Raw genomic sequence first — 115,343 nt, 5'->3', positions numbered from 1 at the left:
GCATCTTGGTTAAAGATTTCTTTTTTGTGGTAAGTCATCTGTTTGCCATTTTCGACGCAAACAAAGCTTTCACCTTGGTCTTTGACTTGGGTTCCGTTGAGGAAACCACCGATGCAGAGGAAGCGGGATTGTTTGGGCATTTTCACATCATCACTTAAATCACTAATATTTTACCGAAATCTACACCCAGTAGTAAATTCTTGATTGAAACTAGTATGAGCTAAATCATCTAGATTTTTAAATAAATTTTCACCCTATCGCTTCTAAAAAAATTTAAAGTCAAATATCACAATCATGGGTTTTTTTACATACTTTATCCCAGTATTCATAATCTTTTGAATTATTTAGTTTTTTATAATAAAGTCTTAAGTTATAAATAGCATCTGGATGGCCATCTATTGCTAATGGCTTTATTATATTAATAGCAGTATTAATATTAGCTTCCACACCATATCCTTTAAAATATAATGTTGCTAATTGAATTTTCGCTAGATAATAATTTTGATTTGCTGACAAAGTATACCATTTGAAAGCCTCCTTAAAATCCTCATTACCGCCATTTCCTTTAAAATAAATTTGGCCAATATTAAACTGCGCATCTGGATTACCTAGCAAAGCAGCCTTCTTATAATATTTCAGCGCATTTTCCAAATCTACATCATAATTATAGCCATAATTATACATCACACCTATTAAATTAAGAGCTGGTGCGAAATTATCATTTTCAATCGTCTTAAAAATTGATGCTGCTTCTGCATAATATCCTTGTTCTAATCGAACTCTTCCTACATTATAAATAGCTGGAATATAATTTTTATTACCAGCTTCAACGTAATATTTTAATGCTAATTCTAAATTTTTATCGACATAAATTCCATTCTCATAAAAATTGCCAATCTCATTTTTAGCATAGCTACTGATATTATTTACATTTTCTAAAATTAATAATTTTTTATATGCTTCTTCATACTTTTTCTTTTCCAGCATATCTTTATATTCATTCAAAGTATTTTTCTCTTGCTGTTCGGATAAAATTAATGGTTCAGATGAGCTTGAGGTACAAGAGTTTAAAAAAATTATAATAACTAAAGGTAAAAAATACATTCTAAAGTTCATAACTAATCCGTGAATTTAATATCATTTATTTCTTAATATTTTCTAAAAGTAATTTAAACCTAGTGACAGAAGTCAACCTACAATATTCTAATTAACTAAATTTAAACACGTATAAAGTTCGGAATATACTTTTAATAATAAAATAAGGGCTGATTAATCAGCCCTTATTTTTAACTCAATTAAAATTATTTTTCAATAACTTAGCTTAATTGAGCAGCAGCAATTTTCTTAGTATCAACATCTTTAGAAGCGTCAGTATAGTCGCTCATTTTGTCGAAGCTTAAGTATTGGTAGATGTCTGCAGACATGCTATCAATTTGAGCTGCGTATTCTTGGTACTCAGCTGGAGTTGGTAATTTACCAAGTACAGCAGCAACAGAAGCAAGCTCAGCAGAAGCTAAGTAAACGTTCGCACCTTGACCTAGACGGTTCGGGAAGTTACGAGTAGAAGTCGATACACAAGTAGTGTTCGGAGCTACACGTGCTTGGTTACCCATACATAATGAACAACCTGGCATTTCTGTACGAGCGCCAGCTTTACCATAGATGTTATAGAAACCTTCTTCCATCAATTGACGTTCGTCCATACGAGTTGGAGGAGCCAACCATAGACGAGTAGATAAAGAACCACCAGGAACTTTGTCTAGAAGTTTACCAGCCGCACGGAAGTGACCAATGTTAGTCATACATGAACCAACGAATACTTCGTCAATTTTTGTACCAGCAACGTCAGAAAGCAATTTAGCGTCATCTGGGTCGTTCGGGCAGCAAAGAACTGGTTCAGTAATTGTAGAAAGGTCAATTTCATACACTTTAGTGTATTCAGCATCTGGATCTGCTTTGATTAGGCTTGGGTTCGCTAACCATTTCTCCATGTTTTCTACACGGCGCGCCATAGTACGAGCATCGCCATAACCTTCAGAAATCATCCATTTCAACATTGTAATGTTTGATTTAAGGTATTCAGCAACTTTCTCTTCAGAAAGTGTGATAGAACAACCAGCAGCTGAACGTTCAGCAGAAGCATCAGAAAGTTCGAATGCTTGCTCAACAGTTAAGTCAGTTTCCATTTCTGTAAGGTCGATCTCAAGGATACGACCAGAGAAGATGTTCTTCTTACCTTTTTTCTCTACAGTTAAGTCGCCTTCTTGGATCGCAACGTAAGGAATCGCATGTACTAGGTCACGTAGAGTGATACCAGGTTGCATTTTACCTTTGAACTTAACAAGAACAGACTCAGGCATGTCTAGTGGCATAACGCCAGTTGCAGCAGCAAACGCTACAAGACCAGAACCCGCTGGGAATGAAATACCGATTGGGAAACGAGTATGCGAGTCACCACCAGTACCAACTGTATCTGGAAGAAGCATACGGTTTAACCAAGAGTGGATAATACCATCACCTGGACGTAGAGAAACACCACCACGGTTCATGATGAAATCAGGAAGCGTGTGCTGCATTTGAACGTCAACTGGTTTTGGATACGCAGCTGTATGACAGAAAGATTGCATAACTAGGTCAGCAGAGAAGCCTAGGCAAGCAAGATCTTTAAGTTCGTCACGAGTCATTGGACCTGTTGTATCTTGAGAACCAACAGTAGTCATCTTAGGTTCACAGTAAGTACCTGGAAGTACACCTTGACCTTCAGGAAGACCACAAGCGCGACCAACCATTTTTTGAGCTTGAGTGAAGCCTTTACCAGTAGCTGCAGGTTGAACTGGAGTACGGAATAAAGTTGAAGGTGCAAGACCAAGAGCTTCACGAGCTTTAGTTGTTAAACCACGACCAACGATAAGGTTGATACGGCCACCAGCACGTACTTCATCTAAAAGAACTGGAGTTTTAAGTTCAGATTCAGCGATTTGAACGCCGTCTTTGAACGCAGTTACTTTAGCAGCAGCGTGGTCGATTTTAAGCGTGATTTCGTCGCCCATGTTCATGTTTTGAACATCGATTTCTACTGGCAATGCACCAGCATCTTCCATTGTGTTGAAGAAAATCGGAGCGATTTTAGAACCTAAGCAATAACCACCGTCTTTTTTGTTCGGAATGTGAGCAATTTCGTCACCAAAGAACCACAGTACAGAGTTAGTTGCTGACTTACGAGAAGAACCAGTACCAACAACGTCACCTACGTAAGCAACTTGGTTGCCTTTCGCGATAAGCTCTTTGATTTGGCTAAGTGGACCAACTTCGCCAGGAACTTCTGGATTGATACCGTCACGTACGTTTTTAAGCATTGCGTTAGCATGTAACGGAATGTCTGGACGGCTCCACGCGTCTTGTGCAGGTGACAAGTCGTCTGTGTTCGTTTCGCCAGTTACTTTGAAAACTGTAAGTTTGATTTCTTCAGGAACGTCTTTACGGCTAGTGAACCATTCAGCATCTGCCCAAGATTGCATAACTGCTTGTGCATTCGCATTGCCCGCTTTTGCTTTATCAGCAACGTCGTGGAAGGCATCAAATACAAGAAGAGTTTTCTTAAGTGCGTCAGCAGCTAATTCACCAAGCTCTGCATCATCAAGAAGTGCAACTAAAGGAGCAACGTTATAACCACCAAGCATAGTACCTAGTAGGTAAACCGCACGTTCTTTAGTTACTAGTGGAGAAGTCGCTTCACCTTTTGCCAAAGCAGCTAAGAAAGCAGCTTTAACGTATGCAGCTTGGTCAACACCCGCTGGAACACGGTTTTCTAGTAAATCAACTAAAAATGCTTCTTCGCCAGCTGGTGGGTTTTTTAATAATTCAACTAATGCAGCTGTTTGAGCATCGTCAAGTGGCTTCGGTGGGACTCCGAGTGCGGCACGTTCTTCAACGTGTTGGCGGTAAGCTTCTAGCACGGTGTTATTCCTCTTTTTTAAAAAATTATTTACGCATTCCTGCTTTAAATAAAGCTACGCAAATAATATGGACTGCTAAATTTTACTAAAATTCCAGTTAAAAGTTAATGCACTACAAGTGTTTCTTCGTGATGCCCGTTATTTTATAAATAAATGATCCTCATATCGTTTATACATTAAGCAAAATCAATACTTAGAACACGCTTTTCTTGCGCATATTAACTTTTGACTAAAATTAACCATCAAAAAAAGGCAACTAAATGTTGCCTGTTTTTATCAGTATTGGATATTCCACCTTAGTGTACAGTGGTTGCAGTGATATATTGCTGAAGTTCTGCTCGATCGCCTGTAAATCTGAGGCACCATTCGTCCTGACATGTGGTTTGATGTTGATTACTTGCAAAGCTGATATCGACCAAATAGCGTTGAGAAAATTCATCTACTTTTTGGCGTAATGTGACTTTATCTCCAATGCTGAGCACGTAGTTCCCACCACCGATAATTGCTACGCCTTGTTCATCTTCTAGGAGTAGATCTGAGTGATGCATATAACCTATAACGTCCATATTCTGCTCCTCTACTGTTTTTTATTCTCCATTTCATTGTTCATTAAAAAGATTTGCTTTTCTATATTTATGATTTAGCAAGTTGTCACAATTTGTATTCCACTCTGCTTAGGCTATTTTAAAATCTTTAAGCATCTCATATTCAAAGTAACCCGAAGATAAATATGCATTCGCAAAATAAGCATGAACTCCATCATATGGCTAAACAACGGATAGTTGCCCCGTTGTAACTACTCACTGCTGAATAGAGCCTTTAGGTTTTGCTTTACGCGCTTTCTCGCATAAAAAACCGTTCCTTAGAACGGTTTATAATCTGGCATTTCGGTATGCGGTGTTGCGATACATTTTTCAGTAAACTCAGCACGAATTTTTTCACGTGCTTTTTCAACATCAGTATTAATCTCAGCTTGCGGCAAGGCATAAACTTCATCAATGATGTTCAGGATAAATCCTTTGGTGGTTTCATCCTCAATTTTGTTGGCATGCTCAACTGCTTTGTCTTTTTCAATTGCATTTTGACGATCTAACATAATCGTACGTGCAGCATTACCTACACTGCGGCAGTAACCCTGCCACTGCTCTTCAGGGGTTAATGGTTTTTTTTCAGCACAGCCGACCAAAGCCACCATAACGGATAAAGCAAATAACTTTTTCATGAACTTCTCCTTACGAGGGGCAATATAAAAGATCGTAATGGATTTGTCATTTAAATTAGTCGTAGCCGAACAAACAAAAAAAGCCCTTTCGGGCCTTTTTTATGCGTTTGAATTAACCACAAGTTGCTTGAATAATCCTTTTATTGATTGGATTTACAGTGACGGTGACGCGCTCTACACGATAATCCATTGTTACTGGCTGCCCAGGTTTTACTAAACGGACAATTTGAGCTTGGCTAATCGCCTTGATCTGATCTTCAGTCAATTTTGCTTGACCAATCAGCGTCTTAGCCTTATCAGCTACACATTCAGTTTGGCTACTACGGAATAATGCCCACTCTTCAACCACTTGTCCGTTTGGCAGATGGCAATACCCGACCTGAGCATTTGCTTCATCACGAATTTCAAGTTTACCTTTTTGTTCTACACAATACTGGCTGGCTGGATTTGCCATACCAATTTTTTCTGATGTAGTTTCAGTTTGCTGTGTTGTGCTACAACCCGCCATAAATGCTGTCAGTGCAGCTAAAATCCATATATTTTTCATCAAGTCTATTTCTGAATATAAAAATTTAACTTACCAAGTTTGTGCCAAATAAACGAGTTGTTTATTGAAATTTTTAGTTGTCATTCCACTTTCTGTAATTAGGCAGCAATGTGCCCTATGTTCAAAATACAGAACGTCATTTTCTTTGAACTGATGATGATTTTTGCAATATTTAAAACGACTAAACTTGTCGCAGCTTTGATTTTAAAGGTTTTATAAATTTGAAAAATGACCTGCTCAACGCGTATGCTAAAAAAAGTACTTTTCTTCAAACACGCCACGTTGCGTAGGAGCAAAATATGTCAAAAAAACTGCCGATTTATTTTTCGGACGAAGCTTGGTCGTCTTTGCAACAGCTCATGGGCGCAGATGGCAAACCCAGTCCCACCATCAATGCCCTGCTTGAAAGGCAATCTCAAGAACTATCTATGGATCCATTTTTGGATTCTTCGCTCAATGTTCAGCCTGTTCAGAAAAATACCCGTATTGAACTTCCCGTTGCCTTGGAACGTATTCCTGCTGGCCCAGCTTTCGCCAATAAAGATGTTTTTGAAAAAGCCTTAGACCTAAATGATTATTTGGTAATTAACCCGCTCGCTACATTTATTGCGCATGTCGATAGCGAGTCTTTACTTAACGCCGGCTTTGAAATTAATGATACTTTTTTAGTCGATCGTAGCTTAGAAGCCAAACATGGCGATATCGTGGTTGCACTGATTGATAATCGTGAAATCACCTTAAAGCGATTGATGATCACCGCAAAAATGTCAAAAGAAGAAATTGCCGACATTTTTGGTGACCCCAATAAAGTCTTACCCAAAATTTGGCTAAAAGCAGAAAATCCAGCCTATGCGCATATTATCCCTTCAGATAGCGAATCTATCGTTGTTCAGGGTGTTGTGACCTTTAATTTAAAGCAATTTTATAAGCGCTCATCACACACCTAAACACAAGAATTCACCATGAAAGCTGCAAATAAAATATTTGCGTTAGTTGACCTTAACAACTGCTACGTCAGTTGTGAGCGTGTCTTTAACCCAAAGCTCAATAATGTCCCTGTCGTCGTGCTGTCCAATAACGATGGCTGTGTTGTATCTCGAAGTCAAGAAGCCAAAGACCTCGGGATTAAAATGGCTGTGCCGGTCTATCAAATTCAGGATTTAATCCAACAGCATCATGTTCAGGTGTTGTCGAGTAACTATGCTCTCTACACCGAAATGTCTAATCGATTTATGAATATTTTAGGCCTGTATGTCGGCCCCGAAGACCGTGAAGTTTACTCGATCGATGAGTGTTTTTTAGATTTCACTGCCTATCAAGAACTGTTTGATTTGAGCCTATATGCCAAAGAAATACGAGATACGATCCTAAAATGGCTAGGTTTAACCTGCTGTGTCGGGATTGGTCGCTCTAAAACGGAAGCCAAAATGGCCAACCATTTTGCCAAAAAAAATGCTTATTTGAACGGTGTGTGCAATTTAGTTGAAATGGACCCTTGTTCCTCAGAACAACTCCTTGCGCAGACACCAGTCAATGAAGTTTGGGGCGTCGGTCGCAATCATACAAAAGCCCTGAATCAGCTTGGCATTCATTATGTTTTAGATCTGATCAATGCACAGCCTAAAGATATTCGAAAAAAATTTAGTGTGGTGATGGAAAAAACCGTCTTGGAACTGCAAGGTCTATCTTGTCTGTCTATTGAAGAAGAAGCACCGAGCAAACAGCAAATTATCAGTAGTCGTTCCTATGGTCAGCCAGTCTACGAACTGGAAGATATTAAAGCCTCTATTCGTGTATATATCGCGCGAGCCGTCACACGTTTAAGAGCAGATCATTCTCTATGTCGTATGGTGGGAGTTTTTATTCAAACGAGTCGCTTTAATTCTGCTGAAAAATACGCACCTTATCTGGCCATTACACTGAATGAGCATACCGATGACTTAATTAGTATCACCCAAGCAGCAACGCGTGCCGCCGAAAAAATCTTTAGAGCGGGATTTAAATATAAAAAAGCCGGTGTAGTGTTATTAGAAATCATTCCAAAACAAAATTTTACCCCAGATTTGTTTTGCGATATGGCGTTAAGACAAAGCCGTTTGAAACTGTCCGACACCATCGACGATATTCAAAAAAAATTTGGGCATCATTTTGTCTCGATCGGCTTAGCGCAGGACGATGCTGCAACATGGCGGATGAAGAAAAATCTGTGTTCCCCCGCTTATCTGAGTAATTGGAACGAACTGCTCCGTGTGAAATAAAACGTTTGATTGAAACGCTACGCTGTAGTGGCGCTGTTAATGTCTGCTGTGTTAACCGAAATGATCATTTGCAATTGCTGAATATTTATTTAGTATTTAAATGAATATTCATTTGTATATTCTCCTATTTTAAATTATGTCTGATGTTCAATTAACGCTGAGCGAATACCTATCTGCGGTCAAAGAAGTCATTCAATTGGCTTTTGATGATGCCGTGTGGGTCAAAGCCGAGATTCGAAATTTAAACATCAAAGGTGGACATTACTATCTAGAATTAGCTGAAAAAGAACAAGAAAGTGATAGAGTCATTGCCAGTTGTAAGGCCACAATTTGGAAATTTACTGCAAATAAAGTTGTCGGAAAATTTGAACGTGAAAGCGGCATTGAGCTCAGTCGTGACTTAAATGTCTTGGTTAAAGTGCGTGCCAAATTTGACCCGCAGTACGGCTTTTCAGTCAATATCGAAGAAATTGATTCGAGTTTTACTTTGGGTGATCTGGCTCGACGCTATCAACAAATTTTAGAAAAACTCACCAGCGAAGGTCTGATTCATAAAAATCGAAACTTGCCTGCGCCATTTGATATTCAGCATGTCTTGGTTATTGCGCCTGAAAATGCGGCTGGCTTAGGTGACTTTAAAAAAGATGCAGATGCGCTACAACATGCTGGCGTGTGTGAATTTGTCTATCATGCTGCAACCTTTCAAGGAAATACCGCAGCACAAAGTATCCGAGATGCTTTAGCACTGGGTTTAAGACAATGGGCCAATGACTTTCAAACTGCGCCAGATTTGATCGTGATTATTCGTGGTGGTGGTGCCGTTAACGATCTTGCTTATCTGAATGATTATGATTTGGCTGCACTTCTATCTAAGCGTAGCGTGCCAATTTGGGTCGGTATCGGCCATGAAAAAGACCGTACGATCTTAGATGAAATTGCACATCGTTCTTTCGACACCCCGAGTAAAGTGATTGGGGGTATTCGTAATCATATTGTTGAGCGAACTCAGGAAGTTTTAGAGGCATTACAAAGCATTCAACTGCGCTCTCAACATCAAATTGCCCTGTATCAAAGTCAAAATGATCAGTTACTACAGGTCATAAAGACCTTGTCTCAAAGTCAAATCAATGACTCAACTCGGCTCTTACAGCAATACCAAGATAACACTGCTTATTTTGCTCAGTTACAACTTAAAACAGCTGCACAGAATATTGAAATACTCATGCGTGAGACTTTACTGCAAAACCCTGCTCATGTGCTTTCCAAAGGTTATGCCATCGTCCGGCAGCAAGGTCACGCCATTCGCGCAACGAAAAATCTTCAGCCTTCAACGCATTCACCGATTGAAATTGAAATGCAAGACGGCATCATCACGGCTGACATTCAACATATACAGGTAAAAAATCATGACGACTGATACTCTAAGTTTTAAAGAAGGCTATGAAGTTTTAAAACGTAATGCTGAATTACTCGAATCTCAGCAAGAACCCGATATTGATAATCTTATGAAAATCGTTGAAGAGTCGATGCAAGCCTATAAAGCCTGCAAGACTCGTGTTGAAGCAGTACAACAGGCACTGAATGATACGTTTAAAGATTGATTTCTCAATTCATTATTTGCATAAAAAAACGCAGCCTAAGCTGCATTTTTTTATATTCAAATTTTGACTTCTCTTAGAAGCGCCAGTTATAGAATAAGTCAATTGCACGCTCTAAAGACTGACTCGCTTCCAAGTACAAACGTTGATTCATTTGATAACGCAAGGTCAGTTTATTCACTGGTGTAAATACCCCGACACCATAACGAATGAATAAGTCAGGTGTGATATAACCCGTCACAGAAACCTGAGTATCATCTCCTGTTCCTTGAGCATCTAATGCCAAACCACTCAGACCAAATGTACGACCAATTTGGTTGGTCAATGCACGTGTGCCACCCAAGCCCATACTAATACCGGCTGCAGCAATCGTGTTGTTCACATCAGAACGGAAACCTTCCGCCTGACTTAAACCTGAACTTCCTTCATTGATACGACCTGTAATTAAGGCATTTAAGGCTTCTTGTTCAGATAGACCTGCATCGTTATACACCTGAATTGCAGGGCTTGATGCTGTACCTGTCACACGAACACCAACAGTACTGCCTTGCACGGCTTTATTGGCATCAATATCTAAAGTAGGGTTCGCCAATGGTCCATTAAAACGGGCAATCGCACGATTCAAGTCCAGACTTTGACCATAAGCTTCAATTTTCACACGCTGAGAAACACCGATTGCACCATTGGCACGCATTGCTGTTTCTAATCCACGTTGTGTCAAATTCAAACGACCAATCAAAGGAATTCGGCTATCAAAACCTTGAAAAATCACTTGATTACCAATATTCACCTGTACGTCAGCGCGAATATCCCAAGGACGTGCCGATTTTAAGATTTCAAGTTGATTATCACCTTCATGTACCACACGTACATCTGAAGATACCCCAACCACTGTTGCAGACGATTCTGGCATCGAAATCAATGCACGCGGCACATCAATTTTACCTTTTAAGGTTAATTTCTTACTGAAAGGCAGCACATCTAAAGATAAATCAGGCGTTACAACAGCGGTGATCAATGGCGCTTGACGGACCAACATTTCATTACCCGTTAAATTCAACTGGATACGTGGATCATTTTTCCAGTCAATATTTCCGGTTAATTTGCCTACACCACGCCCACTGTTAAATGCACCATCAATAGTCGCGTAGTTTTGACGCACAGCAGAATACAACTGAATATTGGTCAAGTTTACAGGCAATGAAATCATGCTAATCGAGCCATTTTTCACTCGAATCTCACCATCCATTAAAGGCTGAGACAATGTTCCGCTAATTTTTGCCGCATAAGACAACGTACCGCCCATTGAACGGACATCTTGTATAAATGGTTTTAAGATTTTCAATTGAACTTGGTTAAAGGCCACTTCACCACGGATCGGTTTATTGGCTTTATACGGATCAATAATAATATTGGCATAACCTGTACCAATATCAGGAGCTTTGGTATCGAGTCGAATTTGTAGCCCTTCAGCGACACTTTTCGCAATCAAACCTACTTCATCATATTTTAAAGTGGATGCTAAATACTGTGGGTCTTCCGCTGCTAAACCGAGTAAACCGTCACGAGTCACTAATCGTGCATCAATTTTAGGTTTTGCACCTTTCGCCCAAGACGCTTTCGCATAACCATTCACTTTACCCGTAATCGCCAGGCCTTCAGGCATAAATGCTGCAAAGTCGTTTAAGTCTAGATTCTTTGTCACAAAAGATACATTGCCGCGGTTTTTATTCACACGGATCGGCTGATCAAAACATAATTCGCTTTGCTGACTCATCCAACAATGCGCACCGACAAATAAGTCAGACTGTGCAGTGTTGTAAATAATCGACGCATTTTGACGCTGCACAAGACGTGTACGCAAGGAGTCAAAATCGCCTTTTTGAATCTGACCAAGCCAATTATTTTGTGCATTAAAACCACCAGCTAACTGCACATAAAATTTTGATAATTTATTTTCAGCACTGACTTTTAATAAATGCGCATTACGTGTACCGGCCAGTGAAATTTGACCTTTTACAATCTCACGGTTGTTACTGCGTAAATTATCCATCGTTGCCGTTAATAAACTTGGTGAAGTCGCAGAAGTTGGCAACTCGCCTTGCACCCGTATTTTTTTCACACTGAATAAATTATTAAAAGCAAAATCATCTATTGCGATATTGGCAGATGCTTGCAGTCGTGGCTGTGCTTGAACATTTAAGTAGCCATAAGCACGTCCACGTAGGCCTGCATAAATTTCATATAACGCTGGTGCATTAATTTTCAATTGTAAATTTTGTGCATTACCAGTGGCTTGAATTTGGTTATTGGCATAAGCCAACAGTAAATTATTCGCTTCAAACTGTTTTGGCATAAAGCCAGATTGATTTGAATTAATCACCATCGCCAAGTTACCTTGACCACGGACAGGTTTGTTATTGATCATACCTGCCAAATTCAGACGTTCAATTTGAATACGTTTTAGCGCATCTGACCACACACCACTGGTTTTTAAATTTCCAGATAATTCACCCCGTACATTTGAGGCAAAATAATGCGGCTTAAAATGCACCAGTGATGCATTGATATCCCAACCAATGGCTTTTTGCAGTAAAACCTGTCCATTGGCTGAAATCTTACCTGCCACGCCATCATGACGCAGTTCGGCTATTTTAATTAATTCAGGTGTGCCAGATACTTTGAAAATCAAACTTCCTTTACTTGCGGCAACTTGGCTTGCATTGAGGCCACCATCATAATTCACAGCAAAAGCTTTAAAGCCTCCACCTTGTTTCTCATCATGGAAAGTCAGCGCAGCAGTAGATTTACCTGTTAAATGAACCGTTTCATTTTGCTGTGCTAGTCGGCCTAATAAATCAATATTATTCAGCTGAATAATCTGTTGATTTGGTTTTGCATAACCATTGGCTTTTAATGACCCTGTAATTTGGTCGACAGGCGCAGCAGCCACGATGGTTTGCGGATTGAACTGCTGTGCTTGTACATTGGCTTGCCATTTCAGCATGCGTTTTTCATCAGGCAATTCTACAACTGCGTTACCTTTGAGCTGACCTTTGTCGGCCACATAACTAAAGGCAGGGACATTGAGATTGTTATTTTTCAGATTGAGTTTGGCTTGATATTGTCCAGCAGGCAGAGCACCTTTTTCATGTCGTGACACTGTGGTCGCCACATTAATATTCTGCTGACCTTCTGTAAGCGCCAATTGCACATTGCCCGAATCACTACTCAACCATCCAACATATGGCACTGCACGGTCTATATTTTTCCAAGACACATCCATCAGCATCGGCTGAGCTTTATTATTTTTAGCAGGCGCTTGATCGAGTTTTAAATTCCAAGTTTCATATTGATCAAAATCCACCAACGCCGTCAGGTGCATGCCTTTTTCAAAGGTGCCTTTAGACGCAATCTTACTGTTTAAATTTACAGGTAGAAAATCTTGAACCACCTGCGGAATTAACTTATGTTTTGGATTAATTTTATCTAAACGACCGCTTACATCCCAAGTAACCTGATCTTTCCAACTCACCACGCCGCCCAAATTGACAGCGCCGCCCATCACTTGACCATTTAGGTTAGTAATATCAAGTTGGTTGACCAAGTCCGTACTCATGAGCGCAGTATATTTACCCTCAGGAATATTGGCCCCGCTCAGGTCCGTGTCTAAATCTAAATTAAGACGCTGAATATCCCCTTTGAATTTTGCCAGACCATTTTTAGCAAAAAGCTTTTGCTCAGTCAGTAAAGGTAAATGATAGTTTTTAAATTTGAGTGCACCAAACATTGGAACATGTGGACGCATTGGATGAACCACAGCCCAACCAGTTAAAAGATCTGGGGTATGAGTTGCCACACCAGCTTGAATCGTATCAAGAGATCCTTTAGCCACCACTTGAATATCATGAATGTTCAAGCTTTCACGTAGTGAAGGTAAATTGACAATACCCACAGCATTTAGCGGATACTTGCCTTCAAATTTCATATTCCCAGACGCTTGGCGCACAGATAAATAGCCCATATCCATACGGGTATCTTCAAATTTTAATTCCGTCCCTGACCAAAGCGCTTCATTCAATTCAATGTCATAAAAATCCACACCTGAACTATGGGTTTTAATCAGCATATGATCTAGATCTGCATGATCGACACGAAGTACGAACGGCAGACGGATTTCACTAAATGCAAAAGGTTTATCGCTAGGTGGGGTCTTGGTAATAATTTGCAGATTTTTAACATCTGCTTTATTTAAATGAATTTCTTTATTAATAATGGCGCGCCAACCGAGTGTAATATCGGCACGGTCAATTTTTACATCGACAGGTTTTAGCGTAACGAGGACATTTCGTAAAATAATGCCCCGCCACAGGTTACCACCTTCATATTCATAGTGAATGATTTGCTGACGTTCCAGAACACGGTCAAGTAAAAACTTACTGCCTTTGTCTGTAGAGAACATAACTGCTAATGCAGCCACCAAAAAGATAAGCACGAACACGAAGGTCAAAATGACACTTCGAAGAATACGACGCTTCTTCGGCAGTTGCTCTACCGGCGTTTCGTTTTCTGGTTCTTGCTGTTCTTGTTCAGTCATAAAAAACACATCACCTAAAAATTATAATTGTGAACCAATAAAGAAATGTAAACGAATTGGTTTGCTGTCGTCAGAAAGTCCAGTAGCAACATCTAAACGAATTGGGCCAATTGGAGAAGCCCAGCGTATCCCCACACCTGCGCTATATGCAGTCGGTGTATTAAAGTCTTTATCGTAAGCATTACCAAAGTCACTAAAGACCGCAGCACGCCAGCCTTCTTTAAATTGGTAGTTATATTCTAATGAACCCGTTGCCAAGACTTGACCACCAATTTTATAGCCATTTTCTTCGGCAGCTAAACTCTTATAGTCAAAGCCGCGAATGGTTTGGTCACCACCGGTAAAGTAGCGTAAGTTATAAGGAACTTTATCAAAGTTCTCTGTCAGAATATAACCTAAATCACTGCGCCCCACGAACTGGTGATTATCATTTTCACCCAATGAATAAATAAAGCGCCAGCCCGCATTCAAGATCGCCATGTCAGCATCTGAAAGTAAGCTTTCACTTCCGACTTCAACTTTATAGGTTTGCTTAATCCCTTTACTCGGATTCACACGTTTATCAGAGTCGGTTCGAGAAATTTCATAGCCAAACATCAAAGACTGCTGTTCATTGTTGGTATTTACCAAGAACGCATCTGGAATGTCATCACTAGGACTTAGGCCGTCATCGGTAATACGGTCCAAACGGTAACGTAAACCAAAGGTATGCTGCCAACTACCACGTGGGTTTTTAATAATCCGGTCAACCCCAGCTACAGCAGATTCAATCGAAAGATTGACGCCTTGACCGACATCGTCACGTTCTTCACGCTCATAACCACCGACCAAGCTGACATAGTCATTTAATGGATGGTTATATGGAATGTTATAGCGACCATCAATCGATTGACGGATTTTGGATACTTCCATGTTGGCGTCAAAAGAATGACCACGTTTGTTTACAATGGCACGGCGATACTGCCCACGAACACGTGTACCGGTGTCGGTACCAAAACCAGCACCAATTTCTGCACTATTCAACTTATCTGCATTTAGTGTCACGATCACAGGGACTTTTTTATCTTCACGTGCTTGCGCTTTTAAACGTTCTTGTTCTGCTTGTTTGGCATCTTGCGTATCTTGCAAACTGCGTAATTTAGATGATTGCTCTGCATCATTCACCCCCGCAAATTGGTCTTCATCAACCACTTTTTGCGTGACTTCCTTATTCGACATCACTTCCGTTTTGTCTTTCACTACTTGTGAACTTTCAGACAACTGATTTTGATCGACCAAGGTCTGAATATCTGGTGGCAGTTCAAGCGGCTTTTCAATTGGGTCTGGACGAATCGCATCAACTAAGGTGTAGTTAAAATAGCGAGAGTTGGTCAGATTATTGGCTAAACCATTTACACGCCAGAAAGTATAATCAGCACCGTCTTTCCACGTCACCAAACTTTCTAAAATATCTCGATCCAATGGAAACTCTGCATTAGGATCACTCATTCGAAATTCGACTTCGCCAAGCTTATAACGCTCACCCGTTTCAAATCGCAAATTGATATCGGCTGTATTTTGTGGTTGAGCCACTCTTACATCGTGCAAACGCCAGTACGAGTCGAAATAACCGTTATTGGTCGCTGCATCATTAATTCGGCCTTTCGTCGTTTCGTATTCACCATGATTAAGAATGTCACCTTCTTCCTGATCTGGTAAAACACCAATCACCTGAAACTGAGCTTGATTTGCTCCAGCCCCTGAAAATTCAATATTTTGCTTTTGAATTTGCACAGGCGTATTTGGTGTAACCAATACACGAACTTTACTATCAGACACTTTTTCAAATTTGAATTCTGACTGATAAAAGCCTACAGCTTGTGCAGCTTGATTGGACAAGCTGCGTAATTGAGGCAAAGCCGATGGAAAATCGCTAAAAGACTCTTGAGTAAAACTTGAAAGCTTGCCTTTAATATTGGCTTTGAGATCTTCCAGCGCCGCACCGTAAGCCTTACTCGAAGTCTGACTGGTATTATGTGCTGAGGTAATTTCAACATCCGCACTAATTCGTGGCACTTTTGCCGTATTCATCTGACGTGGCGGACGCACTTTATATAATAAGCGCTTAAAAATACCTGGCTCTGCATCATCTTCCACAGTTGGATTATTCAGCTCTTGCAGCGTACTGGCATTTTCATTTTGTGTTGCAGTAATTTCATTATCAGAGCGAATTTCACCCATGAGCTGATCAATATTGACTGGCGCTTGGTTAATTTCCGTTAACTCTTTTTGGGTAATGTCCGCAACAGCAACTTCTGTTTGTTGTGTCGCACGGTACTCCTGCGCCTGACGTTTGGCCTCTTCAGCAACTTGGAAGATTTCATTCGCCATGTTTTGATCAACAGGTGTCACGGGTAAGTTTTCTAAATCTTCGAACTCAATGGGTTTAAATTCTTGTAGTTGTGTTCCTGCTTGCTGCTGTTCTTGCAGCATTTTCATACTATCAACAGATTCTTTCGGCTCATTTATATTTTCAATTTTTTCAATTGCTTCAGGCGTCGACAGCCCTTGCTTTACAGCCTCATCCTTGATTTCAGCAACAATCTCTGCTTTTGTATCTGCAGAGGTTGGAACAGTTTCCGCGGGAGTTTGGGCGAAACTATGCTGAGCACACAAGGTCAAAAAGATGCTCATATATAGACTTTTATTGCTATGATGCTGTCGTATGCAGTGAGCCATACTGTGATGAAGCATTGTTTTTTTAAACTTGATTTTTGCAGGCATAGCAAACTCTAACAAATTTCATTATGTAATGGACTTAGTCAATCAGATGTAGAGCTAAAGATCTTATATCTATTGGTTTTTCGCCATCCCCAAACTCAAAAACATATTACATGATTTTTTTAGAGATTTTACCAATCACTCACATTTCTTAATAAAACTTAATGTAGCAAGACGCTTATGAATAACAACGAACATCTGCTAGGTACACGCCGTTTCCTGCCTATGTTTTTGACCCAATTTTTTGGGGCGCTCAATGACAATGTCTATAAACAGGCTTTATTGTTGGTCATCACCTATGGATTAATCCAACAACAGGCATTACCCATCAGCACGCTAAACAATCTAGCTGCATTATTGTTTATTTTACCCTACTTTATTTTTTCAGCGACAGCGGGACAGATCGCAGATAAGTTTGAACGTTCACAACTTGTCCGTGGTATCAAAATTTTAGAAATTATCATCATGGTCATCGGCAGCATTGGCTTTCTGACCGGTCATTTATGGTTGTTATTGTTGGCTCTATTTTTGATGGGAACCCATTCGACATTTTTTGGTCCAATCAAATATGCGATTTTGCCTGAAATTTTAAAACCCAATGAGCTAATGTCAGGCAATGCGCTGTTCCAATCTGCAACATCCATGGCGATTTTATTCGGGATGATTTTGGGTGGTGCTGTGATTGCTTCATCACAAGGCAATTTATTGTGGATCAGCCTGACCGTAATGACCATCGCCATTTTAGGTTATATCACCAGTCGTTTTATTCTTAAGCAAAATGTCACTACACCAGATTTAAAAATCGATTGGAATTTTTTCCGAACTAGTTACCAAACGATGAAATATGCCAAAAGTTTGCCGCTGATTTTTACTATTTTATTGGGGAACTCGTGGTATTGGTTTTATGGTGCAACCTACCTCACCCAAATTCCACAAATGACTCAGCAAAATCTACATGCCTCTGAAAATGTCGTTAGCTTGCTATTGACCTTTTTCTCTGTCGGTGTGGGCGTAGGTTCATTGCTTTGTCGTAAATTGGGCGGCACTCAAGTCAATATTAAGATGGTTCCCATCGGCGCTGTCGGTTTAACGGTATTTGCACTGTATTTAGCATTTAGTTTAACCCTCGTCCCGACTCAAACTGGCCCACTTATTACCTTATCGGAAGTATTTCATCAAGGGTGGAGCTATTACCATGTAATGATCGCAGTGACTTTATTGGGGATTAGCGGTGGTTTTTACATTGTTCCACTATATGCCATGATGCAAGCCTATTCGCCTCGCTCACATCGTGCCCGTGTAGTTGCAGCAAACAACATTTTAAATGCCGTTTTCATGGTATCTTCTGCTATATTTTCAATTATCATTCTGAGTGTTTTAAAGATTGATATTAAAATACTTTTTTGTATAACTGCAGTGCTCAGTGCAATCTTTTGTATTTGGCTGCTATTACGCATCAAACCTTTGCTTCAAACTACGCAAGTCTCTCTGGAGGATTAATCCATGCGTCAATTTACAGGTGTCGACAAACTTATTCACTCATTTGATCAAGCCTTACGTAGTTTAGTACCTGGGGCGACTGCCGCACATCGAGAAAACCCTGCTAACATTGAAGAAACACAATTAGCAGTGAGTGAAGCGCGTCATGTTGCAGGTTTAATGCGGGTCAATCATAGTGGTGAAGTATGTGCACAAGCGCTCTATCATGGGCAAGCACTGACAGCAAAACTACCGAATGTACGCCGTGAAATGGAACAAGCAGCGATTGAAGAACAAGACCATTTAGCATGGTGTGAAGATCGCTTAAAAGAATTAGACAGCCATACCAGTCTGCTCAACCCTGTTTGGTACGGCCTTTCTTTTGGGATGGGTGCATTGGCAGGTATTGCCGGTGATAAATACAGCTTAGGTTTTGTCGCTGAAACTGAGCGTCAGGTGAGTCTGCATTTAGAAGACCACATCCGCCAACTTCCTGAACAAGACGAACGTTCACGTAAAATCTTAGTGCAAATGAATGAAGATGAGCTTCATCACCGTGATACAGCACTCAATGCAGGTGGTGTAGACCTTCCTGTTCCAGTTCGTATTGCCATGACTGGTATTTCAAAGCTGATGACCAAAACCAGTTATTACATTTAATGATTTTCTAATGATTGTCGCTAAGTTTTATAAATAGTGAACAAAAAGCCTGCAATGATGCAGGCTTTTTCATAAGTAATGTTTTGACTCTAATACAATAATTCCTTCGCCATCAAAACAGTTTATAGGCTGCCATCGACTTGGTGTAAACCAATCAAAATTCAAACTATAAAGTTGCTCAGTGGACGGATAACCTGATCCACCTAATTCAAGCAGCCATCCTGCCGGACAAATTTCCTTTTGGTTATTAATCACAACAGTATGATCATGTGCCAATTCCAGCAATAAATGACGATCCAGCTCAAATGCAATAACATCAAATCCAGCTATTTGAATAAGCTCTGGAAAACGAGCCGAAGTCAGACCTTGACGAATATCAGTCATCTGTTCAAGAGAATAGTTGGTTTCAAATGATCGGTTGATCCATGTCCCCTGAGGCAATATCACCTCACCATAAACTAAAGGTTGTTTAAGCTGAATAATAATTTGTGCCATATACTCTTGATAAGCACGATCTGATTGATGATTTGAAAAAGCAATCTCTGCATAACTCAGGAGAACAAAAATTGGAAAAATGAGTAAAGTCGATAGCCCCCATTTTACAGTTTTATCTAGTTTAGGATGATACTTGCTTAATTTTTGTTGTTTTTTCTGCCATGCATTCCAATACAACCAAGCAGGAATCACGAATATGACCAGCAACACCGAAAAACACATAATGATAAAGGCAATCGCACCCGCACCATAACCTAAACCCATATTGCTCTCACTGAATATCCTTTTAAATCTTTTGATTATGTTTTGACGATTTTATCAGATCAGCCACGTTCACTTTATCAATGTTGATGATGCTTACGCCACCACTTCAACACCGTATAGAGCACACGTAAAAATACGATACATAATACAACGGCAATAACGATGTAAATATCTTGATGATAAGGCAGCATTTTCGCCCAAAACAGATGTAAATAATGACTCATTTGGAAGCCAATCGTTGCGACCAACATCGCCCAAATAAAACAGGAGACCAGATTAATCAGCACATATTTCCAAACAGGATAAGCACGCACACCTACAACAATAGGTAAAATGGTTCTAAAGCCCCAAGCAAAGCGCATAAATAAAATGGTCAAAATAGGATAACGTTCAATAAACTGGCTCGCACGATCGAATTTTTGTGCAAATTCTGCATTCGACTGGATAAGTTTTTGCCCATAGCGAGCGCCCATTTGATAATAAAACTGATCGCCAATAAAACTGCCTAACATCGCCACTGCAATCAACATTGGAAAATGAAGTATGTGTTGATGGACAGCATAGGCGCCAATCATCAGCACTGTTTCTCCTTCAAACAATGTGCCAATAAAAATCGCAATATAGCCATAGTACTAAATCAGATCAGTCCAGTTCATATCATTATTTTGAAGCTAAAAAGATAATGTAATCCTGGACAGCCTATACGCTAGCTCATACCATGACAGGATTTGAATATTTTTGTTATTATTTATCTAGCGTATTTAAGGTCAGTTTGAAATATCACTCATGTGTATTGAAAACATTTCGTTTCATTCGCTCAACCCACTAAAACTTTTTGGCAACTCACCATAGGAAATTGATGTGCTGGATGTTCAAACATTTCATTTTTCCAAATGTCGAACATTGGTATTTTAACATCGAGTGCTAAAGGCAGTTTTTTCGGATTAAATTGCATGTGCGCTAAGCTTTCGCCCCACGCGATCAGATCCAGATCCAAAGCGATATTATGAGACGGACGAACACGACCTGAGTCTGCTTCCATTTTTTTCAGTAAGGTGCTGATTTCATCTACAGATAAACTGCTTTTCACCAAACAAGCTGCATTCCAATAATCCGCCCCAATGCCATCACGACAAGGAATCACATAAATTTTGGAAAATTCAACATGACCCAAAGCCTGAATTTGACGTAAAGCCTGTTGAAAATGCGGTTTGGGATTGAAATTACTCGCCAGAGCTAGGGCGAAAATCGTTTCGGTGGCGTTCAAGACGAATTCCTACAGAATTGGCTTGCGCGATAATGGCAGGCTTCCGGATGCTAATCATAATAGATTCAATGCTGTCATAGGTAGCAAAAAGTGCATCAATCACCAGTTTTGCTGCATGTTCGATCAATTTAGGTTGAGCAGTTTGAATGACTTTGGCTGATATTTCGCAAATTTCAGCATAATTCAAGGTATCTTCAAGCTCATCTGACTGAGCCGCCTGCGCTAAACTGGTTTGAATATTGAGGTCGAGCATCAAAGGCTGAATAATCTGACGCTCCCAATTGAAACAGCCGACTACAGTTTCAACTTTCAAACCTTCAATGATAATTGCGTCCATTCTTACACTCAAAATAAAATCTTAAACATCGATAAAATCCTCCTGTTTAAGCAAGAGGATTTTATTTATATCTTGCGGCTAAATTATTGCTTCAACAATAAATTAGGGTCCATAGTCTGCACCATTTGAATACGCTGGTCTGCATAAATATCGGTATATGGCGCAAGGATGCGCATAAAGCGATCGAAGTACAACATTTGTTTGAATAATAAAGCGAAGTCACGTGGGAAGCGAATACCATGACGCTCTCCGACTTGTACCATATCCATCATAATGTCATTCAAATCGGCAGGATTTGAAGTTAATAATTCCTGTGGATCAGCCAAAAGCACACCGCTAAATAAGCGCTCTAAATCAGCAGCTAAAACTTGTGTATCAATTTTGACAGCCGTCATGCCCATTTTCAGCATGTTTTCAGCCATCAAGTTGTAGTCAGTTTTTTGTAGGGCATCCATAAACGCAATACATGCTGTCCACACTTCAGGTTTCAACTGGCCCACGATACCAAAATCGATGAAGCCAACTCGACCATCTTCTAGCAGCATCAGGTTGCCTGCATGTAAGTCTGCATGGAAACTATTACATAACATCAAGCTGCCAAACCATGTATTCATCGCTGTTACCAAAACTTGCGATGGATCTTTAGCGACTTTCTTGACCACATCAAAATCAGTCAATGGTACGCCGTATAAACGTTCCATCGTTAAGATTCGACGCGTTGAATATTGGTGATAAACTTTTGGTGCTGTTGCGGCTTTGTTTTGAGTCACATTCAGATAATTCACAAAGTCGTCAAGATTTTGAGCTTCTTCAATAAAGTCCACCTCACGTACCATGCGAACTTTAATTTCTTCAACGATATCTGCAAGTGAAGCAAATTTGACTTTAGGTACAGCTTTTTCAACCAGTTTGGTTGCCCAATGTAAAACGTTTAAATCTGTATAGAGAATCGTCTCGACACCCGGCTTTTGCACCTTGATAACAACATTTTCACCACTGACCAATTTAGCAGCGTGTACCTGTGCTATCGATGCAGAAGCTAAAGGCTTTTCATCAATTGAAGCAAATATTTCATCTAAATTACGACCAGCAAATTCTGAAGCCAATACCTGCTGCACATAACTAAACGGCAATGAAGGTGTCTGATCTAAACAGCCTTGGAACTCTTCGACATATTCACGTGGAAATAAAGAAGGTGTACTTGCAATAAATTGACCTAATTTAATATAGGTTGAACCCAGTGATTCAAAAGTTTCACGCATGAGTTTTGCGTTACTTGGTTTTTCTGTCGCGTATTTAAAACCGGCTTTAGCCGCGACCACTGCGGTCTCACCCATTCGGGCAACCGAGCGAATTCCATCTAACCAGATATTGTTTTTCATAATGTCTTAGAAAAAAATAATTAACATGAGTGTAGCAAAAAAATAAGGGCTTGCTGCTTTATCTTGCCTGACAGATTGGACAATCTGGATCTTTTTCAAAAGCGAGAATTTTTTGTTTCATTGACAGACCATCCCACAACAAAAGTTTTTGTTTCAATACTGTCTTTCCTAAACCCAAATAAAGTAAAGCATGATGAGCTTGCAAACTTGCCATAACATTTGGTGTGGTTGCAAGCACACCCGAGTCTGCACAGCGCAAACTTTCATTGGCTTGTTGTTCTTTTGGAAATAGACATTCATAACATGCCGCGTTTCCTTCGACCATAAACAGTTGCCCTTGGAAACCAATCGCTGAAGCACTAATCAGCGCCACATTATTTTCTACGCAGCTCACATTGACCAAATAACGCGTGCTGAAATTATCACAACCGTCGAGAACCAAATCTTGCTGTGAAATCAATGCCCTTGCGTTGCTTTCATCTAATTTTGTGGTATAGCTTTGCACTCGGATATGCGGATTAATCGCTTGTAAGCGTTTAGCCAAAATTTCCGATTTATAAAAACCTACGTCATTTTTGGTATACGCAATTTGTCGTTGCAAATTACTGATTTCAATGCGATCTGCATCGATCAAAGTGATTTGGCCAACGCCTGCACGTGCCAATAATTCGGCTGTAGTACAACCAATTCCACCACACCCCACGATGAGTACATTGGCAAGTTTTAGCTTCTCTTGCGCATCGATGTCCCAACCATCAAGCAATATTTGACGGCTGTATAGATGCATTTCATCATCACTTAATTCAAATTCAGATGTTGATTCATTCGATTTAAACGTAGACAAAGTATTTCCTTATTAAAATTCGTCAAGCATGAAAAATGGGCGAGTTTATATCGCACGCAAAAGATTAAAACACCGATATCCATCAAATGTTGTTCGAGTACAAACCCGAAACAGTGTAAAAACACCCTGCTATTTGAGCAAGACAATATACAGCTTAAAGTTAAAATAAATGCTCTGTAGACATGGTATTTTTCTTAGTTAGCGTATCTTCAATTACACTATTTAAAATACAGTATCTCAGACACCTTAGTATGTAGAAACATCATAGAGGTATAGCGTATACATGTTTTAAAAATAATAAATAAAAAATATAGTTATATTTTTAAACATATTTAGTTGCACTAGAGCTGCTTACATTAGCTTCATTTTAATGATTCTTTTCTACCTTAGCCTCAAAAAATAAAACTTAATTCAAGACATTTTAAGCGTTTATGTATGCGAAGAGATTTAATCCGTAGGTATATGTATGAATTCAGTGAGAATTAAATTGCTGACACAATATGTTAGATAAACTTATGAGCTAACACACATTATTCAAATACTTTGTGCTCAGTCATATTTACCCCTTTACCCCCAAGTGATTACTTAAAAGTGGAGAATAAAAATGTCACAAGAATACGTTGAACAAGATCAGCGACAAAAATTATGGAAACTCATTAAAGACGTGCGTTTCACCATGATTAGCCATGTCACTGACAAGCAAGAAATTCATTCTCAACCTATGACTATGCTTAATTCTGATAAGATGAATGAGCATGAAAATATCTATTTTCTTATGAAAGAAAACAATGACCTTGTAGAGGCAGTCAATGCAGGTCGTAATCATCTTGGATTAGCATTCGCTAAACCTTCAGACGATATTTATGTATCAATTAGTGCTCATGGAGAAATCAGTACAGATGCGGCCCTAATCGATAAATTATGGAATCCTTGGGCTGAAAACTGGTTCGATGGCAAGACTGATCCTACTGTTCGCGTTTTGATAGCTAATGCTATTAGTGCAGAATTCTGGAATGTCAAAGACAATAAAGTCACCCATTTATTCAAAGTTTTGAAGGGCAATTTAACGGGTAAAACTCAAGAACTTGATACTGAACATAATACCCTGAACTTAAAATAAATGATTTTATTGATTCGAATTAATGCTTTAATTTTAGGTTAATTTGGATTGTCCCATAGTTAGTCAAATATATATATGATCTCGAATGAATGGTTTCACCAGCTCAAATATCAATTTCAAAAAGGCTGCATCAAGCAGCCTTTTTTGCGTATATAAATTGACTCAACTGACCTTTTGAATTAATTGCGCTTTGGCCACTTCTTGTTGCTTCAACAAATTACGTTGGATTTTTCCACTCGATGTTTTAGGCAACCCATCCACAAATTCAATTTCTTTTGGATAAGCATGCTTGGATAAACGAGATCGTACATAGGCTTGTAGTTTATCCATGAGTTCAGAACTTGCTTGATATTGTGGTTTCAATACCACAAAAGCTTTGACCAATTCAGTCCGCTCAGGATCAGGCTTACCAACAACTGCCGACTCTAAAACCTCTTCACATTCTAATAATGTGCTTTCCACATCGAAAGGCCCAACACGATAGCCTGACGTTGTAATGACATCGTCTGCACGACCTACAAAATCAATGCCGCCTTCTTCGTTTAAACGAACGGTATCACCGGTTAAATAGTAGTTCCCGACAAAGGCTTTACGGTTATTGCCACCATAGCCTGTGAACCACATGAGTGGAGATTGCGACCAGTCTAATGCTAATGTTCCAATTCCACCACGTTCAATTTCTTGGTGGTCTTTATTGAGCACCGCGAAACGATGACCCGGTATAGCAAAACCGGCTGAACCCACTTTTTTGTAGTGTTCTAAAGCGTGATGATTTGCAATCACCATACCGAGTTCTGTTTGCCCATATTGGTCATAAATATTGACGTTTAAATCGTGATTAAACCATTGAATCACTTCGGGCGTTAGTGGCTCTCCTGCACTACTCACAACCCGTAAATGTGATTTTAGGGATTCATCAAATTTTTCTTTAAAACCAAAGAACATACGAAATGCCGTTGGTGAACCGGTCAAATTACTGACTTTATATTTTTTGATGACTTGAAGTGCATGATCAACACTAAAAGCACGTTCATCCATAATAATGCTATGTCCTAAACTTAATGGCCCTGCAATTCCATAGTACAAACCATAAGCCCAACCCGGATCTGCCAAATTCCAAAATGAATCTTCATCACGCAAATCAACCGCATGTGTCATATACCCTTTAAATGCCAATAACGCTTTGTGTGGCACAGGTACAGACTTGGCCAAACCGGTCGTTCCCGATGTAAACATCATTAAAAATTCATCGTCAAATGAACGTGGTACTGAGTTATATGTGGTGTCATGAAGTTGCAGCTCTGACCAAAAGTCAGGATCTGTCTGAATTGCTTGATCAGCATGCACGGTTAAAATATTTGGTAAATCAATATGATTGACTTTTGATCGTTGCTCAGTGTTGGTTACAATCAGCTTTGTTCCCGCAGTTTGCACCCGATGCTCAATCGCTTTGGACTCAAATGCCGTAAACAAAGGCTGATAAATTGCCCCTATACGCCATGTTGCCAATACGGTGATCAATAACTCTGCAGTACGGGGTAATAGACCTGCAATGCAATCACCTGCTTTTAGCCCAATGCGCTGATAATAATTTGCCAATTGTGCAGAAGCTAAATCTAATTGCTCAAAAGTCCATTGTTCAGATTCACCATTTTTACCTTCCCAGATCAGTGCAGTTCGATTTTGCCCAACATAGCGCCCACAACATTCATCATAAGCATTGATTGAACTTGGCGTACCGACCAATTGTTCTGCAACCATTTTTTCAAAATTAAAATCACGATATGCTTGTTCTAGTGTCTTCATGACGACAATTCCTATCCTGTTCTCTATGATTCAAAGTGCAAGACTTTGAGGTTTATTGATCTTGTTGTTGTACCGCTGCGTACTAGTGACGATTCCTTTGCCACATCCGCTTTTACTGCTTTTCTATACACCGATTGCAATGTCGGTTTTTTAGTTTTGAAACTTATACTCTTCGACAATCTATTCGTAAATTACCTATTCTTAGACTGTCTATACCTAGATAACCATGTTTGGATGTGCCCTGCAATTTCCATAACCATCAATACCATTGCAGGGTTTGAACATCGACAAAAGTCTATTTTTTAATCAATCATCCTTTGGTGACTGCACGTGCAATCACCAGACGTTGAATGTCCGATGCACCTTCATAGATTTGGCTGACACGTACATCACGATAAATGCGTTCAACTGGGAAATCAGATACATAACCGTAGCCTCCATGGATTTGAATGGCATCTGAACACACCCGTTCAGCCATCGTCGATGCAAAAAGTTTCGCCATCGAGGCTTCTTTTAAACATGGAAAACCTGCATCTTTTAACGTCGCTGCATGGAAAATCAATTGGCGAGCCGCCTCAATTTGGGTAGCCATATCCGCGAGGCGAAATGCCACGGCCTGATGCTGAACAATCTCTACGCCGAATGCCTTGCGTTCATTGGCATATTCAACGGCTGCATCTAATGCCGCACGGGCCATACCCACAGACTGCGCTGCAATACCAATTCGACCTGACTCTAAGTTCGATAAGGCAATTTTATAGCCTTCACCCTCTTGGCCTAAAAGACTATCCGCAGGAATACGACAGTCATCTAAAACAATAGTTGCTGTATCGGAACAATGCTGACCCATTTTGTCTTCTAAACGCGTTACGATATAACCCGGCGCATCCGTTGGTACTAAAAAGCACGAAATCCCTTTTTTACCTGCAGACTTATCCGTTACCGCAAAAACCAAGGCTACTTGGGCATGTTTTCCTGTGGTAATAAATTGCTTGGTGCCATTTAACACCCACTCGTCACCATCACGCTCCGCTTTACATTCCAACGCACTCGCATCTGAACCCACTTGTGGTTCTGTTAAGCAAAAACATCCCAACCATTCGCCTGTGGCTAATTTTTTTAAGTATTTTTCTTTTTGTGCTTCTGTACCATAACGCTGCGTGATGCCACATGGCAGTGAGTTTTGTACGCTGACAATCGTCGAAATCGCACCATCGCCAGCAGCAATTTCTTCTAAGGCAACAACCAAAGACACATAGTCTAAACCTGCACCACCCCATTCATCCGAAACCGTTATGCCTAAAGCACCTAGCTCACCAAGTTCCTTTAGCTCTTGTGCAGGAAATGCTGCCGTTTTGTCACGCTCTGCTGCCGTTGGTTTCAGTTTTTCTTGCGAATAGCTTCGCATCATGTCCTGAACCATTTTTTGTTCATCATTTAAAATCATGAGACTTCCTTTTCTAAATCTTTTATAGCGCGTATAGCTTTAAATTTTGGATAACTGCGGAATTAAAAATACTTTGGCTGTATAAAGCAAAGTTGGATACACGACGACGTCATTTGCAACTGTCTGAGGCAAGACGCCATTAATCTCTAATGTTTCTACGACCTATAAATCAATACATGCTTGATGACGAGTTTTGCAAATGACAATGGTTTTGGTTACTTTTGCCGAAACAAAAGTAACGGGATGAGCTACTGTCAACAAAGTTATTCTCGATCAGACTCCGTCGTAGAAGCCTGAATAAGCAGTTTTAATAAATAACTATTTAGGCTGCATACGAATCGCGCCATCAAGACGAATCACTTCGCCATTGAGATAAGCATTTTCAAAAATATGCGTCACTAATTTTGCAAACTCTTGTGGTTTTGCTAAACGTGGAGGGAATGGCACCATTTGCCCCAAAGCATCTTGTACATTTTGTGCTAAGCCTTTGAGCATCGGCGTTTCCATAATGCCCGGAGCAATGGTCATCACACGGATTGATTCACGTGCAAGCTCACGTGCAAGAGGTAATGTCATTGCAACCACTGCCCCTTTTGATGCTGCATAAGCCGACTGACCAATTTGACCATCAAAAGCCGCAACCGATGCCGTATTCACAATCACGCCACGCTCTTCTTCACCTGCTTTTAATTCATATTTAGCAATCAGTTGTGCCGCATAGCGCAGCATGTTGAATGTGCCTGAAACATTAATATTTAATACTTTTTGGAACATCGCCAAATCATGTAATCCGTCACGACCTAAAACTTTTGCAGAGGGTGCGATACCTGCACAGTTCACTAATCCATTGAGTTGACCAAATTCCGCTTCAACTTGTGTAAAGAAAGAGCCGACCGCTTGTTCATCGGTAACATCCAATTGAACAAATTTCGCATGATCACCCAGTTGACGTTGCATTGCTTCGCCATGCTCATGATTCATATCCACAATAATCACTTTGGCACCCAAGCCAATCAGATGTGTTGCTGTCGCAGCGCCTAAACCCGATGCACCACCGGTCACGACGAAAACTTTTCCTTTAATGTCCATAGCATTTCCCTATTTACGATATCTTGTTTTAAATTCGACTTAAGATGCAGAGTAAACAGAGAATTTATTCAGTACAATTTCCAAATGTTGCATCTTTTCTGATGTATTTGGACAATTCTGAACAAGGACCTATCCGCACATATGCCGAAGCATGGACTCGAATACAGTAAAGGGACGATTTCTATCGACTTGGTGCATGAAGCATTACACGATGCGCAAAAAAAGCGCTTTGATATTTCTGCTATTTTACAAAAGGCGGGTATTCCCTCAGAGTTACTGCTATCGCGTAAAACCAGAGTTTCTGTTTCTCAATATGCGGCTTTATGGACTCATCTTGCAGATGTGATGGATGATGAATTTTTTGGCATGGATCGGCATGCCATGCGACGTGGCAGTTTTAAGCTACTGTCGAAAATGGTCATGCACAACAGTACCTTGGGGGATGCACTTAAGCAAATCTTACAATTTTTAAATCTGGTTTTAGATGACTTGCATAGTGATTTAACCATTGAAGATCACTTTGCTTATATCGTGATCTATGACCAACAAACGCCTAAACGCATGTTCAGCTATGCCACATATTTAATGCTCATCCATACGCTACTGTGCTGGTTGAGTGGTCAACGGATTTTATTAAACCAAATCCAATTAAAATGTGATGCACCGCTTGATGATCATGACTATAAAGTTCGCTTCTGTGAAAATATTCATTACCAAGCCAGTCAAAACTACATACAGCTCGATGCCAGTTATTTAAGTCTACCAATCAAGCAAGACACACGTTCGTGGTATCAATTCTTACAACAAACACCTGAAAACCTTTTGGTACGCTTTAAAAACCCGTATGCGCTCAGCAGCCAAATTCGTAAACAACTGTTAGACGTTCCTCCTGCCGAATGGTTAGAGTTTTATGAGTTGGCGGTCAAAATGAATATGTCGGAAGCCACGATGCATCGCCGTCTTAAAAGTGAAGGTGTGAGTTATCAACAACTCAAAAATGATATCCGACGTGATACTGCCATCGATTTTTTAACCCATACCGATAAAAGCTTGCAAGATATCAGTGAAGAACTGAATTTTCATGATCCGAGTGCTTTCCATCGGGCTTTTAAAAAATGGACAGGCGTCAGTCCCGGTGCGTATCGACAAAATAATGCGCCTGAATTCAAGGCCTAAAATTTGATATTCGCTATTTATAAATTGAATATTCATCTAATTAATAGAAAATCAATAACTTAAAAATATTCAATAAATAGACTGACCATTCATCATTGAGCGATTGCTACTTTAGTCTAATTAGGTTATTTTTCACTCAATTTAAAGCACTTTGCTTTTTTATATTCCAATTCTCCTGCATCTCCTTGAAAGGCTTTCCTATGCTTAAGATGATTGATGTTCTTGAACAACAACTTGTTCAAAACTTTTCAGATTCTCTTTTCACTCAGATTGACGCAATTGATGACCTGTTTCATGAACAGCTTAAAACTGTTGCAGATATCGATTTGCAAAATTTAATCTCACAATTTTTTAGCACTGAAAATGCAGTTGAAGTTGCTCATGCACTGGATATCCAAGCAGATGACATTGAAGCAATTCAAGCAGGTGCAAATCCAAAAGATGAAAATTTAGTGAATGCAACTGCAAAAATTATTGCTTACTGTCTTGCAGTAGAAACATCAGCTTTAGAACAAGTTGAAGTTTTCGATAGCTTACAAGACTACCCAATGTAAGTATTGATCACATATAAAAAGCAGCGAAAGCTGCTTTTTTATTGGAAAAGTTATTTTAAGTCTGTAATTCACTATAATTTTTGAATATTCTTTACACTAAAATATCTAAGCATTTTTCATACAAGTTTACACATTAATTTATATAACGAAATTTCATCACAATTAAATCCAATAAAGTATTTTAAATCAAATACCTATATTTGATTTATACGCTTATCTCGATTTCTATTATTCTTAGCATTTATTCTGTTTTGTTTCTGAAATATTTCCGTCGTATCTATGTGCTCATAATTCAACACTTGATTGTGAACGATATGACTTCCCTATTTAAAAGCTCAAAACTAATTTTTTCTACGCTGACATTCAGCCTATTCAGTAGCTCTATCTTTGCTGCTATTCCTTCGACACTTAAACTGGATTATGCCTACTATGCACCGACCAGTTTAGTGGTGAAGGAACAAAAACTCTTAGAAAAAGCATTACCCAAAACACAAATTAAATGGGTCTTTAGCCAAGGTAGTAATCGCTCACTCGAATATCTCAATAGTGGCAGTGTGGATTTTGCCTCAACAGCAGGACTTGCAGCCGTTTTGAGTCGTGCCAATGGCAGTCCGATTAAAACCGTATATATACAGTCACAGCCTGAATGGACGGCATTGCTTGTGGCAAAAAACTCTCCGATTAAAAGCCTGAAAGAGCTTAAAGGCAAAAAAATTGCGGCGACCAAAGGAACCGATCCATTCATGTTTACTTTGCAGTCTTTGGAAACAGTCGGCCTCAATAAACGTGATGTGCAATTGGTACATTTACAACATCCTGATGGAAAAACAGCTTTAGAACGTGGTCAAGTCGATGCATGGGCGGGATTAGATCCACTCATGGCATCTGCACAAGTACAATCAGGCGCACGTTTGCTGTATAGAAATGTGGGTTTTAACAGCTATAGTGTTTTAAGTACCAAACAACAATTTAGCCAGCAAAGTCCTGAAGCCGTTGAAGCTGTGATTAAAGCCTATGAACAAGCACGACAATGGGCCAAAGCCAATCCAGATAAATTAGCCGAATTATTAGCACGTGAGTCCAAGCTTCCATTGGCTGTTGCCAAGCTGCAGTTAAGTCGTACCAACTTTGATCAAAATATCCCAACAGCTAAACACATTGCGGCCTTAAAGAAATCTGGCACGATTTTGACTGAAGAAGATTTAGTTCGTAAAGGAACCAATGTCAATCAAGTCATTGATCAACTTTTTGAAGCACGTTATGCGAAAAAGGTTGTGAAATAACATGTCATCATCACTGACTCAACCCAAAATCGATACAGCGGTTTCGACCGCTTCCGATTCATCAAACCATATAAAACCCAAGTTGATCTTGATTTTAAAAGGTCTTGCTCTACCTGTAGTTTTATTGCTGCTATGTGAAATCTTGGTCAAAAATGGTGTTATCGAACCCTATCTACTCCCCGCTCCGAGTAGTCTTTGGCAGTCATTTATAGAGTTATCTGAAGGTGAACTTTGGCAGCATATCTGGACCAGTACTTGGCGGGTATTTTTAGGCTTTTTTATTGGTAGCGGACTTGCTCTGATTTTTGCACTCTTAGTCGGTTTGAACAAACAAGCCGAAGCATTTTTGGAACCTACATTTTCAGCAATTAAATCTATCCCCAGTTTGGCGTGGATTCCCTTACTGCTCTTATGGTTAGGTATTGATGAATCTTCAAAAATCACCCTCATTGCCATAGGTGCTTTTTTCCCGACCTATACCAATACCGTTGCAGCGATTCAAGGTGTAGACCGAAAACTCATTGAAGTTGCACAAGTTTATCGTTTGAAATATTTCAGGCAGATTCGTGAGATTATTTTACCTGCTGCATCGCCGGGTATACTTACAGGCTTACGCAATAGTTTAAGTTTGGCGTGGATGTTTATGATTGCTGCCGAACTGATTGCAGCCACGCAAGGTATTGGCTATTTGCTCAGTGATGGTCGTGAAACCTCACGTCCAGATATCGTGATTATCGCCATTATTCTATTGGCACTCTTAGGGAAAATCACCGATAGCCTGATGAAATATCTAGAACAATATCTATTGCGTTGGCGAGATGTGGTGAAGTAAACCTATTTTCTACACTTGCAAATGCACACATACAAACGCTCACATGTGAATTGAAAAACAAAAAAATAAAGCGCATTCGATGCGCTTTATTTTTGACTATTTCTCTAATACCAAATCAATGTTGCCACTGACCTAAGCTGACACGGTCATTGCCACCATAATCTTTTACAGTCCGAACATTTCGATAACCAGCTTGTAAGAACAAATGTCTGACTGCTTCCCCTTGGTCATAACCATGTTCGAGCACCACCCAACCATTCACGGTTAAATGTTTTTTGGCTTGAAGAATGATTTGTTCAAGATCTGCAAGCCCATGATTATCTGCAACCAAAGCACGTTCAGGCTCTGTTGCCAAATCCTTCATGTGTACATCATCAGCATCGATATACGGCGGATTTGACACAATTACATCAAAGAAAGCACGACCAAAGGGTTTCAACCAAGAACCTAAGACAAACTGCACATGTTCAAGATCATGCTTTTTGGCATTAAACTCAGCGACTTCCAATGTAGGTTCGTAAATATCTGAAGCCACAATTGACCAATCTGGACGTTCACTGGCTAATGATAACGCTACAGCACCAGTTCCTGTTCCTAAATCGACCACACGAGCATCTTCAGGAAGTTCTAAACGCAGTACAGTTTCAACAAGTACTTCCGTATCAGGACGTGGCACCAAAGTATCTTTAGTCACTTTTAAGTCTAGCGTCCAAAATGGCTGAGAACCTGTGACATAAGCCAAAGGCTCACCCGCAGCAATACGAGTAAGACTGTCGACATACAGTTGTTCTTGTTCTGCCGTCAATTCTTGATCCTTTTTCATGATTAAATCAAAAGAATCAATCTTGGTGATATGCTCTAACAACCACGCATTTTCCTGACGTTCATAACTCTCAGGTTCACCACGATAGGCCAAAGCCTGTGCAATATTCATTAGCCACCATTCTGCTGTGCTAATAACGCCAACTGATCGGCTTGATATTCACGATGCAAACTATCTAGCAATTCAGTCAAATCACCTTCCATCACTGCATCCAACTTATACAGTGTTAGGTTAATACGATGATCAGTCATACGACCTTGTGGATAGTTATAGGTACGAATACGCTCAGAACGGTCACCAGAACCCACCAAGTCACGACGCATTTCAGACGTCGCGGCATCTGCCGCTGCGCGTTTGGCATTTTCTAAACGAGAAACCAACAGCGCCATCGCTTTGGCTTTGTTTTTATGCTGTGAACGTTCGTCCTGACATTCTACAACTGTACCCGTTGGAATATGGGTAATACGTACAGCAGAGTCAGTTTTGTTAATGTGCTGACCACCCGCACCAGAGGCACGATAGGTATCAATACGTAATTCTGAAGGATTAATTTCAACACTAGTGTCTACATCAACTTCCGGCAAAATCGCAACAGTACATGCCGAAGTATGAACACGACCTTGTGACTCAGTTGCAGGCACACGCTGTACACGATGCGCGCCACTTTCAAATTTTAAGCGACCATATACGCCTTCACCATTGATGAGGCAAATCACTTCTTTATAACCGCCGTGTTCGCCGTCATTTTCAGACAACACTTCAATACGCCAACCTTGTGATTCAGCATATTTACTGTACATGCGATACAAGTCACCCGAGAAAATTGCAGCTTCGTCACCACCTGTTCCGGCACGGATTTCTAAATAAGCAGAGTTCGCATCATTCGGATCTTTTGGAATCATCAGAATGTTTAAGTCTGCTTCAAGCTGGCCAATCAAAGCTTTATTTTCTTTGATTTCCTCAACGGCCATCTCTTTAAAATCTGGATCCGTCATCATCACTTCAGCAGTCTCAATATCTTCTTCAGCTTGACGGTATTTTTTCCAAACTTCAGTGATTTCAGATAAATCACTATGCTCACGTGACAACTGACGGAAACGTTTGTTGTCTGAAATGACTTCTACATCTGCGAGTAATGCATTTAATTCTTCGTGACGGTCAGAGAGCTGATCTAATCGTAAACGTAACGATTCTTTCATTTTTCAAAAAATCTCAATACACAGGCTCTACCGCTAAACTTTCACGGATATGCCAAAATTCAAAATAATGGGGCTAGTGTACCGATAATGGGTCTGAAATGACATATATATTGTTTTTTGGCCTATCAATGACCCGAAATAAGAAAGTGTGAAATTCATCACTCCTACCTTTCTCCACAAAGTCGTACAGATTTTCTGCATTCGACCATTTTTTTCACAATATTAATAAAACTTATACAAACTAGACACTCAAATCACCAAATAAAGAGAAAGCTCTCCATATTTATAGCGAATAGTTTTGTTACATTTACTGCCATCGAAATGATTATGAAAAAGTCCTCGCGTTTATGAAGGACATGGAGTGAACTATGAAACTGAATACTCTTTTAATGACAGCCACTCTAGCAACTGCTTCTATGTTCACTGTGTCTGCAAATGCAGATAGTACAACACGCGTTGCTGCAGCTAGTGCATTAGGTAGTGTTGCAGGTACTGCAATTGGTAAAAACATGGGCGGTAATACCGGCGCTACAATTGGTGCCGCTCTTGGTGGTGCTGGTGGTGCTGCGGTAGCAAGTAATAAACGCAACCGTACAGAATCTGCTATCGGCGGTGCTTTAGGTGGTGGTACAGGTTATACTGTTGGTAAAAGCATGGGCGGTACAAACGGTGGTTACATCGGCTCTGCACTAGGTGCTGCTGGCGGTGCTGCTCTAGGTAATAAAATCTCTAAAGATAAAGCTTACGACAAACACCAAGAACGTAAATACAAAAAACGTTACCGTCGTCGTCACTAATTCAAAAATTAGTGAGTCCTTATTGAATAGTGAAAATAGCACCTTCGGGTGCTTTTTTATGTATCGCCTTTTTTCAAATGATAAATACAACTTTATTTATTGCTCCTGATAAATATTTAGATTTGCCTTCCCTCCAACCAAGTCATCAATCATGTAGAAATAAAGTGCAAAATTTACATTGCAGCAACGGAACACATATTTTATTTCACATCAAGCTCCAAATATTCGCTATGTATTTTCATATATTGATATCAACAGATAAACATCATGCTTCGTAAGGAGTTTAAAAATGAAAATTAATAAAATTCTATTCAGTGCAGCAATTGCCGCTTCAGCACTTACTATGACTGCAACACATGCAGGTAATAGCACCAATACTGCATTAACATCTGCTTTAGGTGGTGTTGTTGGTGCAGCAATCGGTAACCAAGTTGGCGGCCAAACTGGCGCAATGATTGGTTCAGCAATTGGTGGCGGTGCAGGTGCTGCAGCATCGGCGAACAAACGTGACCGTAATGGTGCCATCATTGGTGGTGCACTTGGTGGCGCAGGTGGTTATACCGTAGGTAAAAACATGGGCGGCACAAACGGTGGTTATATCGGTGCTGCACTTGGTTCAGCCGGTGGTTCTGCACTAGGTAAAAAAGTGTCTGAAGACCGTCGCTATGATGACCGTTATAATGGTCGTTATGATGATCGCTATGACCGTCGTTATAACAACCGTGGCTATCGTACCAATAATTACAGCTACAACGACCGAGGCTACCGTGGAGACAATGGTCGTCACTTAGGTTGGTACAAAAACGGTAAACGTTAATCGATATATTTCAATGGAAAAAAATCAGCACCTTCGGGTGCTTTTTTTGTATATAAAAAAGTTTAGATATATCTAAAGTTGTCTTTTTACACCGCCCCACACCATATCGAATTTATTCGATATACATTCAGCTTTTTATATCGTATTATTTCGATATAAAGATCTCTGAGAGAAAACATGCGTACTCTAGCCGATACAAAATTTTCAATACTTGAACTCGCACCTGTTCGAGATGATAAAACCATCGAATTTTCACTCAAACATGCACTCCAGTTAGCACAGAAAGCAGAACAACTTGGCTATGAGCGTCTATGGTTAGCCGAACACCACAATATGGATGGCATCGCAAGTTCTGCAACTGCGGTTTTACTCGGTTATCTCTTAGCAAATACACAATCCATCAAGCTCGGTTCAGGCGGGATTATGTTGCCCAACCATGCACCTTTGGTTGTCGCTGAACAATTTGGCACGCTTGAAACGCTATATCCCGGCCGTATTGAACTCGGCTTAGGTCGCGCACCAGGTACTGACCAAACCACCATGCGCGCTTTACGCCGTGGCCGTCAGGAAACCGAAGATCAATTTCCACAAGATGTTCTTGAGATTTTACAATACTTCAAAGCACCTGAACCTCACCAGCGCATCATTGCCACACCGGGACAAAATACACATGTTCCCGTATGGCTGCTAGGTTCAAGTTTATTCAGTGCACAACTCGCTGCACGTTTAGGTCTACCCTATTCATTTGCTTCACATTTCGCACCACGCATGCTTGGACAAGCAATTCAGCTCTATCGTGAAAATTTCCAAGCATCCGAATATTTAGATCAACCTTATGTGTCTATGGGCGTACCAACGGTTGTTGCTGAAACAGATGAAGAAGCAGAATATCTAGCAACGAGTGCTTACCAACGGGTTTTAGGTTTAATGCGTGGTCAAAGTTTAAAACTCAAAGCTCCGGTCGACAGTATGCAAGGCTTATGGTCTGCTGCAGAAAAGCTGTCTGTTGATAATTTCTACGCTATGGGACAAGTCGGTTCAAATGCAACCGTTCGAGCAGGTTTAGAAAACCTACTCACTAAATATGACGTTGATGAATTTATTTTCACCTGCGACATTTACGATACCGATAAGCGCATTGAAAATTTCGAACGTTTAATGCAAATCAAAAATGATCTAGCTTAAGACCCTAAGCTTGATGATTTAATCCAAGCGTTTGATCCGTCTAAAGCCAGAATTGCGATTACGTCTTTTGTGGCTCTTTTAGACGGATACAACCGAGAACAATGCTTTGGCTAACATTTACTAAAGCTACACTTAAAAACCATCATTGCCTCAACGAAATAATTGCTTTACTCATTTTTATTACTGTATAAATATTAAACATAAGCAAAACAAAGAGAAAAATAAGCAGATGAGCCAATATATTAATAAACCCACACCCGCATTTACCGCAGCAAGTTGGTGTGCACTGATCTTAGGCGCTGTGGTGTTTTGCATAGGTTTATTCAATGCAAATATGATGTTGAATGAAAAAGGCTTTTATCTCATTTTATTGCTCTATGGATTATTTTCATCGGTTTCACTACAAAAAATCATTCGTGACCGTTTAGAAGGAATGCATGTCACTGCAATCTACTTCGGACTTTGCTGGGCATCCGTCATTATTTGCCTTGTACTTCTTGCCATTGGCCTTTGGAATGCTGAACTGGCATTAAGTGAAAAAGGTTTTTACATGATGGCTTTCCTAATGAGTTTGTTTGGTGCAGTTGCTGTTCAAAAAAATATTCGTGATATGGACTATTTACGTACACACACCGACCAACCCGAACTTAAACATTCAACCACGAGTCAGCTTGACTATAACTCACCAGATGATGAACCACTTTAAAACTCACAAAATTTATAGATCTCAAAAGCTGTTCATGCAGGTCGCTCATTGTTTTATCGATCTGCTTGAGCGGTTAATGAACTACAACGCATAAAAAAATCAGTTCACTCCTAGAAATGTATAAATGACAAGGGCCAAGCAAATCAATTCTAGACAAATTGCATGACTCATCAGACTGAAAAAACGCTTTACCCCAACTGGCCCATCACAGAATATATTCCTATCTAAGACTCAACTAAAAAAAGAAAAGACAAGGAATAAATATGGCCAACAAGCAGGATGCAACCCACCATATTTTTAATAATCATCTAGAGGATTTTGAACACTTTCGTGGAACGATCATCCGTTCAGAACAGATCAAAGATTATGACTTTAAGAAGCAAAAAATCGCAATTATTGGGATAGATCAGCATGTGGTCTCTGAATTGCACCATCTATGTCAGGTTGCAGATAACATCATGGTCTATCAAATCAAACCGCAATTTGTCTTACCACGCACCGAACGTCTACTGAATAAATTAATCCAACATCCACTGATTGCAAAAAATCGACGTTTATTTAGCAATCGTATTAAGAGTATTTTGGCGATTCGCTTTTTAGAAGATCAAGTGCCGAATCATTGGTTAAGACATTTACTCAGTCCAAATACCGCAATTCAAAATAAAACTTTTCTAAAATCTGATCATTATTATGCTGCATTACAGCAGCCCAACTGCATCTTAAACACTTGGCCAATTGCGAAAATTCAGAGTAATTCAATCACGGCTTTAGATGAACATACGTTTGAGTGTGATGTCATTGTGCGCAGCGAATCTAACCAGCCTAAAGAAAAGTAATTACAATGAAATGATATTCACATAACATTTAATAAAATTTATCCGACTAATCAAAACTCACAACACCAAAAGCCATCTTTGGTGGCTTTTGGTAGATCCCCTACTTTATTGAAGACTTTCATTCGATAAGGCTAAGGATTCTTAAAAATCTATAAATGAAAATAGCTTTAATCGTGCTACATGCTTTTTAAGCGCTCAGACTTAAATCATGCATCCGACCTGCACCAGCAGCTACAGCGAGTTTATAGAGGTGCGATTTTTGAATAGTTATGATCAATTCTTCATGAAAACTTTATTTCAAACCAATAATTTTTCAGTCACTTAATTTTGTCTTACACAACTCTTTTAATCCCTAACTATAAGTTGGAAAATTTATACCGATGCTCATGTTCAGCCAACATTTACTTATGTTCTAATCTATATTCAATAGGAAAATAACAGCTAAAAATCCAATTTTAATATTACTTCATATCAGCTTTTAAAGCCTGAATGTTATCAATTTGAATATTTTTCACTCACATCAATTAAATAAATGGTGCCATTTCTTTATATTTAGCACCCAAAAGCAACTGTTTGATTATTTTTTATTCTATTTTCTGCCTATTTTTTTAGCATTTAAATCAGTATTTTTGAAAAATTGATTAAATATTAAACCATATCAGCTAAATCTTGTATTTACACAACTCATATCAAGTGGATTATTCAGGCTTAATTCATAGATAAAAATACAGCAAAACACGGATTTTTATAAAAGATTTGTGCTGTCAATTTGGCCATATTTTATAAATTTTCAGGCAAAGAAATTTATCGAATTGGTACACAAATGAATGCAAAAATTGCTTAAAATTTAAGTCTAAATATTGAGGAAAATTTTCATCAATATCTTAAATATTTATCATTCATTAAAAGTATGACAAACCAGAAATTAATACTATTTTTATATAATTTATACAGTAATTTATTATCATCAGAAGAGCCACCAAAGTGGCTCAATTTACATTTAACCAATGCGACGCTTCAGTCCGGTCATTTGTAAAACACGTGTAGAAATTTCTTCAATCGACATTTCAGACACGTTTAAGTATTTTATTCCCTCAGAAATATAAATACCTTCAATCGCACGTAGTTCCATTTGGCACTGACTAAAACTTGCATAACGACTATTGGCCTTACGCTCTGAACGAATTGCTACAAGGCGCTCTGCATCAATCATCAAGCCAAACAACTTATGTTTGTGCTCACGTAAAACTGCAGGTAAACGGTTGTCATCCAAATCTTCTTCTGTCAAAGGATAATTAGCTACACGAATACCAAATTGCAAAGAGAGATAGATTGAAGTTGGTGTTTTACCCGAACGTGATACTCCAATTAAAATCAAATCTGCTTTATCATAATGACGAGTACGTGCCCCATCATCGTTATCTAAAGCAAAATGCACCGCATCAATACGTGCTTTATAAGACTCAGAATCTGTAACTGCATGGGTTTGACCGACTAAAGTCGTAGGAGCTGTACCCAACTCGTCCGACAATTTACTAATAAGCCCTTCAAAAACATCAAGATTTATCGCATTTGCAGTATTAATAATGTCACGTACATACGGGTCTACAAGGGTATCAAACACCAAAGGCTTTTGACCGTCTTGCTGCGCTCTAAGATTGATCTCTGCAACCACATTTGTAGCTGCTTCTTCAGAGGTAATATATGGAATAATATGAATGTCAAAATCTACATGAGGGAACTGGGCTAACAGTGAGTGTCCAAGTGTTTCTGCGGTAATCGCGGTACCATCCGAAACAAAGAAAACACTACGCTGAATCTGTTTACCTTCTGACATTAAAATTCTCCTCCAAAATTTGTCTTAGTGCTATATAATCTTTATAGTAAACCATCTTACATGACTGTCACTTAGTAAATTTAGAATGCTAAGTAATTTGTTATAATTTCATGCCAAGATAGTGATTAATACTGCAAAAGTGGAGTAACAACTTTGGAAGCGCGCGTAATTGGTCTAGAAAAATTAGGGAAACACGACGTAGAACTCGTGGGTGGTAAAAACTCATCATTAGGTGAAATGATCAGCCATCTAGCAAATGCTGGTGTATCTGTTCCTGGTGGTTTTGCTACTACAGCTCAAGCATATCGTGAATTCCTCGAGCAAAGTGGCCTAAACGCTAAAATTAACGCTGAACTTGCTGCACTCAATGTTGACGATGTAAATGCACTTGCTGAAACTGGTGCAAAAATCCGTCAATGGATTGTAGACACTCCGCTTACAGCTGAACTTGAAACAGAAATTCGTGAGGCTTTCACAGCTCTTTCAAACGGCAACCCTGATATCGCGGTTGCCGTTCGCTCATCTGCAACAGCAGAAGACTTACCAGATGCTTCATTTGCTGGCCAACAAGAAACTTTCTTGAACATCCGTGGTATCGACAACGTCCTTATTGCGATTAAAGAAGTATTTGCTTCACTTTATAACGACCGCGCAATTTCTTACCGTGTACACCAAAACTTCGCACATGACGTTGTTGCGTTATCTGCTGGTGTTCAACGTATGGTTCGCTCTGAAACAGGTGCTGCTGGTGTAATGTTTACACTAGATACAGAATCTGGTTTCCGCGACGCAGTTTTCATCACAGCTTCTTATGGCTTGGGTGAAATGGTTGTACAAGGTGCTGTAAACCCTGACGAATTCTATGTATCTAAACCACTTTTAAATGCAGGAAAACACGCTGTATTACGCCGTAACCTTGGCTCTAAACACCAAAAAATGATTTATGGTGAGGAAGGTGCTGCAGGTAAGTCAGTAGTTGTTGTAGACGTTGAAAAAGCAGATCGTCAACAATTCGCTTTAAATGACCACGAACTTCAAGAACTTGCTAAACAAGCATTGATCATTGAAAACCATTACGGTTCAGCAATGGACATCGAATGGGCGAAAGATGGCGATGATGGCCAAATCTATATCGTTCAAGCACGTCCTGAAACTGTGAAGAGCCGCCAAAACGTAGGCACAATGGAGCGTTACCTGCTTAAGCAAAAAGGTAATGTGATTTGTGAAGGCCGTTCAATCGGTCAACGCATTGGTTCTGGTCGCGTTCGTATTGTGACTTCAATCAAAGAAATGGACAAAGTTCAAGACGGCGACGTACTTGTATCTGACATGACTGACCCAGATTGGGAACCAGTAATGAAACGTGCAGCTGCGATTGTCACTAACCGTGGTGGCCGTACTTGTCACGCTGCGATTATTGCACGTGAGCTTGGTGTTCCTGCAATCGTAGGTTGTGGTAATGCGACTGAAGTATTGACTGACGGTCAAGAAGTGACTGTTTCTTGTGCTGAAGGTGACACAGGCTTTATTTACGAAGGTGCTTTGGACTTTGAAATCCAACGTAATTCTATCGAATCTATGCCTAAACTTCCGTTCAAAATTATGATGAACGTAGGTAACCCTGACCGCGCATTTGACTTTGCTCAAATTCCTAACGAAGGTGTTGGTCTTGCTCGTCTTGAGTTCATCATCAACCGTATGATCGGCGTACATCCTAAAGCATTGCTTAATATTGACAGCCTACCACGTGAAACTCGTGCTGCTGTAATGTCACGTACTGCGGGTTATGCATCTCCTATCGAATTCTATGTTGAAAAACTAGTTGAAGGTATTTCTACACTTGCTGCAGCGTTTGCTGACAAACCAGTGATTGTTCGTATGTCTGACTTTAAGTCAAACGAATATGCAAACTTAATCGGTGGTAAGTTATACGAACCTGAAGAAGAAAACCCAATGCTTGGCTTCCGTGGTGCAAGCCGTTATGTGTCTGACAATTTCCGTGACTGCTTCGAACTTGAATGCCGCGCACTGAAAAAAGCACGTGACGAAATGGGCTTAACGAACATTCAAATCATGATTCCTTTCGTACGTACTGTTGCTGAAGCGAAACGTGTTATTGAATTGTTAGCACTTAACGGCCTCAAACGTGGTGAAAACGGTCTTAAAGTGATCATGATGTGTGAACTTCCAACTAACGCATTATTGGCTGAACAGTTCCTTGAACACTTCGACGGTTTCTCTATCGGTTCTAACGACTTGACTCAGTTAACACTGGGTCTAGACCGTGACTCTGGTATCGTTTCTCACCTATTTGATGAACGTGATCCAGCCGTTAAAGCACTTCTTTCTATGGCAATCCATGCTTGTCGTAAAGCTGGCAAATACGTAGGTATTTGTGGTCAAGGCCCTTCAGATCACCCTGACCTAGCTAAATGGTTAATGGAACAAGGCATTGAGTCTGTTTCGCTTAACCCAGACTCAGTATTAGACACTTGGTTCTTCCTTTCTGAAGAAAAAGCTCAACAAGCTTAATAAACTGTGTTAAAAAAAGACCCACATGTGGGTCTTTTTTTTTATTTATACTTTTACAGACGTTTTTTGAGATTTTAGTTTTATGCAGATTTACTTGGCACGAAATAACCAACAAGCTGGTCCCTACACCTTAGAACAACTTAATCAAATGCTCGCGAGCCAACAAGTGTTACTCACGGACTTGGTTTGGCACCAAGGTATGACCGAATGGAAAGCTTTGGGTGAACTCACTCAAGGTCAGTTGGTTTATATGCCTGCAGGTTATATAGCACCGACAGCATTCGAATCAAATCAAACTGCAACTACGCCATCAAACACCTACGCACAGCCTCAAGCGGTACAATTGCAAACTAGCCTAGCCAGTATTCCTAAACGTGTTTTGGCTAAGATCGTTGATTTACTGCTTTGGATACCTGCTACTTTTATCTTAACGGCATTTTTTAATCCGAGTGAAAAGACACAATTTGCCAATCTAAATGAACAGTTTATGCAAGCTGTGATGACCCCAAATGCTGATCCGAATGTTTTACAAACATTACAAACACAAATGATTGAAATGTTTCCCAACCAAGCTTGGATTGCAATGTTTGCTTACCTCTTCATTATGCTTTTCATTCAAGCGTATTTGATTGCTAAATCTGGTCAAAGTATTGGTAAAAAAATCACCAAAATTAAAATCGTAGATGCCGAAACCAGCCAACCTGTAAACCTCATGCGTGGCTTCACTTTACGTAGTGTTTTATTTATTTTTCTGAACTTTTTATCGATGCCTTTAAGCGCAATCATTGATTCCGTTTTTATTTTCGGCAAAAAGCGTCAAACTTTGCATGACAAGTTAGCAAAAACCAAGGTAATAAACCAATAACTTTCACTTTTATTGAGGGATGAATTTCTCATCCCTTTTTTGTGCATTACATTGAAATTAAAATAAAATTCAGATAAAAAAAACACAATCCCGACCAACAAAATAGGGTTTTAATACAGTCATTTAAAGCATCTTTATGTATAGCTTAGTTTGCCGATATCAGGCATAATGCCCTACAACGTAGCGGTGTCACATCATTGTGAACTTTTTTCATATCTGAAAAATCACAATCATGCGACACTTTATTCGCTATCCCAATTTTAAAAATTAGGGAATGGGACTCTTCACCGAGGTTGTAAAATGAGACAAACAATTTTAGCTGTATTGTCTTTATCTGCGATCGCTGCACTCTTAACTGGGTGTGGTGGTGATATGGTACTTCTAAACTCAAAAGGTCCAGTTGCTGAAGGTCAGTCAAACCTCATGCTTACTGCGATCTACCTAATGTTGTTGGTAGTTATTCCATCAGCACTTATGGCTCTTTGGTTTGGTTGGAAATATCGCGCGTCAAATAAAGATGCAGACTATGCACCTACTTGGGCACACTCGACTGCAATTGAAGTTGTAGTTTGGGGTATTCCCGTAATTATTATCGCTATTTTAGCTTGGTTAACTTGGTGGGGTTCCCACAAGTATGACCCTTACCGTCCACTCGAGTCAGATAAAGCTCCTTTAACTGTTCAAGTTATTGCTGAACAATTTAAATGGATCTTCATCTACCCTGAACAAGGCATCGCGACTGTAAACGAGATCCGCTTCCCTGAGAAAACTCCTGTAAGCCTTCGTTTAACATCTAACTTCACAATGAACTCATTTTTCATTCCGGCGTTAGGTGGTCAGATTTATGCTATGGCAGGTATGCAAACTCACTTGAACTTATTAGCTGATGAAACTAGTCCTGCTGAAGGCTTCCGTGGTTTCTCTTCTAACTATTCAGGTTATGGCTTCTCACAAATGCGCTTCCGTGCACATGCTGTGACTGATGCTCAGTTTGCTGAATGGGTTTCTGCTGTTAAAGCTGGTAATGGTTCTTCAGTTAATCCTGAAGCGGTTCAAAAAACTGTTTTAGACCAAGCTGAATTTGCAACCTTACGTGACGGCAACCGTTCTAAACACCAGATCGAAGTTTTAGTTGCCAAAGCAACTACTCCTGAAGAGAAGGCTCTAGCTGAAGCAATGAAGCCTTACCCTACTAAGCCACACCCAGTGACTTACTATTCTTCAGTTGAACCTAAATTGTTCGAATCAGTGATTAACAAATACATGAGCAACTACCACGGTGCTGATCATACAGCTACTGTTGGACACGAAGCTGCTGCTTCTGAAGCTCATGCAGGCGTTGAACATGCGACTGTTGCAGGGGAATAAGACATGAGCTTATTAGGTAAGTTAGGACCAGATGCAATTCCACACGACCCAATCGTGTTGGTTACTGTTGCAATGATGATCCTTGGCGGTATCGCAATTGTTGCTGGTATCACCTACTTTAAAAAATGGGGCTACTTGTGGAACGAATGGTTCACATCTGTAGACCATAAAAAAATTGGTATCATGTATATCCTCGTGTCAATTGTCATGCTTGTGCGTGGTTTTGCCGATGCGATTATGATGCGTCTTCAACTGTTCCTTGCAAAAGGTGGCGGTGAAGGTTACTTACACCCAGAACACTATGACCAGATCTTTACTGCCCATGGCGTAATCATGATCTTCTTCGTAGCAATGGGTCTAGTTGTTGGTTTAATGAACGTTGCTGTACCACTTCAAATTGGTGCACGTGACGTAGCATTCCCATTATTAAACTCTCTTAGCTTCTGGTTATTCGCCGGCGCTGCGGGCTTGATGATGGCTTCTCTTGCAATTGGTGAATTCGCTGCAACAGGTTGGATGGCTTACCCTCCACTTTCTGGCATCGAATACTCTCCAGGTGTAGGTGTAGACTACTATATCTGGGCACTTCAGGTTTCTGGTTTAGGTACGCTTCTTACTGGTGTTAACTTCTTCGTTACCATCATCAAAATGCGTGCGCCTGGCATGAAACTTATGGACATGCCTATTTTCACTTGGACTGCATTAGTTACTGTAGTGCTTATCGTTGCAACATTCCCAGTTTTGACTGCGACTATTGCAATGCTTTCACTTGACCGTTACTTCGGCTTCCATTTCTTTACAAATGACATGGGTGGTAGCCCAATGTTGTATGTAAACTTGATTTGGACTTGGGGTCACCCGGAAGTTTACATCTTGGTATTACCAGCTTTTGGTATTTACTCAGAAGTTACTGCTGTGTTCTCACGCAAAGCGTTGTTCGGCTACAAATCTATGGTGTACGCAACTGTAGCAATTGGTGTTCTTTCACTAGTTGTATGGGTTCACCACTTCTTTACAATGGGTGCTGGTGCCAACGTTAACGCGTTCTTCGGTATCATGACCATGATCATTGCGATCCCTACTGGTGTGAAAATCTTCTCTTGGTTATTCACCATGTACAAGGGCCGCATCACCTATACAACTCCAATGCTTTGGACACTTGGCTTCCTTGTGACTTTCGGTATTGGTGGTTTAACAGGCGTATTAATGGCAGTTCCACCAGCGGACTTCTTAGTACACAACTCTTTATTCCTTATCGCTCACTTCCATAACGTAATTATTGGTGGTGTAGTGTTCGCGATGTTCGCGGGTATCATTTTCTACTGGCCAAAAATGTTTGGTTGGAAATTGAATGAAACTTGGGGTAAAGCAGCGTTCTGGTTCTGGTTCTTCGGTTTCTACTTTGCATTCATGCCACTTTATATCCTTGGTTTCATGGGTATGACTCGTCGTTTGAATACATATGACAACCCTGAATGGGATCCGTACTTAGCGATCGCTTTATTTGGTTCTGTATTGGTTGCTATCGGTATCTTCTGTTTTGTTATGCAAATTGTTGTTGGTTTCCTTCAACGCAAAGACAACATGGACGTTACTGGCGATATCTGGGATGGTCGTACTCTTGAGTGGGCTACTTCATCTCCTTCACCATTCTATAACTTTGCTTATCTTCCAAAGATCAATGGTATTGATACTTTCTGGACTGACAAAGAAAATGGTGTTGCTTACGCTAAGCCAACTACATACGAAGACATCCATATGCCTACAAACCGTGCGGCAGGTTTCGTAATTGCAATGTTTATTACAGTTATGGGCTTCGCATTAATCTGGCATATCTGGTGGTTAGTCGTTGTAACTTTCATTGCTTCAATTATCAGCTTCATCGTTTCTTCTTTCACTAAGAAAGTTGACTACTATGTTCCAGCTGCAGAAGTTGAACGTATTGAAAATGAACGCTACGCGCTTCTTGAAAAACATTTGAAGAAGGACTAAGACAATGGCTGAAGTACTTCATCACGACAACCACGGACATGACGAACATCATCATCACGATGATACTGACATCACTGTCTTTGGTTTCTGGACTTACTTGATGAGTGACTTGGTTCTTTTCGGGACACTCTTCATCGCGTTCGCTGTATTAAGTAGCCACGTTCCAGTGGGTACGCCAAGTGCACAAGAGCTGTTTGGTGAATCTTTAGGTTTCGTTTTAACTGAAACTTTCGCCCTTCTTATCTCTTCTGTAACTTTTGGTTTTGCTGTTCTTGCAGCATACAAGAAAAATGTTGGTCAAGTTTTAACTTGGTTAGCAGTTACTTGGGTATTTGGTGCAGCCTTCATTGGCATGGAACTTTATGAGTTCAATCATTTAGTTCATGCTGGTCATGGCCCAAGCACAAGTGCGTTCTTATCTGCGTTCTTTACTTTAGTTGGTACGCACGGTATTCACGTAACTTCTGGTTTGGTATGGATGCTTGTGTTGATGTTCCAAATCAAGAAATATGGTTTGACACTTCCAAACACTCGTCGTCTTGCTTGCCTAAGCTTGTTCTGGCACTTCCTTGACATCGTTTGGATCTGCGTATTCAGCGTTGTTTACTTGATGGGAGTTATCTAATGAGTCACGATCATAACTCTGCTGGTGCAGCTCACGGTAACGTTAAACAATATACAATCGGTTTTGTCCTTTCTGTTCTACTTACCGTAATTCCATTCGGTATGGTAATGGCAGGTGGTTTTAGCCGCGGTCTATTGGTTGCCGTAATCGCGATTACTGCGGTTGCTCAGGTTCTTATTCAGTTAGTTTACTTCCTGCATATGAACTCTTCTTCAGAGCAACGCTGGAACGTGATTGCATTTGTTTATACAATCCTCACAATTGCTATCCTTTTAGTAGGTTCTGTGTGGATTATGAACTACCTTCACTTCAACATGATGATCTAAACTGGTCGTCATGCTGAAAAAGTATTTATTCCTGACTAAACCAGGAATTCTCTTTGGTAACTTTGTTACCGCTTTGGGTGGCTACTTTGTAGCTGCCCAAGGTTCTGTAGATTTCCTTCTGTTGCTTCTTACCCTCTTAGGCACCCTCTTTGTGGTCGCTTCTGGATGTGTTGTCAATAACGTTATTGACCAAGACATCGACTCAAAAATGCAACGCACACAAAATCGTGCGATGGTTAAAAAATCAATCTCGATTCCTGTTGCTTTAGTTTTTGCTTTAGTTTTAGGTGTATTTGGTTTTAGCATTTTATGGTTCTGGGTAAATGCTTACGCTTTTCTTTTTGCTGTTATTGGTTTTGTCGTATACGTTGGTTTTTACAGCTTATGGACAAAACGAACAACAATTCATCAAACCATTATCGGCAGTCTTTCTGGCGCAGCGCCACCTGTAATCGGGTATACGGCTGTTGCAAACCAGTTTGATTTAGGTGCATTGCTGATTTTTATTGGTTATGCATTTTGGCAAATGCCTCATTCTTGGGGAATTGCAGTTTACCGATTTGATGACTACAAAAATGCAGGAATTCCAATTTTACCTGTAGCTCGTTCAATTCACCGTACCAAAGTTGAGTCTTTGGTTTATGTGTTTTTGTTCTGCATGACCATGAATGGTTTATTCTTTTTTGGTTATGCAAATTGGATTTATATGATTGTCCTGAATGCCTTAAGTCTGTATTGGATTTATCTGACCATTCAAGGATTCAAAGCTGAAGATGATCAAATTTGGGCAAAACAATATTTCATGTTTTCAGTCAAATTGATCACAGTGATTAGTTTAATTTTTAGTTTTACTTCCACTGCCCCTCTGAAGCCAATTGTATTTTTTTAAAGAAGATAGAGTTTTACTCTATCTTTTTTTATTTCTAGGCATCTTCAATGCAAAGCAAAAATTTAAGTCGAAATACTGCTATACATACTAAAACTGTTTTAACGCTGATTCTCCCTATATCCACCCATGTACAATAGATTTCAGACAAGTACAAAAATATTTCATATTCGTATTAGCATTCAAAGCGATATCTACAATCAAATATGACAAAAGATCTTTAATTTAAATCAAATTTATATCATTACAACGTCTATATGATCGTAACTCATCAAATACAAGATAAGCTCCCCGCAATTGAAAACATATCTCCTATTTTACAATCTGCATCCGATTCTAGCTGTGTATTAAAGATAGTCATTAAACCACAAAATAATTAAGCCTTTTTAGGTGTATGCCTTGTATTTCAAACCTAAACGCTCTAAAATTCACGCTTCGCAAACTTTGCGACACAACTTTTGTTGTGACTCCTTGCTTCAATTAATTAATGATTGGGGCTGCCTAAACCGTAAGGAGCTGACAATGCGTCACTACGAAATCGTACTATTGGTACATCCAGACCAAAGCGATCAAGTTGTGGGTATGGTAGAACGTTACCTAACTCACATCAAAGAAGCTGAAGGTCAAATCCACCGTCTTGAAGACTGGGGCCGTCGTCAATTGGCTTACCCAATCAACAAGATCCACAAAGCTCACTACATTCTTATGAATGTTGAGTGTGGTCAAACTACTCTTGATGAGCTAGAAGAATTGTTCCGTTACAACGATGCAATCATTCGTAGCCTTATCATCCGTCGTGAAAACGCTATCACTGAAGAGTCACTATTGGCTAAGAGTGCTGAAGAAAAACGTGCGCGTAAAGCTCAACGTGAAGAAGCACAACAAGCTCAAGACTCTGCTGAAGCATAAGGAGAACATAACATGGCACGTTTTTACCGTCGTCGCAAGTTCTGCCGCTTTACAGCTGAGAACGTTACGTACATCGACTACAAAGATATCGACACTTTAAAACAGTACATCACTGAAAACGGCAAGATTGTTCCTAGCCGTATTACAGGTACTAAAGCTCGTTACCAACGTCAATTAGCGCTAGCTATTAAACAAGCTCGCTACTTGTCTTTGATCCCTTACACTGACAATCATAAGTGAGGTTGAGCTGTGGATATTATCTTATTACAACGCATTAAAAACCTTGGTAAATTAGGCGATAAAGTTTCAGTTAAAGCTGGTTACGGCCGTAACTTCCTTATCCCTCAAGGTAAAGCAGTTGCTGCTACTGAAGCTAACACTGCTGCATTTGAAGCTCGTCGTGCTGAACTTGAGAAACAAGAAGCTGAAGTATTAGCTGCTGCTCAAGCACGTGCTGACCAATTGAACGAAGTTAACATCGTGATCACTGCTAAAGCTGGTGACGAAGGTAAACTATTCGGTTCTATCGGTACTCGTGACATCGCTGACGCGTTAACTAATGCTGGTCTTGTTGTAGACCGTGCAGAAGTTCGTTTACCAAATGGTGCGCTTCGCAACACTGGTGAATTCAACATTGCAATCCAATTGCATCATGATGTTGTTGCAGAAGTTCTAGTTACTATCGTAGCTGAGTAATTTCTTGCAAAGAAAAGAGCATGCTTACGCATGCTCTTTTTTTATCTGTAAAAAATAGTGCTCCAACTTTTTTATATTTTTAACTCTTCATTCAATTCAATGTATGACGAATTAATCGGAAATACTTGTTCGCATTTCTGTAGAAAACGCCTATCATTTCAGTTCAATGAAGAGTTGAAAAAACTGTAATTAGCACCCATTTCCATCACATTAAATGGTTTCAGCATCAGGGATTTTTATGTCACAGGCGAATGCCAGCAAGCCAAACTCTACGCCAACAGCAAAAACCACAGAACAAAGTTCGTTGAAAGAGTTTCGTACCCCACCCCATAACCTTGCGATTGAACAAGCCGTGCTTGCTGCACTGATGACAGTTGCAGAATCATTTGAGCAAGTGGGTGATGTACTGACTGAAGCTGATTTTTATGCGACCCGTCATAAATATATTTTCCGTGCCATCGATCAACTGTCAAAAGATAGCTCACCTTATGATGCGGTCTTGGTCAATGACTGGCTGATTAAACAAAACTTGCTCGATGCTGCTGGTGGCGAAGAATATCTGATGCAACTCATGTCAGATTCACCTTCAAGTTTCTATAACCTTGAAACGTATGCTGCAAAAATTAAAGAATTTTCCACTTTACGCAGCATGATTAAAGTCAGCTCAGAAATTTTACAAAATGCCTATGACACCAAAGGTCGTACGGTCAGTGAAATTTTAGATCTAGCAGAAACCAATATTTTCTCGATTGCCGAGCAACACAACAACAACGCCAAAGCACAAGGCCCTAAAGCTATTAACTCTGTCGTTGCTAGTGTTTTTGATAAGTTGAATGAACTTTCACAAACTGAAGGCAGTATCACGGGTTTAACCACTGGATTTGTAGAACTAGATAATAAAACCTCAGGTATGCAAGCAGGCGATTTGATTATTGTAGCGGCCCGTCCATCGATGGGTAAAACCACTTTTGCCATGAACTTGGTTGAAAGTGTGCTGTTTAATAACAACCTGCCCGCTCTAGTTTACTCTATGGAGATGCCCGCTGACTCGATTGCCATGCGTTTGATATCCTCGTTCGGTCGTGTACACCAAGGACATTTACGTTCAGGTAAAATGGATGCTGATGAATGGTCAAAAGTGACCAGTACTATTGTGCATCTACAAGAAAAGAATTTGTATATCGATGACTCATCTGCACTACCGCCAACGGAAGTACGTGCCCGTGCTCGACGAATTGCAAAAATGCATGGCGGTAAACTCGGGTGTATCATGGTCGATTACTTGCAGCTTATGAAAGTACCCGGTATGGGTGATAACCGTGTTGGCGAGATCTCGGAAATTTCCCGAAGCTTAAAAGCACTGGCTAAAGAAATGCACTGCCCAGTAATTGCACTGTCACAGTTGAACCGATCACTGGAAAACCGTCCTAATAAACGCCCAGTGATGTCCGACTTACGTGAATCGGGTGCGATCGAGCAGGATGCCGATTTGATCATGTTTATTTACCGCGACGAGGTTTATAACAAAGAGTCTAAAGAAGCAGGTACTGCAGAAATTATTATTGGTAAACAGCGTAACGGTCCAATTGGTACTGTGCGTCTTGCCTTCGAAGGTCAATACACCAAATTTAGTAACCTCTCCCCTGAGTTTTATGCTCAGTATGATGATGAAGAGTAAAGACTCTTTATCATCCATTAATTCATCGACCCTGTAGGAGTATTTAGGGTGCGCCAAGCTACAGTTTATATTGATCAACAAGCACTTCAATATAATTTAAACCGTGTCAAACAACTTGCCCCAACCGCTAAAATTGTAAGCATGGTAAAAGCCAATGCTTATGGACATGGAGTTAAAGACTGCTTAGCAGCCTTAAAAGACAGTGATGCCTTCGGTGTTGCCTGCCTAGAAGAAGCTTTAGAAATTCGCGAACTGGGTTATGAACAGCCAATTACACTCATTGAAGGGATTTTTTCAGATGATGAAATGCAAATTATCATCGATAAAAAAATTGAATGTGTGGTGCATCATCAGCAACAACTAGATTGGTTACGTGAGCATAAAGATGCCTATATCGCTCAAGGTCTGAAAGTTTGGGTTAAACTCAACAGCGGTATGAACCGTTTAGGCTTTAAAGTACCTGAAATTATTGATGTCATCAATGCATTAAAGGCGGAAGGTTTTACTTGCGTACTGGCTATGCATTTTGCCAATGCTGACGCAGAAAATCATCCACTAAATGACCAACAACGTGAACAATTTTTACACGTAAAAGAAGCTTGTGCGCCAATCATGGGTTCGTGCTGTAACTCAGCAGCGATTTTCAAATGGCCAGAACTGAATTTTGATTTTGTTCGTCCAGGCATCATGCTATATGGCGCTACACCTTTCGCAGACCGTTCTGTAGAAGCATTAGATCTTAAACCAGTGATGACCTTTACCGCTGAAGTGATTGCTCTAAATACCATTCAAGCTGGTGAATCTGTGGGTTATGGATCAACTTTCGTTGCAGAACAAGAAATGAATCTTGCGATTGTGTCGATTGGTTATGGTGACGGTTATCCACGTGCCTTCCCTAAACAAAACTATGTATCTATTCAAGGACAGAAAACGCGGGTAATTGGCCGTGTTGCCATGGATATGATTGCGATTGATATCACTGGTATGAATGCACCAATAGGCACTGAAGTTGAGCTTTGGGGCAAAGATCGTTTGGTTGATGACGTTGCAGAAGCGAACGGAACCATTGGCTATGAATTATTATGCCGTATGAGCGCGCGCCCTGTACGTAAATTAGCTTAATTAGCCGAATCAAAAAAGCCCAGATCAAATCTGGGCTTTTTTTATCTCGCTTTTTAAATTGATCTATTCGTTGATCAAATCGTTATTGAAAATAGTCAGCTGTTGGTTTTGCCAATTCTATTAAGCCCTGACGCAATGCTTCTGACCAGCCTTTACTGATCATGGTGAAGTATGGGTCTTCTTCATAAATGCGCTTACCATTTGGTATTTCCAAACTGTCCTTTTTATAAACCAAAGCATCTAAAGGCATACCTACAGACACATTCGAACGTATCGTTGAATCAAAAGAAATTAAGCTACAACGCATTGCTTCATCGAGTGGCATATCGTAACGCAAAGTTCGGTCAAGTATCGGCTTACCATATTTACTTTCTCCAATTTGAAAATATGGGGTATCCGGTGTCGCACAAATAAAATTACCTTGCGGATAGATATTATATAGCTGCATATCAGCGCTACCAATTTGACCACCTACTAATAAACTACAGTAATAATTACTTTGTTCTAAAATATCTGAGGTGACATCAGAGATAACTTTTTTTAAGGTATGCCCGACCAATTCAGCCACTTCGAACATCGTATTTACACTATATAAATTCGGCTCTTGTTTGACCTCTAGCTGATTTTGTAAATGCCCGATGACCGCTTGTGTAGTAGCTAAATTCCCAGAGGTTTGGATGGTAATAAATCGCTCACCCGCAATACCAAAGGTATAAAGTTTACGAAAAACTGAAATATGGTCAACTCCTGCATTTGTACGTGTATCACTGACAAACACCATGCCATCTTTTAATCGTAATGCACAACAATAGGTCATTTTTATCCCTCAAATGATTAACAACTCAACACTTGTACAATTGAGCTCATTGACTCAATACCACCTTTATCACGAACACCTCGAACAGGAGCTACATCCCAGTAATCCCGCCCAATCGCGACATAAATATGTGATTGTGGTGTAAATAACTGATTACTGACATCAAAACAAAACCATTTATTTTCGATATAGACTTCTACCCAAGCGTGACTAGCAAGATGGCTACTATTCGGTACAAATAAATACCCAGAAATATATCGTGCAGGAATACCCAAATAGCGACACATTGCGATCATGACATGAGTATGATCCTGACATACCCCCTGCTTATAATGAAAAGCATCTATTGCAGAAGTATGTACAGATGTCTGATTCGAAACATAGGGAATATGCGCCAAGATCGCTTCAGCCAAACGAATTAGATTGACACGATTGATACGAGGGACATAACAATCGGCAAAACTTTTCATGTAAATGTCGCATTGCGTACTCGGTGTTGGCTGTAAAAACAATTTCGGGTTTAAATCATCCGCATTTGAATCATTTGAACTCAAATTCATCTCTACGATGCCCTGCGCCATAATGGTCATTTGCAGATAAGGTTCGCGCTGCGTTGTGGTCAACCACACATTACCAAAAGTATCCAATTGCATATCACGTTGCCCCGGCACACTCACATCCCAATTTTGCACCTGTTGATGCGCATTAGTGGATGGGGTCATTTTGATATATTGAATGCTTCTGCTAACCACATCAGTGTAAACATAATGGGTCTGATGGTTGATCATGAGCCTCATACAGCCACCTCAAACATATTTTGGATATGATCACTGAAATGGTAAAAATTTTGGCTATTCGGTTGTTGCTTTAGTGCCTGCCATGCCTCTTGCACGCTTTCCCAGCCAAACTGAACTAAAGCGATTACGATATGTTCAATCTTCGCAATGGTGTGTTGAATGTCCTGCTGCATGCGTAGCTGACGATCAAGCTGCTCTATGGCTTGTCCTAAGCTAAAAAATAAAAATACATCTTCAGATTCAGACTCTAAAACATCTTGGCAATCTGTTACCACGTCACAGATATAACCCGGGTTATCACTCGCATTACGAATTAAACGGCTGAGTTCTGCATAACTTTTTGCTGAAAGTACACCCCTTAAGTCCTGTATATTACTTTGCGCATATTTAAATTGGCTGTAAAATGACGCCGGTTGCTCTGCATTTAAAACCAATTCATTCATTGAGTCGACATCAAATGCTGGTAAACAAAAAGCATGTGCATAGTTCAATGCTGTATCGACATCTTGAAATGGAAAAATACTGCATAAATATTGAGTGCGTGCTAAATAACGTCCCAACCAAAAAATATGTTCTGCATTACTGTTTAATAAAATCATGTTTTGCTCCTTCACTGGAGTGCTATGAGCGTAAATCATCTACTACCCACGTATCTTTAATACCGCCGCCTTGCGAAGAATTCACTACCAATGAACCTGCTTGCATCGCGACACGAGTTAAGCCACCCGGTACAATTTCAGTTCGATATGGAGAACTCAGTACAAATGGACGCAAATCGATATGGCGTTCCGAAACACCGGCCTCACTTAGGGTTGGGCTGACAGATAAATTTAAAGTCGGCTGTGCAATATATAGATGTGGTGCTGCGGCCACTTTATCTTTAAAGCTATTTAATTCTTGTAAAGAAGCTTGTGGACCGATCAGCATGCCGTAACCACCTGAACCCTGCGCTTCTTTGACCACCAATTTTTCGATATTCGAGAGCACATAATCCAATTCGTTCTGCTCACGACATTGATAGGTCGGCACATTTTTCAGGATCGCTTGTTCGCCTAAATAGAAATGAATCATTTTATCCACATATGGATAAATCGATTTATCATCTGCTACGCCTGTTCCTGGTGCATTTGCAATGACCACATTATGTTGCATATACGCTGACATGAGCCCTGCTACGCCCAAAGTACTGTCAGGTTTGAAACATAATGGATCGAGAAAAGCATCATCCACACGACGATAAATTACATCAACCTGTTGTCGACCTTTGATGGTTTTCACATAAACCTTATCGTTTTCTACATAAAGGTCACGCGATGTCACTAAGGGTACATCCATCTCCCTTGCCAAAAAGGCATGTTCATAATAAGCACTGTTAAAACGCCCAGGGGTTAAGACCACAATAAATGGGTTATCGACATAGGCATTTTCTGCAAGGATTTCACGTAAAAGCTGCGGATACTGCTCAATCCCCATGATGTTGCTTTGCTGGCAAAGTTCAGGCATCAGTTTTTGACTGATCTTACGGCTTTCTAGCATATATGACACACCAGACGGTGTTCTAAGATTATCCTCAAGGACGTAAAATTCACCTGATTGATCTCGAATGATATCAATGCCACTGATTTGGCTATAAATTTTACCTTTTAGCCCATGCATATACATTTGTGGCAAATAGGCTTCATGCGTTAAGACTTGCAGTTCAGGAATAATTCCTGCTTTTAAAATATCTTGTTGATGGTAGACATCATGTAAAAACAGATTGAGAGCTTTCACGCGCTGTGCGCAGCCCAGTGATAAATTATTCCATTCCTTTCGTGCAATCACACGAGGAATAAGATCATAAGGAATAGTGCGTTCAATGCCTTCATCTTCGCCATACACTGTAAAGGTAATACCCTCATAGAGAAAATGTTGTTTTGCTACCTGATTTAGTTGTTTTAATTCATCAAGTGTATGCTGTGATAACCACTGCTCTATCCGTTGGCATGATTCTTTAGCTACCGTTTTACTGTCGCGCATTTCATTAAAAAAATCCGAATTAAATTGATTAAACAGCGCATGTCCTCGAGCAAGAGGTAAATTTTTTAATGTAGAGACAGAAGTATTGACCAACTTTGCCTCATAACCCTCAATTCCATTTGAAGTTGTATTACGATTTTCTTTCAGCATAGCAACTCCATGTTTTTGTTTTATATGAACTAGGTAAAGCAATATATATGCCATCAATACATATGCTGCTTCTCTTTGATTATTTATGCATCATTTTTGCAAAGCGGTACAGCATCTAACTGCTCAAGTTGTGTCAAATTGCGTTATTAAAATCATCTTAGTTTTTTTTCAGATGAAGACTTGCTTAACGCAGGAAGATTTCTTATTGTGTCCCACAGCATCATTTTTATTTATTTAAGTTCAAGTTCAAGCACTAGATTATGTCTTCACAAGAAAAAGAAACGTCAAACAGCCTCTATCGTCAGTGGCAAATTCTTTCACGACTGTCCACAGGTAAGTGGATGGGTACTCGTGAATTACAAGAAATACTGAACCGTGAAGGCATTGATATCAGCCTACGCACCATTCAACGTGACTTAAACCAAATTTCTCTACGTTTCCCAATTGAGAGCAGTAAAACAACGCCGCAAGGGTGGCGTTGGCGTTCCGATGCACCAATTCAAAGCTTGCCTCATATGACTAGCTCACAAGCGGTCACCTTTATGATGGTTGAGGAGCACTTAAAACATTTGCTTCCACCGAGCTTAATTGAAGAAATGAATCCTTGGTTTGACCTCGCACGTCGGAGCCTGTCGTCACAAAATAATGTCCGTCAGTGGATTAACCGCGTGCGAATCGTGCCAGCAACTCAGCCATTGATTCCTCCTGTGGTTGAAAAAGCTGCACAGCAATCAATTTATGAAGGCTTACTACAAGACAAACAACTCGAATGTCTTTATCAAGGTCGTGGACAACAAAGTGAAGAAAAGATCTATATTTTAAATCCACTGGCTTTGGTCCAAAAAGGTGCAATTATCTATTTGGTTTGCACACGTCATGACAAAACAGACATCCAAACCTTTGCTTTACATCGTTTTAAATCTGCTACGGTCTTAAATTCACGTGCATTACACCCTGTCGATTTTGATATCGATGCCTATATTGACTCTGGAGCGCTTGGCTTCCGTGTGGACTTCAATAAGCCGACTGAAATGATTCAGCTCAAATTAACCATGTCTGAAGCAGAGGCTGTTTATTTTGAAGAAAGTCAGCTAAGTAAAGATCAAGTGATTCAAAAAACCGAAGATGGCTGGGTGGAAGTTAGTGCAACAGTACCTTTTACCTCTCAGTTAACATGGTGGCTGCGTAGTTTTGGTAAAAAGATTCAGAAAATTGAACCTGAAGAAGTCGCTATGGTTGTACAACAACGCAATGACTAAACCGATCTCAGACTTTCTGCTACCTGAAATATTAAATTTGAGGTAGCAACTTTTATTTCATAATAAATATTTAGCACTTAATTTTTTGCTTAGATTTTCACTTAAATTATCAACACATAAAAAAGTCCCAACGCTGGGACTGGATAATTTCTTAGAATATTTTTGTAATTTTAGTCGTTTAGGTCAAAGGAACTACAGCATAAGTATCTGCTGAATACCTTATACCATAGCGCTAATTTCTCATGGCTATAATCAATTACTGACATAGGCAGGCTAGGTCGGCATTATTATAACGAATAGATTTCATAGTCATATTCAGCACCTCGTGTTTATAAAGTAAAATCACTTTAACCTCCATTTTGCGTACTGTGAAATAACAAGAACCGCGCTGCTTTTCACAAATTTTCTTAAAGAACATTCCTGCTTTTCTTATCTGATTTGGCTTTAAATGAAAAATTCATCCAACTTCAATGTTGTTTTTTATAAATGCTACACTGAATCAACAAATTAAAGCTTGAGGATTGTGCATAAACTCGGCAAATTATGAGCAAATGAGCTGAATAAGATTTTTCAAAATATGGCCAGTCCAGCGCAAACTATTCGCCACAAGCTACTAAATACTTTTTTTTCTCGGCATTCAATTTGGTTTGCTTGTATTTTTATCTTCCTACTCATTTCGAGTTTTCATTTAGGTTATTCCCCTCGTTATATTCAATATTTTTTTCCACAAACCTTATTGAATAGTATCTGGGTCATTACTGGGCTTTTAAGCTTATTGGGTTTGTATGACGTCATACAAAACAAACATTCGATCTTAAAAAATTACCCTATCATGGGGCACTTTCGTTTTCTATTTGAAGAATTTCGACCTGAAATTCGCCAATATTTTATTGAATCTGATCAAGATGCACTGCCCTTTTCTCGTATGCAACGTAGCTTGGTCTATCAACGTGCAAAAAACCAAAATGCAGATAAACCATTTGGTTCAATTGTTGATGTTTACCAAAATGATTACCGCTTTATTAATCACTCTTTGTCACCTTGTATTCCTGCCATTCCTGAAACTTTCCGTATTAATATCGGCAATGAGCAATGTAAGCAGCCGTATAGCGCATCGATATTAAACATTTCTGCGATGAGCTTTGGTAGCTTAAGTGCCAATGCCATTCGTGCCTTAAACTTAGGTGCTAAAATGGGCAAGTTCTACCATGACACCGGTGAAGGCAGTATTAGTCCGTATCATTTGGAAAATGGTGGCGATATTGTTTGGGAACTCGGTAGTGGTTATTTCGGTTGTCGTACGATTGATGGTCAATTCGACCCTGTACGTTTTGCTGAACAAGCCAAGCACCCTCAAGTCAAAATGATTGAGATCAAATTATCTCAAGGTGCAAAACCAGGCCATGGCGGCATTTTGCCTAAAGACAAAATTTCCGAAGAGATTGCTCAAATCCGTGGTGTCAGCCGTGAACATGACTGTATCTCTCCATCCAGCCATCCTGCCTTTAGTACCCCTATTGAAATGATGCAATTTATTCAGCAATTGCGCGAGCTTTCCGAAGGCAAACCTGTGGGTTTTAAACTGTGTATCGGACAACCATGGCAATTTATGAGTATTGTAAAAGCCATGTTACATACAGGGATTACACCCGATTTTATCGTGGTAGATGGTTCTGAAGGTGGGACTGGCGCAGCGCCAATTGAATTGATCGATAATATGGGTACGCCACTGCGTGAAGGCCTACTCTTTGTCAATAACACCCTGATTGGTGCAGGCTTACGTTCAAAAATTAAAGTCGGTGCCAGTGGTAAAATTATTAGTGCTTTTGATATTGCCAGTACCATGGCAATTGGTGCAGATTGGGTGAACTCAGCTCGTGGCTTTATGTTTGCAGTCGGGTGTATTCAAGCTCAAAGCTGTCATACCAACCAATGTCCAGTTGGCGTTGCAACGCAGGACAAAGACCGTCAAAAAGCCATCCATGTTCCGACCAAAGCAGAGCGTGTTTTTAATTTCCATAAAAACACCATGCATGGTTTATCTGAACTTATTGCCTCTGCGGGTTTACAACACCCGTCGGATATCCGTGCACACCATCTAGCACAGCGCATTAACAACCGTGAAATTAAAAACTATGCACAGCTACATTTTTGGTTAAAAGATGGGGAGTTACTCAGTTGTGAAAATAAAGATGAAGAAAACTTCTATTTCCGTATGTGGAATATGGCACATCTAGAAAAGTTCTAATTCCTACCCCATAAAAAAAGAGGCGACTACGCCTCTTTTTTTCGTCTAGATCCATCACACTGATTAAGGTAGGCTGTGCTCAATCGTCAATTAGTAACTGATGTTACGCGCGTAAAAGTAATTACGCATTTTTAAAATAATTTTTAAGCCTATTCGACGGAGTCTTACATCTAGGGCTTAAATAAAGGGATTAGCCTTCGGCTGGAGGTACTCTTACGAAACGTTCTTTCTCATTTGGTAAAATGAGAAGCGTGCTTCGCAAGGAAACCATCTTGCGGTGCAATGCACCTCACCGACAAAACTCGTTCACTAGCGTCAAATTATTCAAAGTATTGCAAAAACATTTTTGATTAGGAGTGGTCCAGTCTCAAACACTTGCGGATGACCTTCCCGCGTATCGTACTTTTATTTAAATCAAATTACGCTCCTGATGTTAGTGCGTAACATCAGTTAGTAATAAGACTTACTATTGGATTGAGCATGCAAGAATGCCGGGATCAAACCTGTTAATGCAGCACGAATATCGGCACGTTCATTAATCAACTGATGCGAACCTTCTTCAAGCATGAGAAGCGTCTGTAAACGAAATTTACGACGTATAAACTCAATGTTATAACGCCAATCTACAGTTTGATCCTGTGCGCCTTGCGCTAACCACACTGGAATACGGCACGCTGGGCGTTCTTCCATCTCCTGCATCCATTTTGACATGGCCAAAATCCAATCCATCCCCATCATTCGAGGTTGTAGTGGATCTTTTAAGCGGACAAAACGTAAAAACTCAGGGTTATGATTATTCCGTCTAAAATGACGTGGCACTTCACGTTTAATACGACGAATAATGCCTAATCCAACCGAGTTATGCCACCATGCCGTTTTTGCAGGGCGAATCAGCGGAGATAATAATAAAACCCGTTCGACATATGGGTTTTTGCGATGTTCAGCAAAATCTAACAGATGATGCAGCCAAATCGCTCCACCCGTGCTCTGTCCAATCCCTAACCATGGCGTCGGTAATTGAGCCGCATGTTTAACATAACGATATACCGCTTCCAAAACTTGTTGGTAATGGTCAAAGTTTTGAATACTGGCTGGCGAGCCATTACTTAGACCATGCCCCGGTAAATCATAGGTTAAAACACTAAAACCTTGATCTAAGAGTTCACGAATAATCGGCTGATATATTCCACTATGCTCTAAATAACCATGCAATAAAAATACTGTGCCTTTAATGACATCCGTTTCAGCCTTTAGTTTCGGTTGAAATACTTGTACATGTAATTTGAACAAAGGCATTTCTACATAGCCTTGCCAATGTTCACAGTTCAAGGCATCTAAACCATAAAGTCGTCTATAAGACTGTATTTCAACACTAGGCTCAAAAGGTCGATTTAAATTTAGAGGTTCTAATACTTGTGGGGTTAATTCTCGACTTGGAACAGGAAGATCTAATTGTTTAAGGATCGAAGGATTAAGAAATGGGATATCTGACATTATGGGACCTCCCGACAGTCACTTGAGCCAAACCAAACATCACGTAAGGTGGCTAATAATTCATAATTAGCACGACGACTATGGTCATAATTTTTTTCACTTGGTCGCCATGTAGTTAATGTTGTTGGCATAGGTGCAACAACAGGAATGGTTTCGATACCATTTAATGCAAATAAACGACGTGTTCGAGGCATATGATATTGGTCAGTGATTAAAATAACCGTCGGTGCCCCACCTTTTTTCTGTAAAAGCAACGAACTAAAACGCGAATTTTCGCAAGTATTCATACTGCGGTCTTCAAGCAATTTCGCATCGACATCATATTGCTTCAACCATGCTTGCATATACGGTGCTTCAACACCACTCAGTACAATCGGTAACTTATTGGCTCGTTCAACATCGAGTGTTTTTTCCAGTCGAAGTCGTGTGTAGTCATTCACTACGATATCTTTATCATTTTTATCTAAGGTTAAACCACCACCTAACACCACGATCGCATACGGCTCTGCGGTTGGCTGCTTCAGGGTTTTATCTTTCATTTTGGCAAGATCAAGATATGTTTCATCATCGATCGGTTCCGCTTCTGAAGCCGCTTGCTCAATTTCATGGGTTTTTAAGAACTCGGTATATTGAGTCATCAGTCCTTTATTTTCCGCACTATTGAGCTCAAGCAGCTCTTTCATTTTTTGAGCAGGATTTTCCGCCAATGCTTCAGAAGAAGCCGCCTCGGACGCAGAAGGATTCAGCAGAGGTACTTTCGGTATGTCCTTTTGACTATCATTCTTTTCTTTTTCATGTTCTTCTTCAATGAGCTGCTGTAACGCCTTATAACGTGCTTGTATAAGGGTTAAATCTTGAGGTTCATCGGACTGTATTGCTTGCTCCATGAGTTTTAAATATGCTTGGCGTGCTATCCATAAGTCAGAGCCCGGCTCATAGTTATCATCATCACTCAAGGCGCCGAGTTTTTGACTTTGCGCTGCGAGCTGATTGACTTCTACAGGAACGAAATAATTTAAACTTTTAACGATCAATTTAGAATAAAACGGCGTATAGATAAAAATCATTAGACAGCCCAAAAGTACAAATAGCACTGCGGCAATTTGTACTAAGCGAACCATCCAATGTGTTTTATGCATAAATCTAAAACCTATGTGTTTTTATTGATCTGCGTGAGATCGAATCAAGCCATTTGTATCAAATAATACAGGCTCAGGATGTAGTTCAATATTAAATTTTTCAAAAACATCATGTTGTACAGCTTTGTAAGTTGTACGTACATCTTGTAGCGTGGCGTCCTGATAATTGACCAACACCAAAGCTTGCTTATGGAACATACCCACTGAACCCACAGATTTCCCTTTCCAACCTGCTTGGTCAATCAACCAGCCCGCTGCCAGTTTTACCGCATTATTCGGTTGTGGGTAATGGGGTAAATTGGGAAATTGCAGCGCAATTTGGTCAAAGGCTTGCTGGCTAATCACAGGATTTTTAAAGAAACTTCCGACATTTGGAAATTCTTTCGGATCTGGAAGTTTGGTTTGACGGATATGAATGACTTGTTGTTGTAGGTTTTCTGCACTTAAGTCTTCGCCTACCGCCTGCTTTAAATCACCATAATTTAATTTTAAATCGGCATGTTTTAAAAGTTTAAAAGTCACATGCGTAATAATAAAACGCTCTGGCTCATCTTTAAAAATACTATGGCGATATGAAAAATGACAATCGGCAGCGCTAATACTACTTTGCTGTTCTGTTACTCGGTCATAGACCTGTACAGATTCAATAAACTCACCCGCTTCAACACCATAAGCTCCAATATTTTGCACAGGTGAAGCACCGACTAAACCGGGTATCAATGCTAAATTTTGTAAGCCATAAAACTGGTGTGCCGTCGTCCATAGCACAAAGTCATGCCACACTTGCCCAGCACCCACTTTTAAAGTCTGTGTATCGGCATCGTCTTGTACATATTCAATACCTTGAATATCCATGTGCATCACTAAAGCATGTATTTGCTCAGGCAACAGCATATTACTGCCTCCTGAAAGTACCAATACATTTAATTGCTCAGCTTTGGCAAAGTCGAGCGCTGCTTGGATATCTTCTACCGATTGAACACGTACATAATAAGATGCTACAGCATCGAGGCTTAATGTATTAAATGGCTTAAGCTGAACCTGTGTTTGAATTTGCATTCTTAAACCTTAATTTTTTTGCTGTGCTTGTAATTGAGTTTTTAAATAATTGACCCAAGCCTGACTGCTAGATTCGCATTGATCTAATACATGTTCAAACCCTGCATCACCACCATAGTACGGATCTGGTACTTCTTGTTGCGGATATTGGTGATCATGTTGACTCATCAAAGACACTTGTGCACGTAGTTGACCGAATTGTTGCTGCGCCTTTTGCATGAGGTTTTGAATATTGTCTAAATTTTCGTAGTCCATGGCCAAAATCAAATCAAATTCAATAAAATCATGAACCGTTAACTGACGTGCGCGTAATGCAGATAAGTTATAGCCTCGTAATTTTGCATGCTGTTGGCTACGAAGATCAGGCGCTTTGCCCGGATGATAATTGCTCGTACCCGCAGAGTCGACGTGAATATTGAGTTGCGCTTCATCACAAAAATGTCTGAGAACCACTTCAGCCGTAGGTGAACGGCAAATATTTCCTAAACAAACACACAACACCTTATATGGCGTGCTGGATGACATAACAACCTCAAGACTACTTTTATTTCAAGCGTCTTATGTTAAGTTATTTATAGGATGAATCCTATATCAACACTCAAGAATAATGTTTATTTGGATATAAAAAATTAGGGATAAGCCAATGAGTCAATTTCAGTTTCAAACCGTCAGCAATATTATTTCAGGCTTAGGCTCTATTTCCCAACTGAGAGAGGTCCTAGGCGACTTTCAAGCCAAGCGTGTTATGCTTGTGACCGACCCCGGTATGTTGCAACAACAATTACATTTACCCATTTTGGATATTTTAGAAAGTATCCATCAAGACTATGTAATTTATTCCAGTATTCAAGCTGACCCTGCAGAACATATAGTTTTAGATGCAGTTCAATTTGCCAAAAATGAAAAAGTAGATTTGATTATTGGTTTTGGCGGTGGCAGTTCAATGGATGTGGCTAAAATTATTGCGATTTTGGCTCATCCTAAGCAAACACAGCAGATCAGTGATTTATATGGTGTAGCTAATGCAAAACGACCACGCTTGCCACTCATTTTGATTCCGACAACGGCAGGGACCGGCTCTGAAGTCACACCAATCTCTATCGTCACTACAGGTGAAACCACCAAAACAGGTATCGTCTCACCTGTACTGTATGCCGATGTCTGTATCCTCGATGCGAACTTTACATTAAATCTCCCCGCACACATTACCGCAGCAACCGGTATCGATGCCATGGTGCATGCCATTGAAGCCTATACATCAAAAATTAAAAAAAATCCGTATGCGGATATGCTTGCTAAACAAGCTTTGCGTTTATTAAATAAAAATTTAGCGCTGGTTTTACACGACGGACATAACCTCGAAGCGCGTCAGCACATGCTAGTCGGTTCAATGCTTGCAGGTCAGGCCTTTGCTAATGCACCAGTTGCAGCGGTGCATGCACTCGCCTATCCACTCGGTGGACACTTTCATCTCTCGCATGGTCATACCAATGCACTGGTTCTCGCTGAAGTGTTAAAGTTTAATGCACCTCAGGCCAAGCAGCATTATGCAGAACTTATGAGTTGGCTAGACCCATACAGTACGGGCTGTACCGATGGTTTATGTGATTTATTTATTGATCATATGCAAAATCATTTAGATCAGAGCGGTTTGGTGCTTAAACTCAGTCAACTCAATGTGCCTGAAAATATGCTCGATCGTTTAGCAGAAGATGCGCTATTACAAACACGACTATTACAAAATAATCCGCGAGAACTGCAGTTTGAAGACGCTCGCCAGATTTACCAATCAATTTATGCCTAAAGTTCACTCATTTTGAAATAAAGAAAATACCAACGATGAAACCTGAAACTAAACGCCGCCAAAACTATCGATTTTTATTTCCAATCCAAACACGTTGGGCAGACAACGATATGTATGGTCATGTCAATAATGTCACCTATTACAGCTATTTTGATACTGCTGCAAATGCACTCTTGATTCAACATGCCGGTTTTGATTTGCGAAATACCCCGATCATTGGTTTAGTGGTCGATTCAGCCTGCAGCTTTTTACAAGAACTGTCCTATCCAGAAATCATTGAAGTTGGGGTTGCGATTGAAAAAATTGGTAATTCTTCACTGCGCTATGACTTAGCCATTTTTAAACAAGGACAAAATGAGGCTGCAGCTCAAGGACATTTCGTGCATGTATTTGTTGACCGCCAAACACGAAAAAGCACCTCGATACCCGAAGATATGCGAGATGCTTTAACTCAATTTTTACTTTAATTTTTATATCCAGCTTGAAACTTATTTGAGCTGGATATTTTGCAACTCACCATCAAAGCTTTTGAGTAAGTCTTTCACAACAGGCTCTGCATGTAATAACTCATTTGCACGTGCAAAGGCTTTTTCCTTGCGGACATGTTGTAAAGCAAACGGTGTGGTTTCTTCGACATCTTCAAAGTTGATATGGAAACGACATTTTGACCATTGCGCATGAATGGCTTGTTCCAATACATGCTGCAATTGAGTCACTAAAGCTTCGTATCGCTTTGGAATATGGAAAGTCGATTCACCGTCAATCGTACCGCGCATGATGCCATGCTGAGCCAACTCTTGTACCGCAGGTGAAAGTTGACTATTTCGGAACCAATACTCCCACTTTTCGACCGTCCACTCACCTTCAAGGGTTTGAGGCTGTAAAGTCAAAATATCTTGTGGCATCAAGGTAGAAGATGAACCCGTTTGAACAGCATCCGAAGAAACAGAACTTTGCGTAACTTGTGCTGATGCTAGATCAAAACCATTGTCGCCTTGAGCACCCGAAACTGATTCATTCACCACATGTTGTGGTTCAATGGCATTTATCAAATGTGGCTGAGCTGTTTCAGGCTCTACACTTTTTGACTCTAAAGCTGTTGGTTCTAAAGGTGCAATATCTTCAAAATTTATAGCGCTCACATCGACTTCTTCAGTTTCAGTACTCGGCGTCGGATCTAAATCAAATAATGTATCTTCTGCCACGGCATCCATAACAAGCGTGTCATTTTGCTGTGTCGATACAGACTCAACCGGTGCAACCTCTTGCGTATCTAGAGTGCCATTTGCTGTAGATGCTGTAGAAGTTTGGCTTATTGCGTCTTCTTCAGGATCATCTAAAAAATCATCAGATGAAGGTTCATCGACTGCAGGTGCAGGAACATAGCCATCATCGTCGTCATAATGTGAATCATCAAAATCATCGAAAGCTGGCGATGTGTCTACAGCGGGCACAGCTTTAGGTTGATCTAGAGCGACAACCTGCGCAGCAGACTCAACAACGGTATTGGGTTGCTGCAAAGACTGTGTTTGAGTCGGCTGAACTGTTTCGGCCTGATTTTGAGCAAGCTGTGGCTGTGCGGCTGACTCTTGCTGTACGGCAGAGACCAACATTTCATTCGGCTGTAATGGTCGGAATGCTAATAGACGCAGCACACACATCTCAAAACCTTGCTCTTGTGTCACTGCCAACTGCAAGTCTGCCCGACCTTTGCATGCGACTTGATAATACAACTGCAAATCTTGAGCTGAAATCAACTGCGACAATTGCATAATTTTTTGATTGATCTCAGCACTATATTTCAACGCCAAGTCTGGCAAGTATTGTAATAATGCCAATTCATGTAACGTTGAAATTAACTGATCCAATACCAGTGACACATCCAGTGCTTGTTGACGGAATTGCATGAGTAAAGCACTCACGCGTTCACGCTGATTTTGATGAATGGCTAAAATCAAATCATAAATGATCGTACGGTCAATTAGGCCCAACATGTCTTTAACATCTTGGTGCTGAATTGAACCCTGACCATAGGCAATCGCTTGATCAGTTAGTGACAATGCATCACGCAGTGAACCTTGAGCCGATTCAGCAATTTGCCAAATCGCATCTTGCTCCGCTTGAATTTGTTCTTTTTGTAAGATATCTGTCAAATGCGATGTGATTTCATCCACCGCTAAAGGACGCAAAGTAAATTGCAAGCAACGTGAAATGACAGTAATCGGTAATTTTTGTGGGTCTGTAGTTGCAAATAAGAATTTCACATGCTCTGGCGGTTCTTCGAGAGTCTTTAATAACGCATTAAATGAATGCGTAGAGAGCATATGCACTTCATCGATCAGATAAACCTTGAAGCGACCTTGGGTTGGTGCATAAGGAACGTTATCGAGTAGTTCTCGCGTATCTTCAACTTTGGTCCGTGATGCCGCATCGATTTCAATTAAATCAATAAAACGACCTTCATTTACTGCTTTACACGTTGGGCAGACTTCACACGGCGTTGAGGTTACACCTGTTTCACAGTTCAGACATTTTGCCAAAATACGGGCAATAGTGGTTTTACCCACACCTCGAGTACCTGTAAATAAATACGCATGATGTAACCGACCACGTTCTAAGGCACTGGTAAGTGCGCGTGACACATGGTTTTGTCCCACGAGTTCAATAAAATTTCGTGGACGGTATTTTCGTGCAAGTACTTGATACATGTATGCTCCTTTTTACAGGTGTAAGCATACTGTTTTTTTGTCTAATAGTGAAATAAATGGCAGAGTTTGGACAATAAAAATCCGATCTTGAGCTATCACAATGATCAGGCAAATTTAATATAAATTACGAATGCTTAAACTGCTTTATTTAAAAGGAAATCACTCTGCATTTGATAGCGTTTCGCCGTCTGGTCTTCCCGAATTTCAAGTAATTGCTGATCCAAATCAACATACAAAAGATTACGCGTTTGCACATTCATAAGTTCTAGCTGCTGCTTTGATTCATCTTTAAAACGAATTACACCTTTTAGCACTTCTACTTCGTTATGACCACTTAGACTTTCACGAGTAAGTGTATAGGTTTGGTCTTCATGTAGCTCAAGAGCCACAGCCATACCGGGACAATCTTCACAACGAGAAAGACAGCCCATACACGGCGTTGTACCTTTAAAATCACCCACCCATGCAGCTTGCTGTTTTTCGGCAGTAATCGCTTCTATCTCTTTTGCTTTCGTTGGAGTTGAATCCTGACAACCCAACATTGCCGACGTTGCGACTAAGGGAATCAAAACAACTTTTTTCATAGGGATATCACAGCAGTCTAAAACAGCGAGGGAAAATAGCATATTTTTCACATTTCCCCAATTTCTGTTCTATCCCGAAGTATCTTAAAGCCAGCCCTTGCGTCCTTTAAGTGCTTTGTCTGCACAGCGTAGCGTTTCTTGAGTTAAGCCCCATAAGCGATAATCGCCGGTAATTGAACCCGTCGCAAAGTTATGTGTATAAGCAAAACTTAAATCACGCTGCGGATCACACCAGGCCCCAGAACCATTAAAACCAATATGTCCAAAACCTTCACTAGATTTACCTAAAGTTAAAATTCGATGATATCCCAAACGCCAATTCATCGGTAAAGGCATAATACGATCACGTTTTTTATATTGAATTTTACTTAAAGATTCAAAAACTTGTGGTGTGATTAAGGTCTGTCCTCGCCACTGGCCATGATTGGCTAGCATTGCATAGATTTTCGCTAAACTATTAGCACTAAATACGCCTGTTGCCGCAGGAATAATGGCTTGCAAACCCTCATCACTAAAAAATGAAAACTTGCGCATTCCTTTTGGAATCATACCATCTTGAAAGTCTTGCAAATTTTGTCCTGAAATTTGCAGGAGCTGATCAAAGATTGACGGTTTTCGTGTCTCGGTCTTTTTTTTCGTTGTCTGCGCTTGGGTATTTTCTTGAACAGAAGCATCTATAGTGCGTTCTTCTTTTTTCTTTTTCGGAATCAAGCGTGCAACCTTACCAAGTTGATGCTCTGGTACACCAAAAAAAGCATGATCCAACTCTAAAGGTTCAACCAAATACTGTTGCATCAATTCTGTAAGCGGTCGACCTGTGGCCTTTTCAAGTACACCACCGACTTGCCAACCGAAGGTTAACGGTTGATATGCTGCATCAGTTGATGGCTCAAAACGTGGCTTAGCTTGTTCGATGACTTTAAGCATATGTGACCAATCAGCCATTTCAGATGCTGTTTGAATGATATTACGAATATCGTATAAACCACTCTGATGACTCAGCATGTGCCTTAATGTGATATCCGACTTACCATTTTGAGCAAACTCCGGCCAATATGTTGCAACGGGAGTATCGTAATCTAGAAAGCCTTCGCTCACTAAGATATGTGCAAGCGTTGCAAGTACGCCTTTACCCGTGGAATAACAGACCGAGGGCGTATTGGACTGCCAAGCTTCTTCGGCTGACTTTTTACCAGTCCAAATATCCACGACTTTTTGACCTTTAAAATACACCACTAAGGCGGCTCCGCCTAAGTGGGTTCGAGCATCCTGCATACGGCTAAATTGCGCCGCCAAATCTTGAAACGCCTCGTCAACCGTACCTTGATAATTATTCTTCTGTGCAAATAGATATTCTTTGAGCGCCTGCATCATCATTCCTTTGAATATGAATCGCTTGAGATTAAAACAAAAAAGCCTAAACCGATATCGATTTAGGCTTAAGTCTTACAGTGCTTTCACACTTCCCGCGACATGCGGTTTTTTGTTTTTGCTATTTCGAATGGCAAACTCTGTATCTTTACCTGTTTGCGCAGTTAGGAACTCAACTTGAGAAGGTAAATACATGGGTAATTTAAACCATACATCTGCTTCATAGGCATCTGGCAAAGTTAAACTCGACAAAGCTTTAGCTTTACTCCACATACCATGTGCAATGGCTTGTTTAAAACCAAACGCTTTAGCGGTTACAGCATGAATATGAATCAAGTTAAAGTCACCAGAAGTCAACGCATAACGGCGACCGGTATTTTCAGAAACATTCCATTCAGCTTGAACTTGCAACTCAGCTGACTTTGTTTCGGTAGATTTTGACGCAGCTTTGTTCTCTGTTTTTTGACGTGCTAAATACGTGGTTAATGATTCTACAACCACTTCATCGCCCACTTTTGCAGTGGTAATAAAGTCAAATTGCACGCCTTTATCATGTGGCTGTAATTCACCAAATTTGCATGACAATGACAGTGTTTCATTCACACCAACTTTGCGATATTGCTTCACTTGGTTACGAATATGTACCAAACCTAAGATCGCAAATGGAAAAGCTTCCGTAGTCATCATATGCATTTGCAAACTTTGAGAAAGCACAGCCAAATAAATCGCTGGGATATAACCATTGTTTTTAAAGCCACAGACTTCGTTATAAGCTTTTAAATGTTTTTGATCGATCTTAAATGAATCCACCACATATTCAACTTGCGGCAGCACTTTTTCAGCTTTAGGCTTTTTAAAAATCAAGCCTTGAATCACTTTTGGATAGGCTAAATAAGGTTTTGGAAGTTGACTAAAATGGCGAGTATTCATACTAAACCTTTGGAAGTTTTATCTTTATAAAGTTCCCTTCCTTTTAAAGAAGGATATTTTAAATCCCCCTCATCCCCCTTTGATCAAGGGGGACTTCTCCTCTCTTTTTCAAAGGGAGGTCGGGAGGGATTATTAAGCCCCTAACAAGCTTTGACCACACACACGTACCACGTTACCGTTCAAGCCTGTCGACGCAGTTGAAGCAAACATCGCAATCGTTTCAGCAACATCCACAGGTAAACCACCTTGACTCATCGAGTTCATACGACGACCTGCTTCACGGATTGCAAATGGAATCGCAGCAGTCATTTGCGTTTCAATAAAGCCTGGAGCAACAGCATTAATGGTTACGCCATTTTTCAATAATGGAGCAGTAAATTTAACCACCCCAATTACACCAGCTTTAGAAGCAGCATAGTTGGTTTGACCTAAGTTACCTGCAATACCTGAAATAGAAGATACGCAAACAATACGACCATTTGCATTGAAGCCATCATTTTCAAGAAGGTAATCATTTACACGCTCAATCGCAGACAAGTTAATGTTAATCACCAAATCCCAAAGCTCAGGCTTCATATTGGCCAAAGTTTTGTCACGGGTAATTCCGGCATTGTGCACGATGATATCCAAACCACCTTGAGCAGCTGCCGCAGCTTTGATTTTTTCACCGGCATCGCTTGCAGTAATATCAATCGCGAGCGTAGAACCGCCAATTTCACCTGCAACACGGTCAAGGTCAGCTTGCTGCTGTGGAACGTCTAAACAAATGACATGCGCGCCATCACGTGACAATACATGTGCAATTGCTTCACCAATACCACGGCTTGCACCTGTTACTACAGCTGTTTTGCCTGCAAGCGGTTTATTCCAGTCAACATCCACAACATCTGCTTTCGAAACACGAATCACCTGACCCGATACATAAGCTGAACGTGGTGAAATCACAAAACGTAATGCAGATTCTAAGTTTGCTTCAGCACCTTCGTCCACATAGACTAACTGTGCAGCAATCCCTTTCTTAAACTCTTTACCGACTGATTTTACAAAACCTTCTAGTGCACGTTGTGCAATGGCTTGTTTTACAGTTTTCGCAGTTTCTGGTGTTGTACCAACAACGACAACGCGACCAGACGCCTGAATTTGACGCGCGATTGGGTTAAAAAATGCATATAAGGCATGCAGTTGTTCTGAGTTTTGAATACCGGAAGCATCAAATACCACAACTTTAAACTTAGACTCTTTATCGCCTTCGTTAAATGCGCTTAAGTTTAGACCTGATTTTGCCGCAGCTTGTTGTAATTCAGCATTATTGCCTGCATAGCTATTGGCATGAATATTTGCCAAAACTTGTGCAATAGCACCAGACAATGTTGAAGCAGGCGCTGCACCGAATAAAACCGCACCTTTAACGACAGGTGTTGCAGACTCAAAACGCTCTAAAAAAGTCGGTGATGGTAAACCTAAATTTTTGATGACAAATTTACCAATAGGAGATTTTGCAAATGTTTGGTATTGATCAGTCATGTTTATTATCTCTCATACAGATTAATTTTTGATGGATCTGAAGATATCCCTTTAACTTCAAGATGATGTCAGATACTTATATTTCAATAGTTCCATCAGTTTCCATGGAATCATACTTGAGTTAAACCGCAGATGGCTTGACCTGAATGCTTTAGCGAATGTCATTTTAGTCAATTTACCCCTTTGGTGAATATGCTAATGTAGCCGTCAAGAAGATCATCAACATGCTTGGAAAAGCCTTATGAGCAAAACAACTCAAGAAAATCCAGCAGTCGAAAGTCCGACTACGGAAACTGTGTCAAATACATCAAAGAGTACGCCACGTACCGCTAAAAGTACGGGCACAGCAACCAAGTCTACAAGTGATGCCGCTAAAATAAGCCGTCCTCGTCGTGCATCTACACGTACTAAGACACCCGCTTCAAACCCTAAAACAGCTTCAAAATCAACAACTCAAACGTCTGTTCAACAGGATAATACCATGAGTCAAAACACAGTTCGCCGCGTTGCTATTATCGGTGGTAATCGTATTCCTTTCGCTCGTTCTAACGGCGCTTACTTCACTGCTTCAAACAGCGACATGTTCACCGCAGCATTAAATGGTCTTGTTGAACGTTTCAACCTTCAAGGTCAACGCCTTGGTGAAGTTGTTGCTGGCGCAGTGTTAAAACATAGTCGTGACTTTAACATGACCCGTGAGTGTGTACTCAATACTGAACTTGCTCCTGAAACACCTGCTTACGATATTCAACAAGCATGTGGTACAGGTTTACAAGCTGCTTTCTTGGTTGCTAATAAAATTGCTTTGGGTCAAATCGAAGTGGGTGTTGCTGGCGGTGTAGATACAACCTCTGATGCACCGATCGCTTTTGGTGATGGTTTACGTAAAGCTTTACTTGAATTAAACATTGCTAAAACGGGTAAAGACCGCCTAAAAGCATTAACTAAAATTAATGTAAAAGACTTGATGGATGCGCCGAAAAACGGTGAGCCACGTACAGGTCTTTCTATGGGTGATCATCAAGCCATTACTACGCTTGAATGGGGTATTTCACGTGAAGCGCAAGATGAACTTGCTGCATCTTCACATCAAAAAATGGCAGCTGCTTACGAAGAAGGTTTCTTTGATGACCTGATTACGCCATTCCTTGGTTTAGAGCGTGACAACAACTTACGTGCAGACTCATCAGTAGAAAAACTTGCGAAGTTAAAACCAGCGTTTGGTAAAGGCGATGCGCGTACCATGACTGCGGGTAACTCGACTCCACTGACTGATGGTGCGTCATGTGTCCTTCTTGCATCAGAAGAATGGGCGAAAGCAAACGGTCACGAAGTTCTTGCTTATTTAACTTTCCAAGAAACAGCGGCGGTTGACTTTGTAGAGAAAAAAGAAGGCTTATTGATGGCGCCTGCGTATGCAGTGCCTCGTATGCTTGAACGTGCAGGTATTACGCTACAAGATTTCGATTACTATGAAATTCATGAAGCGTTTGCATCTCAAGTATTATCTACACTAAAAGCATGGGAAGATCCTAAATTCTGTAAAGAACGTTTAGGCTTAGATGCACCATTGGGTTCAATAGATCGTTCTAAATTGAACGTGAAAGGTTCATCTCTTGCTGCAGGTCACCCATTTGCTGCAACTGGTGGTCGTATTATTGCGACTGCTGCAAAACTATTGAACCAAAAAGGTTCAGGCCGTGTACTTGTATCGATCTGTGCTGCGGGTGGTCAAGGCGTAACAGCAATTATTGAAAAATAATTTTTCAGATTTAAAAAAGCACCTCAAATGAGGTGCTTTTTTAATGCTTCAATGCTAAACATTATTTCGGTAATGGATTATTTTTAAAGTATTCATCCACTTTATTCCAAGGTGTTTTTGAAGCCACACCATTCAAAATGTTTTGGCTAATCCCTTGGCATAACTCTGAATCTGGACGTGTATGGAAGCTGTTTTCGGATCCATATACGGTAACGAACCTGGCTGACGCTGGAAATAGAAATTTAGGTTATCCATCATTGCTTCAAAGCCCCAGCCTTCCATTGCCCAAGCGCTATTATGACCGCCCCAATGATGCCCGAATTCATGTGCAACAATTCGATAGCCAGATTGTCTATAATGACCGTAGTAAATCCATCCATCTACACCAAGTACCTGACCGCCGCCAAGCCCACCACCCATGTTGGTAACACCGAGGCTAATCTGCCCACGGTTTAAAATACTATTATAAATATTTTTATAATCTTCAGCTTTGAAGTAGCCATTGGCCCCTTCTACACGGCCTGCATTACCAAAGGAGTCATGCCCCATTGCAACCTTATGATTAAACCACAGTGTTTCAAACTCAGGCGTACTGATCATATAGGCAAAGTTAGTCATCATGATGACCCATTCACGCGCATACAATGGTGTAATACGGCACCACTTCGATTCGCTTTCAGGATTGTACGTACCAAAAGTCAGTTTCCACTGCGCTTTAATCGTATTTAACTTCTGAACGTGCGTATCTGAATCTGAGGTGATTTTAACTTCTTCAAAGAGTTCAATAGGCACTTCACTAAAATTGCTTAGACCTTCAATACGTGCCGAACCAATTTTATTAACCAAATTAAATCCAGCATTTTTATCAATGGTCAAATTGAGTTTGCTTGTAGAGAACGGTGTTAAACGATCCAGTGTCGCAATTTCAACCCATTGCTCACTTTGACGCAGCTTGCCAACAATTTTTAAATTATTCACTTCTGCCGCACTGTAGCTTTGCAAATGAATACCGCTACCAGTAAATGAAGCCGATAATATTTTATTGACAGGGATATTGCGCAAAGTGGTATTAGTTAATGTTGCCCAGCTTTCGCCGTCTTGCAGCGTACGGGTTTGTTCAGTCGCTTTCGACTCGAGCAAGTTAGTTGATGCGACTGGTGTATCTGAGATCACTTGCTTAATTTTACGTAGCGGCAATGCAATAATTTTTTGATTTGACAGTGTATAAATAACATCGCCATATACCGTTATATCTAAAGATTTAGGTAAATTTTGACCATTCTGTCCCGCCAAACGGTACTGCTGCACATTATCTACTACGCTACTTGGCAACGCAGTCGTCAAGCTTGCTAGATTATTTTTTGAATAGCTGACAATTTTTCCACTCGGCTACGCTGCATAGAGCAAGTTGTCCGTTGCACTATGTACCACGGTTGCGACTGAGTTTTGCGTTTTATCTGGCTGAACAAATGATTCTGTATCTAGGGCTTCATGAATATTTTTAATGTTATAGACATAGGTATGACCATTCGTTGTTGTGGCATATAGCTGATCACCAATAATTTCTAAACGCGGTACACAACCTGAGCCACAGCTTGGCAATGCAAGGCGGCTAAACTTTCTTAAAGCAGCACTAGATTTGCCATTCACCGTTCCCTGAGTCCAGACATTGATACGGTTTAAGTTATCCGCGACAAAAACATATTGATCATTTGCGATGACTGCACTTGGATTAGTCATCGCATAAAACGGCTGACCACCGTTTGTAGACCCAGTACCTAAAGACCCAAAATAGGCAGGTGCAGTTCCTGAAATATCAAAAATATCTGCGCGTTGGCTGCCTGATGACGATACATAAAGACGATTGCCTGCGATGTATATATCGCTAATATCCGCCCATAATTTTCCTGTATTGCCAAAAGCACTTGCTGCGGAAATTGAACTGAGAACTGTCTTATTTTTTAAATCATAACGCAGAATTTCTACTGTCGGCTGATTGTTTGCAATATATAAAACGTCGCCGCTGCGCTGAATGGCTGTTGGACTCCATGATGCTAAAGAAAATGTTGAAACATTTAACTCTGAAGCCACATCAGCTAAACGGATGCCGTTAGCTAAATTAATTTGACCTTGATTCTGTGTAGATTCTGTTGGAGCAGTTGATTGTCCAGACTCACCACCACCTCCACCACACCCGTCATTATGAGTGCAACCACTACTGCTAATGCACGTAATTTCATCCAAACACCGCTAAAAAATAAAATACAAATAATCAATATCTTATAATTCTAAAAACAATATTTACCTAATCATTAAACTGGGATCAGCATCAATATTGAGTGATGTTATTAGTATATTTTTCACATTAACAATGCAGAGATGGTCATGTAATACATTTTTTATAGGTAAAATTCTATTTATTTTCCCGATAATTAAACTTAAATAGAAATAATTCCTCAATGGAAGTAATACACCCACTGAAAAACAAAGACTAAAAGATATTTTTTAACCTTTCCGACATCGGTTGCTGTACCTCAGTCCAAAGCAGAACTTATAAAAGGTTCTGGCCGTATACACATCTTGATCTGTATTGCTGATGGTCATGGATAAACAAGGATGATTAAATAATAAATACTTAAAGAAAAAAACCGCTCTTAAGAGCGGGTTTTTACGATTCAATCATTTTTTAGAAACGATACCCTACGCCTAAGTAAGTAATGATAGGATCAATATCGATCTTGGTCGTTGCATGAATTAATTGTTCACCCGTCGTTTGGTTAATCACATCAATCTTGGTTTTATTATTTAACTTTGCATAAGACACCGAAGCAACCGTAAACCAACTTGGGTTGAAGTCATAAGTAAATCCAAGTGTGACTATTGGAGCAATCGCATCATCCGCATCGACATCGACCACCATTTTTCCAGATGATTCTTTACCATCGAGTGCTGCACCCGCATTATTATCTTTAATGTTTTGAATCATATGTCCTGCAGCAATTAAGTCAGATTCAATTCCTTTATTGAGTTCAATATCATTAAAATAAGCATACATGATCCCTGCACCCACATAAGGTCTAAACTTATTTACACCCGACTGACCAAATTGGTACTGTGCCTGAAATACCGGCGTCCAAGCTCTCGCACTCGCCGCCTTACCATAAGATGATAGATCCGTAATGGGTACTGCGTAATCTAGTGGTAAACCATCTGGGAATAACATACCGCCCAGACCACCTGGCTCTGCAAGACCAGATAATGGCGCGGTAATCATACCCTTACCTTTAATATCTACCTCAGGTGGGATACCGCCAATCACTTGCAAAGAAACATTATCATTAATATGGTAGTTAAATGTTAAACCTAATGTATCGACATCTTCTGCTTCAAGCCCCGTACCTTCAGCTGACCAATTATCTAGTCCATTGATCGTTGCGATCCCTGCAATCTCTGACTTGATGTTGCCATCCTTATCTTTAATTAATCCTCCCAAAGGGCCATTCACAAGGTCGGTTAAAGTGTCCTTAAGATTCGCGGAATTACTCCCTTCATTATAAATTGCATTCGGATCAATCGCTTTTAGAAAACCTTCAGCACTAATTGTGCCTACTTTAGCCTGTGTGCCATTTGCTACCGCAGTATTAATATCAAATGGATTTGCTTTCCCTTGCGGCATCACATGCATCCAACCCGCAGATACAGAAAAACGTTTAAAGTTACCATCTGCAAATGTAAATTGTGTAAGCCCAAGCAAAACAGCAGGTGTGACAATTTTTATCAATTTCATATGCTAACTCCTTGTCTTGCATATTTTTTTAATCAACTTATAAAAACATTCTTTGTTTTTATATTTAAAAGTTATGTAATTAGTATAATTTTTTATAGTTATATTATGTTTTTATATATTGTTATTTGTTAACTTCTGCCCTATTTAAAGCAAAAAAGGCCTGTACTTATCAATACAGGCCAATGTAATTTTCTTATTGAAATTTAACGATATTGTGGTTGGTAACCCAAGTGCGCCTCAATCTGGTCATAGCACCATTGGAAAATAAATGTATAGACTAAAATACACATGGTCATACTAAAATCGAGCAAAATCGCCTGCCATAAGGTCATATGCATGGCATAAGCCACCATTGGGATGGTTGCAAGCATTAAACCGCCCTCAAATCCAATTGCATGTAAAACACGTACACCAAAGGTTCTTTTTAACTTTCTTTTTGCTTCAAATTTTTCAAAATAATGATTAAAAATCATGTTCCAAATCACAGAAGTGACCGCCATTGCAATACCGAGCGTACCTGTCACCTCCATCGGAACTTTAAAAATAAAACTTAAAGCAATAGCAATGATCACCAATAGGATGATCTCATAGCTTAGCGCATGAATAATCCTTCTCTTGGAAATCGTCATTTTGAAACACTCTATCATTTGTAAAAATCACATTTTATTTTTATATTATTGATTAATCGAGTTAGGTTCTTTCAATATTACTGAAAGGTTGTATTCCTTTATTTTTTATATGCACATGAATATTAATCAAGAACAACTGATGATTTTTAAAACAGTCATGGAAACAGGATCATTTTCCGCAGCCGCCAGACAACTCGGCAAAGTGCCATCAGCAGTCAGCATGTCCATTGCGAATTTCGAAATTGATCTCAACCTTAAACTGTTTGAGCGCGTTGGTCGTGAGCCTGTGCCCACCGCTCAAGCGCTTAACCTGTATGAAAAAACTGAACAATTATTGATAGAAATCAATCAATGGAAACAGCATGCAATTGCACTGAGTCATGGTTTAGAGTCTTCACTGAATATCGTGGTGGTATCAGAGCTACTACATACGCAGTGGACCAACTATATCTCTTTGCTAGAAACTCATTTTCCATCTTTGCAAATCAATATTTTTTCTGCGCCTCAAGAAGATGCCCAAAAGATGTTATTACAGGGTCAAGCGCAGCTTGCTCTAATGTTTGAACGTGAACAGCTTGAGAGTTATGAACAATTTGTCGAATTGAAGCGTGAAGCATTGGTTCCTGTTGCTGCGACAAAACATGCCCTGTCGAAATTTAAGCAAGTCAGTTTTGAGCAAATTTTGCAAAGTCGGCAAATCGTGGTTGCAAGTCGTGATAAAAGCATCAAACCAGAGTTGTTATTTTCCAAACACAGTTGGCGTACAGATAACCACCACTCAGCCTGTTCTATGATTATTCAAGGTCTGGGTTGGGGTGTGCTTCCATTAGAGATGTTTAATGAAAATCCGACGCTCAAAGATCAACTCAAAATCTTAAGCTTTCAAGATTTCACACCCAAATTTGAATATTTCGTCGACTTGGTCTGGAACCGTGAAAAACCTCTCGGCTCGGCTGCTCATTTTTTGATTAATCACATCCGAAATTCACGAAAAACTACGATTTAGACTGCCTAATTGGGCGTTTTTTGGTTGGGTTCTAAACAGATTGTGTTATAAAAGTATGTACACCAAGAACATTAAGAACTAGATTTCAAATGACTCAAAATGCGTTAAACCAATTAAAAAGCCTAACAACGATTGTTGCTGACAGCAGTGATTTAGCTGCGATTAATACATTCCGTCCATTGGATGCGACCACAAATCCATCTTTAATTACAGCAGCGGCAAATCAACCTGAAAATAAAGAACTGATTGAAAGTGCTTTTGAACAAGCGCGTAAAGAAGGTTATCAAAATGATGAGCTGGTTGAGCGCACCATCGATATTCTTACGGTCAAATTTGGTGTAGAAATTTTAAAATTGATCGAAGGACGTGTATCTACAGAAGTCGATGCAGCCTTGTCTTATGATACTGATGCCACCATTGCAAAAGCTAAAGAGTTACTGGCTTTATATGCACAGCATGGTATCGATCAAAACCGTATCTTAATTAAAATTGCCTCAACGTGGGAAGGCATTCAAGCCGCTAAAGCCCTTGAAGCCGAAGGTATTCACTGTAATCTGACGCTATTGTTTGGCTTACATCAAGCTCAAGCCTGTGCAGATGCTCAAGTCACACTGATTTCGCCATTTGTTGGTCGTATTTTAGATTGGTACAAAAAAGCTGAAAATGTGGATAGCTACCCGATTGAGAAAGATCCGGGCGTGTTATCAGTGAAGCAGATTTACCACTACTACAAACAACATGACATCAAAACTGAAATTATGGGTGCTAGCTTCCGTAGTATTGATCAAGTGCTTGGCTTAGCAGGTTGTGATTTATTAACGGTTTCACCGAATTTATTGGCAGAACTGGAAAAAGATCAGCGTACCGTGGAAGTGCAATTGTCTAATCATCATGCGCATGCACACTGTCAACACGATGTACAAGTGCTCGACAAGCAAACTTTCAAAGCTGAAGTTGAAAAAGACTTAATGTCTTTCCAACTATTACAAGGCGGTATTGATGGTTTTATTAAAGCCCGTGAGCAATTAAGTAGCTTACTGCGTCAAACTTTTGGCTTAGATGCTGAAATAAAAGCATAAATTAGAAATTTTCAGTTTCATCTAGAACCGAAGTTGTATACTACAGCTTCGGTTTTTTATTTGAGTGTCTTCAGTGTTTGGAATCACAGACTTAACGACCTTTATTATTGGTACGATATTAATTGTGATTTTACCCGGTCCAAATTCACTTTATGTCATGTCTGTTGCCTCTCGCTATGGCATTAAGGTCGGCTATTTAGGCGCTTTTGGTGTCTATACTGGCGATTTGATCTTAATCTTACTCACTGCTCTCGGCGCTGCATCCTTACTTCACGCCTTCCCTTGGTTATTCTTATTATTAAAAATTGTCGGTGCGCTGTATTTAAGTTATCTAGGTATCAAACTTTTCAAGGCTGCCTACCAAACATGGAATGCCGTTCAGATGCCAGAACAACTCGACACCAAGCAACTGAGTTTGAATGAATTGAAACCGTTTAAGACTGCATTAACCATCAGTATTTTAAACCCTAAAGCCATTCTTTTTTACTTATCGTTCTTTGTGCAATTCGTTGATCCTGCATATCCATATCCTGCGATTACATTTACCGTACTCGCGATCGTATTGCAAATTATCAGTATGAGCTATTTAACGATTTTGATCTTTTCGGGTGCAAAACTGGCCACCTATTTTAGCCATCGTTATAAATTTACGGCATGCTGCGTGGCAGCAGTTGGTCTTCTATTTTGTGGATTTGGTCTAAAACTTGCGACATCTACCATGTAACTGCCATGGGCAAAGTAGTACTGTTTTTTCTTAGGAAATTCCATATCCCTTTAAAGTTTTGAATGGATAAAACATCCTCAATGTGGGTTGTCGATTCGTTCTATTAAAGTGCCTTTTATTAAAGTGTCGTTCGTGAATAAATAAAGTATTTCCCTAACATCTTGTTAAGCACTTTTACTGTACAGGACTTGAGCGTATCATCCTGAAAAATGTCATCCTAAATCTGCGCCAACAATAGTCATAGCTCGATCATTATGCAAAAACTACTCCAAGACTTCTCCATTCCAGCTGCTTTTGCAGGTTTTATTACGTTCTTAGTCGGGATCAGTGTCTCGGCTGTTTTGGTGATCCAATCTGCACAAATGCTCGGTGCCAACACTGCAGAAATAACCTCTTGGTTTTGGGCTCTAGGTTTGGGTATCGGCTTAAGCGGGCTGATTCTGTCTTGGAAATTTAAATATCCCGTTGCGACTTCATGGTCCACTGCAGGACTGGCACTGATTTTAGCGACTGCGAATGGTTACAGCATGAATGCCGCCCTAGGTGCTTTCTTGGTCTGTGGCCTATTGACAGCAGTACTCGGATTTTTAGGCATTTTTGAAAAAATACTGCGCTATATCCCGCAAAGTCTCACCAGTGCAATGTTGGCGGGCGTACTTCTAAAATTTGGTATTGAGCTATTTGTCAGTTTACAAAATGAATGGGCATTCGTTCTGGGTTTACTCGCGGCTTATGTCATCAGTAAACGACTGTTACCACGTTATAGCATTGTCATTACGGTGATCATTGGCATTATGCTTTGTCCATTGTTACTTGGCTTTCAATTACCGGCGCTTAATTTAGAACTCGCACAGCCAGTTTGGGTCACACCTGAATTTTCGATCTCAGCAATACTGGGTTTGGCGCTACCACTCTTTGTAATCAATATGGCCTCTCAGTATTTACCGGGTTTAGCCATGATTAAAAGTTATGGTTATCAACCCCACGTCAATCAACTGATTGGTTGGACTGGGACAGCCCAAACGCTACTCGCGCCATTTGGATGTTTTAGTGTCAATATTGCTGCGATTAGTGCGGCAATCAGTCTAGATGACCAAGCCCACCCCGATGAGAAAAAGCGCTATATCGCAGGTATGACCTGTGGCTTCTTTTATATTTTGATGGGCCTGTTTGCAGCCACTTTGGTGAGTTTCTTAACCGCTTTCCCATCGGTGTTTATTACCGCTTTAGCAGGCATTGCCCTACTAGGCACCATTGGACACAACATCGTCATTGCTTTCCAAGAAGCGAGTGAACGTGACGCCGCTCTACTCACCTTCTTGTTTAGTGCATCGGGCGTACAGTTTTTTGGTATTGGCTCTGCATTTTGGGGTTTGGTCTTTGGTTTAGTCGTGCATGCTATTTTCAAATATAAAAGAAATTAAGCCCTCAGTTAAATAATTTGCTTCAAATAAAGAATGATACGCGGTAACGTCATCCGCATGTGTTTGAGATAGGACTATTTATAATCAAAAATGTTTTTGCGGTGAGGAGCAATGCTCCGCAAGATGGTTTCCTTACGTAGCACGCTTCTCATTTTGCCGAATGAGAAACAACATTTCAAGAGTACCTCCAGCCGAAGGTTAATCCCTTTATTCAATCCCTAGATGTAAGACTCTGTCGAATAGACTTAAAAATCATTTTAAAAATGCGTAATTACTTTTACGTATGTAAAATCAGTTATTTAATCTATTTCGCTCGATACGTTCGGGCGATCAGTTCTTGTTTTAATAATTGGGTTTCACTTTCATCTTCCACTTCTGTAAAAGCGGTGAGCCAAATACCATCGGCTGCATAACGAACAATTTTCAGCTCTATATCCGAATCTGTCTGATGATGACGCTCTAAACGTGAGTTCATCCATTCGATCCAATATTCATTAAAAGTTTTATCTGTCAGCATGGTCATCGAAATCGCGGACCAAGACTGTTGCAAACCCATGATTTGTTTTTCTAAAGTAATTTCAATATAGGCTCGGGTAAAACGACCGTATGGCTCAGGGTCTTCGTCAATTAATCGGTCAACGACCTCGTCTAATTGAGCCAAAAGCATCACAATCATGGACTCTAAGAGCTTTTGCTTATTTGAAAAATGATGAAATACACCACCTTTTGTAACCCCAACTAAATCCGCAACGGCTTGAATCGACACCCCGTTGACACCTTTATCAGCAGCAAGAAGGATTGCGTGCTGCAAAATACTTTGGCGTATCAGTTGAGGCTCTTTCTTGCGCTGATGCGGATTATCCATATTAATGTCCAGCTGAAGTTGAAAACAGGTTGATCACGACCACACCTGAAACAATCAGGCCTATCCCTAACATGGCTGGGAGGTCTAAACTTTGACGAAAGATAAAGTAGCCAATTAGTGCAGTTAAAACAATACCAACACCCGCCCAAATGGCATAAGCAATACCAAGTGGTATGACTTTAATCACCTGAGACAATAAATAAAATGCCAAACAGAATAAAACTGCGACAGCCAATGAAGGCGCAAGTTTGGTAAACCCTTCTGACTTCACCAAAAATGTCGAACCAATTACTTCTGAGATAATCGCCAATGACAGTAAGCCATAAGCTAAAGTGACCGAATTCATTAATCATTCCAAAATAAACATACCAACTGGTAGGTATGTTATTGAGTTAGAGATTATTCTGCAAGCCTTTTAAGTCTGTTTTTAATTTTTGACGGTCTGTGTGTGTTGTTGCAAAAATTCTAAAGTGCGATCAAAGGTCTGCTGACTGGCCTTTTTACTCATCATAAATTGATATTCATGTACCAAAAATTCTTTCGAATCTGGATAAAAAACCGCTGTCACAGATACATTATTTGCCAGCAATTTTTCTACAAAAGGCTCAGATTGCGTTTTGGTTAAAAAATCTTTATTGCCACCGCTGATAAATACAGGCGGATATTTTGAATTAATATTTGAGGCCGTTGAAATACGCGTTAAAAACTCGGCATCATCTTTTTTGTCTCCGGTATACGCCTGAACTAAGTTATAGACGCCCCACTCGATCAGTCCAATCTCTGCGGGTGCAGTATTTACAAAGCTGTTTAAATCATAAATACCACAATGTAAAATCAGCCCTTTAAGCTGTGAAGGCTTTAATACAGGTTGAATCTTTGACGCTTTCGCAAAATCTGGATTCGTAACCAAGGCGGCATAATGACTGGCCATATTTGCACCTGCAGAATCCCCTGCCAAATACATATTTTGCGAATCAATGCCATATTGTGCTGCATGTAGATTTAAAAACATCAATGCAGCATCAATTTGGTTGAGCTGTGCAGGATAAATGGCTTCAGGTGCAAACTGATATTGAACAGAAACTACATTATAGCCTTGGGCTGCGAGTCGTTTAAAATATCCACCTGCATGTTCTTTTGAGCCAGAGACCCAACCGCCCCCGTGGATCCAAACAATCGTTGGTCTTGGTGCAATCGCCATACTTGTTTCAGGTTGATAGATATCCAAGTTTAAATTTGGATTTTGTAGATATTGAATATTTGACTGCACAATAACATTGTCAGGTGCATGTAGGTTGATGAAGGTCTTTTGAACTTGTGTCGATAAGTTAAATGCGCCTGCAATCACTTTGGTACTGCTTTGCGTGTTTTGACAACCAGACAAATGCAACACTGAACACATGCTGAGTACAACCAACCCTACTTTATATGACATATCAAACTATCCAATCGCATCAATTTTGTTATAAATCTTAGATTTAAAACTGTATATAGTTTAGGCTTATTTTTATAAAGTTCAAATTGATCATTTAGGCTCAAAATCCGAGAAAATTAGTCGATTTTATTTTAATATTTTTTGAGCAAAGTCCGAGTTTTCCGCTCAGATTTATTTGACGACTTATCGACATTAATTTATGTAATTTTATGAATTTACAATATTTTTTAGATTAATAAATTGAACCATGCACGACAATGTGTTATCAATAATCTATAGGGTTTAAAAGCAAAATTACAGGAGATTGTTCCATGTCATATCAAAACATTTTAGTACCTGTCGATGGTTCAGAAATCTCGTTTTCTGCAGTTAAAAAAGCTGCAATTATTGCCAAGGCGTTTAACAGCCAACTCACTTTAATCAGCCTTGTTGCTGAAGACCCATTTACCGATGCAGACTTCTATTATTCTTCATCAATCATGAAAGAATATTTCGTACAAGCTTATGCAAATGCTGAATCTGCTTTGAAAGAAGCTGTGCAAATTACAACTGAAGTGGGTGTAGAAGCACAAAGTAAAATCATTAAAGGCCAAGTTTCTGCTGAAGGTGTGGTAGAAGCAGCCAATGAAGTCAAAGCCGATTTGATTGTGATGGGTTCACATGGTCGTAAAGGCTTTAAGAAAATGCTACTCGGCAGCTTCGCACAAGATGTACTCAGTAATACTGAATTACCTGTGTTGGTTGTAAAAGCTTAAGATGACCAAGCCCACATCATGTGGGCTTTTTTGTATTCAGCACACCCTTCACCCATAGGCTTACCCTTTTGTCTAATTCATACAATTTCGTGAATAGAGCAAGATTAGATTGATAACATTTAAAATATTAAGGAAGCAGATATGAGTCAATATCAACAAATTTTAGTCCCTGTGGATGAATCTCCAGTTTCATATTCTGCTGTTGAACATGCGCTCAGCTTGGCTAAAAGTCAAAATGCACAAGTGACCATTGTTAGTGTTGTTGCTGTTGATCCATTCGTTGGTGTCGATTTCTATGCTGTTGCACCTGCAATCACTGAATATTTTATGCAGGCTGAAAAAAGTGCTCAGCTGCGTTTAGAAGATATCAAACAAACCTTTGTACGTGATGGTATCGAAGTTAAAACTCGTTTGATTCATGGTGTATCGCCAACTGAAGGGATTTTACAAGTGGCTGATGAAATCTCTGCAGACTTAATCATCATGGGTTCGCATGGACGCACAGGTTTAAAAAAAGCCATGCTGGGCAGCGTAGCACAAAATATTTTAACGCAGTGCCCAATTCCTGTTTTGATCATCAAGCAATAAATTAAGATTCAAAAAAAAGCCCTTCATTGAGGGCTTTTCTTCTTTTAGATCAATTAAACACGTTATTTAAATACACAATTCGTTCTGTAGTTTTCTGATTAAAACATTTGGTATATTGCAACTCTTGATTTTGCGTATTCATCGCATCATCCCAGTATTGCGAATGCTTTTGATAAGTCTCTTTTTCACTTTCATTTAATGAATAAACACTTTTTTGTGCAAGCACTTTACAGTCGATATCACGCTTTTCAAACCAGTCTGCTTGATCTTGCTGTAACTGCGCCTTTTGTTCATCACTAAAACGATCCCAAGTCTGATTGAGACGATCTACTACTTTTGCATTATCCTGATCTAGCTCTTTCTTACGAATATCCATTGCCTTTTGTGCAAGGCTCATTTGTTGAGATTGACTCTCCATCCCTTGCTGATAGGATTCTTCGTCTCGCTTATTTTGAGCACTATATGCCGCATATAGCACCGCATGACGTGTCACTGTTACAACGCTATCAATTACGTCATTTTGACTTGGGACACTTAAACTTAAACCATCTTTGTCCGTTTTAGTGATGCTATAGCTAAAGTTCCCTTTAAGCTGATCATTGTCCATGCTTAAGCCTGACTCACCATCTTCGAGTGAATCATTCAAAGTATAATGACCACGTTCTTCACAGCCTTCGTCACATGGTCGTTCAGCAAAGGCGTTTTCAGCACGCTTTTGTAATCCTTTCGGGAAAACCACCAACAATTGACTGCTACATTCCAATGTTTTGGCTTTATTAGGGTCTTCAGTTAAAGTCGTGACATTTTGAATGTTAAATTTTAGATTTTTTACAATCAGATCCATAAGTTGCTGATCGGCTTCATAATCGGACTGACGTATTTCTTTGTTTAATTCTTTGAGATATTCGTTTTTTAAATGATCTTGCAATTGGTCGATATTGGCTTGTGCAGTACAACTCCAATCTTCCAAAGCAGGCGCTTCCGTTTTGGCCTCAGCATCTTTTTTATTTTTAAAATTATCACAGCCGGATATCAATGCCGCAGACAACATGAGGCTCGTGATGACTATTTTTTTCATTGTATAATTACCATTATGATTTTATTCTTCGCGCGTATTTTACTCAAAACTACAGCGCTTTGACGAGAAAAATCCCCGCATGTGCAGGGATTTTTTATATATCATCTCATTTAGTACGGTTTTAATTGGTCTTTTCAGTTACGCCTTCGCTGGTGACATCTCGTACTTTGCCATTCTCAGTATTTAAAACTTCAAACTCAATACGACGGTTTTTGAATTGACCTTCTTTGGTGCTGTTTTCTGCTACCGGTTTTTCTTGACCATAACCCACCGCTTGAAGCTGTGCAGGATCAACGCCTTTCGATACCAAATAATCCACCACAGCTTGTGCACGCTCTTGCGATAAAGCTTTATTCGCTTCCGCATTACCCACAGCATCGGTATGACCTTGTACAGTCAGATGTACTTCTGTAGCGCGCTGCATTAACGCTGCCGCTTGATCCAAAATCGATTTATTCACGTCAGGAATATCAGATGAACCTGTCGCAAAATTAATAATTTGTAAGTTAAGCGCAGTCGCAACATCTAGAGCACGAACTTGTTCAGGGTTAATACTCGCTAATGCTTTTTGTGCATCAGTAATACTGTTATCTACTGCAGTTTGTTCACTCACACCTTCTTGAACCAATACCGTCATATTTTTTGCTAAAGGCTTAATTTGATTGGCAAGGCTTTGAGCATCCGCAGGATTTTGCGACAAAATCGATAACTGATTTTCTGTCCAGGTTAAAGTGGTATTTGGCACACCTTTAAGTTTTTGCAGAACCGTTGGAATGGTATCTTGATCAATAAATTGAGTATGGTAACTGGCATCAGATGAAGCACCACAGCCCGTATTAAAGTTAAAGATCTGTTTAACTTGCTGCTGCAAAATTTCAAGATAGTTTGAATCGCCTGTTTGAATTTGACAGCTGGTTAACTGCCCATCTGTACCGGTGCTAAATTGCAAATGTGCTGGCTGAGATGCCGCAGGCTGTGCAACCGTTGTTGCAGAGGTGGTTGGTTCTTCTTTATTAGTACAAGACTTAAACCAAAATGCGAGCAGACCCAATAATATAAGCAGTGCAATAATTGGCATAAACCAATTCGAGCGTTTTTCTTCAACGATAACAGGTGTTGGTTCAACAACAGGTGCTTGGTGTAATGTACGCCCAGCTGCAGTGTTGACCCCTAAACCTGCGAGTAAAGGCACTGCCCATTGTGGTAGTGCCGCCAAAATGCTATCTGCATGATTATCAAGTAAATGCGTGATTGCGACGGGATCAGATGAACCCGCTTCATTTTCAAGTGCCCCTAAAGTTGGAGCTATAGAGTGGTTTAAGGTTTGCTCTATTTCTGACGTTGGGGCCGTACCGCCACCGAGATGTTGCAAAAATTGTTCTTTTAATGTGGGATTTGCTGAAAATATATCACTAATACGAGGGTTTAACTGTTTTTGAAAGGCATCAATAAATTCAGGTTTGGATCGAAAAATATTTAACAGGAATGGAATAAATTGGCTAATGGCTGAATTTTTTTCAGTTAAATATTGTGTATCACCGTCCAGCACAATCGAGGAGACGTGCTGCTTAATCAGCGCTAATAAATCTATATTCATATTTGTACTCCATGCAGTTGTCATTATTTTCATGTGTACTTTAGTTTATATGTTTATTTTTTGATCAAATGTAATAATTTGTTCAGACTTGTCAGCGCGTTAATTTCTTTTTTATTTTCAATCTATTAATTTCAATCCTCATAAAAAAAGCCAGCCGAAGCTGACTTTTTTGATGTCTGATTAAAATATTAGGACTCAACTGATTTTAATGCTGGGCTCTAGCTTAAACAGCATAAAAAGCTTGAAGCACTTTACCTTTAACGGTGTGCTGAATTAATGGTGTGTTCTTACCATTTGACACAATCGTGTCTTTATTAATGGTCCACTCAAGTTCAGGATCAACAAGCACCCAACCCGCTTCATCTTCCCAACGTTGTTGCATATTGGCTACTTTAGCAGGTGCGAGTGTGACTTTTTCAACCCATTCCAGTGGGCTTAATAGGCCTTCTTGAATCAGTTGAATACCAAAAGGCACATAAGTATCAAATGCGGTAAAACCGGGCTGTGTTTCAGCAAATGGCGCCATTTTCGCAGAGCTGCTTAATGGCTCATGATGCGTACAGATCGCGTCAATCACACCGTCTTTTACCGCTTGTCTGAGCAAGTCTCTATCTTGCTCAGAACGCAGCGGCGGACGCACATGCGCAAGTGAATTAAAGCCGTCGATCAACTGATCAGTTAAATGCAATTGGTGCATGGCTACATCGCAAGTCACCGGTAAGCCTTTCGCTTTAGCATGTTTAATCAATTCAACAGATGCGCCTGATGACAACAGACCAAAATGCGCACGCACTTTAGTGGCTTCAATCATCAGTAAATATTTTGCAATGGCTACGGTTTCCGCTAATGCAGGGATCATCGGTAAACCTTGACGAGATGCGACAAAGCCTTCATGCACACAGCCATCTTTGGCAATCTGCGGTTCTTCGGCATAGAATACAACGGTCATGTTGAGACCCGCAGCATATTCCAAGGTACGAATCACCACATCATCGTCCATAAATGGCGCATTAGCATTCGATACCGCAGTACAGCCACCTTTTTTCAAACCCGCCATATTCGCAGGCTGCTTGCCTAACAAGCCTTGAGTTTGCGCGCCAATCACCTGCAGATAAATACCGCCGTCCAGCATGGCTTTTTCCACCAGGCCATGAATCAATGCACCATTGTCTTGCACAATCGGTTTAGAGTCAGGCGGGGTAAACACATGCAAAATACCATTCGCACGCGCAGCCTTACCTTCTGACTTTAAAGTGCCGTGCTGCTGCTGACCCGGCTCTCGTAAACGCGCGCAAAGGTCAACCATACTTGGCATCAGCCATTTGCCTTGACCATCAATGGTTTCAGCGGCATTGCTTTCGGCAACCAATCGGCCATTTTCAATATAAACTGTCTGTACGCTGTCAGTTTGATTGATTGGATCTAAGACACGTACATTTTCAACTTTAACAATACTCATGACTATCCCTTAAACCGCAATCGCTTCAATTAAACCTTTTTCTTGCAACTGACCTTGCATTGCCAAAGCCAGTACCGCCATACGTACCGCAATACCATTGGTCACCTGATGTAAAATCACTGACTGAGTGCCATCGGCAATACTTGAGTCAATTTCAACACCACGGTTCATTGGTCCCGGATGCATCACGATGCAGTCAGGTTTAGCCAAAGCCAAGCGCTCTTTATTCAAACCGTACATTTTGTAGAATTCAGCTTGAGATGACAGCGCAGGAGAATCAATACGTTCATTTTGAATACGCAAGGTAATAATCACGTCGCAGTCTTGAATACCGGCTTCCATGTTGTTGAACAGACGAACGCCTTCGCCATAGTCATCAAAACCGTAAGGCAGCAAAGTATTTGGCGCAATGACACGAATATCTTTACAGCCTAATGTTTGTAATGCAGCGACATCTGAGCGGGCAACACGCGAATGCTTAATATCGCCAATGATGGCAATGGAAATGTCTTCAAAATTCTTTTTAGTTTCACGGCGAATCGTCAACATATCCAACATGGCTTGCGTAGGATGCGCATGACGGCCATCGCCTGCATTGATGATTGCCACATGTGGACAAACATCTTTGGCAATAAAGTGCGGCGCGCCTGACGATGAATGACGAACCACAAAAATGTCGGTCGCCATCGCTTCTAAATTCCACAAGGTATCACGCAGTGTCTCGCCTTTTGATGTACTTGAACGTGCAATATCAATGTTCAATACGTTTGCAGACAGACGTTTTGCTGCCGCTTCAAAAGTGGTACGGGTACGTGTTGAATTTTCAAAAAACAGGTTCATCACTGTACGACCTTCTAAAAGGTTATTCGTAATTAGCTGATTTTGGTCATTAAAAAAGGACTGTGCAGTGTCCAATATTTTTGTGAGAGTTTCTTTAGAAAGGCCTTCGATGGTGAGGAAATGTTTTAAGTTACCATCTTGGTTGAGTTGAATCTGGCTCGGTGTATGCAATGCCGCCAAGTGCATGAGAGATTCCTTATCGTTAAGTTAACGCATTATACAGAGAATCTTGGCAAATGGCAGTTGAAGTTTTCAACGTTCAATGCAAACGCATGATGTTATTCAAAATGAATTTTCAAATTCCTATCTATCATTTCAATTAGATAAATTAAACGTTTTAAATTAAACTTCACCTTTCCCCTTTCAAAAAGCCTTCAAACAGAACTTCAATCCACCTTTATTTTTAATTGAATTGGATACTTTCAAAAAATAAAGTTCAGCTGTAAACAGCCGCCTTCTGCGCAGTTCAACAACTCTTGAAATAAGGAAGTTGGTTTATACATCAGGCTGTGCGCAGCAAGAAAAAATGCCTACTGCTCACAGCAGGATTGAATTAACGCAATGCGCCAATATAACGATGTGCAACCTGTGCTTTACAAATGTCTTCCGCAGTCGGTTCGCTCATTAAAATTTCTGCTGTTTCATGCGATACTGAGTTAACCATTGATTCTTCTGGTACTGAAACTGCAACGTCATGCAAATTCAACTCACTATATAAACGTGCAACTAAACGAGATAATTCAGGATCAGCCGTTGCCAAAGCCAAATTAGAAACAAAGCGTGCATATTCGACATTTTCAACTACATATAATGCGTCAATAACCCGACCTGACACACGACGTAAACGCGCATAGATTAAGGTTGCGATTGAAAATGCGTTTGATTGACTATTGATTGCCAGCCCTGTCATAAATACCCCTAATGATATCAATATTATAAAGATCGAATTTTGATCAGGGTTATAGCAATTTTTGTACCATTAAGTGATATTTCTCACAATGTACACAGAATAAATTTGATAAAGTCATTCAAATCTACCGATATTTCTCCCGTTTCAGCGCAATATCGTCCGCCCAAATCCCCGAAAATACGTTAAAATATGCGATTGCTTTTTTGCCTTTGGAAATTTACATGAATTCGAAACCGCGTCTTTCTACATATTGGGTTACCTGTGCAGATGGACTGGAAACCTTACTCCGCGAGGAAATTGAAGGTTTAGGTGTTCAAAATATTGAACAGTTCTCGGGTCGTCTTGTATTCAAAGGCACACTTGAAGATGCATACCGTATTTGCATGTGGTCACGTTTGGCTTCACGTGTACTCACCCCCATTCATTCACATGAATTAGAGTTCACGCATGATGCACGTGATGTAGCGGAAGAGCTCTACGAAGGTGCAATAAACTTTGACTGGTCACTTATTTTTGCACCACAAAGTACATTTGCCGTTCGTTTACACATCGAACGTGACATTAAAGTCAATTCTCAGTTCGCAACTTTACGTGTTAAAGATGGTGTGGTCGATTCCTTTATGGAAGCTGTGGGCAAACGTCCTAGCATTGACATTAAGCAACCTGAAATTACGTTGTATGTATTAGCTGGCAAAACTGAACATACTTATTGCTTAGATTTATCAGGTGATTCTCTACATAAACGCGGCTACCGTCGCTACATGACAGATGCACCGATTAAAGAAAACTTAGCGGCTGCTATCTTACAGAAAGCAAAACTTAAACAACATCAACCCGATATTATCTTGGATCCAATGTGTGGTTCAGGGACCTTTATCATTGAATCTTTAATGATTTTGACTGACCGCGCGCCAGGCCTTGTTCGTCGTTTTGGTTTTAATGGTTGGAATGGTCATGACCATGAACTTTGGATGTCGATCAAAGGCGAAGCTGCTGAACGTCATAAAGCCGCACTTGAAAACCCTCTCCCACAATTCTATGCATTTGATGCAGACTGGGAAGCAGTAAAAGCAACCAAACAAAATATTATCGCTGCAGGTTTCGAATCTGTACTTGATCAAATTAAAATTGAAGAACGTACACTTGCAGACTGGCCAGATTTCCAAGCAACAGGTAAGAAATGCTTTGTTGTCACTAATCCTCCATACGGCGAGCGTTTAGGTGATAAAGCCTCTAACCGCGCACTATATTTAGGTCTATCGGCATTATTACAAAAGAACTTCCCAAATCAGCCTGCTGCAATTATTGCAGCACAAGTTGAACAGGCCGATGTCCTTGCCTTTAATGATCCACAAATTTTGCGTTTGATGAATGGTAAGCTACCAATTTACGTCCGTTTTGGTACAGTCAAACCTGCGGCAGTTCAAAAGCCTTTCCTAGAGCATTGGGAACCGCAACAATTTGAAAAAATTGAAGGTGCAGAAGACTTTACTAACCGTCTGCAAAAAAACATGCAGAATCTTAAAAAATGGGCAGTCAAAGAAAATATTTTCTGCCTACGTTTATATGATGCCGATTTGCCTGACTTTAATGTCGCGGTAGATTTGTATGGTGATCGTTTACACGTACAAGAATATGCACCACCGAAAAAAATTGACCCTGAAAAAGCCAAAAAACGCTTTAACTTAGCACTTCAAGCGATTCGTGCAGTGACAGGCTTAGGTCGTGATGCGATTTTCATTAAAACACGTGCGCGCCAAGAAGGTAAAAATCAGTACACTAAACAAAGTACTGCGTCTAAACGTTTTATCGTTCAAGAAGGCAAAGCTAAGATTTTGGTGAACTTAACAGATTACCTCGATACAGGTTTGTTCCTTGACCATCGTCAAATGCGTCTACGCATTGCCAAAGAAGCCAAAGGCAAACACTTCCTGAACTTATACAGCTATACCTCTACAGCGAGCTTACATGCAGCGCTTGGCGGTGCAGCAAGTACGACCAGTGTCGATTTGTCAAATACCTACCTAAACTGGTCTAAAGAGAACTTTGTACTGAATGGTTTGACTGTAGATCATGCAGATGAACAACATCAGTTCTTCTCTAGCGACTGTTTTGAATGGTTGAAAGAAGGTCACGAGCAATATGACCTGATCTTTATTGACCCACCAACCTTCTCAAACTCTAAAAAGTTCTATGGTACGTTTGATGTCCAACGCGACCATATGTCTTTGCTTAAACGTGCCATGAACCGTTTAACCACTGACGGTACGCTTTACTTCTCAAACAACTACCGTGGTTTTGAGATGGACGATGTGATCATGGCAATGTTTGATGTTGAAGAAATCAGCAATGAAACCATTGGTCTAGACTTTAAACGTAACAGCAAAATTCATCGTGCATGGAAAATCACCCATCCACAAATCTAAGGTTTAACTTTAGCAATTCCTGATCTATGAAATGAAGCACGTCAGTGCTTCATTTCAACCACGACTCCATCTGGATACGTTACTCGAATATTTTCATGTCGCTCTTGCAGCACAATACGGTTAATCGGTGCGACTTCTGGAGATTGTATTAACCCGACCTGATCCGCTGCCCTTTTCTTTTGAAGCAAATAATCACTCATGGTTGAGCCTTCAAGCTGGGTCTCCTGAATGATCTTGTTATTACGATTAGATTTATGATTTGAATTGTTCTGCTGCTCTTCTTTGGGTTTAGCTGCTTCACTCTCAATAATATCTAAGGTTTCTTCACTAAATTGTTTTTTACCTTGCGTTTCATTCGACAAACGTTGATCTGAAATTGGCGTCCCCGCAAAAACTGTAGACTGAACAGCGATCAGAAAAATGCTACTAATAAGACTGTGTTTTACCCAAGAACATTTAGGCATGGATGATTGAACAAATTTCCGTCTAAAAAAATAATCGTGTGACATCGTGTCTTTCCTATTGTTGTTTTGATTGGCTAGTTGCCCATTGACGCTAGCAACTTTTCAACTATTCAACAATGGCTAGGCCGCTGTGTTCCGATAAAGTGAACATCATGATTCCGCAGCTCAAAATAAAAAACCGCCAATCTATGACGGTTTTATATTTTCAAACTAAACGACTAACCACTTGTTGCTTATTTCTTTTGTATAGCCTGACCAAAAAGCTTTTGACCGAACTTATATTGCATACTCATGACCATGTTATTGCCATCGCGCTTGCCTTGCCCTGATGTTTCAAAACCTGCAAACATGGCTTCGGCTTCCTGTCCTGACAAACTTTTGCCTTGTAATTGCAAAAAGTTATTCATGATTGCAGTCATCATATTTTTATCAAAACTTAAGTCTGCTTGAAAATCTAGTAAGCTCGGCACCATTTTAATAAAAGACTCCATTGAGGCATGGTGACCCGGCATGACTTTCCCCACGACATTTGCAGAGGCTTTACCTCCACCAATACTGATCGAGTTATCTTTAGATTCAAAATCAAAACCTTGGCTTGCGATTGCTAAGAATGCTTGAGTCATTTCTTCACTTGATTCACCCACTGCATCGCATGAATTTTCCACCTGATGCAAAAGTTCACTAAATGCACGAACTTTATCTAGATTAACTTTATGCAATGCCAAATTCAGTGCGAAATCTTTAGTGACCGGTGAGCCTGGGAAATCCATCTCATCAGCTTTTAAGTAGCCTTCAAAGTCCACATCATGTTTATTTAGTTCGGTCTCCCAACGCAATTGCATACCACGCATACCGCCTGAGAACTTTTGATCTAAACGTTTGATAGAACCCGCTTGAATTTCAACAAAACCATTTTCAAGATTTTTCTGATTTAAACCTTGATTGGTCTTCATCGAAAAATTTTGCACCATGGTTTGCATTGGACCTTCACTCAACAGAACCACAGGTAAATGGATTGAAAGCTCAGATACCTTAGTGGCTTGCCCCGGTAGACTACTGATCCGAATTTGCAATTGGCTGGCATCAGCTTGTACCGTTGCACCTTGTGCAGTCGTTTTAAATGCAGGAATCTGTAGATCTGTTTTACTTTGACCAATCCAATTGACCAACGTTTTTGCCGTTAAGACCGTACCAAAAAGCTTGGCATATTCGGACGTACTTTGTTGTTGAACAATCTTAAAGTTCGAGTTGATGTTATAACCTTTCAACCCACGTTGAATCTGATCGGTACCCTTCAATAAGATCACTTCTTTGGGTTTACACGGGTCTGTTTTCAGCGTTAATACCCAATCGACCGTTCCGCCCATCAAGCCCATTTGATAATTGCTGTACTTCACATCAACATCTTGTACAGCTGCTGACCAATTATTCTGTGTATAAAATTGGGCAAGAGATTTATCTGCATATAAATTTCCTCCCACCACAGCTGCTGAAAGCACCGCTAAACTGCCAATTCCCCACATCAATTTTGACATGTCTTTCTCATTCTGATTATTCTTTGCGCAGTATACTGAAGAACTCAGTTACATAAGTACACAATTAGAATGATATTAAATGATTGATTTGGCAGTTTTAATTGATTTTTTGATGGCTATCACTTCAACTATATACGCCCAGCTTCAAAATAACTTATACGTTTACGATCAAAAGCTGCATATGGATTGCCTTTAAAACTATGAAAATAGTGCTTGGCTTTTAACACGTGAGAGGTGGTATTTTTCATCCATCCTATACGTGGGTCCTTCTCTGCCAGAGTGATGCAATAGGTTTCTTTGCCACGTCGCTTGGTCTGTTGCTTGGCATGAAAAACTAAACTTGCAAATACATCTAGATGTTCAGGATGACATAGTGGACTATGCAGCATTAAATAATCGAAAGTTCCCTGAATTTTTGGCAGTGATAATACACCACGCACACTGGCGTAGGCATTATAAAAAGGCTTCATCAACTTTAATGAACGCGAATAGTCGATTACGCGGGTTTGCTTAAAACTCTTTTGATTCCATAATCCATAGAGTCCAACCAACTGATTGTGCTGATCATAAATCAAATAAAAATCATCCAGATTTAAGCCTGCCCAAAATGGATTTTGACCATCAACCAACGCATTAAAATCATAGCTAGGTAAAAAATTATAATGGTCTTTCATTTTTAAAATGAAATCATTTGCTTCATCTACACTTTCAGCAGTCAGCGTTTTAAATTGATATTGATTGAAAGTTTTTGGTTTCACTGCCTGTGAAACAGTATAGGTTCGGATTTCGTCATAAAAATATGGCAATGGAAAACCTGATCTTTCATGATGTAAAATACTAGCAGCGACAGTATTGGCGTTTAAAACTACACTTTCAAAAATCGTATCTTGCGGAATTTCATCGTGGACATAGTCCATTAATAAGCGCATGACTTTAGCACCACGATAAGCTGGATTCATTCTTAAATCGGCAACATAACGCATTAGGTCAGGCTGACCATTGATATAACAATAACGCCATCCCAAATTCATCATCGCAATCACGATAGATGGATCATCCACAGGGACAACCACTTTTAAATCTGGTCGATTATACTGCGCGTGGCTAGCAGCTAAATAACTCGGATGACGCTCATAAGATAATGTAATACCATTACTTGGCACAGTCTCAGCACTAATTTTCATTAGTTGCTCATCATCTTCGACAGTCGCATTTCGAACCGCAAACTTAGTCTCATTCTTTGAATGATATAGCGCCGTTTCATCGAACGGTGCATCTAACACATCGATATCCATCTCAATACTCAATTATTTTTGTTTTCATTTTCTTAAGCGGCTCAGGCTTAATATTCCCTTCAATCATGCCATTGTTCATGGCTAATGTTTTGTAGTAGTCCCAAGCATCTTGTACATGTACCACTTCAGGTTCATCCAACTGCCCTAGATCGCGTGCCAATTCATAATGAAAATTATGTTTAAGCAAACGGTCTAGTGCTTGAGCGGAGGGTTGTTTGTCTGTATTACCTTCACTGAGTAAAATATAGTGTGGCTTTTTAACCGAACATTGTTCGATACCCAAGATACTAATCGGCAAATAATCCGCTTGTTTAAACTCTGCAAGAACTTTAACTGCAGCATTGTGGTCGAGCTTTTCTCCGACCAAATCTACCGTCATTTTGCGACCTAAAAATTTGAAGCATGGCACTTGCTGATAAAAGTCTGTGACTTCTAATTCATCATCAATCACATAACGAATTAATCCTGAACCTGTCGTGATCACAGGACTAACGATATCGCCTATTTTCAGTTGCCAAGATGGCACCACTTTTTGGCTGTCCTGCAAAATAAATTCATAAAAATGTGACTGATAACTTAAGGTAAAACGGTTTGCAAATGGAATCGTCACTACGCCTTCAGTTGCCCATAAACCTTTACCTTCAAATGCCACACCTGCAATTCGTTGCTGGAGTTGTACTGCCCACTGCTCTGCGCTCGCTGTATCCCAACTCGAAACCAGACTGAGTTTAGGCCACAGTTTTTTCCACGCCGTTGCTTGGGTCAAATCCAAGTCTTGTAAGCGATAGCATTGTTGACAAGATTTAGGAACTTGCAGAAAACTCAATCCCTCACGTTGCCATTGACCAGTTTTTAAGACTTGCACAATTTCAGCTTGATGTTCTTGAATAATATCCAACAATTGCAAAGCAAATGTAGGACTCCATACCGAAATCATGCCTAAATGCTTATCTGCAACGAGATACACCGCAGTTGCAAACATGGCATCTTCGGCTGAACTTGCCATCGCAATTTCAGTCGGTACCGACTGGGTAATTTTACTCAGCACTCGCTTTGACAGATTAAGCAACGCACTATCATCATTCAAATTACTATTTTCTAAAAGCTTTCGCTGGCTTTCAGGCAACCATGAAACCGACCAATAATGCGTTGAATTCTTCAGTTGTGGATGAGTGCGATATAAATTGGTGAGCCATAACCCAATAGCTTCATCCAATTCATCTAAAAAAGCCTGAGTATAGGGAATGAATTTAATTGCTTCACTTGACCCACTGGTCGGTTGAAAACGGACAATTTTTTCAGGCCCCAAACAATTTTTGCCACTTTGTCTGGATTGTTCAATTTGGCTTTTCCAATTGCTATAACGCGATAGCGGATATTTTTTGGCAAATTGCTCATAGCTTAGATTTTGCGAAATGTGCTGCTTTAAAAAATGGCTTAATTTTTTACGTTGCACATTTTCCAGCTGATTTGCCTGCTGTGTATAGCGTTGAAATGCTTTACGGCAGGCAATATTCAAAACTTGATGTGCAGTGGTGAGAAGCAATCCCATTAGGCCACCTTCGAGTCTGAACCTGTCGCAATATGCAATGTACGAGACTTATAACGTAACTTGCTTTCATGTTTACTCACACTGGTGGTCTTGGTTAAGAATCGATTTACATAACGGTATAAATCGCTCCAACGTAATTCACCAATGCACGGAAGTTCAGTTCCATCGACCCACGTTGGGTTCTTGTCTTCAAAGAAAGCAATCTTGGTATTGTTTTCGCGCATCTCATGGGTGATTGGCGCAACATCTGCTTTGAGTGGCTGGTAGTCTTCGCCAAAATTCAGAAGACCTGTTTCATGGTTATAGTATTCTGAGAAATATTCTTTACAGTACGATTCGACAAAGTCTTTGAGATGGGCATTTTTCTCACCATAATGTGGATAGTAGCTGTAGTAGTTATTGGCTAAGAGCAGATAAGTTTTAAAGCCTTTAGAGATTAAAATCCAATATACAGGGGTTCTTGGATGACGAAATTTAAAACTAATAATATAACGGAACATTGCTCGAGTTAATGCACGATTCCCCCAATACTCTTTCTCAATAATGGTATCACCACTGAAAAAAGCATGTCGGGCTTTACCATCAACAATAAAGTCACGCTCCATAACCGTCGAGAATCCGACAATTTGATTATTTTTCGGTTCAATAATGAAAAAAACACCGGTTTTTTCTAAGAAGTCGCGTTCAAAAATTTCATAACGGGTATTGGCATAATACTTTTGGTAAATACCATACATGCGTTTGAGTTCTTGAACAGTGATGTCATCTGTACGTTTATATAAACTATAAGGTTCTTTTTTGATCTGCCTAAGCAGTTTAAATTCCATCATAATCATAATTTCCTGTTGCCATTCATTCATGATGAACGAGCGATATTGTTTTTGTTTTACAGAACACAGTCATCTCGTTGGATGTGTGCGGACGTCATATTAGTGGGTGAAAATGATGAAATGCAATGAACTTTACGTATTTAAACGAAAATTACGACAAGCGTAAAATTAAAAAACCCGGCCTAAACCGGGTTTCTGTTTTTACAACTGGATGTAGCAGATTTGTGCTTTTTAGTTGAGTTTTAACTTTTCAAAAGTTAGGTGATCACCTTCCGCTTGAACGACAATCGTATCGCCCGGTTGGAAAGCACCTGATAAGATTTTCTGTGCCAATGTATTTTCAACTTGTTGTTGGATAGCACGTTTCAGAGGACGTGCGCCATACACAGGGTCAAAACCAGCATCGATAAGTAATTCAAAGGCACTATCTTCAACCGCCAAACTCATATCTTTATCTGCCAAACGTGAACGTAAGCGATCCAACTGAATATCCGCAATGCCACGAATTTGCGCTTTTTGTAAAGAGTGGAAAACCACCAACTCATCAATACGGTTCACAAATTCAGGTCGGAAATGTTCAGATACCGCAGCCATAACCACAGCTCGAACTTCGTCTTTCGACGGGTTTTCACCTAATTCACGAACATCGGTTGAACCTAAGTTCGAGGTCATCACGATCACGGTGTTTTTGAAATCAATCACACGGCCTTGTGAGTCTGTTAATCGACCATCATCCAACACTTGAAGCAAGATGTTAAACACGTCTGGATGTGCTTTTTCAACCTCATCAAACAACACTACACTATAAGGTTTACGACGAACAGCCTCGGTTAACACACCACCTTCTTCATAACCCACATAGCCCGGAGGCGCACCTACTAAACGGCTCACAGAATGCTTTTCCATAAACTCTGACATGTCGATACGAATAATCGCATCATCACTGTCAAATAAGAAATTACCTAAAGCTTTGGTTAACTCAGTTTTACCTACACCTGTAGGCCCAAGGAATAAGAATGAACCGCTTGGGCGGTTTGGATCGGATAATCCTGCACGAGAACGACGCACCGCATTCGACACTGCTACGACAGCTTCATCTTGACCAACTACACGGTTATGTAAGAACTCCTCCATGTGTAAGAGTTTTTCACGTTCACCTTGCAGCATTTTCGCAACAGGAATACCTGTAGCCGCACTTACCACTTCAGCGATTTCATTTTCTGTGACTTTAGTACGAATCAATTTCGGTTCTTCGTTCACCTCGGCGACTTCTTCTTCATTCAAGCGTTTTTGCAACTCAGGAATAACACCATATTGCAAACGGCTCGCTTCTGCTAAATCACCTTCACGTTGTGCTTTTTCAAAGGCTGTACGTGCTTTATCTAACTCGATTTGAGCCTGATTCGTGCCGTCAACCAAACGTTTTTCCGCAATCCACACTTCTTCCAAATCGCTATATTCTTTTTGAACTTCAGCAATTTGTTTCTCTAGGTGCTCAACTTCAGCTTTTGAGACTGAATCTGCATCTTTTTTCACCGCTTCTAACTGCATTTTCAATTGAATTAGGCGACGATCTAAACGGTCTAATGGCTCAGGTTTTGAGTCAATTTCCATTTTGATACGTGATGCAGCTTCATCAATCAAATCAATGGCTTTGTCTGGCAACTGACGGTCTGTGATGTAACGATGCGACATTTTTGCCGCAGCAATAATCGCAGAATCTAAAATTTGCACACCATGATGGGTTGCATATTTGTCTTTTAGACCACGTAAAATCGCAATGGTATCTTCCACACTCGGTTCATCAACGATCACTTTTTGGAAACGACGCTCTAGAGCCGCATCTTTCTCGATATATTGGCGGTACTCATCTAAAGTGGTTGCACCTACACAGCGTAGCTCACCACGCGCTAATGCAGGTTTAAGCATATTCCCTGCATCCATTGCACCATCACCTTTACCTGCGCCAACAAGCGTATGTAATTCGTCAATGAAGAGAATGATCTCGCCATCATATTTGGCTAAATCTTTTAGAACGGCTTTAAGACGTTCTTCGAATTCACCACGGTATTTTGCACCTGCAAGCAATGAACCAAGGTCGAGTGAAAGTACACGTTTACCTTTCAGACTTTCAGGAACTTCGCCATTAACAATACGCTGTGCTAAGCCCTCAACGATTGCAGTTTTACCCACACCCGGCTCACCAATCAGTACGGGGTTGTTTTTACTACGACGTGATAAAACCTGGATGGTACGGCGAATCTCTTCGTCACGACCAATAACTGGATCTAACTTACCTTCTAATGCACGTGCATTGAGGTCTAAGGTATATTTGTTGAGTGAATCACGTTGATCTTCGTGGTTATTACTCATGACTTGTTCACCGCCTCGTATTTGTTCAATTGCATTGCGTAATTTATCTGTCGTTACGCCTACACTATTTAATAAGGTTTTGGTTTTACCCGTTTCAGCTAAACCTAGAATCACCCAATCTGTAGAAAGAAACTCATCTCCAGCTTTTTGAGCAAAACTGTCAGCTAAATTCAGCGCCTTGACTGCTTCAGGATTTAGGTTGATGTCCCCTGTCGGCGTAGCAATGGTGGCGGTATCCTGTAGGGCTTGCTGAAGCTTGGTTTTTAACTCAGGAAGATTAGCACCTGCCTGTTGTAACAAGTTTTGGTTCGACGGCTCTTCAAGCAATGTCGAAAGAATATGGATTCCTTCAATGGCTGTATGGTCTTTCCCCATTGCTAAAGATTGGGCATCGGATAATGCTTGCTGCAAACGGTTTGTGAATTTTTCGAATCGCATTCTTGTTATTCCTCACAACAAATTCTGTACTTGAAGCATATATGGGAGTCATATTTAAAATTTCAAATACATTTTTTAAATATTTTTCAATGAGTTAATTTTAAGATAAAGATAAATCTCAATTATAATATTGGTATAAATAGAATACTTTTCAAGTCATTTATTGAAGAATTTAGTACTTTATTATGTTGTTTAAATACATATGTATTTTTAGGCAATTTTCTTGTCAACTCAACTGACTTTCTGACAATAAAATTCAATGATTTTCCACTAGCTTAAATCACGTAAATGTCAAAAAAGCCCACATTTACATGCAGGCTTTTACATAATCCACTGAAAAGTCCAGCTTAAGGTGCAGGATTTGGCTGCTGGCGATGAATATCTTCAATCCCTTTTAAAATGTCTTCTGATAAATTCACATCAAAAGCATCAATATTTTCTTTCAACTGATCTAGATTCGTCGCACCAATAATTGTACTGGTGACAAAGAATTGCTGCTTAATAAATGCAAGTGCTAACTGTGTCAACGTTAAACCATGCTGTTCAGCCAATTGTGCATATTGTTCTGTTGCCCATTCACTCTCCGCATTTGAATAGCGGCTAAAGCGTGAAAATAGTGTCACTCGAGCATTGGCAGGACGTGCACCATGACGGAATTTACCTGTTAGATAACCAAATGCTAAAGGTGAATATGCCAATAAGCCCACGCCTTCGTAATGTGCAATTTCAGATAAACCGATTTCATAAGTACGATTCAACAAACTATATGGATTTTGCACACTGATAATTTTTTCTAAACCATGCTTTTCTGCAAGTTGTAGGAATTTCAACGTTCCCCATGGCGTTTCATTAGATAGTCCAATTGAGCGAATTCGACCTTTTTTCACCTCATGACTTAAAGCAACTAATGTTTCTTCTAAATTGGTAATAGTTTGCGTACTGTTTGCTTCGGCATTGCCATAACCCAATTTACCGAAAAAGTTGGTTGGACGTTGCGGCCAATGCAACTGGTATAAGTCAAGATAATCTGTTTGTAAGCGCTGAAGAGAATGATCCAGTGCAGACTCAATTTCCGAAGCAATAAATTTAGTTTGCCCGTCACGAATATGACTACCGCCTTGTGACGGCCCTGCAATTTTTGAAGCTAAGATTATTTTATCGCGGCCACCGCGAGCTGCAATCCAGTTACCTATAATAGTTTCAGTCGAACCTTGGGTTTCAGGTTTCGGCGGGACAGGATACATTTCTGCAGTATCCCAAAAGTTAAGACCATGCTCTAAAGCATAATCCAGTTGCTCGAAAGCTTCTGCTTGGGTGTTTTGTTCACCAAACGTCATGGTGCCTAAACAAATTTCTGGAACTAATATGCCTGTATGTGCCAATGGTTTAAATTGCATGCCGCAAATTCCCTCTTTATTTTAAATATCAATATATAAGTCACGAAGTAGCTTACATAAGATATCGGCTTTGTTTAAATCATAATTTTCTGTTTATTTGTCAAAAAATGTGAGAAAGGTTGCTTCCGCTATAATAGTGAGAAATGAATGGACATAAAAAAAGCAAACCCCTGAGTTTGCTTTTTTTAGATTCGGAAGACTGATTATTCTTCGTCGTCGAAATCGTCAGAAGCCAATTGGCTTTTCTCTTCAAGCGATGCATCAAAAATTAGAATCGCTTTACCATCAGTTTCGATCATGCCTTGCTCTTCAAGTGTTTTTAAAACACGACCAACCATTTCACGGGAACAACCCACGATACGACCAATCTCTTGACGAGTAATACGAATCTGACGACCATTCGGCAAAATCATTGCCTCTGGTTGTGAAGATAAATCAATTAAGCAACGTGCAATACGACCTGACACGTCGATAAACGCAAGGTCAGTTACTTTACGCGTCGTATTTTTAAGACGGCGTACAAGCTGTGCAAATACCGCATAACTTAAGTCTGGGTATTGTTTACTTAATTCATGAAAGTTTTCATAGGTAATCTCAGCAATTTCACATACATCACGCGTACGCACTTCTGCAGTACGCTGTGCATTTGCTTCGAATAGACCCATTTCCCCAAAAAAGTCACCCGCATTTAAGTACGCAACCACAATTTCACGCTCATCATCTTCGCGTAAAATGATAGATACTGAACCCTTAAGAATTAAATACAAAGATTTAGATTCTGAGCCCGCATCAATGATTGTTGTACGTTTTGGGTAACGATTAATATATGCACGTTTTAATAATGCCTTCACCGACTCAGGTAACTGCCCCGGAGATAGCGCATCTGTGCTAAGTTGTGAAAAGTTTGAAGTCATGCTAACAGTTTCCGAATATGGATAATTTATAGATCGCACAAGACCTAAAGTGAACTTGTCACACGTAAGAGTTGAAATTCCTTATCAACTCAATTTATGTTAGTGTACAGGTACTGCGTAAATTTATAGCTTTTTTTAGGGACTTGCAATGCAAACTAGTGTTCATTGGCTAGAGAATGTTGCTTTTGAAGCAAAAACTCAAAGTGGTCACACTGTTATGATGGATGGATCACAAGAATATGGCGGTGAAAACCGTGGTCCGCGCCCAATGGAACTGATTTTAACAGGACTTGGTGGTTGTGCATCTTTCGATATTGTGACGATTTTAAAGAAAGCACGCCAAGACATTACTGATGTTCGTTGTGAATTAAATGCAGAACGTGCCGACACTATTCCTGCTGTATTCACTAAAATTCATTTGCACTTTGTAGTCACTGGTCATGGCGTGAAGGAAAAGCAAGTTGCAAAAGCGGTTGAACTTTCTGCTGAAAAATACTGTTCTGCGAGCAAAATGCTAATGGATGGTGGTGTAGAAATTACCCATGACTTCGAAATTTTAGAAACTGAAGATGCATAATTTATTTGCTCAATTAAAAGCCGCATAGAATGCGGCTTTTTTGTTTCAAATAATCCGCTATAGCACTCATTTTATAAAACACTACGGCTTTGTTGCACAAATATTTAAAAATTAAATCTCCCATACCTACTCATATTTAAGTGACAACTTGGGTATGAGGGCGACCTAATCCTGTGAATTTATTTAAGACATCTACACGTGCATGAATCTCATTCACTTGACTATTAAAATTCCTTGAACAGAGTTTATCGCCTAGTAATTTAATGCAATGCATCTTGGTTTCAACCAGACTTCGCCGATGATAGCCTGACCATTTTTTCCAGAGTGTTCTGCCTGAGAAGCACTGCTTCGCAAGATTAACCGTTTGAAGGAGTTCATTTCGCTCTCATGAATGAGCTTTTATATCTTTACAGGGCTTTGCATTTTTTCTTGGAGGAATCACCGCATGCGCTTGCCGATCTGCAATGACCTGACGACATTGTTTGGTGTCATAAGCGCCATCCGTATAAACAGAGTCAATCTGCTCATCTAAAGGGATCTGAGCAAGTAAATCTTCCAGTACCTAGGAATCACTGACATTATCTGCGGTGAGTTGTACAGCACGTATTTGAATAGTTTCAACACCGATACCAATATGAAGCTTACGCCATTGGCGACGATATTCAGGTCCATGTTTCTTACGCTTCCATTCACCTTCACCTAAAAACTTTAGGCAAGTAGAGTCTACGAGTAGATGGAGACAACCACTACTTTTTTGATAGCCAATTGCAATATCGATATGCCTTTGTCTTCTGCACAGTGTGGAATACGAATATCACTGATATTCGGGGCTGTCCAATCTAATCCACAAAGCTTAATCAGACTTTGGATGAAGCCTGTGACCATTCGCAAAGACAATTTAAATAAAGATTTGATCATTAAGCAGCATTGAATATCCGTATCGAAATAAGTTTGATTTCGATCTTGCTTGCCTTGTGATTGTGCATACCACTGGGTCTTTGGATCGAACCAAATAGCAATATTCCCACGATTAATAAGTGTGCAATTGTATGTAGACCAATTTAGAGTACGGTAAATTTTAGGTGCAGGCTTATTCGTTTGAAAATAATATTGTGAAATAAGCCCTCCAAAACAAATAAATTAAAGTGTTAAGTGATCTACATTCATTTGAGTAAGAACTCTTTTCTTATTTTCAAATTCCTCTAAAAAGAAATCTATATTAGTAATATCTAAATGCTGAATGTCACTAAAATCATATTTCCACCATTCTGTTTTTAAAATCCGCTCTATAGTCTCTTGGTCAAAACGGTATTTTAAAATTTTTGCTGGATTCCCCCCTACAATTGCATATGCAGGAATATCTTTCGTCACTACTGAATCAGCCGCAATTACAGCTCCAGTTCCAATACATAGATTTGCTTTTAATGTTACTCTTGAACCAATCCAAACGTCATGTCCAATAGTTAATCTATTATAATGAATATGAGGTAACTTTCTCGCATTTTGTAATTTTTGCTGATCATCAAGATATTTTTGATAAATAATAAAGTTTCTATCATAAGTTGTTGCAGAGGTCGTTAGCCATTCATAAGGATGTCTTAATCCCATCACTTTGATATCTGTTGCTATAGAACAATATCTCCCTACTTTAGTCGTGATAGGTAAAGTAGACCAACTATAAGAAAAAGCTCCCATTTCCCAGATATTTCTACCCACTAAAAATGCACAATATGGCTCAATTACAATGCCTTCTTGATAACTAATTTCATCATCTTCTTTGAAACGCTCTATACCACTTCTGGTGAAGAAAATATTATGCTTCTGTAAGTCATTTTTTATTTCAATAAATTTTTTTTTCAAAAGATCTACTCTACAAAATAGTTTAAATAAGCCACGTAACCTAACAAATTATGCTCATGTTCATCAATACGATAGTGAAAGTGATCATGACATACATAAAATTAATTTAGAATTTTCTCAGGTTTAGACATATACGTTGCAAATCCAGGATAAAAATATCCAGTAACACATTGAAATTCTACTCGACTTTCGTTCAGGTTTTTAATTCATCAGATTTTGCTTATTCATATAAATCATCAAAGCCCTGTTTTTTTTAACGGATCACCATTTTATAAGCTGCCATCATCATTTCTAAAAATATTGCGTAGGCTGTATTATGTTTTTCAATATACTTTATATATCTTAAATAATCATTTAAACCAAATTGAAAATATTTTTTCAGAACAAACCTTGGTTAACTCATTAGAGCTGTGTTGCATAAACCTATCGTTAAAAAACTTATTTAGCAAATTCAACTATCTCAAATTAACGGTGAGCTCTTTTAACCAATCAAGTAAGTGGCGCACCGCAGACCGCATGCCTTTTTGACCTAAATGAACAGCGCGAATAATGCTTTTTCTGGGAATAAGCTCGGATTCTATGTGAATTATACGGCCTAGGGCGATAACATTTTCTACATAGATATACGGGATCAAAACGAGCCCCAATCCATCTAGGGCTGCATTTCTCATCATCGTGATATCATCAACAATCAAGCGCGGTTTGAATTTTATATCTACACTTTGATTTTCAGCATTCATAAACTGCCAATGTGTAAAACCCTCCACACCTTTCCATGTAATGGCGGGTATGTTTTCTAAAGTATCCAAAAGCAATTGAAATAACCAATACTTTTTTTCGGCCTATGCGGTCCCCTAATCGACCACCAATTAGACCACCGGGCAATAATCCTAAAATTGCAACACTAAAAAATAAGCCTAGGCTCGATTTATCTAAGTCAAAATGTGCGCTGACACCCGAAGCAGCAACACCTGCAGACTGTAAATCAAGGCGATTTGAAAGCAGATTAAAATCGTCATCACAGCATTACGCTGTGTATTTTGTTATTATTCCGTACAAAGTGCCCTTTTTGTTTTGCGTTCCTAGCAAAAAAAACTAATTTAATATGAACATATTGTCAAGCATACTTGACGTTTTAAAAATTAGAAAAAAGGCATAGATAAAAATGGAAAAAAATCATATTGCTTATATTGAGAGCTCATTTTTAACCATGTATTAGCCGCGAAATCTCTCAGAACTTTGCTTCGATCTCGTCTCGAATGGATCGAAGACCAATTAATGAAAAATGCAGAAAAAATGGTTATGGCTACGTAACACCATCGATGGCGAGGCTTTATAGTTATCTTGGCGAAACACCTGTGCCAATGTCTGAATTGGCATGTCGCTTAATAATTTCCCGCCAAGCGGTACATCAGTTAGTCGCTGAAGGTCTTAATTCTCAGTTCTTAGAAGTTATTGATAGTCCAAATGACAAACGCATCAAAATGGTTAAGTTTTCGACGAACGGAAAAGAAATGTCGGATATTGCATTGGCAGAAATTCATCAAGCTGAGCAAGAACTCGCAAAACATTTGGGAAAGGACAACGTTAAACAGCTAAGACGTATATTGGAATTAGATTGGCCAGAGAGTTAATACTGAAAGTACAAGCTATACATTAATAACTTGTTTTATATAAAAAATTATTAAATTCTGACTTTCACCAATAGATTTTTGAAATAGGTTGAACTTAACAACAGGCAGGCACCATGTGTGATGGTCAAAACATAAGAGAGATAATAACGCAGGCTAATCGCACAATTGCGAGAAATTAAATAGTCGACCGCAATATCCTTAACCTCGACTATTCTTTTTTCTCGAACTTCGTACAGTTTTTCAAACTTATTTTTTATTCCTCTTTCCTGACTGGTAATTCGCTCTTCAATACTATGCAGTAATACCGTTCGATTTGAATTCATCAAATGATAGAGCATGAACTGTCTAATTCCCTCTTGCACATCCGTTTTAATTTTTTGAGCGATTTCCAAGAGTCGCTTTTCATTCAAAATGAGCAATTCGAGATGTAGCTGATTTTTACATTTAAAATATTTACAAATGATGCCCTTCGCAATGTCTAATTCTTCTGCTAATTCCCCTACAATAATATCCTGATTATTTTCGAGCAGCAGCTGTTCGGCCACGTGTAAAATTTTCTATTCTAGCAAAAAATATCTTTTGGTGGCGGTTGACGGTCATAAGATTTCCACAACATAATTGATGTATAACATACAAAAAATTTAAAAAAATCCAAAAATTAATATGTTATAAAGTGTGTGTAGAAAATTAGAGTCTGTTAGAACACTTCTTTTGTCAAGTATACTTGATTATATTTAGTTTACTAATACTATAGGTAATTCTGGAAAATTTTCAATAAACCACTTAAATTACAATATCTTATAGCTTTTTCTTAAAAATTAAAAAGGTGAGTTATCCCCCCCCAATCCATCCAAATTTAAGTGACAACTTGGGGAACGTTTAGTTTCTGAATGTTTGTGCAACAAAGCCTTTACAAACATGTACTTCTCATAACAAATAATATTTGTTCACATAAAATAAAAAAGAGGATCCGAAGATCCTCTTTTTTATTTAGTTATTTAGAATAATAGTTGACCATTATTAATCAGTTGATCTAGCAAATCATCTGTCTTCGTTACACCTTGTAGAACCAACAGTTCTGTTGGGTTATAAGTCATATCTGTTACAGATCCATCACGATCAATTGAAAGAATAGTATTGCCATTACCATCATCTTTCAAACTAATATAATCTTTAATATCAGTACTATTACCTGAAATTAACTCTCTTACATCAATCTTATCTGCATCAACATCAGTTTCAACATCTCCGACATGGAAATCAGACCAAGTATCTTTACCATTGCCACCAGTTGCATCTGCTTCATCCAGTAATTTAAAGATCACTGAATCCTGTCCATCGCTACCACTTATTACATCATCATATTTTGAGCCAGTCATATTTTTACCGACATTAATCACTAACTCTGCTGACTGTGAAGTACCATGGATAGAATTCAAAATATATTCGAACCTCTCTACACCATAGGAATCACCTGATGCCTCATAGCTATATGTACCATCTTCTTTGACAGTTAAAACACCATGTTGACCTTGTAATACTATTGAAGTATTTGCCGCATGTTCATACTGACCGTACTTATCAAACGCTAATGTTTGCCCTTGAATTTTCAGACTCGCAATTTGGTTTTCATAGTAAATGTCATTTGCTAATAAATCACCTTCTGCAAGCACAAGATTAGATTCTTGCGCACTAAACCCATCTAGCGTTGTTACTGTTCCTGTCAAATCTAATTTAACATTAACTTGCCACGACAAACTATTATCAACAGTCACATCAATTCTATACTTACCTTCAGTTAATGATGGTAAAGCTATAGTATTTTGAATACTGTCTATTGAAGTATTTAGAATTTCTATAACTTGACCAGTAACTAAATTCGTTAGCGTAATTAAATACTGATCTGCTTTTGAACTAGTTGCAAATTGATCAAATGCATAAGCTAATTGCAAATCAAGAATTTGATTTTTCCCAACGGTAATTTCATGGCTGAATTCTTTAACACTTGAAGAGTTTGCAGTTCTCTCATCAACATGCCAACCAGTATAATCTTCGATATTATCTAAGCCAAATTTAGCATTATCTTGATCATCTTTCGCTTCTACAATATCAAGTTGAATATTTAAGGTGCCTGTAGCCAATTTACCAGTTACTGGATCTTTAATACTATATGAGAAGGTATCAATATCACCAAAATTTGCAGCAGTATTTTGATCTACAATGTATTGATATGTACCATCGGCATTAATATGCAATGTTCCATATTTACCTTGTATCGGCGTACCATCTACTGGTTGATCATTCACACTACGCATTTCAAAGTTTGCATAGTCACCCGTTGTTAGATCTCCTTGCAACTGTTGCTGAGTCGACGTTTGGGTATGGTCATATAAAATGTCAGTATCTGCTTTTAATACAATAGTGGGCAATACTGAAATACCGGCTGTCACACTCATGGTCACTGCTTTATAAGTGCCTTCCGTAAATAGTACATCTACGTTTTCTGTAGACACGCCTGCACCAATCACCACTCCAACTACGGTATACCAATTTTCTTTGAATGCATATAATTCCCAGTTCTGATTGGTTTCGTTGTATTTGTAAATTGCTAGACTGACTGGGGTCGCACCTAATGCAACAGGCGCACCACCACTTGAAGAGAAACTGATCTCTCGTGTGTGACCTTCAGCAACATTGATGGTCATACCACTTTCAATCGTAGCAACTTTAATATCTGCAATACCTAAACCAATACTAGCAACATTGACTTGACTTGAGTCCTGTAGCTTTTCTGTTGGAGTAATAACCGATTGAACATCCAAAGTTAAATGTTGTACAACAGGATCTATCACCGAAACTTCTTTGTTTAATGAAATATTCAAGTTGGCACTTGAGGTTTCTCCTGTCACAGTGTCTTTCAATGTATAACTGAATTGCTCAACCGAACCGAATGGCGGTTTAGCACCTACATTTAAAGTATAAGTATATTGACCGTTTGGCTCTATCGTTAAAGCACCATATTCACCTTGGATTACTGTCGGTTGCAACTGATCAATAGGATAGATTTCTGTACCCACAGTAACAGACTCAATAATGACATTTTGACCAAAAATATCTTGTCCATTTTCTGAACCTACTAAGTCATTCTGATTATTAATATCGGTCAAAATATTTCCAGATACCGAACCAGATACTGCAGTTACTGTTGAGTAATCATATACTTGATCATCAGTAATTTCTAAACCTGAACCCGAAAGTACGCCTACACCATTTGTTTTAGCAAGGTAAACTTTATAGTTTCCTGGTTCATCAAGACGGATATCTCCAGTCTTTATATAACCAAGCAATGGAATTGTGAACCAATCTTTATGGTATTGAACTACATTCCAGTTCCCCCATTCATCTTCTTTCAATATCACTAAATCATGTGTTTCACCGATAGAAATACCACCACCATCAGCTTTTAAGGTCAAATCTCGTACCTGATCATTACCAACACTGACATCAATATATGATCCAAATGCTAAAGCACTAACGTTTGCAACACCTCCCAGTCCGATACTCGCGACACCAAAGCTCGTCGCTTTTTGACCTACTAAGCTTTCACCGTCTCCTAGTTGAACTCTTGTAGGAGTGATATCAAGTTTCAGTTGAACGTCATTATCTACTGCTAATAGATCTGAACTATCGCTGTCGGCATCCGCATCCGCATCTGCATCCGCATCGGCATCTGCATCCGCGTCGGCATCCGCATCCGCATCTGCATCAGCATCTGCATCAGCATCCGCATCCGCATCGGCATCGGCATCAGCATCGGCATCAGCATCGGCATCTGCATCTGCATCTGCATCAGCGTCGGCATCAGCATCCGCATCGGCATCAGCATCAGCATCTGCATCCGCATCCGCATCAGCATCAGCATCTGCATCCGCATCGGCATCTGCATCCGCGTCGGCATCTGCATCGGCATCCGCATCGGCATCTGCATCCGCGTCGGCATCCGCATCGGCATCCGCGTCGGCATCGGCATCCGCA

General features: G+C 39.8%; 98 protein-coding genes and 3 pseudogenes (1 of these 101 running past the window's edge). 42 read left to right on the top strand and 59 right to left on the bottom strand.

Going from position 1 to position 115,343, the window contains the following annotated elements; all coding sequences use genetic code 11:
- The 6 genes from M5F03_RS13215 to M5F03_RS13190 all read right to left on the bottom strand — a co-directional run.
- On the bottom strand, window positions 1–140 hold the 5' portion of the coding sequence (locus M5F03_RS13215; RefSeq protein WP_078193934.1) for a hypothetical protein. 76 nt of this gene lie to the left of the window's left edge; only the first 140 of its 216 coding nucleotides appear in the window; the start codon lies at window positions 138–140; the stop codon falls past the left edge of the window.
- Window positions 141–279: 139 nt separating this feature from the next.
- The gene (locus M5F03_RS13210; RefSeq protein ID WP_249708561.1) at window positions 280–1,116 is read right to left on the bottom strand and encodes a tetratricopeptide repeat protein; all 837 of its coding nucleotides are present in this window, start codon (window positions 1,114–1,116) and stop codon (window positions 280–282) included.
- A 200-nt stretch (window positions 1,117–1,316) separates the two neighbouring features.
- A complete protein-coding gene (locus M5F03_RS13205; RefSeq protein WP_180131839.1) occupies window positions 1,317–3,956 on the bottom strand; it encodes a bifunctional aconitate hydratase 2/2-methylisocitrate dehydratase in 2,640 nt (879 codons plus the stop codon).
- Between the two features lie 296 nt (window positions 3,957–4,252).
- Window positions 4,253–4,522 carry a hypothetical protein gene (locus M5F03_RS13200; protein WP_078189189.1) on the bottom strand — a complete coding sequence of 90 codons (270 nt, stop codon included), beginning with the start codon at window positions 4,520–4,522 and terminating at the stop codon, window positions 4,253–4,255.
- A gap of 296 nt (window positions 4,523–4,818) precedes the next feature.
- On the bottom strand, window positions 4,819–5,178 hold the full coding sequence (locus tag M5F03_RS13195; RefSeq protein ID WP_078193938.1) for a hypothetical protein: 360 nt from the start codon (window positions 5,176–5,178) through the stop codon (window positions 4,819–4,821).
- 112 nt (window positions 5,179–5,290) lie between these two features.
- Entirely contained in the window at window positions 5,291–5,725 is a 435-nt protein-coding gene (locus M5F03_RS13190) for an I78 family peptidase inhibitor (protein WP_249708560.1), read from the bottom strand.
- A 299-nt stretch (window positions 5,726–6,024) separates the two neighbouring features.
- Between M5F03_RS13190 and M5F03_RS13185 the strand changes: the two genes are divergently transcribed.
- From M5F03_RS13185 to xseB, 4 genes are all read left to right on the top strand, one after another.
- Window positions 6,025–6,672, top strand: a complete 648-nt coding sequence (locus M5F03_RS13185) for a LexA family protein (RefSeq protein WP_111884977.1) — start codon at window positions 6,025–6,027, stop codon at window positions 6,670–6,672.
- Between the two features lie 15 nt (window positions 6,673–6,687).
- A complete protein-coding gene (locus M5F03_RS13180) occupies window positions 6,688–7,983 on the top strand; it encodes a Y-family DNA polymerase (protein ID WP_180084904.1) in 1,296 nt (431 codons plus the stop codon).
- A 136-nt stretch (window positions 7,984–8,119) separates the two neighbouring features.
- The gene (gene xseA, locus M5F03_RS13175; RefSeq protein ID WP_249708559.1) at window positions 8,120–9,400 is read left to right on the top strand and encodes an exodeoxyribonuclease VII large subunit; all 1,281 of its coding nucleotides are present in this window, start codon (window positions 8,120–8,122) and stop codon (window positions 9,398–9,400) included.
- Window positions 9,390–9,584, top strand: a complete 195-nt coding sequence (gene xseB, locus M5F03_RS13170) for an exodeoxyribonuclease VII small subunit (protein ID WP_078188551.1) — start codon at window positions 9,390–9,392, stop codon at window positions 9,582–9,584. Before xseA ends, xseB begins: the two co-directional genes overlap by 11 nt.
- 73 nt (window positions 9,585–9,657) lie before the next feature.
- On the opposite strand, the gene M5F03_RS13165 is transcribed toward xseB, so the two are convergent.
- Both M5F03_RS13165 and M5F03_RS13160 read right to left on the bottom strand, forming a co-directional pair.
- A complete protein-coding gene (locus M5F03_RS13165) occupies window positions 9,658–14,178 on the bottom strand; it encodes a translocation/assembly module TamB domain-containing protein (protein WP_249708558.1) in 4,521 nt (1,506 codons plus the stop codon).
- A 21-nt stretch (window positions 14,179–14,199) separates the two neighbouring features.
- Entirely contained in the window at window positions 14,200–16,941 is a 2,742-nt protein-coding gene (locus M5F03_RS13160) for an autotransporter assembly complex protein TamA (protein ID WP_249708557.1), read from the bottom strand.
- A gap of 177 nt (window positions 16,942–17,118) precedes the next feature.
- Here M5F03_RS13160 and M5F03_RS13155 point away from each other — a divergent pair, with 177 nt between their 5' ends.
- Both M5F03_RS13155 and coq7 read left to right on the top strand, forming a co-directional pair.
- Window positions 17,119–18,438 (top strand): MFS transporter, encoded by a 1,320-nt coding sequence (locus M5F03_RS13155; protein WP_180110138.1) that lies wholly within the window; start codon window positions 17,119–17,121, stop codon window positions 18,436–18,438.
- A gap of 3 nt (window positions 18,439–18,441) precedes the next feature.
- On the top strand, window positions 18,442–19,077 hold the full coding sequence (gene coq7 / locus M5F03_RS13150) for a 2-polyprenyl-3-methyl-6-methoxy-1,4-benzoquinone monooxygenase (protein ID WP_180023519.1): 636 nt from the start codon (window positions 18,442–18,444) through the stop codon (window positions 19,075–19,077).
- A 69-nt stretch (window positions 19,078–19,146) separates the two neighbouring features.
- Here coq7 and M5F03_RS13145 read toward each other — a convergent pair whose 3' ends face one another.
- From M5F03_RS13145 to M5F03_RS13120, 6 genes are all read right to left on the bottom strand, one after another.
- Window positions 19,147–19,836 carry a hypothetical protein gene (locus tag M5F03_RS13145; protein WP_249708556.1) on the bottom strand — a complete coding sequence of 230 codons (690 nt, stop codon included), beginning with the start codon at window positions 19,834–19,836 and terminating at the stop codon, window positions 19,147–19,149.
- 77 nt (window positions 19,837–19,913) lie between these two features.
- Window positions 19,914–20,411 (bottom strand): DedA family protein, encoded by a 498-nt coding sequence (locus M5F03_RS13140; protein ID WP_249708596.1) that lies wholly within the window; start codon window positions 20,409–20,411, stop codon window positions 19,914–19,916.
- Window positions 20,412–20,653: 242 nt separating this feature from the next.
- On the bottom strand, window positions 20,654–21,103 hold the full coding sequence (locus M5F03_RS13135) for a 2-amino-4-hydroxy-6-hydroxymethyldihydropteridine diphosphokinase (RefSeq protein WP_249708555.1): 450 nt from the start codon (window positions 21,101–21,103) through the stop codon (window positions 20,654–20,656).
- Entirely contained in the window at window positions 21,060–21,440 is a 381-nt protein-coding gene (folB, locus tag M5F03_RS13130) for a dihydroneopterin aldolase (protein ID WP_180004951.1), read from the bottom strand. Before folB ends, M5F03_RS13135 begins: the two co-directional genes overlap by 44 nt.
- Window positions 21,441–21,523: 83 nt before the next feature.
- Window positions 21,524–22,822, bottom strand: coding sequence for an ABC1 kinase family protein (locus M5F03_RS13125; protein ID WP_249708554.1), 1,299 nt, complete (start codon window positions 22,820–22,822; stop codon window positions 21,524–21,526).
- Between the two features lie 58 nt (window positions 22,823–22,880).
- Entirely contained in the window at window positions 22,881–23,609 is a 729-nt protein-coding gene (locus tag M5F03_RS13120) for a HesA/MoeB/ThiF family protein (protein WP_180127295.1), read from the bottom strand.
- 661 nt (window positions 23,610–24,270) lie between these two features.
- Between M5F03_RS13120 and M5F03_RS13115 the strand changes: the two genes are divergently transcribed.
- On the top strand, window positions 24,271–24,786 hold the full coding sequence (locus tag M5F03_RS13115; protein ID WP_180111882.1) for a pyridoxamine 5'-phosphate oxidase family protein: 516 nt from the start codon (window positions 24,271–24,273) through the stop codon (window positions 24,784–24,786).
- 162 nt (window positions 24,787–24,948) lie between these two features.
- Here the strand turns inward: M5F03_RS13115 and M5F03_RS13110 are convergent, their stop codons facing one another.
- The 3 genes from M5F03_RS13110 to M5F03_RS13100 form a co-directional block, all read right to left on the bottom strand.
- Window positions 24,949–26,592: an AMP-binding protein gene (locus tag M5F03_RS13110; protein ID WP_249708553.1), complete on the bottom strand. Its 1,644-nt coding sequence runs from the start codon at window positions 26,590–26,592 to the stop codon at window positions 24,949–24,951.
- Window positions 26,593–26,902: 310 nt separating this feature from the next.
- The gene (locus tag M5F03_RS13105) at window positions 26,903–28,039 is read right to left on the bottom strand and encodes an acyl-CoA dehydrogenase family protein (protein ID WP_249708552.1); all 1,137 of its coding nucleotides are present in this window, start codon (window positions 28,037–28,039) and stop codon (window positions 26,903–26,905) included.
- A 318-nt stretch (window positions 28,040–28,357) separates the two neighbouring features.
- Window positions 28,358–29,128 carry a 3-hydroxyacyl-CoA dehydrogenase gene (locus M5F03_RS13100; RefSeq protein ID WP_180023513.1) on the bottom strand — a complete coding sequence of 257 codons (771 nt, stop codon included), beginning with the start codon at window positions 29,126–29,128 and terminating at the stop codon, window positions 28,358–28,360.
- Window positions 29,129–29,269: 141 nt separating this feature from the next.
- On the opposite strand from M5F03_RS13100, the gene M5F03_RS13095 reads away from it, so the two are divergent.
- From M5F03_RS13095 to M5F03_RS13080, 4 genes are all read left to right on the top strand, one after another.
- Window positions 29,270–30,304, top strand: a complete 1,035-nt coding sequence (locus tag M5F03_RS13095; protein WP_180063548.1) for an AraC family transcriptional regulator — start codon at window positions 29,270–29,272, stop codon at window positions 30,302–30,304.
- 200 nt (window positions 30,305–30,504) lie between these two features.
- Window positions 30,505–30,858, top strand: a complete 354-nt coding sequence (locus M5F03_RS13090; protein ID WP_249708551.1) for a hypothetical protein — start codon at window positions 30,505–30,507, stop codon at window positions 30,856–30,858.
- Between the two features lie 314 nt (window positions 30,859–31,172).
- Window positions 31,173–32,141: an aliphatic sulfonate ABC transporter substrate-binding protein gene (locus M5F03_RS13085; RefSeq protein WP_249708550.1), complete on the top strand. Its 969-nt coding sequence runs from the start codon at window positions 31,173–31,175 to the stop codon at window positions 32,139–32,141.
- Window positions 32,142–32,211: 70 nt separating this feature from the next.
- Window positions 32,212–32,973, top strand: coding sequence for an ABC transporter permease (locus M5F03_RS13080; RefSeq protein WP_372491147.1), 762 nt, complete (start codon window positions 32,212–32,214; stop codon window positions 32,971–32,973).
- A 115-nt stretch (window positions 32,974–33,088) separates the two neighbouring features.
- On the opposite strand, the gene prmC is transcribed toward M5F03_RS13080, so the two are convergent.
- Both prmC and prfA read right to left on the bottom strand, forming a co-directional pair.
- Window positions 33,089–33,907: a peptide chain release factor N(5)-glutamine methyltransferase gene (prmC, locus tag M5F03_RS13075; protein WP_078188569.1), complete on the bottom strand. Its 819-nt coding sequence runs from the start codon at window positions 33,905–33,907 to the stop codon at window positions 33,089–33,091.
- Window positions 33,907–34,995 (bottom strand): peptide chain release factor 1, encoded by a 1,089-nt coding sequence (prfA, locus tag M5F03_RS13070; protein WP_078193958.1) that lies wholly within the window; start codon window positions 34,993–34,995, stop codon window positions 33,907–33,909. Before prfA ends, prmC begins: the two co-directional genes overlap by 1 nt.
- A gap of 368 nt (window positions 34,996–35,363) precedes the next feature.
- Here prfA and M5F03_RS13065 point away from each other — a divergent pair, with 368 nt between their 5' ends.
- The 5 genes from M5F03_RS13065 (at window position 35,364) to M5F03_RS13045 (ending at window position 39,336) form a co-directional block, all read left to right on the top strand.
- Complete coding sequence (locus tag M5F03_RS13065; protein WP_078193959.1) at window positions 35,364–35,792, top strand: glycine zipper domain-containing protein; 429 nt, start codon at window positions 35,364–35,366, stop codon at window positions 35,790–35,792.
- A 289-nt stretch (window positions 35,793–36,081) separates the two neighbouring features.
- Entirely contained in the window at window positions 36,082–36,609 is a 528-nt protein-coding gene (locus M5F03_RS13060; protein ID WP_168377731.1) for a YMGG-like glycine zipper-containing protein, read from the top strand.
- A 177-nt stretch (window positions 36,610–36,786) separates the two neighbouring features.
- On the top strand, window positions 36,787–37,794 hold the full coding sequence (locus M5F03_RS13055; RefSeq protein ID WP_180162618.1) for an LLM class flavin-dependent oxidoreductase: 1,008 nt from the start codon (window positions 36,787–36,789) through the stop codon (window positions 37,792–37,794).
- Between the two features lie 229 nt (window positions 37,795–38,023).
- The gene (gene yiaA / locus M5F03_RS13050; protein ID WP_249708549.1) at window positions 38,024–38,500 is read left to right on the top strand and encodes an inner membrane protein YiaA; all 477 of its coding nucleotides are present in this window, start codon (window positions 38,024–38,026) and stop codon (window positions 38,498–38,500) included.
- Between the two features lie 263 nt (window positions 38,501–38,763).
- Window positions 38,764–39,336: an NAD(P)/FAD-dependent oxidoreductase gene (locus M5F03_RS13045; protein ID WP_249708547.1), complete on the top strand. Its 573-nt coding sequence runs from the start codon at window positions 38,764–38,766 to the stop codon at window positions 39,334–39,336.
- Between the two features lie 1,000 nt (window positions 39,337–40,336).
- Here M5F03_RS13045 and ppsR read toward each other — a convergent pair.
- Window positions 40,337–41,173, bottom strand: coding sequence for a posphoenolpyruvate synthetase regulatory kinase/phosphorylase PpsR (gene ppsR, locus M5F03_RS13040; protein WP_078193964.1), 837 nt, complete (start codon window positions 41,171–41,173; stop codon window positions 40,337–40,339).
- Between the two features lie 153 nt (window positions 41,174–41,326).
- On the opposite strand from ppsR, the gene ppsA reads away from it, so the two are divergent.
- The 12 genes from ppsA (at window position 41,327) to alr (ending at window position 54,172) form a co-directional block, all read left to right on the top strand.
- Window positions 41,327–43,705 (top strand): phosphoenolpyruvate synthase, encoded by a 2,379-nt coding sequence (gene ppsA, locus M5F03_RS13035; RefSeq protein ID WP_111884281.1) that lies wholly within the window; start codon window positions 41,327–41,329, stop codon window positions 43,703–43,705.
- Between the two features lie 82 nt (window positions 43,706–43,787).
- Window positions 43,788–44,570, top strand: coding sequence for an RDD family protein (locus tag M5F03_RS13030; RefSeq protein ID WP_249708546.1), 783 nt, complete (start codon window positions 43,788–43,790; stop codon window positions 44,568–44,570).
- 300 nt (window positions 44,571–44,870) lie between these two features.
- Window positions 44,871–45,938, top strand: coding sequence for a ubiquinol oxidase subunit II (gene cyoA, locus M5F03_RS13025; RefSeq protein WP_078193967.1), 1,068 nt, complete (start codon window positions 44,871–44,873; stop codon window positions 45,936–45,938).
- A gap of 3 nt (window positions 45,939–45,941) precedes the next feature.
- Window positions 45,942–47,930, top strand: a complete 1,989-nt coding sequence (gene cyoB, locus M5F03_RS13020) for a cytochrome o ubiquinol oxidase subunit I (protein WP_078193968.1) — start codon at window positions 45,942–45,944, stop codon at window positions 47,928–47,930.
- 4 nt (window positions 47,931–47,934) lie between these two features.
- The gene (gene cyoC, locus M5F03_RS13015) at window positions 47,935–48,555 is read left to right on the top strand and encodes a cytochrome o ubiquinol oxidase subunit III (RefSeq protein WP_078188581.1); all 621 of its coding nucleotides are present in this window, start codon (window positions 47,935–47,937) and stop codon (window positions 48,553–48,555) included.
- Window positions 48,555–48,881, top strand: coding sequence for a cytochrome o ubiquinol oxidase subunit IV (locus tag M5F03_RS13010; protein WP_249708545.1), 327 nt, complete (start codon window positions 48,555–48,557; stop codon window positions 48,879–48,881). Before cyoC ends, M5F03_RS13010 begins: the two co-directional genes overlap by 1 nt.
- A gap of 10 nt (window positions 48,882–48,891) precedes the next feature.
- On the top strand, window positions 48,892–49,770 hold the full coding sequence (cyoE, locus tag M5F03_RS13005) for a heme o synthase (RefSeq protein WP_249708544.1): 879 nt from the start codon (window positions 48,892–48,894) through the stop codon (window positions 49,768–49,770).
- A gap of 519 nt (window positions 49,771–50,289) precedes the next feature.
- Window positions 50,290–50,676 (top strand): 30S ribosomal protein S6, encoded by a 387-nt coding sequence (rpsF, locus tag M5F03_RS13000; RefSeq protein ID WP_004696436.1) that lies wholly within the window; start codon window positions 50,290–50,292, stop codon window positions 50,674–50,676.
- Window positions 50,677–50,688: 12 nt separating this feature from the next.
- On the top strand, window positions 50,689–50,916 hold the full coding sequence (gene rpsR / locus M5F03_RS12995) for a 30S ribosomal protein S18 (protein WP_004278792.1): 228 nt from the start codon (window positions 50,689–50,691) through the stop codon (window positions 50,914–50,916).
- 9 nt (window positions 50,917–50,925) lie between these two features.
- Window positions 50,926–51,372 carry a 50S ribosomal protein L9 gene (gene rplI, locus M5F03_RS12990; protein WP_078188585.1) on the top strand — a complete coding sequence of 149 codons (447 nt, stop codon included), beginning with the start codon at window positions 50,926–50,928 and terminating at the stop codon, window positions 51,370–51,372.
- Window positions 51,373–51,610: 238 nt separating this feature from the next.
- Window positions 51,611–53,050: a replicative DNA helicase gene (dnaB, locus tag M5F03_RS12985; protein WP_249708543.1), complete on the top strand. Its 1,440-nt coding sequence runs from the start codon at window positions 51,611–51,613 to the stop codon at window positions 53,048–53,050.
- 48 nt (window positions 53,051–53,098) lie between these two features.
- Window positions 53,099–54,172 carry an alanine racemase gene (gene alr / locus M5F03_RS12980; RefSeq protein ID WP_249708542.1) on the top strand — a complete coding sequence of 358 codons (1,074 nt, stop codon included), beginning with the start codon at window positions 53,099–53,101 and terminating at the stop codon, window positions 54,170–54,172.
- Window positions 54,173–54,254: 82 nt separating this feature from the next.
- Here the strand turns inward: alr and M5F03_RS12975 are convergent, their stop codons facing one another.
- From M5F03_RS12975 to M5F03_RS12960, 4 genes are read right to left on the bottom strand one after another with little or no spacing between them, the layout of a single operon-like run.
- Complete coding sequence (locus M5F03_RS12975; protein WP_180023501.1) at window positions 54,255–54,989, bottom strand: proteasome-type protease; 735 nt, start codon at window positions 54,987–54,989, stop codon at window positions 54,255–54,257.
- A gap of 17 nt (window positions 54,990–55,006) precedes the next feature.
- Window positions 55,007–55,786, bottom strand: a complete 780-nt coding sequence (locus M5F03_RS12970) for a transglutaminase family protein (RefSeq protein ID WP_249708541.1) — start codon at window positions 55,784–55,786, stop codon at window positions 55,007–55,009.
- Window positions 55,783–56,385: an alpha-E domain-containing protein gene (locus tag M5F03_RS12965; protein ID WP_249708540.1), complete on the bottom strand. Its 603-nt coding sequence runs from the start codon at window positions 56,383–56,385 to the stop codon at window positions 55,783–55,785. The genes M5F03_RS12970 and M5F03_RS12965 overlap by 4 nt, the downstream gene beginning before the upstream one ends.
- Before the next feature lie 22 nt (window positions 56,386–56,407).
- Window positions 56,408–57,955, bottom strand: coding sequence for a circularly permuted type 2 ATP-grasp protein (locus tag M5F03_RS12960; protein ID WP_249681768.1), 1,548 nt, complete (start codon window positions 57,953–57,955; stop codon window positions 56,408–56,410).
- A 260-nt stretch (window positions 57,956–58,215) separates the two neighbouring features.
- Here M5F03_RS12960 and M5F03_RS12955 point away from each other — a divergent pair, with 260 nt between their 5' ends.
- Both M5F03_RS12955 and M5F03_RS12950 read left to right on the top strand, forming a co-directional pair.
- On the top strand, window positions 58,216–59,214 hold the full coding sequence (locus M5F03_RS12955; protein WP_249708538.1) for a helix-turn-helix transcriptional regulator: 999 nt from the start codon (window positions 58,216–58,218) through the stop codon (window positions 59,212–59,214).
- A gap of 577 nt (window positions 59,215–59,791) precedes the next feature.
- On the top strand, window positions 59,792–61,462 hold the full coding sequence (locus M5F03_RS12950) for an FMN-binding glutamate synthase family protein (protein WP_249708536.1): 1,671 nt from the start codon (window positions 59,792–59,794) through the stop codon (window positions 61,460–61,462).
- A 450-nt stretch (window positions 61,463–61,912) separates the two neighbouring features.
- On the opposite strand, the gene M5F03_RS12945 is transcribed toward M5F03_RS12950, so the two are convergent.
- Genes M5F03_RS12945 through M5F03_RS12930 form a run of 4 tightly spaced genes read right to left on the bottom strand, consistent with a single transcriptional unit; the run spans window position 61,913 to window position 65,679 of the window.
- Window positions 61,913–62,956: an alpha/beta hydrolase gene (locus M5F03_RS12945; protein ID WP_249708534.1), complete on the bottom strand. Its 1,044-nt coding sequence runs from the start codon at window positions 62,954–62,956 to the stop codon at window positions 61,913–61,915.
- On the bottom strand, window positions 62,956–64,095 hold the full coding sequence (locus tag M5F03_RS12940) for a YdcF family protein (RefSeq protein ID WP_078188595.1): 1,140 nt from the start codon (window positions 64,093–64,095) through the stop codon (window positions 62,956–62,958). The genes M5F03_RS12945 and M5F03_RS12940 overlap by 1 nt, the downstream gene beginning before the upstream one ends.
- A 21-nt stretch (window positions 64,096–64,116) precedes the next feature.
- Window positions 64,117–65,154: a UDP-N-acetylmuramate dehydrogenase gene (murB, locus tag M5F03_RS12935; protein ID WP_249708532.1), complete on the bottom strand. Its 1,038-nt coding sequence runs from the start codon at window positions 65,152–65,154 to the stop codon at window positions 64,117–64,119.
- A 9-nt stretch (window positions 65,155–65,163) separates the two neighbouring features.
- Window positions 65,164–65,679 (bottom strand): low molecular weight protein-tyrosine-phosphatase, encoded by a 516-nt coding sequence (locus tag M5F03_RS12930; protein ID WP_111884272.1) that lies wholly within the window; start codon window positions 65,677–65,679, stop codon window positions 65,164–65,166.
- 118 nt (window positions 65,680–65,797) lie between these two features.
- Here M5F03_RS12930 and M5F03_RS12925 point away from each other — a divergent pair, with 118 nt between their 5' ends.
- Window positions 65,798–66,958 carry an iron-containing alcohol dehydrogenase gene (locus tag M5F03_RS12925; RefSeq protein ID WP_078193982.1) on the top strand — a complete coding sequence of 387 codons (1,161 nt, stop codon included), beginning with the start codon at window positions 65,798–65,800 and terminating at the stop codon, window positions 66,956–66,958.
- A 35-nt stretch (window positions 66,959–66,993) separates the two neighbouring features.
- Complete coding sequence (locus M5F03_RS12920; RefSeq protein WP_180035283.1) at window positions 66,994–67,425, top strand: acyl-CoA thioesterase; 432 nt, start codon at window positions 66,994–66,996, stop codon at window positions 67,423–67,425.
- Between the two features lie 21 nt (window positions 67,426–67,446).
- Here the strand turns inward: M5F03_RS12920 and dnaX are convergent, their stop codons facing one another.
- From dnaX to M5F03_RS12895, 5 genes are all read right to left on the bottom strand, one after another.
- Entirely contained in the window at window positions 67,447–69,666 is a 2,220-nt protein-coding gene (dnaX, locus tag M5F03_RS12915) for a DNA polymerase III subunit gamma/tau (RefSeq protein WP_249708530.1), read from the bottom strand.
- 134 nt (window positions 69,667–69,800) lie between these two features.
- Window positions 69,801–70,250, bottom strand: a complete 450-nt coding sequence (locus M5F03_RS12910) for a copper resistance protein NlpE N-terminal domain-containing protein (protein ID WP_180007896.1) — start codon at window positions 70,248–70,250, stop codon at window positions 69,801–69,803.
- Between the two features lie 84 nt (window positions 70,251–70,334).
- Window positions 70,335–71,621, bottom strand: a complete 1,287-nt coding sequence (locus tag M5F03_RS12905) for a serine hydrolase domain-containing protein (RefSeq protein ID WP_249708529.1) — start codon at window positions 71,619–71,621, stop codon at window positions 70,335–70,337.
- A gap of 75 nt (window positions 71,622–71,696) precedes the next feature.
- Entirely contained in the window at window positions 71,697–72,551 is an 855-nt protein-coding gene (locus M5F03_RS12900; RefSeq protein WP_249708527.1) for a MaoC family dehydratase, read from the bottom strand.
- Window positions 72,552–72,683: 132 nt separating this feature from the next.
- Window positions 72,684–74,075, bottom strand: a complete 1,392-nt coding sequence (locus tag M5F03_RS12895) for a 3-oxoacyl-ACP reductase (protein ID WP_180007894.1) — start codon at window positions 74,073–74,075, stop codon at window positions 72,684–72,686.
- Between the two features lie 241 nt (window positions 74,076–74,316).
- Between M5F03_RS12895 and M5F03_RS12890 the strand changes: the two genes are divergently transcribed.
- Window positions 74,317–75,837, top strand: coding sequence for an acetyl-CoA C-acetyltransferase (locus tag M5F03_RS12890; protein WP_180145369.1), 1,521 nt, complete (start codon window positions 74,317–74,319; stop codon window positions 75,835–75,837).
- A 132-nt stretch (window positions 75,838–75,969) separates the two neighbouring features.
- On the opposite strand, the gene M5F03_RS12885 is transcribed toward M5F03_RS12890, so the two are convergent.
- The 4 genes from M5F03_RS12885 to aceI form a co-directional block, all read right to left on the bottom strand.
- On the bottom strand, window positions 75,970–77,169 hold the full coding sequence (locus M5F03_RS12885) for a hypothetical protein (RefSeq protein ID WP_249708525.1): 1,200 nt from the start codon (window positions 77,167–77,169) through the stop codon (window positions 75,970–75,972).
- Between the two features lie 57 nt (window positions 77,170–77,226).
- A complete protein-coding gene (locus tag M5F03_RS12880) occupies window positions 77,227–78,081 on the bottom strand; it encodes an NHL repeat-containing protein (protein WP_249708524.1) in 855 nt (284 codons plus the stop codon).
- A gap of 442 nt (window positions 78,082–78,523) precedes the next feature.
- On the bottom strand, window positions 78,524–79,624 hold the full coding sequence (locus tag M5F03_RS12875; protein WP_249708522.1) for an OmpW/AlkL family protein: 1,101 nt from the start codon (window positions 79,622–79,624) through the stop codon (window positions 78,524–78,526).
- A 203-nt stretch (window positions 79,625–79,827) separates the two neighbouring features.
- Entirely contained in the window at window positions 79,828–80,253 is a 426-nt protein-coding gene (aceI, locus tag M5F03_RS12870; protein ID WP_168377760.1) for a chlorhexidine efflux PACE transporter AceI, read from the bottom strand.
- A gap of 115 nt (window positions 80,254–80,368) precedes the next feature.
- Here aceI and aceR point away from each other — a divergent pair, with 115 nt between their 5' ends.
- The 4 genes from aceR (at window position 80,369) to M5F03_RS12850 (ending at window position 84,486) form a co-directional block, all read left to right on the top strand.
- A complete protein-coding gene (aceR, locus tag M5F03_RS12865) occupies window positions 80,369–81,259 on the top strand; it encodes an HTH-type transcriptional regulator AceR (RefSeq protein ID WP_180093549.1) in 891 nt (296 codons plus the stop codon).
- Window positions 81,260–81,348: 89 nt separating this feature from the next.
- On the top strand, window positions 81,349–82,338 hold the full coding sequence (gene tal, locus M5F03_RS12860) for a transaldolase (RefSeq protein WP_249708520.1): 990 nt from the start codon (window positions 81,349–81,351) through the stop codon (window positions 82,336–82,338).
- A gap of 73 nt (window positions 82,339–82,411) precedes the next feature.
- A complete protein-coding gene (gene leuE, locus M5F03_RS12855; RefSeq protein ID WP_180022039.1) occupies window positions 82,412–83,062 on the top strand; it encodes a leucine efflux protein LeuE in 651 nt (216 codons plus the stop codon).
- Window positions 83,063–83,316: 254 nt separating this feature from the next.
- Complete coding sequence (locus M5F03_RS12850) at window positions 83,317–84,486, top strand: benzoate/H(+) symporter BenE family transporter (RefSeq protein ID WP_249708518.1); 1,170 nt, start codon at window positions 83,317–83,319, stop codon at window positions 84,484–84,486.
- A gap of 304 nt (window positions 84,487–84,790) precedes the next feature.
- Here the strand turns inward: M5F03_RS12850 and M5F03_RS12845 are convergent, their stop codons facing one another.
- The 3 genes from M5F03_RS12845 to M5F03_RS12835 form a co-directional block, all read right to left on the bottom strand.
- On the bottom strand, window positions 84,791–85,351 hold the full coding sequence (locus tag M5F03_RS12845) for a TetR/AcrR family transcriptional regulator (RefSeq protein WP_180114067.1): 561 nt from the start codon (window positions 85,349–85,351) through the stop codon (window positions 84,791–84,793).
- A gap of 1 nt (window position 85,352) precedes the next feature.
- The gene (locus M5F03_RS12840; RefSeq protein WP_078188613.1) at window positions 85,353–85,697 is read right to left on the bottom strand and encodes an SMR family transporter; all 345 of its coding nucleotides are present in this window, start codon (window positions 85,695–85,697) and stop codon (window positions 85,353–85,355) included.
- Between the two features lie 81 nt (window positions 85,698–85,778).
- Window positions 85,779–86,786, bottom strand: coding sequence for an alpha/beta hydrolase (locus tag M5F03_RS12835; protein ID WP_078191805.1), 1,008 nt, complete (start codon window positions 86,784–86,786; stop codon window positions 85,779–85,781).
- Window positions 86,787–87,097: 311 nt separating this feature from the next.
- Between M5F03_RS12835 and M5F03_RS12830 the strand changes: the two genes are divergently transcribed.
- A complete protein-coding gene (locus M5F03_RS12830) occupies window positions 87,098–87,541 on the top strand; it encodes a universal stress protein (RefSeq protein WP_078191806.1) in 444 nt (147 codons plus the stop codon).
- A gap of 141 nt (window positions 87,542–87,682) precedes the next feature.
- A complete protein-coding gene (locus M5F03_RS12825; RefSeq protein WP_078191807.1) occupies window positions 87,683–88,129 on the top strand; it encodes a universal stress protein in 447 nt (148 codons plus the stop codon).
- A gap of 49 nt (window positions 88,130–88,178) precedes the next feature.
- Here the strand turns inward: M5F03_RS12825 and M5F03_RS12820 are convergent, their stop codons facing one another.
- The 5 genes from M5F03_RS12820 to M5F03_RS12800 all read right to left on the bottom strand — a co-directional run bounded on the left by M5F03_RS12820 (window position 88,179) and on the right by M5F03_RS12800 (window position 94,013).
- Complete coding sequence (locus M5F03_RS12820; RefSeq protein ID WP_249708516.1) at window positions 88,179–89,207, bottom strand: DUF1311 domain-containing protein; 1,029 nt, start codon at window positions 89,205–89,207, stop codon at window positions 88,179–88,181.
- A 121-nt stretch (window positions 89,208–89,328) separates the two neighbouring features.
- Window positions 89,329–90,804 (bottom strand): OmpA family protein, encoded by a 1,476-nt coding sequence (locus tag M5F03_RS12815; protein ID WP_249708514.1) that lies wholly within the window; start codon window positions 90,802–90,804, stop codon window positions 89,329–89,331.
- Between the two features lie 223 nt (window positions 90,805–91,027).
- Complete coding sequence (locus M5F03_RS12810; RefSeq protein WP_078191810.1) at window positions 91,028–92,263, bottom strand: dihydroorotase; 1,236 nt, start codon at window positions 92,261–92,263, stop codon at window positions 91,028–91,030.
- A 9-nt stretch (window positions 92,264–92,272) separates the two neighbouring features.
- Window positions 92,273–93,289, bottom strand: coding sequence for an aspartate carbamoyltransferase catalytic subunit (locus M5F03_RS12805; RefSeq protein ID WP_180115116.1), 1,017 nt, complete (start codon window positions 93,287–93,289; stop codon window positions 92,273–92,275).
- A gap of 367 nt (window positions 93,290–93,656) precedes the next feature.
- On the bottom strand, window positions 93,657–94,013 hold the full coding sequence (locus M5F03_RS12800; protein ID WP_249708512.1) for a hypothetical protein: 357 nt from the start codon (window positions 94,011–94,013) through the stop codon (window positions 93,657–93,659).
- Window positions 94,014–94,234: 221 nt separating this feature from the next.
- On the opposite strand from M5F03_RS12800, the gene rlmKL reads away from it, so the two are divergent.
- Entirely contained in the window at window positions 94,235–96,439 is a 2,205-nt protein-coding gene (gene rlmKL / locus M5F03_RS12795; RefSeq protein ID WP_249708510.1) for a bifunctional 23S rRNA (guanine(2069)-N(7))-methyltransferase RlmK/23S rRNA (guanine(2445)-N(2))-methyltransferase RlmL, read from the top strand.
- Between the two features lie 41 nt (window positions 96,440–96,480).
- Here the strand turns inward: rlmKL and M5F03_RS12790 are convergent, their stop codons facing one another.
- The 8 genes from M5F03_RS12790 to crp all read right to left on the bottom strand — a co-directional run bounded on the left by M5F03_RS12790 (window position 96,481) and on the right by crp (window position 107,237).
- Window positions 96,481–96,948 (bottom strand): hypothetical protein, encoded by a 468-nt coding sequence (locus M5F03_RS12790; RefSeq protein WP_249708508.1) that lies wholly within the window; start codon window positions 96,946–96,948, stop codon window positions 96,481–96,483.
- Between the two features lie 188 nt (window positions 96,949–97,136).
- Entirely contained in the window at window positions 97,137–98,438 is a 1,302-nt protein-coding gene (locus tag M5F03_RS12785; protein WP_249708507.1) for a DUF945 family protein, read from the bottom strand.
- 128 nt (window positions 98,439–98,566) lie between these two features.
- Complete coding sequence (locus M5F03_RS12780; RefSeq protein WP_180076969.1) at window positions 98,567–99,733, bottom strand: GNAT family N-acetyltransferase; 1,167 nt, start codon at window positions 99,731–99,733, stop codon at window positions 98,567–98,569.
- Window position 99,734: 1 nt separating this feature from the next.
- On the bottom strand, window positions 99,735–101,285 hold the full coding sequence (locus tag M5F03_RS12775; RefSeq protein ID WP_249708506.1) for a GH3 family acyl-acid amido synthetase: 1,551 nt from the start codon (window positions 101,283–101,285) through the stop codon (window positions 99,735–99,737).
- Complete coding sequence (locus M5F03_RS12770; protein WP_306423179.1) at window positions 101,285–102,121, bottom strand: hypothetical protein; 837 nt, start codon at window positions 102,119–102,121, stop codon at window positions 101,285–101,287. Before M5F03_RS12770 ends, M5F03_RS12775 begins: the two co-directional genes overlap by 1 nt.
- Window positions 102,122–102,346: 225 nt before the next feature.
- Window positions 102,347–104,926, bottom strand: coding sequence for an ATP-dependent chaperone ClpB (gene clpB, locus M5F03_RS12765; protein WP_180023472.1), 2,580 nt, complete (start codon window positions 104,924–104,926; stop codon window positions 102,347–102,349).
- A 347-nt stretch (window positions 104,927–105,273) separates the two neighbouring features.
- Window positions 105,274–106,323 carry an NADP(H)-dependent aldo-keto reductase gene (locus M5F03_RS12760; RefSeq protein WP_249708505.1) on the bottom strand — a complete coding sequence of 350 codons (1,050 nt, stop codon included), beginning with the start codon at window positions 106,321–106,323 and terminating at the stop codon, window positions 105,274–105,276.
- Window positions 106,324–106,526: 203 nt separating this feature from the next.
- On the bottom strand, window positions 106,527–107,237 hold the full coding sequence (gene crp, locus M5F03_RS12755; protein WP_078191819.1) for a cAMP-activated global transcriptional regulator CRP: 711 nt from the start codon (window positions 107,235–107,237) through the stop codon (window positions 106,527–106,529).
- 148 nt (window positions 107,238–107,385) lie between these two features.
- On the opposite strand from crp, the gene M5F03_RS12750 reads away from it, so the two are divergent.
- Entirely contained in the window at window positions 107,386–107,814 is a 429-nt protein-coding gene (locus tag M5F03_RS12750) for an OsmC family protein (RefSeq protein WP_078191820.1), read from the top strand.
- 136 nt (window positions 107,815–107,950) lie between these two features.
- On the opposite strand, the pseudogene M5F03_RS12745 reads toward M5F03_RS12750, so the two are convergent.
- The 4 genes and pseudogenes from M5F03_RS12745 to M5F03_RS12730 all read right to left on the bottom strand — a co-directional run.
- Window positions 107,951–108,933, bottom strand: a pseudogene (locus tag M5F03_RS12745) (IS5 family transposase).
- Window positions 108,934–108,954: 21 nt separating this feature from the next.
- Window positions 108,955–109,674: a CatB-related O-acetyltransferase gene (locus tag M5F03_RS12740; RefSeq protein WP_249708504.1), complete on the bottom strand. Its 720-nt coding sequence runs from the start codon at window positions 109,672–109,674 to the stop codon at window positions 108,955–108,957.
- Between the two features lie 455 nt (window positions 109,675–110,129).
- Complete coding sequence (locus tag M5F03_RS12735) at window positions 110,130–110,483, bottom strand: LysR substrate-binding domain-containing protein (protein WP_180172172.1); 354 nt, start codon at window positions 110,481–110,483, stop codon at window positions 110,130–110,132.
- Window position 110,484: 1 nt separating this feature from the next.
- Window positions 110,485–110,693 (bottom strand): annotated as a pseudogene (locus M5F03_RS12730) (MFS transporter); the annotation flags it as partial.
- Between the two features lie 240 nt (window positions 110,694–110,933).
- Between M5F03_RS12730 and M5F03_RS12725 the strand changes: the two are divergent.
- A complete protein-coding gene (locus tag M5F03_RS12725) occupies window positions 110,934–111,308 on the top strand; it encodes a MarR family winged helix-turn-helix transcriptional regulator (protein WP_218951578.1) in 375 nt (124 codons plus the stop codon).
- A 15-nt stretch (window positions 111,309–111,323) separates the two neighbouring features.
- Here M5F03_RS12725 and M5F03_RS12720 read toward each other — a convergent pair.
- Window positions 111,324–111,862 (bottom strand): annotated as a pseudogene (locus M5F03_RS12720) (TetR/AcrR family transcriptional regulator).
- A gap of 444 nt (window positions 111,863–112,306) precedes the next feature.
- Window positions 112,307–115,343, bottom strand: a 3,037-nt coding sequence (locus M5F03_RS12715) for a type I secretion C-terminal target domain-containing protein (protein ID WP_249708503.1), incomplete at its 5' end; no start/stop codon positions are given.

Source organism: Acinetobacter amyesii, assembly GCF_023499985.1.
GTDB lineage: Bacteria > Pseudomonadota > Gammaproteobacteria > Pseudomonadales > Moraxellaceae > Acinetobacter > Acinetobacter amyesii.
This window is presented reverse-complemented; position numbering and strand designations above follow the sequence as displayed.

Bases quoted from the DNA above. Each gene is read 5' to 3' on its own strand.
- M5F03_RS13210 (WP_249708561.1), bottom strand. From the start codon at position 1,116: ATGAACTTTAGAATGTATTTTTTACCTTTAGTTATTATAATTTTTTTA.
- M5F03_RS13200 (WP_078189189.1), bottom strand. From the start codon at position 4,522: ATGGACGTTATAGGTTATATGCATCACTCAGATCTACTCCTAGAAGAT.
- M5F03_RS13195 (WP_078193938.1), bottom strand. From the start codon at position 5,178: ATGAAAAAGTTATTTGCTTTATCCGTTATGGTGGCTTTGGTCGGCTGT.
- M5F03_RS13190 (WP_249708560.1), bottom strand. From the start codon at position 5,725: ATGAAAAATATATGGATTTTAGCTGCACTGACAGCATTTATGGCGGGT.
- M5F03_RS13185 (WP_111884977.1), top strand. From the start codon at position 6,025: ATGTCAAAAAAACTGCCGATTTATTTTTCGGACGAAGCTTGGTCGTCT.
- M5F03_RS13180 (WP_180084904.1), top strand. From the start codon at position 6,688: ATGAAAGCTGCAAATAAAATATTTGCGTTAGTTGACCTTAACAACTGC.
- xseA (WP_249708559.1), top strand. From the start codon at position 8,120: ATGTCTGATGTTCAATTAACGCTGAGCGAATACCTATCTGCGGTCAAA.
- xseB (WP_078188551.1), top strand. From the start codon at position 9,390: ATGACGACTGATACTCTAAGTTTTAAAGAAGGCTATGAAGTTTTAAAA.
- M5F03_RS13165 (WP_249708558.1), bottom strand. From the start codon at position 14,178: ATGACTGAACAAGAACAGCAAGAACCAGAAAACGAAACGCCGGTAGAG.
- M5F03_RS13160 (WP_249708557.1), bottom strand. From the start codon at position 16,941: ATGCCTGCAAAAATCAAGTTTAAAAAAACAATGCTTCATCACAGTATG.
- M5F03_RS13155 (WP_180110138.1), top strand. From the start codon at position 17,119: ATGAATAACAACGAACATCTGCTAGGTACACGCCGTTTCCTGCCTATG.
- coq7 (WP_180023519.1), top strand. From the start codon at position 18,442: ATGCGTCAATTTACAGGTGTCGACAAACTTATTCACTCATTTGATCAA.
- M5F03_RS13145 (WP_249708556.1), bottom strand. From the start codon at position 19,836: ATGGGTTTAGGTTATGGTGCGGGTGCGATTGCCTTTATCATTATGTGT.
- M5F03_RS13140 (WP_249708596.1), bottom strand. From the start codon at position 20,411: ATGATTGGCGCCTATGCTGTCCATCAACACATACTTCATTTTCCAATG.
- folB (WP_180004951.1), bottom strand. From the start codon at position 21,440: ATGGACGCAATTATCATTGAAGGTTTGAAAGTTGAAACTGTAGTCGGC.
- M5F03_RS13125 (WP_249708554.1), bottom strand. From the start codon at position 22,822: ATGAAAAACAATATCTGGTTAGATGGAATTCGCTCGGTTGCCCGAATG.
- M5F03_RS13120 (WP_180127295.1), bottom strand. From the start codon at position 23,609: ATGCATCTATACAGCCGTCAAATATTGCTTGATGGTTGGGACATCGAT.
- M5F03_RS13115 (WP_180111882.1), top strand. From the start codon at position 24,271: ATGTCACAAGAATACGTTGAACAAGATCAGCGACAAAAATTATGGAAA.
- M5F03_RS13110 (WP_249708553.1), bottom strand. From the start codon at position 26,592: ATGAAGACACTAGAACAAGCATATCGTGATTTTAATTTTGAAAAAATG.
- M5F03_RS13105 (WP_249708552.1), bottom strand. From the start codon at position 28,039: ATGATTTTAAATGATGAACAAAAAATGGTTCAGGACATGATGCGAAGC.
- M5F03_RS13100 (WP_180023513.1), bottom strand. From the start codon at position 29,128: ATGGACATTAAAGGAAAAGTTTTCGTCGTGACCGGTGGTGCATCGGGT.
- M5F03_RS13095 (WP_180063548.1), top strand. From the start codon at position 29,270: ATGCCGAAGCATGGACTCGAATACAGTAAAGGGACGATTTCTATCGAC.
- M5F03_RS13090 (WP_249708551.1), top strand. From the start codon at position 30,505: ATGCTTAAGATGATTGATGTTCTTGAACAACAACTTGTTCAAAACTTT.
- M5F03_RS13085 (WP_249708550.1), top strand. From the start codon at position 31,173: ATGACTTCCCTATTTAAAAGCTCAAAACTAATTTTTTCTACGCTGACA.
- prmC (WP_078188569.1), bottom strand. From the start codon at position 33,907: ATGAATATTGCACAGGCTTTGGCCTATCGTGGTGAACCTGAGAGTTAT.
- prfA (WP_078193958.1), bottom strand. From the start codon at position 34,995: ATGAAAGAATCGTTACGTTTACGATTAGATCAGCTCTCTGACCGTCAC.
- M5F03_RS13065 (WP_078193959.1), top strand. From the start codon at position 35,364: ATGAAACTGAATACTCTTTTAATGACAGCCACTCTAGCAACTGCTTCT.
- M5F03_RS13060 (WP_168377731.1), top strand. From the start codon at position 36,082: ATGAAAATTAATAAAATTCTATTCAGTGCAGCAATTGCCGCTTCAGCA.
- M5F03_RS13055 (WP_180162618.1), top strand. From the start codon at position 36,787: ATGCGTACTCTAGCCGATACAAAATTTTCAATACTTGAACTCGCACCT.
- yiaA (WP_249708549.1), top strand. From the start codon at position 38,024: ATGAGCCAATATATTAATAAACCCACACCCGCATTTACCGCAGCAAGT.
- M5F03_RS13045 (WP_249708547.1), top strand. From the start codon at position 38,764: ATGGCCAACAAGCAGGATGCAACCCACCATATTTTTAATAATCATCTA.
- ppsR (WP_078193964.1), bottom strand. From the start codon at position 41,173: ATGTCAGAAGGTAAACAGATTCAGCGTAGTGTTTTCTTTGTTTCGGAT.
- M5F03_RS13030 (WP_249708546.1), top strand. From the start codon at position 43,788: ATGCAGATTTACTTGGCACGAAATAACCAACAAGCTGGTCCCTACACC.
- cyoA (WP_078193967.1), top strand. From the start codon at position 44,871: ATGAGACAAACAATTTTAGCTGTATTGTCTTTATCTGCGATCGCTGCA.
- cyoB (WP_078193968.1), top strand. From the start codon at position 45,942: ATGAGCTTATTAGGTAAGTTAGGACCAGATGCAATTCCACACGACCCA.
- cyoC (WP_078188581.1), top strand. From the start codon at position 47,935: ATGGCTGAAGTACTTCATCACGACAACCACGGACATGACGAACATCAT.
- M5F03_RS13010 (WP_249708545.1), top strand. From the start codon at position 48,555: ATGAGTCACGATCATAACTCTGCTGGTGCAGCTCACGGTAACGTTAAA.
- cyoE (WP_249708544.1), top strand. From the start codon at position 48,892: ATGCTGAAAAAGTATTTATTCCTGACTAAACCAGGAATTCTCTTTGGT.
- rpsF (WP_004696436.1), top strand. From the start codon at position 50,290: ATGCGTCACTACGAAATCGTACTATTGGTACATCCAGACCAAAGCGAT.
- rpsR (WP_004278792.1), top strand. From the start codon at position 50,689: ATGGCACGTTTTTACCGTCGTCGCAAGTTCTGCCGCTTTACAGCTGAG.
- dnaB (WP_249708543.1), top strand. From the start codon at position 51,611: ATGTCACAGGCGAATGCCAGCAAGCCAAACTCTACGCCAACAGCAAAA.
- M5F03_RS12975 (WP_180023501.1), bottom strand. From the start codon at position 54,989: ATGACCTATTGTTGTGCATTACGATTAAAAGATGGCATGGTGTTTGTC.
- M5F03_RS12970 (WP_249708541.1), bottom strand. From the start codon at position 55,786: ATGAGGCTCATGATCAACCATCAGACCCATTATGTTTACACTGATGTG.
- M5F03_RS12965 (WP_249708540.1), bottom strand. From the start codon at position 56,385: ATGATTTTATTAAACAGTAATGCAGAACATATTTTTTGGTTGGGACGT.
- M5F03_RS12960 (WP_249681768.1), bottom strand. From the start codon at position 57,955: ATGCTGAAAGAAAATCGTAATACAACTTCAAATGGAATTGAGGGTTAT.
- M5F03_RS12955 (WP_249708538.1), top strand. From the start codon at position 58,216: ATGTCTTCACAAGAAAAAGAAACGTCAAACAGCCTCTATCGTCAGTGG.
- M5F03_RS12950 (WP_249708536.1), top strand. From the start codon at position 59,792: ATGGCCAGTCCAGCGCAAACTATTCGCCACAAGCTACTAAATACTTTT.
- M5F03_RS12945 (WP_249708534.1), bottom strand. From the start codon at position 62,956: ATGTCAGATATCCCATTTCTTAATCCTTCGATCCTTAAACAATTAGAT.
- M5F03_RS12940 (WP_078188595.1), bottom strand. From the start codon at position 64,095: ATGCATAAAACACATTGGATGGTTCGCTTAGTACAAATTGCCGCAGTG.
- murB (WP_249708532.1), bottom strand. From the start codon at position 65,154: ATGCAAATTCAAACACAGGTTCAGCTTAAGCCATTTAATACATTAAGC.
- M5F03_RS12930 (WP_111884272.1), bottom strand. From the start codon at position 65,679: ATGTCATCCAGCACGCCATATAAGGTGTTGTGTGTTTGTTTAGGAAAT.
- M5F03_RS12925 (WP_078193982.1), top strand. From the start codon at position 65,798: ATGAGTCAATTTCAGTTTCAAACCGTCAGCAATATTATTTCAGGCTTA.
- M5F03_RS12920 (WP_180035283.1), top strand. From the start codon at position 66,994: ATGAAACCTGAAACTAAACGCCGCCAAAACTATCGATTTTTATTTCCA.
- dnaX (WP_249708530.1), bottom strand. From the start codon at position 69,666: ATGTATCAAGTACTTGCACGAAAATACCGTCCACGAAATTTTATTGAA.
- M5F03_RS12910 (WP_180007896.1), bottom strand. From the start codon at position 70,250: ATGAAAAAAGTTGTTTTGATTCCCTTAGTCGCAACGTCGGCAATGTTG.
- M5F03_RS12905 (WP_249708529.1), bottom strand. From the start codon at position 71,621: ATGCAGGCGCTCAAAGAATATCTATTTGCACAGAAGAATAATTATCAA.
- M5F03_RS12900 (WP_249708527.1), bottom strand. From the start codon at position 72,551: ATGAATACTCGCCATTTTAGTCAACTTCCAAAACCTTATTTAGCCTAT.
- M5F03_RS12895 (WP_180007894.1), bottom strand. From the start codon at position 74,075: ATGACTGATCAATACCAAACATTTGCAAAATCTCCTATTGGTAAATTT.
- M5F03_RS12890 (WP_180145369.1), top strand. From the start codon at position 74,317: ATGAGCAAAACAACTCAAGAAAATCCAGCAGTCGAAAGTCCGACTACG.
- M5F03_RS12875 (WP_249708522.1), bottom strand. From the start codon at position 79,624: ATGAAATTGATAAAAATTGTCACACCTGCTGTTTTGCTTGGGCTTACA.
- aceI (WP_168377760.1), bottom strand. From the start codon at position 80,253: ATGACGATTTCCAAGAGAAGGATTATTCATGCGCTAAGCTATGAGATC.
- aceR (WP_180093549.1), top strand. From the start codon at position 80,369: ATGAATATTAATCAAGAACAACTGATGATTTTTAAAACAGTCATGGAA.
- tal (WP_249708520.1), top strand. From the start codon at position 81,349: ATGACTCAAAATGCGTTAAACCAATTAAAAAGCCTAACAACGATTGTT.
- M5F03_RS12850 (WP_249708518.1), top strand. From the start codon at position 83,317: ATGCAAAAACTACTCCAAGACTTCTCCATTCCAGCTGCTTTTGCAGGT.
- M5F03_RS12845 (WP_180114067.1), bottom strand. From the start codon at position 85,351: ATGGATAATCCGCATCAGCGCAAGAAAGAGCCTCAACTGATACGCCAA.
- M5F03_RS12840 (WP_078188613.1), bottom strand. From the start codon at position 85,697: ATGAATTCGGTCACTTTAGCTTATGGCTTACTGTCATTGGCGATTATC.
- M5F03_RS12835 (WP_078191805.1), bottom strand. From the start codon at position 86,786: ATGTCATATAAAGTAGGGTTGGTTGTACTCAGCATGTGTTCAGTGTTG.
- M5F03_RS12830 (WP_078191806.1), top strand. From the start codon at position 87,098: ATGTCATATCAAAACATTTTAGTACCTGTCGATGGTTCAGAAATCTCG.
- M5F03_RS12825 (WP_078191807.1), top strand. From the start codon at position 87,683: ATGAGTCAATATCAACAAATTTTAGTCCCTGTGGATGAATCTCCAGTT.
- M5F03_RS12820 (WP_249708516.1), bottom strand. From the start codon at position 89,207: ATGAAAAAAATAGTCATCACGAGCCTCATGTTGTCTGCGGCATTGATA.
- M5F03_RS12815 (WP_249708514.1), bottom strand. From the start codon at position 90,804: ATGAATATAGATTTATTAGCGCTGATTAAGCAGCACGTCTCCTCGATT.
- M5F03_RS12810 (WP_078191810.1), bottom strand. From the start codon at position 92,263: ATGAGTATTGTTAAAGTTGAAAATGTACGTGTCTTAGATCCAATCAAT.
- M5F03_RS12805 (WP_180115116.1), bottom strand. From the start codon at position 93,289: ATGCACTTGGCGGCATTGCATACACCGAGCCAGATTCAACTCAACCAA.
- M5F03_RS12800 (WP_249708512.1), bottom strand. From the start codon at position 94,013: ATGACAGGGCTGGCAATCAATAGTCAATCAAACGCATTTTCAATCGCA.
- rlmKL (WP_249708510.1), top strand. From the start codon at position 94,235: ATGAATTCGAAACCGCGTCTTTCTACATATTGGGTTACCTGTGCAGAT.
- M5F03_RS12790 (WP_249708508.1), bottom strand. From the start codon at position 96,948: ATGTCACACGATTATTTTTTTAGACGGAAATTTGTTCAATCATCCATG.
- M5F03_RS12785 (WP_249708507.1), bottom strand. From the start codon at position 98,438: ATGTCAAAATTGATGTGGGGAATTGGCAGTTTAGCGGTGCTTTCAGCA.
- M5F03_RS12780 (WP_180076969.1), bottom strand. From the start codon at position 99,733: ATGGATATCGATGTGTTAGATGCACCGTTCGATGAAACGGCGCTATAT.
- M5F03_RS12775 (WP_249708506.1), bottom strand. From the start codon at position 101,285: ATGGGATTGCTTCTCACCACTGCACATCAAGTTTTGAATATTGCCTGC.
- M5F03_RS12770 (WP_306423179.1), bottom strand. From the start codon at position 102,121: ATGATTATGATGGAATTTAAACTGCTTAGGCAGATCAAAAAAGAACCT.
- clpB (WP_180023472.1), bottom strand. From the start codon at position 104,926: ATGCGATTCGAAAAATTCACAAACCGTTTGCAGCAAGCATTATCCGAT.
- M5F03_RS12760 (WP_249708505.1), bottom strand. From the start codon at position 106,323: ATGCAATTTAAACCATTGGCACATACAGGCATATTAGTTCCAGAAATT.
- crp (WP_078191819.1), bottom strand. From the start codon at position 107,237: ATGACTTCAAACTTTTCACAACTTAGCACAGATGCGCTATCTCCGGGG.
- M5F03_RS12750 (WP_078191820.1), top strand. From the start codon at position 107,386: ATGCAAACTAGTGTTCATTGGCTAGAGAATGTTGCTTTTGAAGCAAAA.
- M5F03_RS12725 (WP_218951578.1), top strand. From the start codon at position 110,934: ATGGATCGAAGACCAATTAATGAAAAATGCAGAAAAAATGGTTATGGC.